Below are 89,428 nucleotides of genomic sequence, written 5' to 3'. Positions count from 1 at the left end.
CGGCCACCCCAACCGCGATGGCACCCCCAGCAGCCGCCCCCGCCAATCCACACGCTGCCGAACACCGGCGCCGCGTAAACCGGCGCTGGGTAATAGGCCGGCCCATAGTAGTAATAGGGATCGTACGGATACGCAGCCGCTGGCGCCGGCGCCACGGCCATCGGGGCGATCGGGTTGCGGTAGGCGTCGTAATACGGGGCGACCACGCAGCCGCCCAGCAAGACGACCGCGCACGCGACCAGCGCGCCCGGCAGGATGGCGGCACGGCGGCCAAGTTGCGATGCGCGGTCCATGATGTGCTCCGTTGGATGCATGTGCATATGCGTTCGACAGTGTTCGGCTGCTTCAATTCCAAGGACTTCGTATGCCGCCGCAGCGAATCCTTGCCGGATCACTTACCATGACCGCTTCGCCGCCCGCGCTGGGGAGAGATCGAGGCAGGCGATGCCCATAAAACACTGGAGGACACATCCATGCAAGCCACGGCAGCGCCCACCCACGGCGATCGGGCAGCGGCACCGGCCATCTCTGCGGCCACCCGACGCAAGGCCATCATCGCCGCCACGATCGGCAATGGCCTCGAATGGTTCGACTTTACGGTTTACAGTTTCTTCGCCGTCATCATCGCCAAGCTGTTCTTCCCCACCGGCAACGACTTCACCTCGTTCATGCTGACCGTCGCCACGTTTGGCGTGGGCTTCTTCATGCGCCCGGTCGGCGCCGTCGTGCTCGGCATCTACGCTGACCGCGTGGGCCGCAAGGCCGCACTCACGCTCACCATCATGCTGATGGCGATCGGCACGGCCATCATCGGCCTCGCCCCCACATACGCGCAAATCGGCATCGGCGCACCTATCCTCATCGTGATCGCGCGGCTCATCCAGGGCTTCTCGGCCGGCGGTGAAGTCGGTGGAGCCACGGCGTTCCTGATCGAGTATTCACCGGACAACAGGCGCGGCTACTTCGCGAGCTGGCAGCAGGCGAGCCAGGGCATCTCGTTCATCCTGGGCGCCGCCATGGGTGCGATCGTCACGAATAGTCTGTCGCCCGAACAGATCGATGCATGGGGCTGGCGCATTCCGTTCCTGTTCGGTCTGCTGATCGGGCCGGTCGGCATGTACATCCGCTCGCACCTGCACGAGCCGCCCGCGTTCGCAGCGCAGAAGGAAAAGGCCGCGAAGGAGTCGCGTCTGGCACCGCTGTCGCAAGTGCTGCGCGATCATCCGCGCGAAGTGCTCGGCGGCCTGGGTGTGACGATTCTCTGGACGGTCTGCACCTACACGCTGGTGTTCTACATGCCGACGTATGCGAAGCAACAGCTCGGTCTGCCGCTGGGCGCGACGTTCCAGTCGACGGCGCTGTGCGGCGCGATCATCTTCGTGCTGTGCCCGCTCATGGGCACGCTGTCCGACCGCATCGGGCGCAAGCGCATGCTGGGCACGGTGGCACTCGTCATTGCAGCTGCGGCGTATCCGCTCTTCCACTGGCTCAACGTCAACCCGACGGTGCAGACCCTGCTGCAGGTGCAGGTGATCCTGGGTGTGTTGCTGGCGGCATTCACGGGCCCGGCTCCGGCCGTGCTGGCCGAGCAATTCCCGACGGCGGTGCGCTCGACCGGCCTGTCGATTTCGTACAACCTGGCGGTCACGATCTTCGGTGGTTTTGCTCCGCTGATCGTGACATGGTTGATTGCCAGTTCTGGCAGCAAGCTGGCACCGTCGTACTACGTGATGGCCGCGGCGATCATCAGCGTGCTTGCGCTGTCGCTGATGCACGACCGCACGGGCAAGCCGATCGAAAAGTAATCGCTTGAAGTAGACCCCGCGCGAAACACGAGCGAAAACGGCCGGTGGATCACCCCACCGGCCGTTCGTCTTTTGCGCCCAGCAACGCTGCGTTTTCCAGTACACGCACGCCCGGCGCATCCACGCGCGCCGCCATGACGAGCGCTGCCGCCACCGATTCCGCCGACACCGGTCGCCATGTCTTCGGAATCATCCATCCGATTGCATGCGACACGCCTTGCGCAGCGCGTTCACCGAGCCGAAATTCTGCGCGCGCGCCGAGCAGCAATGACGGCCGAACCACCGTCACGGACGGAAAGCCGACCGACAGGATTTCCGCTTCCACCTCGCCCTTGCAGCGGTTGTAGAAAACCCGCGAGTGCGCATCGGCGCCCAACGCGCTCACCAGCAAAAAATGATGCGCACCCGCAGCAAACGCGCGCCGCGCCAATTCGACCGGATACTCGACATCAACGCGCCGGAATGCTCCCTGCGAGCCAGCCTTCCGGATCGTCGTGCCAAGCGCGCAGATCACGATATCGGCGGCAAACGCAGACTGCGTTTCGGGCGCATCCAGGCGTTCAAAATCGACCACGCATTCGCGCAATCGACCGGGTGCTGCCTGCCCCGCTGTCAAGGCCGCGCGCCGCCGTACAAACGCCGTGACGCTGCCCGCCCAGGGCTGCGCAACCAGACGACGCACCACCGCGCGGCCCACCAGCCCGTTGGCGCCGGCCACCAGAACGGCCGGTCCGCGGGGTTGCTCCGGCGATTCGCCGCCGGCCGCGAAGCCTTGTCCGACAGGCATTTGCGAACTCGACATGATGTTCTCCATGAAGTTTGCACGGGCCCAGAAACACAGTGTACGGCGTCTGCCGAACCGGTTTTCGGCAGCGCCGCCTGCGCGCTTTCGGTGCGTTTTCGGCAAGAAGGACGCTTGCGGAAATGCAAACAAACCCCGTCGATATCAGGTGTTTCCCGGATACCCGCCCGCAAACCCAGGCGGGACAAGTGTCGGCTGCAAGCAACGGCCCGCAAACCCTTGCAGTTAGGGGATGTGCAACCCTTCGCAACGGTGATATAAAACGGGTCGCAGTACAACGCTGTCCAACAAACCTGAAGTGGGGAACTGACATGACGACCAAATCCGAACTCGTAGCCGCCATTGCGAAAGACGCTGAACTGAGCAACGCCGCCGCCGAGCGCGCGCTGAACTCCGCGCTGGAAAACATCAAGAAGACCGTCGCCAAGGGCGGCACCATCACGCTGGTTGGCTTCGGTTCGTTCTCGTCGGGCAAGCGTGCAGCACGCACGGGCCGCAACCCGCGCACCGGCGAAGCCATCAAGATCCCGGCAACCAAGACCGTGAAGTTCACGGCTGGCAAGGGCTTCAAGGACGCCGTGAACAAGAAGAAGTAAGAGTCTTCTGCCGAGCCCGGCATGCGTGCCGGGCCGGGAGACTTGCAAGGGACCCTACCGGGTCCCTTTTCTTTTGGTGCGTTTGATCTGGCGCAACGTCATGCGACCGGCCACACACCCACCAGATAACCGACCGAACCGACACGCGCGACAACGGTGTCCGGATCGCCCTCGGCATCCAGCCATGCAGCCGCGCCCTGTGGTACTTCGCCCGCGCCGATCGACAGCCCGCCGTGCACGCAATACACCAGCCATTGCATGCGCGGATGCAAGCGCGGCAGCGCGCGGCGCTCGCCGGCAGCCAGGGTAATCGCCTCGGCGTGATGCGCCCAGGCGTCGCGCCGCGTCATCACGTTGAAATCCGACAGCGGCGCATCGAGCGTGGCATGCACGTCCGCTTCCCCGGGAAAGCGCACCGGCGCTTCACCAGGGGCCAGCATCACGGCTTCGAAGTCGGCACGATGCATCGTCAGCCGGCCGCCCGCAATCACCGCAAGCGATCGGTCAATACCGGCAAAGCGCGAGAACGGCCCGGCCGCATCCACCTGCGCGGTGCTCACGCGCCAGTCGAAATTGTCGAGCGTGGCGCCAGCCGGCGCGATGGCGATTTCGGTCGTGACGCCGCCGCCGTTCTTCCACGGCATGCGGCGCATTGCATCTGCAGGAATCAGCTTCATGAGCGGCGCAACAGGTGATAGGCCAGACGCGCCGCCACGCGCAGGGTGCGACGGTCCTGGTCGTATTCGGGATTGGTCTCGGCGATGTCCGCGACGCGCACCTTGCCGGTGGCGCAGACATGCTGCACGAGGGCTTCGAGCACTGGCAGCGTGATTCCGTAGGCCGCAGGTGCAGACACCCCCGGCGCCACGGCGGCGGCCAGCACATCCATGTCGATGGTCAGGTAGACGTGATCGGCATCGGCCAGCCATGCATCGAGGTCGGCCATGCGGGCATCGAGGTGCCGCTCCTGCACGTCGGTGTCTTCTACGTAGTGCGCGTGCAGTGCATCGGCGCGCTCGAACAGCGCGGGCGTGTTCGACAAGCGGCTCACACCGAGGCAGCAATACGTGAGGTCGACGCTGTGTGCGGCGCAGTCTTCTGCGATCTGGTCGAACGGCGTGCCGGAGTTGCCCGGGCGGCTTGTGCGCAGGTCGAAATGCGCATCGAAATTGACGACCGCAAGACGCCCCCTCCAGCCTTGTTTCTGCCAATGCTGACGCAGGCCCTGGTAGGTGCCGAACGCCACCTCGTGTCCCCCACCGAGCACGACCGGCTGCGCACCGGCATCGAGCAGCTTGCACACGGTGCCGCCAAGCGCGGCCTGCGCGCGTTCCAGATCGCCGTCTTCACACGTGACATCTCCCGCGTCGGCGAGCACCGACAGCCCATGCGCGGGAACATTGGCCAATGCACGGCGGATTTCGCGCGGGCCCTGCGCAGCACCGGCGCGGCCGTGGTTGCGCACCACGCCCGCGTCGCACGCAAACCCGACCAGCGCGGGCACGCCAGACAACGTTGTCGCATCAGCCGCTTGCACGATCTGGAACAGGCGCGTCACGTCACCGCGTTCGCCGGTGTCGTCACGCCCCTGCCAGATGGAAGCATCGAACGTAGCAGCTTCGGTCATCGTCATGCGCGTGTCAGCACCGCTTGCAGGAACGAACGCGTGCGCGCTTCCTTGGGCTCGCCAAAGATGACCGACGGCGGGCCAGCTTCGACGATGCCGCCGCCGTCCATCACCACCACCACGTCGGCCACTTCGCGTGCGAAGCCCATCTCGTGCGTGACCACGAGCATCGTCATGCCTTCCTTGGCAAGCACCTTCATCACCTGCAGCACTTCGCCAACGAGTTCCGGGTCGAGCGCAGATGTCGGCTCGTCGAACAGCATCACCTTGGGCCGCATCGCCAGCGCACGGGCAATGGCCACGCGCTGCTTCTGTCCGCCTGAGAGGCTGGCAGGCATCGCGTCAGCCTTGTGCGCCAGGCCCACTTTCTGCAGCAGCTCGCGCGCTTCGGTCTCAGCTTCGTGCTTGGACTTGCCACTCAGCATGCGCGGGCCAACGGTGACGTTGTGCAGTACCGAAAGATGCGGAAACAGGTTGAACGACTGGAACACCATGCCGACCTGCTGCCGCAGCTGATTCAACTCGCCATCGGGCAGCAACTTGCCGTTGTCGATCAGGCGCTTGCCGCAGATGTCGATGGTGCCGCCTTCTGCGGTTTCCAGCCCGTTACAGCAACGCAGGAACGTGCTCTTACCCGAGCCGCTGGGGCCGATGACGACCACCACCTGTGAGGCGTCGACGTCAAAGTCGATGCCCTTGAGCACGGTGTGATCGCCATACGATTTGGTGAGCCCGCGGATCTGGATCATGGGGACATCCAGCGCGGACTTGAGTGTTTGCGGGTTCGCATTCGTCATGTTCATTGCACCATGCCTCCCGCACGGATGTTGCGTTCAAGGCGATGCAGCAGATAGCTGGCGGCGCTCGTCAGCACCAGGTACACCAGCGCAATCGCCAGATACACCTCCAGCGAGCGATACGACACGCTGATGATCTTCTGCCCTTCGTGCATCAGGTCGTGGATCGTGAGCAGCGACACCAGCGCCGAGTTCTTGATCAGCGCGATGAACTCGTTGCCCAGCGGCGGGATCATCCGCACCACGGCCTGCGGCAGGATGATCGCGCGCATCGACTGCGCCGACGACATGCCGATCGAGCGTGCCGCCTCCATCTGCCCGCGATCCACCGACTGGATCGCACCGCGCACGATTTCCGACACATAGGCGCCCGAATACACGCCCAGCCCCAGCACGCCGCACACGAATGCCGGCAGCAGGATGTCGAACTGCGGCAGCCCGAAAAACAGCAGGAAGAGCTGCACCAGCAGCGGCGTGCCACGGATGAACGTCACGTACACCGTGCAGATGCCGTAGATGAATCGGCGGCGCGGGTTCAGCCGCCCGATGCCGATCAGCAAGCCAAGCACGCAGCCGAGCACCAGCGCGGCGGCCGTCACCTCAACGGTCACGAGCGCACCGCGCAGAATGTCGTGCCAGCCGGCCCAGACAGGAGAAAAATCCAGTTCCATCAGTGTGTCCGTCGGTCGTTACTTGGCGGTGGCGCCAAACCACTTCTTGACGATCTGGTCGTATGTGCCGTCGGCTTTGATCTTCTCCAGCGCGGCGTTCAGTGCCTTGGTCAGCTCCGGCTGGTCGCGGCGCACGGCGATGCCGTATTCCTCCGTCGTCAGCGCGGGCTCAACCAGGCGCAGACCCGGACGTGCCTTCACGTAGTACGCGGCTGCGGGGCGGCCCGTGACAGCAGCATCGGCGCGGCCGATCTCGACGAGGTTGAACATCTGCTCGTTCTTCTCGACCTCCACGCGTTCGACCTTGGGGTAGTTCTCGCGCAGGTAGTTGACCGACTTGGTGCCCACCTGCACGCTGACCTTCTTGCCGTTCAGATCCGCCGGCGTCTTGATGGCCGTGTTGCCTTGCTTGACCATCGCGACCAGACCGCCGTGGTAGTACGGCACCGTGAAGTCGACCACCTTCTTGCGCTCTTCCGTGATGTAGATGCCCGAGATGGCCACGTCAAAGCGGCGCGATATCAGGCCCGGGACGAGGCCCTTGAAGTCGATGTCGGTCCACTCGACCTGACGGCCCATGGTGCGGGCCAGCGCTTCGATCATGTCTACATCAAAGCCGGTGCGCTTGCCGTTTTCGACAAACTCCATCGGTGCGAAGGTGGCGTCGGTGGCCACGCGCAGTGGCTCGCCAGCAGCGTGCGCAGCGGTTGCGAAAGACGCCGCAGCGGACAACGCCACGGCACAAGCCAGCATCGAACGCATGAAGTGACGACGATTCCCCATGAGTGGTCTCCTTGTGTGATGCATGTGGGGTGAGAAAAAAGAGTCGGAAAAATCAAAAATTCAAATGTCCTGCAGCCGCGCAGAAATGGACGCAGCCGCCGCAACGGTCATGTCGATCAGGCGCTGCTCCTTGCCGCGCACGCGCGTTGCCGGCGCCATCAACGTGATGGAGCCGAGTGCGTGGCCGGGCAGCCGGAACACCGGCACGCTCACGCCCCAAACGCCGGGATCGACCTCGCCTTCGGACAGCGCATAGCCCGCGGCGCGAATGTCAGCGAGTTCGGTTTGCAGTTGCGCCTGGGTGTCGGTATCGACGGCCAGTAAGTCGGCGAGGATGGCGCGCGCGGCAGCAGGCGGCATGAACGCGAGCAATGACTTGGCAGAGGCGCCGGCCAGGAGGGGCACGCCGCGCCCCTTCTCGAATGAGCAGCGCAGCGATTGCTGGCTCTCGACCATCTCCAGGCAGACGGCCTGGTCCTTCACGGCCACGACCAGCCCCACCGATTCGCCCGACTCGGCCACGAGTTTGGCCATGCCGATGCGCGCTTCCTGCACAAGATGCGAAGCGTGGTCGAAACCGAGTGCGAGTTGCAGGCTGATCGGGCCCGGAGCATAGGTGCCAGCCGATTCCAGCACAAAGCCCCATCGCTTGAGCATCGCCACCTGGCGGTACAGCGTGCTCTGCGGCAGGCCGGTCAGTTCGACCAGCTCGCGCGCTGCAACCGGGCGGCCGTGGCGCGCGATGGTCGCGAGCACCATCAGCACGCGGTCCGAACCGCTGGTAGCGGCAGCGGATTGTGCTGGCGAAGGGGCCAAGCCCGGCTCGGTCATCGCGAAACTCCGTCGAGTGATGTTGCGACGGAGAATGCGACGATTTTCTCAATAGATCAACGCAACATTCCCATCCACCGGGAATGAATCACGAATTCGGTATTAACACCTAGGACGCGTCGGTCACATTCCAGGCTTCCTCGTCCAGGCGCGCCTCCAGAAACGCGACGACGGCGTGGGCGGATGCCTCGCTGCGGCAGGTCGCGAGCGCGGCGTACAGCGGTGCGGCCAGGCCGTTGAGAAAGTCGGTCGGCGCTTCCGGACCTTCGGCGAGATAGCGTTGCAAGGCCGAGAATGCCCCCGCCTGGCTCAGGCGCCAGTCGGCAATCGAGGCCTGCCGCACGTGGCGCGGCGCAAATGGCTTGGCAGGCGCAGGCTGGAGCGGCGGCTTGAGCATGGACACCGTCTTGATTGGCGCGCGGCTTGCGACATGACCCTCGGCGATCAGGCGCGCGAGGTCTTGGGCGCGGTCCTCGATATCGGGGCCGGCACTGCTCAACTGCGCCAGGATGTCCGCCGCGCAGCGTTCGCCATTGACGAGCAGCAGGATCGCCCGCTGCCGATGCGTTAGGTGCCCACTGCGCGCCTGCAGCTCCTGCGTGCCGCGCTCCGTGCGCGACAGGATGTGGCTCAGATCCACCGTCCCCTCCCTTGTTTTTTATGCGTCTGTTCGATGAAGGGCCAGTCTAGAAAAACCCGGCGCGGCGCGGACCATTTGAATGCCGTATGGCGCGCGATACCGACTATCACGTGCGCGGCATTGCGTTCGCGCAGGCGACCGGCATGGCGATCGATCATCAAATCTGGATTGAAACCAGATCGACTCACAGGGCCTTTATCGTCTGCGATTGGAAATCTACAGTGCAGCGCTTCACAACCAACGGAGTCCACCATGCTCATCCGCCCCGCCTTGCTCGCCGCCGCCGTGCTGACGCTGCCCGTCCTCGCAATGGCACCCGCAGCCATTGCGTCAACCTCCGATGCTGATCTCATCCGCGCGGACCACGTCGCTGCGCCTGACACGCCGCAGGCTGCAGCCGCCGTGCTGGCCGCACGTCGCTACGCCACCTTCTGGCATACCGGCGATGCTCGCTATGCCACGCAGGCCCTGTCGCCCGCATTTGTCGACCGCACATTGCCCGCCGGGCGCGTGCAGGGCACGCAAGGCCCGCTCGATGCGTCCAAGGCGTTCCGCACCGCCGTGCCCGACATGCGCGTGGAAATCGAAGACATGGTCGTTGCCGGCGACCGCGTTTCGGTTCACCTGCGCTTTCGCGGACACTTCACCGGAGAGTTCGGCCGCGCGCACGGGCAGAACCAGCCGATCGACTTCCAGGCCTTCGACCTGTATCGCATTGCCGACGGCAAGATCGCAGAAAACTGGCACCTGGAAGACAACCAGACGCTGCTGCGGCAGATGGGCCTTCAACCGTAATCCTCACGGCTTCATTAACGCCCATTAACAGCTCAACTCCCCGCTCCCGCTATGCTTCGGCCCAGCTTGCAGACCGCCTGGCGGCTGCGCAAGCATGAGAAGAATCGAGCCAATCAACACACAAGAACATCTTCGGGAGAAGCACATGGGAAAGGGGTTTCAGGGCGCGTTGCGCACCTGGGCGGGCGCACTCGCCTGCACGGCGGTGCTAGGTGCGATGGGCATGATGGGCGCTACGTCAGCCCACGCGCAACCGGCCAGCGATCCGCAGCAGGAAATGAAGCAAGCCTGGGCTGCAGCCAAGGCTGCCGCGAAGGTGGGCCCCACCTCGATCGAACTGCGTGACCAGGCCACGCTCAAGATCGGCAAGGATAAGGTCTTCATTCCGCAGCCGGCCGCCGGGCAGCTCATGCACGCCATGGGCAACAGCAACAACCCCGACATGCTGGGCCTGGTCATGCCCACCAGCGACGAAGACGAATGGATGGTCGTCGCCAAGTACGAGGCCTCGGGCTACATCAAGGACGATGACGCCCGCGACTGGAACGTCGACGATCTGTACAAATCGCTCAAGGAAGGCACCGCCGCCGCCAACGAAGATCGCGAGAAGCGCGGCATCCCCGCACTGGAAATCCAGGGCTGGGTCGAGCGTCCGCACTATGACGCCGCCACGCACCGCCTCATCTGGTCGATGGCTGCACGCTCCAAGGGCCAGCCGGCAGATGACCCCGGCGCGGTCAACTACAACACCTACGCACTGGGCCGCGACGGCTACATCAGCCTGAACCTGATCACCGGCCGCGACCATGTCGACGCCGACAAGCCCGCCGTGCAGAAGCTGCTCGCCGATCTCGATTTCAAAGATGGCAAGCGGTACACCGACTTCAACGCGAAGACCGACAAGGTGGCCGAGTACGGGCTGGCAGCGCTGGTGGGTGGCATCGCCGCCAAGAAGCTGGGCCTGTTTGCCGTGATGGCTGCGTTCCTGGCCAAGTTTGCGAAGGTGGCGATCCTGGCGGTGGCAGGCTTTGGCGCGGCCATCGCGAAGTTCTTCAAGCGCAAGCCGAGCGCATAAGCCGTGGCCAAGCTGCTGATCCTGCTGTTTTCAGGGCTGAAGTTCGGCAAGCTGCTGACCACCGGCGGCACGATGCTGCTGTCGGTGGCCGCCTATGCCTTCGTGTTCGGCTGGCGCTATGCGGTGGGCTTCGTGGTGCTGCTGTTCATCCACGAGATGGGCCACTTCATGGCGGCACGCCAACGCGGGCTGGCCGTGGGGGCGCCCACCTTCATCCCGTTCGTGGGCGCATGGATCGACCTGAAAGAGCAGCCGATGGATGTCGAAACCGAAGCCCACATCGGCTTGGCTGGCCCCGTCGCCGGCACGGTCGGCGCGATGCTTTGCTACGGGCTTGCGCGCTACACCGACAGCCAGTTGCTGCTGGCGCTGGCCTACGCCGGCTGCTTCCTCAACCTGTTCAACCTGATCCCGCTCTCACCGTTTGACGGTGGACGGATTACGGCGGTGCTGTCGCCGCGCATCTGGTTTCTGGGGGTGCCGGTGCTGGTGGCGCTGTTCATCTGGCGACCGAGTCCGATCCTGATCCTGATTGCGGTGCTTGCGGTGCCGCAGTTGATGAAGGCTTGGCGTTACGACCCGCATGCGCCCGAAAACCGCGCGTACTACAGCATCTCGAACGAATCGCGCCTGACCTACACGGTGTATTACATCGGCCTGGTCGTCTTTCTGGCGATGATGAGCCACGAGTTGCACGACATGCTCGGCAGCGTGCGCGCATAAAAAAACCTCCGCTTGTGCGGAGGTTTTTTCTTGGGTCGCCGGAGCGATTCGCCTTAGGCGAAGTTCTTCGCAACGAAGTCCCAGTTGACCAGGTTCCAGAACGCCTCGACGTACTTCGGACGGGCGTTGCGGTAGTCGATGTAGTAGGCGTGTTCCCACACGTCGCAGGTCAGCAGCGGCTTGGCGTCGGTCGTCAGCGGCGTGGCGGCGTTCGAGGTCGACACCAGATCCAGCGAGCCGTCGGCCTTCTTCACCAGCCAGGCCCAGCCCGAACCGAAGGTGCCGATGGCCGTCTTCGTGAACTCTTCCTTGAACTTGTCGAAGCTGCCCCACTTGGCGTTGATGGCGTCAGCCAGCGCGCCGGTCGGAGCGCCGCCGCCTTGCGGCTTCAGGCCGTTCCAGTAGAACGTGTGGTTCCAGACCTGTGCGGCGTTGTTGAACACACCGCCCGAGGACTTCTTGACGATGTCTTCGAGGCTCAGGTTCTCGAACTCGGTGCCCTTGATCAAGTTGTTCAGATTCGTGACGTAGGTCTGGTGGTGCTTGCCGTAGTGGAACTCCAGCGTTTCCTTGGAGATGTGCGGCGCCAGAGCGTCTTGGGCGTACGGCAGCGGGGGGAGCGTGTGTTCCATTGTTCTTGCCTTCTGTGGGTTGTACAGGTTGGGAGCGACGATTGTAGGAGACTTGCAAAACCGGCGCAAACCGCATGCCAAATAGTGGGAATACCCGCTAAACGCGTGCGGAATCGCGATCGTTGCCGCGATAAGGTCATGCGCCGGTCACAGTTCGAGCTTCGGTTGCACGCGGGCGATTTCGATGTCGGCCGTACCGTGCGCCAGCCGCGCCTCGATACGTGCCCGGGCATGCAGGGCGTTCGGATCGCGGATGGCATGGCCTTTGGCATCGAGCAGCACCGCATAACCGCGCTCCAGCGTGCGTTGCGGCGCCAGCAGTTCCAGCCCGCTGTGCTGACGTGCCAGGCGCTCCTGCGCGCGAGCCAGCCCGTCTCGCATGACGCGTGCCAGCGTCGCTTCGGCTTGCTGCAGGCGCGTGCGCTCTCGCGTGGCGTCGGGGCGGGCTGCGGCCAGGCGCATCGTTAGCAGACGCTGCTGGTGTTCCGCGCGCTGCACGCGGCCTGTCAGGGCGAAGCGCAGGCGGCCTTCGAGATGAGCGAGCTGCGTGCGGCGTTCGCGCATCTGCGCCTGCGGGCTGCGCAGGCGGCGCGCGAGCCAATCGACGGTCTGCGCGCGGCGATCTAGCTGACGGCGCAACTGTGCCGAGAGCGCATCCCAGTCGCGCCCCACATCGCGCAGCATGCGAGCGCGATCGGGGCTGACGAGTTCGGCGGCCGCAGTCGGCGTGGGCGCCCGCACGTCGGCCACAAAATCGACGATGGTCACATCCGTCTCATGCCCAACGCCCGCCACAATGGGAATGTCCGATGCGGCCACGGCGCGTGCCACCGGCTCTTCGTTGAAGGCCCAAAGATCTTCAATGCTGCCGCCGCCCCGGCACAGGATGACAACGTCGACCTCTGCCCGGGCATTGACCCGTTCCAGCATGGCCGCGATGCGCTCTGACGCCCCGGCACCCTGCACCGGCACGGGATACACCTCCACCGGCACGTGCGGCGCGCGCCGGCGCAGCGTGGTCAGCACGTCGCGCAAGGCCGCCGCCTGCAGCGACGTCACCACGCCAATCGCACGCGGATGCCGCGGCAGGGGCCGCTTGCGGTCGGCGTCGAACAAGCCTTGCGCCTCCAGCGCGGCCTTCAGCCGCAGGAAGGCCTCATACAGATTGCCCAAGCCGGCCCGGCGGATGGCTTCGACGCTCAATTGCAGCTCGCCGCGCGCTTCGTACAGCGTGACCAGCGCGCGCACCTCGACGGCCTCGCCTTCGCGCGGGGTGAAATCGGCGTACTGGTTGCGGCCCTTGAACATCACGCAGCGGATCTGCGCGCCTGCGTCCTTGAGCGAAAAATACCAATGGCCGCTGGCCGCGCGCGTGAAGTTCGAAATCTCACCGCGCACCCATCCCAGCGGAAAGTTGCGCTCAAGCAGCCCCGCAATGCGGCGGTTGACGTCACTGACGGTAAGCACATCCTGCGAGCCCCGAGTCGGTGCAGACGCAGCGGCTGGTGCGGCCGCCATCTCAGGTGTGGATGCGGGCGTGGGTGCGGTGGCATCCATCCAGAATGGGCGGCGGGAAGACGGCGGCGGGGTCATAAGTGGTGCGGGGAGCGCAAAACGATGAGGCTTCGGGGCGACTTCTACCTTGAATAGGGGAGGCAACCGACGCTGGGTGGGCTACCTGTCCACAGCATAACTTCCTTGTCAAGCTTGACAGCGGGCGGGTGACTCGCTCTCTGCATTTTGACGCAACCTGTTGATTCTTATGAAAAATCCACCCATGTCAAAATTTCAGCAGCGCAAGTAATTTCGTTCTGCGTCAAGCATTTAGCCACGGCGCCCCAAGGATGTTCACAAAGTTATCCACAGCGGCGCTGGAAAACCACGATGTGACGCCTGGGCAGTGGATAAATCGGCCGTCGATTCTCACACGTTCGCGGCGGGTATCCCCATTTTTTCGTGCGAATGCCCGCTGCACAATTTTTAGGCGCACCACCGAGCGCCCTTTTGAATCAGTCACTTAAGGTGCTTGTCCGGGCAATGTCCACAACCCGTCCACAGGACTGTCCCGTGCCGGTGTGGATTTCCTTGCGCTTTTTCGAGGCACAGCCTCGTTCTTCTCCAAATCCGCGCCAAAACCCTGGCTGCCTCATTTTTAAGCACACCATTGGACTTCCTTTCAGATCAAGCACTTAGCGTGCTTGTTGAGGCAATGTCCACAACCCATCCACACAACTGTCCCGCAGCGATGTGGATTACTCGCCGTTTTACCGGGTCCGTGGGCGTTTGCTCACGGAGTGGCCACCGAATTGCCGCTTGCACATTTTTTAAGCACGACACCGAACTCCCTTTCGCATCAAGCACTTAGTTTGCTTGTTCGGGCAATGTCCACAACCCGTCCACAAGACTGTCCCGCGCGGCTGTGGATTGTGCGGTCAGCATCTTTCGTGACAGCGCGTTGACCATCGTCTGCGCCTGTCGCGATGCTGCGCCATCGTGTTGCCGTGGCAGGTCCGACGCGCTAGAGTGCTGCCTGTTTTTGCCGCAACGGACAGCGTTCGGGGACGCGGACGGCATAAGCAGCAAACCAGAACAGAATCACACTCCTTCTACAACGACAAAACGGGTTGTCCAGTGTTTTCCATCATTCAAGCCGCCGGCTGGCCAATCTGGCCGCTGTTGATCGCCTCGGTGCTCGCGCTCGCGCTCATCATCGAACGCTTCGTCGCCCTGCAACGCAAGAAGATCATTCCGCCCAAGGTGTATGACGAGGCGCTGGCCGTCGCGCATCAGCGCCGTGCCACGCCAGAAGTGGTGAACACGCTGGAACAGGGCTCGCCGCTGGGCCGGCTGCTGGCCGCAGCGCTGCGCCACGTGGTGCTGCATCCGAACACCACGCGCGATGCCGCCAAGGAAGTGGTGGAAGAAGCCGGCCAGAATGTTGCCCACCGCCTGGAGCGCTATCTGAACGCGCTCGGCACGATTGCCTCGGTGGCGCCGCTGATGGGCCTGTTCGGCACGGTGGTCGGCATGATCGAGATCTTCGGCAGCCAGACCGCCGCGGGCACGAACCCGCAGGCGCTGGCGCACGGTATCTCGGTCGCGCTGTACAACACCGCGCTGGGCCTGGTGGTGGCCATCCCGACACTGATCTTCTGGCGCTACTTCCGCGGCGTGGTGGATAACTACGTGGTCGAGCTGGAGCACCTCTCCACCACGTACCTCGACGCGATCCTGCCGCCGCGGCGCGGCTGATCCGGGCAACGCCCTACTGGAAACAGCCATGCGCTTCCGCCCGCGCCGTGCCCGCGAAGAGCCGGAGATCAACCTGATCCCGCTGATCGACGTGCTGCTCGTGATCCTCATTTTTCTGATGATCACGACCACGTATTCCCGCTACACCGAACTCAAGGTCAACCTGCCTACCGCCGAGGCTGAAAAAGCCACCGAGCGCCCGGGCCAGATCGTTGTGTCCGTCACTGCCAACGGCGTCTACTCTGTCGACAAGCAAGTGCTCGACACGCGCGACGTCACCAGCCTGGCCGACGCCCTGCGCAATGCCGCGGGCAAGACCGGGGGCCCGGAGCCCATCGTCATCGTCAACGCCGATGCGCAAGCCGCGCACCAGGCGGTGGTGAATGTCATGGAAGCCGCGCGGGTGGCCGGTCTGTCGCACCTGACCTTCGCCACGCAAACCGGCAACGCCCGCTGAGAGACCGTCTCTAAACCACAATCACACCGCATGCCCGTCGCCCAGCACCGCCTCGCCAGCTTCGTCACCCGCCAATGGCAGCAACGCGGCTGGTTTGCTTGGGTGATGTGGCCGCTGTCTTGGCTGTTTGGTGCGGTGAGCGCGCTGCGCCGGCTGCTGTTTCGCACCGGCGTGCTGCGCTCGGTGCGGCTGCCGATGCCGGTGGTGGTGATCGGCAACGTGACGGTGGGCGGGGCCGGCAAGACGCCCGCCGTGATTGCGTTGGCGTCGGCACTGGCTGAAGCCGGCCTGCGGCCGGGCATCGTCTCGCGCGGCTACGGTGCGCAACTGAAGCATCCGCGCCCTGTGCGCGAACACTCCCGCGCAGAAGACGTCGGCGATGAACCGCTCTTGATCGCGCGTGCCACCGATCTGCCAGTGTGGGTCTTTCCCGATCGCGTGCTGTGCGCGCAGACGCTGCTGGCCTCGCACCCGGGCTGCAACGTGATCGTCTGCGACGACGGCCTGCAGCACTATCGCTTGCGCCGCGATATCGAAATCATCGTGTTCGACACGCGCATGGGCGGCAACGGCTTTCTGCTGCCCGCCGGCCCGCTGCGCGAGCCGATGGCGCGCCGCCGTGACGCCACGCTCATCAACGACCCGAACTACCGCGCCACGCCCGACCGCCCGAACGTCTTTGGCATGCACCTCGAACTGCAGGACGCGTACAACCTGGCCGACCCGGCGCTGCGCCGCCCGCTCGCCCAGTTCGCACGCATCGAAGGCGGACAATTGCTTGCCGCGGCCGGCATCGGCAACCCCGAGCGGTTCTTCGCCTCGCTACGGGCCGCCGGCCTCAAGCCGAGCACGCTGCCGCTGCCCGATCACTACGATTTCGCCGACAGCCCCTTCACCGACAGCCACGCCGAGGTCATCCTGATCACCGAAAAGGATGCCGTAAAATGCGGCCATCTCGACGACCCGCGCATCTGGGTGGTGCCGACCACACCGGTGGTCGACCCGGCGCTGGTCGAACAGGTCTGCCAGCGCGTACGCGCCCTGGCCGATCGCGCAACGCTCAAGGCAAGCGCACAATAACGCCACCCCATCCGCTGTACCGGCGCGCCGCCCTACCGTTTGGGCGGCCGCCACGGAGCCTCTACCGCCATGGACAATCGCCTGCTGGAAATCCTCGTCTGCCCGTTGTGCAAGGGCACGCTGCAACACGACCGCACCAACAACGAACTGATCTGCCACGTCGACAAGCTGGCCTACCCGATCCGCGACGGCATCCCGGTCATGCTGGCCGATGAAGCGCGCCAGACTGTGGAAGGCACGCCGGTCGATCCGGCCTGATACGAGGGTCGCCGCCATGTCGCACGCGCCGTTCATCGCTGTCATTCCCGCGCGGCTGGCGTCCACGCGGCTGCCCAACAAACCGCTGGCCGACATCGACGGCAAGCCGATGGTGGTGCGCGTGGCTGAACGCGCGCATCAGTCGTCTGCCGCGCGCGTGGTGGTCGCCACCGATGCGGCGTCGGTCGCCGATGCCTGCATGCAGCATCACGTGGAAGCCGTGCTCACGCGCGCCGACCACGCCTCTGGCACCGACCGTCTGGCCGAAGTGGCCACCGTGCTGGGCCTGCCCGATGACGCCATCGTCGTCAATGTGCAAGGCGACGAACCGCTGATCGCACCGACGCTGATCGACAACGTGGCTGCGCACCTGCGCGACCACCCCGACTGCGCCATCGCCACCGCTGCCCACCCGATCCATGACCCGGCCGACGTGTTCAATCCGAACGTGGTCAAGGTCGTGCTCGACGCTGCCGAACGCGCACTGTTGTTCTCGCGCGCGCCGCTGCCCTGGGCGCGCGACACCTGGACGCCCGCGGTCATGGCGCGGTCCGTTGCTGAGCGCCCGCTGCCAGCCATGCCCGTGCTGCGCCATATCGGCATCTACGCGTACCGCGCCGGATTCCTGCGCCGCTTCCCGCAATTGGCCGCTGCCCCGATCGAACAAACCGAGCAGTTGGAGCAGCTACGCGCCATGTGGCACGGTGAGCGCATTGCCGTGCTGACCACGAATGACGCCCCCGCGGCCGGTGTCGACACCCCCGAAGACCTCGCCCGAGTGCGCACTGCCTGGGCCGAACTGCTGACCCAGGACGGCCCCTGAAGCCGCGATTTCTCTGAACTTTGCGCGTGGGGCTGCCAAAACCCCGGCCCCGCCATGGCATAATCGCGAGGACGACAAGCCGCATGACGGCGCCCACGCAGGCGCCACAGCGGCGACAGGGAGACAAATCGAGCCATGGGTGCCGCCGTCCGGCGGACGCCTGATTCCCCAGAGTCCGGTAAGGCTGGCGTCAACTTCGCCCGCTAGGCTGCCTGTTTGCGTCGATTGCGTCGCCATGGCTTGATCACCAGGCGTATTGGGAATCCGCCCTCTCGGACCGATTCCCAACGCGCTTCAAACAGCCTGACAGCGCGACAAGATTCGAAAACTTGAGGAACTCGTCACCATGCGGTTGATTCTGTTGGGCGCGCCCGGCGCCGGCAAAGGTACGCAAGCCAAATTCATCTGCGAAAAGTTCGGCATTCCGCAGATATCCACCGGCGACATGTTGCGCGCGGCCGTCAAGGCCGGTACCCCGCTGGGTATCGAAGCGAAGAAGGTGATGGATGCCGGCGGCCTGGTGTCGGATGACATCATCATCGGCCTCGTAAAAGACCGCCTGCAGCAACCTGACTGCAAGAACGGCTACCTGTTCGACGGCTTCCCGCGCACCATTCCGCAAGCGGAAGCCATGAAAGATGCCGCAGTGGCAATCGACTACGTGCTGGAAATCGACGTACCGTTCGACGCCATCATCGAGCGCATGAGCGGTCGCCGCGTGCACGTGGCATCGGGCCGCACGTACCACATCAAGTACAACCCGCCCAAGACCGAAGGCGTGGACGACGAAACCGGCGAAGCGCTGATCCAGCGCGACGACGACAAGGAAGAGACCGTGCGCAAGCGCCTGGACGTGTACGAGAACCAGACGCGTCCGCTGGTGGACTACTACTCGCAGTGGGCGGCGAACGGCAATGGCGCCGCGAAGGTCGCGCCGCCGAAATACCGCAAGATCAGCGGCGTGGGCAACGTCGACGAGATTACCGCCCGCGTATTCGGCGCCCTGCAAGACTGAGCGCCTTCCCGCCCCGACCCGCTGACGAAAAGCGGCGCCTCCTGACGAGGCGCCGTTTTTTTTTTGCGCGATCACCAGTGGCTTCGCGATACCATATGACGCTGAACTTGACGCGAACGTAAACGTCAAGTAACTCGCAAACCACAACCAAGGAGACACGGCATGGAGATTCGCGATCAGGTATTCATCGTCACCGGCGGCGCGTCGGGACTGGGCGCAGGCACTGCGCGCACGCTGACCAAAGCCGGCGGCAAGGTGGTGATTGCCGACCTGAACGAGACCGCCGGCGCGGCGCTCGCGCAGGAACTGGGCGGGCGCTTCGTGCGCTGCGACGTCGCCTCGGAGGCCGACGGCCAGGCGGTGGTGGAGGCCGCCACATCGCTGGGCACGCTGCGCGGGCTGGTGAACTGCGCGGGCATTGCCACGGCGTCGCGTACGGTGGGCAAGACGGGGCCGCATCCGCTGGACCAGTTCGCACGGGTGATCAACATCAACCTGGTCGGCACGTTCAACATGATCCGCCTGGCCGCAACGGCCATGGCCGGTAACACGCCAAACGCGGGGGGCGAGCGCGGCGTGATCATCAACACGGCATCGGTGGCAGCGTTTGACGGGCAGATTGGCCAGGCGGCCTACGCAGCATCCAAGGGCGGCGTGGTGGCGATGACGCTGGCGATTGCACGCGACCTGTCGCGCGACGGCATCCGCGTGATGACGATTGCGCCGGGCATCTTCGAAACGCCGATGCTGCTGGGCATGCCGCAGGAAGTGCAGGACGCGCTGGGCAAGATGGTGCCGTTCCCGCCGCGCCTAGGTAAGCCGGCGGAGTATGCGCAGCTCGCTCGCGCGATCGTCGAGAACCCGATGCTCAATGGCGAAACCATCCGCCTGGATGGCGCCATCCGCATGCAGCCGAAATAAGCGCGGCGGTCAAGTCACGAGGTGGCTGGCAGCGCCATCCGGCGAATCATCTGCCACGCCGCCTCGGCCGCCGGCGAGAGCGAGCGATCCTGCCGACGCGCCAGCACAATGGCGCGCGTTTCCTTTGGCGACAGCGGCACCGCCACCAAGGGCGACGAAGACGGCAGCGGCAACGACAGCGACGGCACCACGCCCGCGCCGATACCCGCTTCCACCATGCCAAACACAGCGCTGCTGTGGCCCATCTCCTGCGCAACGTCAGGTTGAACGCCGTGGCGCAGAAAGATGCGGTCGATGAGCGGGCGGCTGCCCGAAGCGTGGTCGAGCAGGACGACCGCCGTGCGATGCAGATCTTTCCAGCGCACGCTGCTGCGTTGCGCGAATGGGTGATCCTTGCGACAGACGAGGCAGAACGGATCGATCAGCAGCGGCTCGGTCCATAGGCCTTCGGTATCGAGCGGTTCTACCACCACACCGAAATCTGCTCCACCTGTGCGGATCAATTGCAGCGTGTCGACCTGCACGGAGTCCCGCACGATCATGCGGATATCCGGATAGCGCACCGCGCACTCGGCCACGTAGACCGGCATCAATCGGGTCGACACCGTGGGGCTGGACGCCACCACCACGCGCCCGCGCCGCTGCTCGCCCACCTGGCGCGCCTGTTGCAACGTGTCGTCCAGGTCGGCGACGAGGCGGTCAAGCGCCGTCGCCAGCGAGCGCCCCACTTCCGTCAGCACGACTTCGCGGGTGGTGCGATCGAGCAGCTTCAGGCCTAGTTCGCCTTCCAGCTCGGAGATCGAGCGACTCACGGCCGGCTGTGTCAGGCCGATGGTGTCGCCCGCGCGACTGAAGCTGTGCGCACGTGCCACCGCAAGAAAGACGCGCAATTGGCGCAGGGTCACATTCATGCTGACTGCGTATGAATTGATTCGATCAATGCATTTGTATTCTAGATAGGGATGTTGTGCAATAGCGCCTATCCCGCCATCCAACCCGCGCCGTCACGTAACGGTGACTGCGCATGCACATGAAGATTCCGCTTTTGTCTCCGTTGTTGTCCCATATCGATGGGTTCATTCGCGCCATGCTGGTGATGGTCGCCCTCGCCCTCTTCTTCCCGGCGCTTGGCGCGAGCGACGGTCCGTTGCGGCTCGACATTGTCACCATCGTCGGCGTATCGCTGGTGTTCTTCCTGCACGGCGCAGCGCTCTCGCGCGAGAAGATCGTCGAAGGCGCGCGCAACTGGCGCCTGCATCTGTTCGTGCAAAGCTGCACATTCATCCTGTTTCCGCTGATCGGCGCGGTCATTCTGTTTGTCTGCAAGCCGTTCATTCCGGCTGAGCTGCTGCTGGGCGTGTTCTATCTGTGCGCGCTGCCGTCCACGGTGTCGTCGTCGGTGGCGATGACGGCCATGGCCAAGGGCAACGTGCCGGCCGCCATCTTCAACGCGACCATCTCGGGCCTGATCGGCATGATCGCCACGCCGCTGCTGATGAGCTTCGTGATCCAGGCCTCGGGCGCGGACCTGTCGGTCGGCAAGGCGCTGCTTGGCGTGGCCGAGCAACTGCTGCTGCCGTTCGTGCTGGGCCAGTTGCTGCGCCCGGTGCTCGGCGGCTTCATCAACAAACACAAGCCGATCATCAACAAGGTCGACCGCGCGGTCATCCTGCTGATCGTGTTCAACTCGTTTGCCGATTCGACGCACGCAGGCGTGTGGTCGAAGTATCCGTGGGAGACCATCGTGGCGGTGGCCGTCATGAGTGGTGCACTGTTGTTCGTCGTGCTGGGTGCGACGACGTGGCTGTCGCGGCGCGCGGGCTTCAACCTGGCCGACGAGATCACCGCCGTGTTCTGCGGCTCGAAGAAGAGCCTGGCGAACGGGGTGCCGATGGCGAAGATTCTGTTTGCCGGCAACCCCGCGCTCGGCCTCATCGTGCTGCCGCTGATGATCTATCACCAGTTGCAGTTGATCGTGTGCTCGACGCTGGCGCGCAGGTATGCAGATCGCGTTGCTCGCGCGGAGACCGGCGCCAGCGCCCCGGCCAGCCGCCCGGCTTGATCAGCGCAAGCCCATCAGACCCGCAAGTTCCGCTTCAGGCCAGTGGTAGGTGCGAACCCAAGCGTGCCCGCCATCGGCCGTCTCCAGCCAATCCCGGCTGACCGACACACCGCCCAGGGCTTCGTAGAAGCCGATCGCGGCGGTGTTCGCCTCGTACACCAGCAGATGCAGTTGTGTGATGCCCTGGGCCGCGGCCCAGCGCGCCGCTTCGCCCATCAGGCGCTTGCCGACGCCATGGCCACGTGAAGCCGGCAACAAATGCAGGTTGTCGACGAGCGCGCCCCACGGCGTGCCGTCTTCACGCAGAGCACAGAGAAAACCGATGGTCTCGCCGTCCAGATCGGCACACCACACGCATTGCCCGGCCACGGGCGTAGTCATGCGTTCACGCCACTTGGCCTGCATCTCAGCGTTGGCCACGCCGTCAAGATACGCGTCGGACAGGATGCCGAGCCCGCGATACGCGCTCTGCCAGCTTTGCGTGTGGATGTCGGCGATGGTGCTGGCGTCAGACGCCCCGCCGTCGCGCAATACAACCGTTGTCATTCGTCAGACGCCCGGGTTGCGCGACAGGGGCGGGTTCTTGGCGAAGTACGCCCGAATGCCGCGCAGGATGGCGTCGGCAAGCTGGTTCTGGTGGCCCAGGTCGTTGAGCTTCGCTTCTTCTTCCGGATTGGAGATGAAGGCGGTCTCGACCAGGATGGATGGAATGTCCGGCGCCTTGAGCACCGCAAACCCCGCCTGCTCGACCTGCCCCTTGTGCAGCCGGTTGATGCCGCCGATCTGGTCCAGCACCGCCTTGCCGACCTTCATGCTGTCGGTGATTTGCGCGGTGGTCGACAAGTCCAGCAGCACGCGCGTGACCTGCGCGTCTTTCGAGCCGAGATTCGCCCCGCCGATCATGTCAGCCGCGTTTTCCTTGTTGGCGAGCCACTTGGCCTGCGCGCTCGAAGCGCCGCGATCGGACAGCACGAACACCGATGCCCCGCGCGCCTCCGGTGAAAGAAACGCATCGGCATGAATGGAGACGAACAGATCCGCCTGCACGCGGCGCGCCTTCTGCACGCGCACGCCCAGCGGGACGAAGTAGTCGGAATCGCGCGTCATCATGGCGCGCATGTTGGGCTGGGCGTCGATCTTGGCCTTGAGCATGCGGGCAATCGACAGCACCACATCTTTCTCGTGCGTGCCGGCACCGCCCGTGGCGCCCGGGTCTTCGCCGCCATGGCCGGGGTCGATAGCGACCGTGAGCAGCCGGCGCATGCGGGGGCCGTTCGACGGCGCGCGCGGCACGGGTTGCTCGGGAATGATCTCCAGTGGCGGCGTGTTCGGCGCGTTGGCAAGCGTCGACGGAGGATTCGTAGACGTTGCGGGTGGCGCCTTGCGCGGCGGCGTGCGGCTGGCAAGCGCCGGGGGGTGCGGCTCTTCGATCGGCGGCTTGGTTGGGCTGCCACCGCTGCTGCGGCGTGCCAGAGCGGCGATGGGGTCGTCGTCATCCGACGCCGATGGCATCGGCGTACCGCCCGACGCAGCAAAACGCTCCTGCTTGCCCTCGGTGGCCTGCACGAGCTGCATCAGCGGGTCGGGCGGGTTGGTCGGGTACAGATCGAACACGAGCCGGTTGCGATAGCCCGCAATCGGCAGCAGCGTGAACACCTGCGGGTTGACGCTTTCCTTCAGGTCAAACACCAGGCGCACGACGCTCGGCCGGTTCTGGCCTACGCGCACCTGGCGGATGTACGGATCGTTCGGCGCGATCTTGGCAACCAGCTCGCGCAACGTCGGGTTCAGGTCCAGCCCGTCGATGTCGACCATCAGGCGATCTGGGTCCTTGATGAGCTGATGCGTGGCCTTGAGCGCGACGTCGGACTCGATGGTCACGCGCGTGTAATCCTGGGCGGGCCACACGCGCACGGCGACGATGTTGGCGCCGCGCGCAATCTGCGGGCCCACCAGGCTCAGGATGACCGTGCCTGCGCCGGCCTTCGCCATGCGCGTGAGCCATTGGCGGCGGGCCTGGCTCGGCAGGTTGGGATCATCCGGTTGGTCGGTCGGCAGATGCTTGATCAGCATGGGAACAGGTGTTGCAACGACTGTAGAAGTTGAAGGCCGGACTGCGTGCGTGCGCTCAGACGTGCCAGGCGCGGTGCATGCTCAACGCCGTCATCGTAGGTTTCGTGCACAACGTCGACCGATAAGGCGATGTGCAGATCGGGCGTGCCGAGCAGCGCCTGGGCTTTCTCGGGCCACTCGACCAGGCACAGCGCAGGTTCGGCAAAGCAATCGCGGAACCCGGCATCAGTCCACTCTTCGGGATCGGCAAAGCGGTACAGGTCGAAGTGATAGACCTTTTGCGTGCCTGTAGTTCCGGCAACATCGTACGGCTCGACCAGCGTATAGGTGGGGCTGCGCACGCGCCCGGTGTGTCCGAGGCCGCGCAGGATGGCGCGCGAGAGCGTCGTCTTGCCCGCACCCAGATCGCCCGAGAGTTGCACCTGCACGGGCCGCGGACCGAGTGCCAGCACGGCCTGCGCGAGCGCCGCGCCAAAAGCCAACGTGGCCGCTTCATCGACAAGCGAAAGCGTGCGCTCGGCGAGCGGAGGGGTCAGACCAGAAGGCGCGTCAGCAGGGAGCACGGTGGGCATTGCGTACAATTTGGGCATGTCCGCCACCCCCACGTCATCACCCGAAACGAACCTGGATGCGCGCTTGCCAGCCGATGAGGCCGGCATGCACGCGCTTGTGGCGCAGATCCGCTCCTGGGGTGCCGAACTCGGTTTCGATGCAATCCGCATCGCCGATGTCGACCTGTCGCACGCTGAAGAAGGGCTCCAGACGTGGCTTGCGCAGGGGTTTCACGGTGACATGGATTATATGGCGAACCATGGCATGCTCCGCGCACGCCCGGCCGAACTTGTTGCCGGAACGGTACGCGCCATCGTCGCGCGGATGCCGTATCTGCCACATCTGGCCGATCCGCGAACGGCCGGCAGCGACTGGCGCACCATCGAGTGGGACCGCCTGCGCCGCCCCGAAGACGCCACCATCTCGCTCTACGCACGTGGCCGCGACTATCACAAGGTGCTGCGCCAACGCCTGCAGAAGCTCGCAGAAAAGATTGCCGACGCCGTGGGGCCGTACGGTTTCCGCGTGTTCACCGATTCGGCGCCAGTGCTCGAAGTCGCATTGGCCACGAACGGCGGCCTGGGCTGGCGCGGCAAACACACGCTGCTGCTGGACCGCGATGCGGGCTCGATGTTCTTCCTCGGGGAAATCCTCGTCGACCTGCCGTTTCCCGTTGATCCGCCCGTGGAGCCCCACTGCGGCAACTGCACGCGCTGCATCGACGTGTGTCCTACGCAGGCCATCGTCGCGCCATACACGGTGGACGCGCGCCGTTGCATCTCGTACCTGACCATCGAGCACAAGGGCAGCATCCCGGTCGAGCTGCGGCCGGCGATGGGCAACCGCGTGTACGGCTGCGACGACTGCCAGCTCATCTGCCCGTGGAACAAATTTGCCGTGCCGGCCAACCTGTCTGATTTCGACGTACGCAACGGATTGGACGCGGCCACGCTGGCTGAACTCTTCCACTGGACCGACGCCGAGTTCAACCAGCGTCTGGAAGGCAGCCCAATCCGCCGCATCGGCCACGAGCGCTGGCTGCGCAACATAGCCGTGGCGATCGGTAACGCGCTGCGCGCTCCCCTGCCGGATACCACGCGCGCGCAACTGGTTGCCGCCTTGCAAGCACGCGCTGATGACGCATCGGAACTCGTGCGTGAACACGTGGCCTGGGCGCGGGCACAGACGACGTGAGCGCTCGCTCGGGTTAGGCACGCCAACTCAGCAGGACTGTGATGTGCCTTTAATCTGCCTTTCCAAGTTGTCACGCGGATTGGTTTAAAAATCCAACAAAACGCGCGGAGCACAAAACCGCGAATACCTGCTTAACGCTCTCGCCAGCGGGGCCTTATACCGCCTAGTACGCAAACGCTTGCGCATCAGGGCAGACACCAATTGTTTGCAAATAAAATATCGGGAAAATGGCGGCTTAATCTCAAACCGCCCATTTCGATGTTTTCCGCTCTTGTTCATCTCCGTTGCGCACTGCAGGCTGCTGTGCGTGCCCGCTCATCCAGGATGGCACGCGCGTGGCGCGGCGGCGTCATGGGCGCGATGCTCTGCGCCGCGTGCGCGAGCCCGGCATGGGCAACGGTGAACGTCGAAGGTGTGCCGTTCGACGACGCCGCACGTGTGGCCGGCCGCGAACTGCTGCTCAACGGCACGGGCCTGCGTTCAGTGTTTGTCATCAAGGGCTATGTCGCAGGCTTGTACCTGCCCGAGCGCGCGAAGAACGCGGCGGTCATCCTCGGCATGAAGGGGCCGAAGCGCCTGCAGATCCACCCGCTGCGTGATGTGGGCGCCGATACGTTCATCCGCGCGCTGAACGACGGCATCCACCGCAACCAAACAGAAATTCAAATGCTGAGGCTGGCCGACCGTCTGACGCAGTTGGAAGACGCAATGCGCCAGATCGGCTCCACCAAGCGCGGCGACACCATCAACTTCGACTACGCGCCCGATGCCGGCACCACCATCAGCATCAACGGCGTGACACGCACCAAGGCCATCCCCGGCGAAGATTTCTACCAGGCCGTGCTCAGCATCTTCATCGGCAACAGCCCGGTCGACCGCGATCTGAAAAGCGGGCTGCTCGGAACCTGACAATCTGACGATTGGCTTTTCAGGGTTTCCCCGGTTGCGGCGTCGTTGGCGTTTGCAGTTGTGCTATTCAGCAGTTTCCCCACAAGAACGCAGAACGCACACCAAGCCACAAGGAGGATGACGATGACCAAGGGATCTCTGATCGCCAGCCTGATCGCAGCCGCTGGAACGCTGTTGTGCGGGCCGGCGCTGGCCGATAACTACCCAGCCAAGCCGCTCAAGCTGATCATTCCGTTTCCGCCGGGCGGCACCACGGACATCGTGGGGCGAGGTGTGGCCGATCAGCTTGCCAAAGTGCTGGGCCAGGCCGTGGTGGTGGAAAACAAGGGCGGCGGCGGCGGTTCGATCGGCGCCGATGCCATCGCCAAGGCCGTGCCGGATGGCTACACGATCGGCATCGCCACGGTCTCTACGCATGCCGTCAACCCGGCGTGCAACCCGAAGCTTTCGTACGACCCGCTCAAGGATTTCAAGCCGATCACCAACCTGGCTACCGTGGCCAACGTGATTGCGGTCAACCCGACCTTTCCGGCCAAGAACTACAAGGAATTTGTCGCGGCGCTGACGGCGAACCCCGGCAAATATTCGTTCGCGACATCAGGCACTTGCGGCATCGGCCACATGCTGGGCGAAGAGTTCAAGGTGCTGACCAAGACACAGATGGTCCATGTGCCGTATCGCGGTGCAGGGCCGGCATTGAACGACGTGCTGGCCAACCAGGTGCCGATCATGGTCGACAACCTGCCCTCGTCCATGCAGTTCATCAAAGGCGGCAAGCTGCGACCGATCGTGGTGGCTTGGAACAAGCGCATCGACAGCCTGCCGGACGTGCCTACGTTTGCCGAAGTCGGCCTGAAGGATGCGAACGACCCGGCGTGGTACGGACTCGTGGCGCCAGCCGGCACGCCGGACGACATCATCCGCAAGCTCAACGAAGCTTCGGTCAAGGCGCTGAAAGACCCGGGCCTGGTCGATCGATTCCGCGGTGCCGGTGCCGAGCCTGTCGGCAATATGCCGCAGCAATACACGGCCGAGATCAAACGCGAATTCGACAAGATGCGCACGTTGGTCAAGCAGCAGAACATCAAGCTGGATCAGTAACGCTGCCCGCCTTGGGGCCTGTGCTAGATTCGCAGGATTGTTTTTCAGCGCCGGCCCCTGCCATGCCATCCCCTTTTGACGCCGTTCTCGAAGCGCCCTTCGGCAAGCTGGGCGTGCGCGTGGGCAGCGGCGCCCTGCGTGAACTCGTTTACCTGCCCGACAGCACGCCCGTCGTCGATTCATCGGACGCATTGATTGCCAAGCTGGCCCGTCAGCTCGACGCGTACTACAGCGACCCACGCACGACGTTCGACATCCCGCTCGCACGCACCGGCACGGATTTCCAGCACCGCGTATGGCAAGCCATCAGCGCCATCCCGTGCGGCAGCGTCATCACCTACGGCACCATCGCGCAACAGATCGGCAGCGTGCCGCGCGCGGTCGGGCAGGCGTGCGGCGACAACTGGTTCCCGATCCTCATCCCCTGCCACCGCGTGGTGAGCGCGTCCGGCATCGGCGGGTTTTCGCACCACACGGATGGCTACCTGCTGAACGTCAAGCACTGGCTGCTACGCCACGAAGGCGTGATGCTGATATGAGAAAGGCTGCACAGAAAGACGCCGAAGCGCCGGCCCTGCCGCCGCAAAGCGCAGATGCCATCCAGCGCTTTTGCGACGCGCTCTGGCTGGAGGATGGCCTCGCCCGCAATACGCTCGATGCGTACCGTCGCGACCTCACGCTCTATGCGCACTGGCTTGCCGAGCGCAGCAAGTCCATCGCCGAAACCGAAGACGGTGACCTGGCCGATTACTTTGCCGCACGCCATGCCGAGAGCCGCGCATCGTCGGCCAACCGGCGCCGTACGGTGTTCAAGCGCTTCTTCCAGTGGGCACTGCGCGAGCACGTGGTGAGCACCGATCCGTCGCGCCTGTTGCCCACCGCCAAGCAGCCGCCGCGTTTTCCGAAGACGCTTTCCGAAACGCAAGTCGAGGCGCTGATCAACGCACCGGATGTCGACACGCCGCTCGGCCTGCGCGATCGCGCGATGATCGAACTGATGTATGCCAGCGGGCTGCGCGTGTCGGAAATCGTCGCGCTGAAAACGGTGGAAGTCGGCCTGAACGAGGGCGTGGTGCGCGTGGTTGGCGGCAAGGGCGGCAAGGATCGTCTGGTGCCGTTTGGCGCCGAAGCGGGCGACTGGCTGCGGCGTTATCTGCGCGATGGCCGCACCGCGCTGCTCGGCGAGCGCACGGCTGACGCGCTGTTCGTGACCGCACGCGGCGAAGGCATGACACGCCAGGCGTTCTGGTATCTCATCAAACGCTACGCGCTGCTCGCCGACATTCACGCACCGCTGTCGCCGCACACGTTGCGGCACGCGTTTGCCACGCACCTGCTCAACCACGGCGCAGACTTGCGCGTGGTGCAGATGCTGCTCGGCCACGCGGATATTTCCACCACGCAGATCTACACCCACGTCGCGCGCGAGCGGCTGCGCACGCTGCACGCCCAGCACCATCCGCGCGGATAGCGACCGTTCCTCCCTGCCCCGTATGAGCAAGTCCAAGCACGTTTCCGAGACGCCCGCTACGCAGTTCCTCAAGGCACATGGCGTCGCTTTCACCGAACACACCTACGACTATGTCGACAAGGGCGGCACCACCGAGTCTTCGCGCCAGCTTGGCGTGGATGAGCACGCCGTCGTCAAGACGCTGGTCATGGAAGACGAGCATGCCAAGCCGCTGATTGTGCTGATGCACGGCGATTGCTCGGTCTCGACCAAGAACCTCGCGCGACGGACCGGCCGCAAGAGCGTGCAACCGTGCAAGCCCGAGGTGGCACAGCGGCATAGCGGCTACCTCGTCGGCGGCACGTCGCCGTTTGGTGTGCGCAAGGCAATGCCGGTGTATGTGGAGGCGAGCGTGCTGGAGCTGGAGCGCATCTATATCAACGGTGGGCGGCGCGGCTTTCTCGTGAGCCTCGTGCCCGGCGTGCTGACCACCGTGCTGAACGCGCAGCCCGTCAATTGTGCAAACCCCGATTGAAACGAACACGGTGGCTGGGGCACGCTTGCGGCCACGCTACAATCGCGCAGCCTGATTTCTCACATTTCATATGTCACCAGTCGTCGCAACCGTCCTTTTTGCCGTGGCCGCCTACCTGATCGGCTCGATTTCGTTTGCCGTGGTGGTCAGCCGCGCGATGGGTCTGGCGGACCCTCGCACCTACGGCTCGGGCAACCCCGGCGCCACCAACGTGCTGCGCTCGGGCAACAAGAAGGCGGCCATCCTCACGCTGCTCGGTGATGCGGCAAAGGGCTGGCTGGCGGTGTGGCTGGCGCTATTCCTGGCGCCACGCTTTGGCGTCGATGAGACCGGCATCGCGCTGGTGGTGATCGCCGTGTTCCTGGGCCACCTGTATCCGGTGTTCCACCGCTTTGCGGGCGGCAAGGGCGTGGCCACGGCGGCGGGCATCCTGCTGGCGCTGAACGTGTGGCTGGGGCTGGCCACGCTGGCGACGTGGCTCATCATCGCCGTGTTCTTCCGTTATTCGTCGTTGGCGGCGCTGGTGTCGGCGGTGTTTGCGCCGTTCTTCTACGTGCTGATGAACGGCTTCGACTGGATTGCCGGAGCGGTTGCGCTGATGGCGGTGCTGCTGATCGCGCGGCACCGCGCCAATATCGCCAAGCTGCTGGCCGGCAAGGAAAGCCGCATCGGCGAGAAGAAAAAAGCCGCCTAATTGCGCAGCTCGGCGCGCACCGAATGCGCGCGCCGATGTTCTCCCGGCGGCCGGCCCGTGTGCCGCCGGATCAACCGCCGGAAGGCGGACATGTCCTGATAGCCGCACTGCTCGGCAATCGTCGTCAGGCTCAGCGTGCTGACTTCCAGCAAGTGGCACGCGCGCTCCACGCGCAGCCGGTGCAGAAATTGCAGCGGCGACATCCCCACCGTTTTCGTGAAATGCCGAAGCAGCGTCCGCTCGCTGGTCGAGGCGACGGTGGCGAGTTTCCCCAGATCAAACGGTTCGTGCAGATGCTGTTGCAGGTAACGGCGCGCGCGCAGCACGACGCTGTCTCGGATGGCCGGTTTGCTGCGCAGCCAGATGCCGATGGCCTCGCCGCGTGAGGGGTGATCGAGCGCCGTATTGCCCAACGTGCGCGCAAGCCGCGCATCAGCCAGCCGCGCGACCACGCGGTGCATGAGCGCCACGCCATGCTCCATCGCCCGGGCGGTGATGACGTTGCCGCTGCTGACGATGGCCTGCGCCGGCGCGGCTTTCAGATGCGGAAAGTAGCCCTGCACCCAACCTGCGATGAGCCATGTCACCGTCAGCCGTTGGCCTGCGGGCAGCACGTCAGCCAGCATCGCCACACCTGTGAAGGGCGAGGCCACCAGCCGCCCCGCATCCAGATAACGGCGGATGGTGGCGCGCTCCACTTCGAGCAGGGCCAGACGCTGCTCCAGCGTGCCGATGTGGTCGAAATGCAGCGGGGGGACGATCAACGCATCACCGAGATGCGTGTCGTCTTCCGGTAGTGCGTCACAAGGGCACGCGAGCGTTTCTGCCGCGGCCTGCCAACGCGCCGGGTCCCGCGCGATGAGCCGCCAGCCGAACACCGGCGCCTTGGCGGCATTGGCCCGCTTGCCGCCTTGCATGGAAGCCAGCGCATTGGCCACGCCAAGCGTATCGGCGGCGGTCGCCAGCATGGAAAAAGCAACGTCCGGAAAAATCAGCAGGTCGATTTTTGGCATGCACGAGTATAGGCGGCAGGACCGTCTGCATGGCGATATTGACCCTAATTCTGGCGGGAATACCTCTTCCGAATCGGAATCGCCCGATTGACGATGCGACGGTGGCTGCGCACAGACGCAACCGCCCATAACAACACCGACATCAGGAGACAACGCACGATGCAGCGATTCATGCAGGGATTCGCACCGCGCGCCACGCTTGCCACGGCCGCGCTTGCGGCGCTGGCCGGCTGCGCCAGCACAGACAGCGGCTGGACCACGCCTTCGGACACCGGCCTTTCGGCCGAAATCAGCCGCACCCGCTTCGGCATTCCGCACGTCCGCGCCAACGACTACGCCAGCCTCGGCTTCGGCATGGCCTACGCCTATGCGCAGGACAACGTGTGCCTGCTCGCCGATCAGGTCGTCACCGTCAACGGCGAGCGCTCGAAGACGTTCGGGCCGGACGGCACGGTCGTGGTGTCCTTCAAGCCGGTGCCCAACACGCAAGCCGACGCCTTCTTCAAGAGTGCGTTTGACGAAGCCGGCCTGCGCGCTGGCTATGCGCAGATGTCGCCCGAAGCGCGCGAGCTGCTGCGCGGCTACATCGCGGGCTACAACCGTTATCTGAAAGACACGCCGGCCGCCAACCGCCCGGGAGCCTGCCGCAATGCCGACTGGGTGCGCCCCCTCACGATGGCCGACATGATGCTGATGGGCGAAGAAAAAGCCATCCAGGCCAGCGCGGGCGCCATGCTGGCGAGCATCGTCGCGGCGCAACCGCCGGGCGGCGCACCTGCGTCGGCCGTCATTGCACCGCATGCCGTCGACACCGCGGCACTTGACCGCGACCTGCAACTGCGCGACATGCCGATCGGCTCCAACGGCTGGGCCTTCGGCAAGGCCGCCACGGACAACGGCCGCGGTGTGCTGCTCGGCAACCCGCACTTTCCCTGGACGAGCACCAACCGCTTCTACCAGATCCACCTGACCGTGCCCGGCAAGCTGGATGTGATGGGCGCGTCGATTGCCGCGTTCCCCGTCGTCAGCATCGGCTTCAACAAAGACGTGGCATGGACGCACACCGTTTCCACCGGTCGCCGCTTCACGCTGTTCGAGCTGAAGCTCGCCGAGGGCGATCCGACCACCTACCTGATCGACGGCAAGCCGCACAAGATGACCACGCGCACGGTGGCCTTTGACGTGAAGCTGCCGGACGGCCGCATCGAACATCGCACCCACACTTTCTACAACACGGTGTACGGCCCCGTGCTGTCGATGCCTGCGGGCGGCATGCCATGGACCACGCAGAAGGCCTACACGCTGCGTGACGCTAATCGCAACAACACGCGCTCCATCGATACGTGGCTGCATATCGCGCAGGCCAAGGACGTGGCGGGCATCCGGCAGGCCATCAGCAATCTCGGCATTCCGTGGGTGAACACGATTGCCACCGACCGCAACGGCCGTGCGCTGTTTGCCGACGTGTCGACCACGCCGGATGTGTCGGCCGAAGCGCTCAAGCGTTGCGCGCCGTCTCCGCTGGCCGACAAGCTCTTCAAGGGCGTGGGATTGGTGCTGCTCGACGGCTCACGCAGCGCGTGCAACTGGCAGGTCGATCCGACATCGCCCGTGCCGGGCCTGGTGGCGCCCGCGCGCATGCCGGTGCTCGAGCGCGATGATTACATCGCCAACAGCAACGACAGCTCGTGGTTGAGCAACCCAGCGCAGAAACTGACGGGCTTCTCGCCGGTGATGGGTTCGACCGACGTGCCGCAACGCCTGCGCACCCGCATCGGCCTCATCGAGATCGAGCGTCGCCTGAACGGGACCGACGGCCTGCCCGGCAACCAGGTCAACCTGCCAAACTTGCAGGCGATGATCTTCCGCGACGCCAACCTCGCCGGCCACCTCGTGCGCAACGATCTGCTGGCCGCCTGCAAAGCCACGGCAAACCTCGACGCCGATGTGCGCGACGGCTGCGCTGCCCTTGCGCAATGGAACCTCACGGACAACGTCGACGCCCGCGCTGCGCACCTGTTCCGCGAGTTCTGGATGCGCGCCAAGGACATCCCGCATGTCTATGCGGTCGACTTCAACCCCGCTGATCCGATCCACACACCGCGCAACCTGCGCATGAGCGATGCAACCGTGCGCACGGCCGTGTTCAAAGCGCTGAAGGATGCCGTGAGCGCCGTCCGTACCGCCGGTTTTGCGCTGGACGCACCCCTGGGCACTGTCCAGGCAGCACATGCGCCAGGCGGCGACATCGCCCTGCACGGCGGTGAGGAGTACGAAGGTGTGCTCAACAAGCTGCAAAGCACGCCGATCGGGCCGAAGGGCTTGCAGGTGTATTACGGCACAAGCTACATCCAGACCGTCACGTTCGACGATCAGGGCCCGGTGGCCGATGCGCTTCTGACCTATGGTGAATCCAGCGATCCGGCTTCGCCGCATGCGTTCGACCAGATGCGCGAATTCTCTGCCAAGCGCTGGAACCGGCTGCCGTTCTCGGAAGCCGCCATTGCCGCCGATCCGGCATTGAAGGTGACCAAGCTGTCGCAGTGAAGTTTTGCCACCGCTAATGCAAACGCCCCGCTCGTGCGGGGCGTTTTGCTTGGGAGCGCGACGGGCTCAGTCGCGGAAGTTATTGAAATCCAGCGGCGTGTCGCTCACGTCCTTGCGCAGCATGGCAATCACGCTTTGCAGGTCATCCCGCTTGGCGCCGGTCACACGCACCGCGTCGCCCTGAATGCTCGCCTGCACCTTGATCTTGCTGTCCTTGATGGTCTTGACGATCTTCTTGGCGAGGTCACCCGAGACGCCCTTCTTGATCTTGACGACCTGCTTCATCTTGTCGCCGCCAATCTTCTGTTTGTCTTGATAGTCGAGGAAGCGCACGTCGACGTTGCGCTTGGCGAGCTTGTTCATCAGCACATCGTTCACCTGGCCGATCTTGAAATCGTCATCGGCAAACAAGGTCAGTTCCTGCTCCTTGTGCTCGACCCGGGAGTCCGAGCCCTTGAAGTCGAATCGCGTCGAAATCTCTTTGTTGGCCTGTTCCACGGCGTTCTTCACTTCCACCATGTTGGCTTCGCATACCACGTCAAACGACGGCATCGTGTTCTCCTTGCAGACTTGAATTCGGGTTGCTGCGGCGCCTCGCTGCGGGTGCCGCGTGCGCCCTGGCTTCTATAATCTTGGCTTTCCCAGCAGATTTGGCGCCATGGCGTTGCTCGACACGCATTATCCCCTAGGCCAGCACAACACGTTCCGTTTTGAGGCCACCGCCCGCTACGCCGCGCACGTGCGCACGCCGGAAGACATTCCCGCCGCGCTGGCCGACCCGCGCGTGCAGGGCCTGCCTGTGCTGGTGCTGGGCGGCGGCAGCAATGTCGTTCTCACGCGCGATTTCGAAGGTCTCGTGCTGCTGATGGAGATTCCCGGCATCGCCGCCGGCCAACGCACGGTCGACGGCCGCGAAGTCCACACCGTCACCGCAGGCGGCGGCGAATCGTGGCACGGCCTGGTTGCCCACACCGTCTCTCATGGCTTGCCTGGGCTGGAAAACCTCGCGCTGATTCCCGGTACGGTGGGTGCGGCGCCCATCCAGAACATCGGCGCATACGGCGTCGAGATCAAGGACCGCTTCCATTCCCTGCGCGCCTACGACCGCCACGCCGGCGAGTTCGTCACCCTGACCGCCGCCGATTGCGCCTTCGGTTATCGCGACAGCCTCTTCAAGCGCACCGGCGCCGATCGCTACATCATCACCGAGGTCACGTTCGCCCTGCCACTCGACTGGCAGCCCGATACGCACTACGCCGAACTTGCACGCGAGTTGGCCGTGCAGAACATCGCCAGCCCGACGGCGCAGGACATCTTCGATGCCGTGGTCACCATCCGCCGCCGCAAGCTGCCCGATCCGGCCGAGATCGGCAACGCGGGCAGCTTTTTCAAGAACCCCATCGTCGATGCCGCCACGCGCGATGCGCTGGCCACGCGCTTCCCGAACTTGGTCGGGTATGCGCAGCCGGACGGCACCTACAAGCTCGCCGCCGGCTGGCTGATCGATCAGTGCGGCTTCAAGGGCCGGCAGAGCGGCGCGGTGGGCGTGTATGGAAAGCAGGCGCTGGTGCTGGTGCACCGTGGCGGCGGTAGTGCGGTCCAGTTGATGACGTTGGCGCGTGAGATCCAGGACGCAGTGCATGCGCGCTTTGGCGTACGCCTCGAACCTGAACCAGTCGTGGTGTAAAGAGACTGGCGGGATGGGCGCGCTGGGCATATTGCGCCACATGCAGCGCGTCTGGATTCAGGCAGCCTCGGCCAGACGTACCCGCGGCCGACCCAATGGCCTAAAATGGTAGGTTTGACCCTACGACCACCCTTTTCGCGTTCCATTTCATGACCACCGAAACCTTTGACGGCGTCCGCCTGACCACCAAGGCCAATGTGTACTTTGACGGAAAGTGCGTCAGCCACAGCTTTACCCTGCCCGACGGCACCAAGAAGTCCGTGGGCGTGGTGCTGCCGGCCACGCTGACCTTCGGCACGGCCGCCGCCGAGATCATGGAATGCGTGGGCGGTTCGTGCGAATACAAGCTCGACGGCACCGATGAGTGGAAGACGTCCGCCGCCGGCGAAAGCTTTCAGGTTCCGGCCAACTCGAAGTTCGACATTCGCGTTACCGAGAGCTACCACTACATCTGCCATTACGCCTAAGCGCACCTGAGCGCCAGCAGCGATCATCAGAAGAGAAAGAGTATGGAAACCATCCTGCAACACGTTCCCGTCGGCCAGAAGGTCGGCATTGCCTTCTCGGGCGGTCTCGACACCAGCGCGGCGCTGCGCTGGATGAAGAACAAGGGCGCGCTGCCCTACGCCTATACCGCCAACCTGGGCCAGCCCGACGAGGAAGACTACGATGCCATCCCGCGCAAGGCCATGGAGTACGGTGCAGAGAAGGCCCGCCTGATCGAGTGCCGCCCGCAACTGGCCAATGAAGGGATTGCCGCCATCCAGGCCGGCGCCTTCCACATCAGCACCGGCGGCATCACGTACTTCAACACCACGCCGCTGGGCCGCGCCGTGACCGGCACCATGCTGGTCGCCGCGATGAAGGAAGACGACGTCAACATCTGGGGCGACGGCTCGACCTTCAAGGGCAACGACATCGAGCGCTTCTACCGCTACGGCCTGCTGACCAACCCGGCCCTGAGGATTTACAAGCCGTGGCTGGACCAGGCCTTCATCGATGAGCTGGGCGGCCGCGCCGAAATGTCGGCCTTCATGACGAAGGAAGGTTTCGGCTACAAGATGAGCGCCGAGAAGGCCTATTCGACGGACAGCAACATGCTGGGCGCCACGCACGAGGCCAAGGATCTGGAGCACCTGAACAGCGGCATCCGCATCGTCAACCCGATCATGGGCGTGGCGTTCTGGAAGCCCGAAGTCGAGGTCAAGGCGGAAGAAGTGTCGGTCACATTCGACGAAGGCCGCCCGGTCGCCGTCAACGGCCGCGAGATTGCCGACCCGGTGGAGATGTTCCTGGAACTGAATCGCATCGGCGGCCGCCACGGCTTGGGCATGAGCGACCAGATCGAAAACCGCATCATCGAAGCCAAGAGCCGCGGCATCTACGAAGCTCCGGGCATGGCGCTGCTGCACATCGCCTACGAACGCCTGGTGACCGGCATCCACAACGAAGACACCATCGAGCAATACCGCATCAACGGCCTGCGCCTGGGCCGTCTGCTGTACCAGGGCCGCTGGTTCGATCCGCAAGCGATCATGCTGCGCGAAACCGCCCAGCGCTGGGTAGCCCGCGCCGTGACGGGCACCGTGACGCTGGAGCTGCGCCGCGGCAACGACTACTCGATCCTGAACACCGAATCTCCGAACCTGACCTACGCACCTGAGCGCCTGTCGATGGAGAAGGTCGAAGACGCACCGTTCAGCCCCGCCGACCGCATCGGCCAACTGACCATGCGCAACCTGGACCTGATGGACACGCGCGACAAGCTGTCGATCTACTCGAAGGCTGGCCTGCTGTCGCTGGGTACCGCCAATGCACTGCCCCAACTCGACGGCGGCAAGAAGTAACTACCTGCCGCGTCAAAGCAAAAAGGCCGCTCCGACGTCAATCGGAGCGGCCTTTTTCTATGGCGTCAGACTCGGGCTCAGTAGCGCCCGCAGAGCAGGTATTCCATCAGCGCCTTCTGCACGTGCAGGCGGTTTTCCGCCTCGTCCCACACAACGCTCTGCTTGCCGTCGATGACGGCTGCCTCGACCTCCTCGCCGCGGTGCGCGGGCAGGCAGTGCATGAACAGCGCATCGGGTTGCGCACGCTGCATCATCGCCTCGGTCACCATCCAGTCGCCGAAGGCCTTCTTGCGCGCTTCGTTCTCGGCCTCGTAGCCCATGCTGGTCCACACGTCGGTGGTCACCAGATGCGCGCCATCGCAGGCTTCGAGCGGGCTTTCGAACACATGCACAAACGGCAAAGCAGAATCGGCCACCATGGCCGGATCAAGCTGATAGCCCTTTGGTGCAGAAAAATGGAAGCGGAAGCCGAGAATCTCAGCCGCCTGGATCCACGTGTAGGCCATATTGTTGGCATCGCCCACCCACGTGACGGTCTTGCCCTTGATGGGGCCCCGCTGCTCGATGAAGGTGAAAATGTCGGCCAGCACCTGGCACGGGTGATATTCGTTGGTCAGCCCGTTGATGACCGGTACGCGAGAATGCGCGGCAAACCGTTCGATGATCTCCTGCCCGAAGGTGCGGATCATGATGATGTCGGTCATGCGGGAGATGACCTGCGCCGCGTCTTCGATTGGCTCACCGCGCCCCAGTTGGGAATCGCGCGTGTTCAGGAAGACCGCGTGGCCGCCGAGCTGGTGAATGCCGGCTTCGAACGACAGGCGCGTACGCGTGGAATTCTTCTCGAAGATCATGGCCAGCGTGCGGTCGTGCAGCGGGTGCCACGTCTCGTAGTTCTTGAACTTGGCCTTGAGGATCGCGGAACGGTCCAGCAGGTATTCGTACTCTTCCAGCGAAAAGTCCTTGAACTGCAGGTAGTGCTTGATCGAGCTTGGTGGGTTCATAAAACAACGAAGGCGGCCTGCAGATGACGCTCCGGGAACATCCCGTGACACGTCGCCCTAGCCGCCTTGCCTGTTGAAGATTCAGTCCATCATACGGGATCGCCACCCATTTGGCGAGTTTCGCGCCTGCGCGGGCGGCTACCATAAAGGCCCGGGTGAAAGGCCGATGAAAGTCTTATATAAGATATAATACTGGCTGCCTCGGATGCCCCAACCGTCCGCAAACCGGCACAACGAGCCGGCCCGTCCGGTTCATGAATCGGCAACCAGGCAGGCGCATCATCCGCACCACAAGTGCACCCCCGCTCGAACGTTGCGGCACCCGCACGGTCGAAGTCGTTTGCAAATTTCCACAGCCCCACGCAGTCCATGGCAGCCAACCCTCGCCAATTCTTTATCCAGGGCGTCACCCGCGACGGAAAGACCTTCCGCCCGAGCGACTGGGCCGATCGGCTGTGCGGTGTGATGGCGCAGTTCCGCCCCGCCGGTGATAGCGGAGACCCCCGCTTCACCTACTCCCCCTATGTGCGCCCGGTCATGTCGGGTGGCATCCGCAGCGTGTTCGTCGACGAGCGCCTGCGCGACATCGAACCCAAGGCACTGGATTTCGTGCTGAACTTCGCGCACGACAACAATCTGCAGCTCGTGGAAGCCTGCATCCTGCCGGAAGGCGGCACACCCGCGAAAGCCTGATCCCGTAAAGAACGGCACCCCACTCAGCGCCTCGCACATTGGGCGCACAGAATGCAAAAAGCCCGTCCGAAGACGGGCTTTTTTATCGTCGGGGCGCGACGTTGCGTGTCGCGCCATGCCGGCTAGGCCGGCATCACCCGAACTTAGGCAGCCATTGCCTTGATGGCAGCGGACAGACGCGACTTGGCGCGCGCAGCCTTGTTCTTGTGGACGATCTTCTTGTCAGCGATGCTATCGATCGTGCTTTGGGCCGTCTTGAATGCAGCAGCGGCAGCAGTCTTGTCGCCAGCGGCCACAGCCTTGCGGACGCCCTTGATTGCGGTACGCAGACGCGAGCGCAGAGCCGAGTTGTGAGCGTTCTGAACGACGGCTTGGCGTGCGCGCTTGCGTGCTTGTGCGGTGTTTGCCATGGAAAAATCCCTGAAGAAACGGTAGCAAGCGCCCCGGGAGACACGGAAGGCCGAAGCGCGCAAATTGGTGAAAGACGGCAATTATACGCAGACTTCCGCGCCCAACGCAAACCCTGTTGTGAAATCGCCCGGATAACGGCAGTTTGCGGCTTTTGCGGCACTTTTGGGCGCATGACAAGCCGGTCCCTATAATACGGCCGCAATTGTGCCCTCCGGTCACGTCAGTCACGCCGGGCGCGAACCCCGCATGGCGCCGTCGGTCAGACCGCCATCGTCGTGTTTGCCTCCCAGACGGCGCCCAACCAAGCATTCATCTTGAATCTCCTCAAAACACTCGCCACGATCAGCGGCCTGACGATGCTCTCGCGCATCACGGGGCTCATTCGCGAGACGCTGATCGCCCGTGCCTTTGGTGCTTCGGTGTACACCGATGCCTTCAACGTCGCCTTCCGCATCCCGAACCTGCTACGCCGGCTTTCGGCCGAGGGCGCGTTCTCGCAAGCGTTCGTGCCGATCCTGGGCGAATTCAAGAATCGCCAAGGGGAAACCGAAACACGCGCATTGGTCGACTCGGTGGCCACGGTGATGACGTGGTTCCTGGTGGTCATCTCGGCGCTGGGCGTGATCGGCGCGCCGTTGATCGTCACCGCTGTGGCAACGGGTTTCAAGGCGCACGAGAACCAAGCCTATATCTCGGCGATCTTCATGACGCGCGTGATGTTTCCGTACATCGGGCTCGTGTCGTTGGTGGCGCTGGCATCAGGCATTCTCAATACGTGGCGACAGTTTGCGGTGCCCGCTTTCACTCCGGTGCTCCTGAACCTGTCGTTCATCGTGGCAGCGGTGTTTGTGGCGCCGTACCTCGAAACCCCGATCTACGCACAGGCCTATGCGGTGATGGTGGGCGGCATCCTGCAGCTGGCCATTCAGGTCCCGTCATTGCGACGCGTGGGCATGCTGCCACGCGTGTCATTCAATGTGCGACAAGCGTGGCACCACCCGGGCGTGCGGCGCGTGCTTAAGCAGATGCTGCCGGCCACGCTGTCGGTGTCGGTCGCGCAGATCAGCCTGATCATCAACACCAACATTGCATCGCGCCTACCGACGGGCAGCGTGTCGTGGCTGAACTACGCCGACCGGCTGATGGAATTCCCGACCGCACTGCTGGGTGTGGCACTCGGGACGATCCTGCTGCCAAGCCTGTCCAAAGCAAGTGCGGACAACAACCGTGAAGAGTATTCGTCTCTGCTCGACTGGGGCCTGCGGCTGACCGTGCTGCTGGCGGTGCCTTCGGCAGTGGGGCTGTTCGTGTTTGGCGCGCCGCTGACGGCCACGCTGTTCCACTACGGCAAGTTCACCGGCATGGACGTCGAGATGACGCGCCAGGCGCTGACGTCGTACGGCGTGGGGCTGATCGGGCTGATCGTCATCAAGATCCTGGCGCCGGGCTTCTACGCGCGGCAGGACATCCGCACACCGGTGAAGATTGCGCTGGTGGTGCTGGTGGCGACGCAGTTGTCCAACTATGTGTTCGTACCGATGTTCGGACACGCGGGGCTGGCGCTGTCGATCAGCTTTGGCGCGACCATCAATGCGGCGCTGCTGTTCTTCGGCCTGCGCCGTCGCGGCTATTACCACCCGCTGCCGGGCTGGGGTCTATTCATCGCGCAGGTGATGTCGGCCGTACTGCTGCTGGCGGGCGTGCTGCTGTGGCTTGCACACAATTTTGATTGGGTGGGACTGGGCGCCAAGCCGCTCGTGCGCATCGCGCTGCTGGGGGCAAGCTTGGTCCTGTGCGCGGTGGTCTATTTCGGTACACTGTGGCTCACCGGATTGAAGTTTTCCACGTTCCGAAAAAAGGCCATCTGATGACCACTAAAGTCCTCGATTATTTTTCGGCCCTGGTCGCGGACGACGACAGCATCCCACTCACAGAAACCGCCCTGTCAATTGCGCAGGACGCGTATCCGGATCTGGACCTGCAGGCAGAGCTGGCCGCCATCGACGTGCTCGTCGCGCGGATCAAAAACCGCATCGCCGACGGCACGCCGGCCATCCAGCGCCTACGCCTGCTCAACCAGTTTTTCTATCGCGAGCTGGGCTTCGGGCCCAATGCAAACGATTACTACGATCCCGAGAACTCCTATCTGAATACCGTGCTGCAAAGCCGGCGCGGCATTCCGATCTCGTTGGCGGTGCTGCTGATGGAGATCGGCCAGCAGATTGGCCTGCCCCTCAAGGGCGTGTCTTTTCCGAACCACTTCCTGGTGCGCATGAGCATTCCGGCAGGCGAGGTCGTGCTAGATCCGCTGACGGGCCAGACGTTGTCGAAAGAAGAATTGCAGGACATGCTCGACCCGTACCTGGAGAAGGAAGGCATCGAAGACCCGAACACGGTGCCGCTCGGGGTGTTCCTGCAGGTGGCCACGCACCGCGAGATCATCGCGCGCATGCTGCGCAATCTGAAGGCGATCTATCTGCAGGAATCGCGCTGGCAGCGCCTGCTGGCGGTGCAGCAGCGCTTGGTGATTCTGCTGCCCGATTCGATCGAGGAAGTGCGCGACCGAGGGTTGGCCTACGCCAATCTTGAGTGCTTCCGGCCCGCGCTGGAAGACCTGGAAGCCTACGTGGACGCGCGGCCAGATGCAGCCGACACGGCCAAGCTCAAGGAGCGCATGCCAACGCTGCGCGCCATGAGCAAGCACTTGAATTGACGTCTACTTCGGGGCCACAGCGCCCCGACGGCGCCTGAGAAGCTTCCATAGCCCGCCCAGTGCCAGCGGCACAATCGCAGCACCCAGGCCGATAAGCACGATCGTGTTCAGGTGCTCGCGGATGATGGGCACGTTGCCGAACAGGTCGCCGGTCAGCACCAACAAGCCGACCCACAGCACGGCGCCGATCATGTTGAACAGCTGGAATTTGGCGAACGTCATCTTCGACACGCCGGCGACGAACGGCGCGAACGTACGCACCACCGGAATGAAACGTGCCATTACCAGCATTTTGCCGCCATGGCGCTCGTAGAAGGCGTGTGTCCTAAGCAGCGCTTGGTGATCCAGGAAGCGGATGTGGCCGTCGAATACCTTGGGCCCGATCCACGAACCGACGAAGTAGTTGACGGTGTTGCCCGTTACCGCGGCAGTGACCAGCAGCACGATGAGCAGCCAAGCGTCCATCTGGCCCGTGGCGCACATTGCGCCGGCAATGAAGAGCAGCGTGTCGCCCGGCAGGAATGGCAGCACCACCAAGCCGGTCTCGGCAAAGACGATGGCGAACAGCAGCACGTAGACCCACGCGCCGTACTGCTGAATGAGCAGTCCCAACGATTTGTCGACATGCAGAACGATGTCGAGCAGTTGCATCACGATATCCAAACCAACCCCCGATTGAGCAGCGGGGAATGATACCGGATGTCAATTAATTTTCCCCTTGCGCTTGCCGGGCTTGCGTCGGTGCGCCGCACAGGGCGTGACATTTATAATGCCGCGATGACTTCCGCCTCGACTTCCCGCCGCCCCATCCGCCCGCTTCCCGACCAGCTGATCAGCCAGATCGCGGCCGGCGAGGTGGTCGAACGGCCGGCGTCCGTGGTCAAGGAGTTGCTGGAAAACGCGCTGGATGCCGGCGCCACGCAGCTGCAGATCAAGCTGGAGGAAGGTGGCGTGCGGCGCATTGCCATCACCGACAACGGCGGCGGCATTCCGGCGGGCGAACTGCCCGTCGCGCTGATGCGGCATGCGACCAGCAAGATCGGCTCGCTGGAAGAGCTGGAATCGGTATCAACGCTGGGGTTCCGGGGGGAGGCGCTGGCCTCGATTGCCTCGGTAGCGGAACTGACGCTCACGTCGCGCACAGCGAACGACGCTCACGCCACGCAAATCATTGCGCAAACCGGGCGGGCGCAGCCCGCCTCGGGCGGCATCGGCACCACCGTCGATGTGCAGCATCTGTACTTCAATACGCCGGCACGCCGCAAATTCCTGAAGACGGAGCAGACCGAGCTGGGCCACTGCATGGAGGTGATCCGCCGCACCGCGCTCGCGCGGCCGGATGTGGCCATCTCCGTGCATCACAACGGCAAGCCGCTGGAGCATTGGAACGCCACGCAGGCCGACGCGCGCACCGCCGCCGTGCTCGGCACCGAATTCGCCCGTGCGCGATTGCCCTTCGACGAGGAAGCCGGCGAGCTGCGCCTCTTCGGCTTTGCCGGCCTGCCGACCGCGTCGCGCGGCCGGGCCGATCATCAGTTCTTCTACGTCAACGGACGCTTCGTGCGCGACCGCCTGCTCACGCACGCCGTGCGCAGCGCTTACGAAGATGTGCTCCACGGCGACCGCTTCCCCGCCTACGTGCTGTGCCTGGAGTTGCCGCCCGAAGCGGTGGACGTGAACGTGCATCCGTCCAAGATCGAGGTGCGCTTTCGCGACAGCCGCGCGGTGCACCAGTTTGTCTATCACGCGGTGCAACGCGCCTTGTCCCGCCACGCCGGCGAACAAGGCGACAGCCTGCGCACCGACATCGCCGAGGCGCCCGAGGTTGCGGGGGTCATGACGGCACCTTCGCCGGCTGACAACACCACGCGCTGGATCAACCAGATGGCTGCGCGGCAGACGTCGCTCGGCATTGCGCAGCCGCGTGCGGAATATCTGTCGATGATGCGCGGCGACAGCACGCCGATGCCATCGAGCCGCCCCGCCTGGATGACCGATGTGCCAAGCGCCGCGACGTTGTTCGACGGCGGCACCGCGACTGCGCAAGCACCTGCTGACGTTGCAGAGCCGGCCGCTGCGCAGCACGCCGATGACGACGATGCGCACCCGCTCGGCTTTGCCGTGGCCCAGTTGCACGGCATTTACGTGCTGGCACAGAACACGCGCGGCATGGTGCTCGTCGACATGCATGCCGCGCACGAGCGCATCCTCTACGAACAGCTCAAGGCCGCACTGGAAACCAAGCGCGTCGAAGTGCAGCCGCTGCTGATTCCGGTCACGTTTGCCGCAAGCCCGGTGGAGATCGGCACCGCAGAGGAATTTCGCGACACGCTCACGCTGCTCGGCTTCGATATCTCTGCCGTGTCGCCCACCACGCTGGCTGTGCGATCGGTGCCGACGCTGCTGCAGAAGGCCGACGCGCAAGCGCTCGCCCGCGACGTGCTGCGCGATCTGCACGCCTACGGCGGCTCGCGCGTGCTGGCTGAACGCCAGAATGAGCTGCTCGCCACGCTGGCGTGCCACTCCGCCGTGCGCGCCAACCGCCGCCTGAACCTGGACGAGATGAACGCGCTGCTGCGCCAGATGGAAGCCACCGAACGCGCCGACCAGTGCAACCACGGTCGCCCGACATGGATCCAGCTCACCGTGGCTGACCTGGATCGACTCTTCCTGCGCGGCCAGTAAATTCCGATGACTGCGTCTGCTGCAAGCGCCCCGCGCGCCATTTGCCTGCTCGGGCCGACAGCGTCCGGCAAAACCGCCGCCGCATTGAAGCTGGCAGAACGCTGGCCGGTCGAGATCATCAGTATGGATTCGGCGCTGGTGTATCGCGGCATGGACATCGGCACCGCCAAGCCCAGCGCCGAAGAACAGGCCATCGCGCCGCATCACCTGATCGACATCATCGATCCGCTTGATGCGTATTCCGCCGCGCAGTTTGCCAATGATGCGAACGCGCTGATCGATGCCATCCGCGCGCGCGGCAAGCTGCCGCTGATCGTCGGCGGCACGATGCTGTATTACAAGGCGCTCACGCAAGGCCTCTCCGATTTGCCCGGCGCCGACCCTGCCACCCGCGCAGAGATCGATGCCGAAGCCGCCCGCGATGGCTGGCCAGCGCTGCACGCCAAACTGGCGCAGGTCGATCCGGTGACGGCCGCGCGATTGCACGCGACCGATGCGCAGCGCATCCAGCGCGCGCTGGAGCTGTATCGACTGACGGGCCAGCCGATGTCCGCCCTGCTCGCACGCGGGGTCGGCGCGAATGCGTTCCAGCAGCACGATGCAGCCGCGCCGTATCTGACGATCGCGCTGGAGCCCTCCGACCGCCTCGTGCTGCATGCGCGGATTGCGCAGCGCTTTGATGCGATGCTCACCGGCGGCCTGCTCGACGAAGTAGAGCGCTTGCGCCGCCGCGGCGATCTTTCGCCCACACTGCCGTCCATCCGCTGCGTCGGGTATCGCCAGGCCTGGGCTTACCTCGAGGGCGAAATCGACATGGCCGCCCTGCGCGAACAAGGCATCGCCGCCACGCGCCAGCTCTGCAAGCGCCAGATCACTTGGCTGCGCAGCACGCCCGAGCGCCACGTGGTCGATTGCCTCGCACCCGATTACGTCGACCAGGTCGCGCGCCTGGTCCAAACCTCACTGGAATCGCAATCACAATGACCGCCACCACAGCGACTAGCTTCACGCTGCGCCCCGCCACCCCCGATGACTGCGCCTCGCTCGTTCGCCTGATCTCTGCGCTGGCCGAGTACGAAAAGCTCACGCACCTCGTGCAGACCACGCCTGACGCGCTGGCGACGATGCTGTTCGGACCGCGCCCGTATTGCGAGGCGGTGCTGGCGGAAGTCGATGGCCGGGCCGTGGGCTTTGCGCTGTTCTTCCACAACTTCTCGACCTTCCTGTGCAAGCCGGGCCTGTATCTGGAAGACCTGTTCGTGGAGCCCGAATACCGCGGCCTGGGCATCGGCAAAGCACTCCTGATCCACCTCGCGCGTCTGGCGCAAGAGCGGGACTGCGGCCGCTTCGAGTGGAGCGTGCTCGACTGGAATGCGCCGTCCATCGCCTTCTACGAAGCCATGGGCGCGGATGTGCTGCCCGAGTGGCGCATCTGCCGCGCCACCGGCGACGCGCTGACCAAGCTGGCCGCCACGACCATGCCCGCCAGCCTGGCCGCACAGGCCTGAATTTGACCGCAAGCTCCGGAGTGCCGCGCGCACTCCCGTGAGCGTAGGCTTGGCATATCGAATCTCCGAGCGGAGCGCATATGCCGCCTTCCACTGCCGCCGCGCATGTCAGCGCGGGGGACCATCCCAATTTTGATGACATCGACTGGCATGCCGTTGAGGACGCCCTCAATGAGGTCGGCAGCGCCGTGTTGCCCAGCCTGCTCACGCATGACGCGTGCGACGCGCTGGCCGCACTGTACCCGCAGGATCACCTGTACCGCTCGCGCGTGGTGATGGAACGCCATGGCTTCGGGCGCGGCGAATACCAATACTTCGCCTATCCGTTGCCGGAACTGATCGCGCAGTTGCGCGCGTCGCTCTACCCGCCGCTGGCGAACATCGCCAACCGCTGGAACCAAGCCATGGACATCGACGTTCGCTATCCGGCCAAGCACGCCGATTTCCTGCGCCGCTGCCACGAAGCCGGCCAGTTGCGCCCCACGCCACTGATCCTGCGATACGGCCCCGGCGATTACAACTGTCTGCATCAGGACCTCTATGGCGAGCACGTCTTCCCGCTGCAGGTGGCCATCCTGCTGTCCGAACCGGGCCTGGATTTCACCGGCGGCGAGTTCGTCATGACGGAGCAGCGCCCTCGGATGCAATCGCGGCCGGAGGTGGTGCCACTGCGCAAAGGCGATGGCGTGGTCTTTGCGGTGCACCATCGCCCCGTACAAGGCACGCGCGGCACGTATCGCGTGAACATGCGCCACGGAGTGAGCCGCTTACGTTCAGGCCAGCGGCATACTGTGGGCATCATCTTCCACGACGCACTGTAGCCAGCTCATCATGACGACCGGCGATCTGTTTGCCGACCACGCACCCGCTGACGACGCGCGCATCGCGCTCGGCGAGGCGGCGTTTGTGCTGCGTGGCTTAGCGCTGGCAGAAGCACCGGCCCTGCTGGCGGCGGTGGACGCCATCGAGCAGCGGGCAGCGTTTCGTCACATGGTCACGCCGGGCGGCTTCGAGATGTCGGTCGCGCTCACCAACAGCGGCACGCTGGGCTGGACCTCAGACCGCCGCGGCTACCGCTATGCCACGCACGACCCGCTTACGGGAGCCGCGTGGCCGCCACTGCCCGATGTGTTCCTGCGCCTGGCGCGTAACGCCGCCGCTGAAGCCGGCTTCCCCGGCTTCACGCCAGACGCCTGCCTCATCAACCGCTATGTGCCTGGTGCCCGCATGTCGCTCCATCAGGACAAGGACGAACAGGATTACGGCGCGCCCATCGTCTCCGTGTCGCTTGGCATGCCGGCTGTCTTCCTGTTTGGCGGACATCGCCGCGCAGACAAGGCGCAGCGCATTCCCCTTTTTCACGGCGATGTCGTCGTCTGGGGTGGCCCGGACCGCCTGCGCTATCACGGCGTTGCGCCCCTCAAAGACCATCCGCATCCGCTGCTGGGCAGCCAGCGTATCAACCTCACGTTCCGCAAGGCCGGCTGACCGGCAAACCAGCGCATGACCATTGCCGCAGACCTGTCCGAAAACGCCTACCGGCAAGCCGAAACATTTCTGGCGACGCTGGACGAAGACTGGGCTCGCCATATCGCTGCGATCGGACCGTGCCGCCACGCCGCCAAGCCTGCGCGCGAACCTTATGAAGCGCTGATCCGCGCGATCGCCTACCAGCAGCTGCACGCCAAGGCCGGTGACGCCATCCTCGGACGTTTCCTCGCGCTGTATCCGGCCGCCGCTTTTCCCGCACCGCAGCAGGTGCTCGCGACAGACGAGGCAGCGCTGCGCACCTGCGGTTTCTCCGGGACCAAACTGGCGACCATTCGCGGCATTGCACAAGCCGCGCTCGATGGCGTCGTCCCCACGCGCGAACAGGCGTTGTCCATGCCGGACGAAGCGCTCATCGACCGGCTGGTAACACTGCGCGGAGTTGGCCGCTGGACGGTCGAAATGCTGCTGATCTACACGCTGGAGCGCTCGGACATCCTGCCCGCAGATGATTTCGGCGTACGCGACGGTTATCGCCGCCTGAAGCGGCTCGACACCACGCCCACACGCAAGCAGATGGAAACACTCGGGCTTGCGTGGAGCCCTTATCGCACCGTCGCGGCCTGGTATCTATGGCGGGTGCCCGTCAATGTTTCAGGCGCGTGAATTCGGCAAGTCTTGCGCTAGATCACGCCCCAACGACATATCGCTTGCGCGACATATGTCACGCCGGGATCATGCGAAAACCTTGAATTCCCGTGCGACGTTCGCTTTACTGGAAAACGTTCGCGCGCCATCTGCGCCGCCTTTATTGGTCGAGTCATCGTGGAACAGCCCCAAAACGTCGACGCGCAACGTAAATCCGAAGAGCTGCGGAGCTTCCTGTTTCTGACGGTCGTCATGGTGCCGGTTCTTTCCGTCATTATCGTGGCCGGATATGGCTTTATCGTGTGGGCAACCCAATTGCTGAGCGGTCCGCCAACGCATTGATATACGCCCGGGGGGTTCCGAGGGCGAGTCGGGTTGTATGTTCGCGCAGCACTGATTAGAAAAAGGCGTGCATCGCCAAAACAGCGTCATGCGAAACACAAGAAAAATAGATATCCCCGTTCGGCCGGCGCCGCTTGATGACGACGAGTGGCATATCGCGGGCGTCCTGGTCCAGACGCGGCCAACCCATATTGCATCTGTCAGCAAGTCCATCGAAGCCATCGCCGGCAGCGAAATCCATGCGGCCAGCGACAACGGCAAGCTCGTGGTCACGCTTGAGGCGCCCAGCTCGCGGGCCATCGCAGCCCACCTGACATTCATTCAACAGATCGACGGTGTGCTGAACACCGCCCTGATCTATCAGCACAACGAAATGGCCGACGCCATGAATGAGGAAATGGACGATGAAAGTCTCTCGCCGCGCGTTCATTAAGCAAACCGCTGCCGCCGCCACCGCTTCGGTAGCTGGCGTCACGCTTCCTGCTGGCGCCGCCAACCTCGTCACCGACAAAGAGCTGACGCAGCTCAAGTGGTCGAAGGCACCTTGCCGATTCTGCGGCACGGGCTGCGGTGTTGAAGTCGCCGTCAAGGACAACCGCGTGGTGGCCACGCAGGGCGACCCGAAGGCCGAGGTCAATCGGGGCCTGAACTGCGTCAAGGGGTACTTCCTCTCGAAGATCATGTACGGCAAGGACCGGCTGACCCAGCCGCTGCTGCGCATGAAGAATGGCAAGTACGACAAGAACGGCGATTTCACGCCCGTGAGCTGGGACCGCGCGTTCGACGAGATGGCGGTGCAGTTCAAGCGCGTCATCAAGGAAAAGGGCCCGACCGCTGTCGGCATGTTCGGCTCGGGCCAGTGGACGATCTTTGAGGGCTACGCTGCCGTCAAGCTGATGAAGGCGGGCTTCCGCTCGAACAACCTCGACCCCAACGCACGCCACTGCATGGCCTCGGCCGTGGCCGGCTTCATGCGCACCTTCGGCATGGACGAGCCGATGGGCTGCTACGACGACTTCGAAGTCGCCGACGCGTTCGTGCTGTGGGGCTCGAACATGGCCGAGATGCACCCGATCCTGTGGTCGCGTGTGACAGACCGACGCCTGTCGGCGCCCAAGACGAAGGTCGCGGTGCTCTCGACGTTCACGCATCGCTCGTTCGATCTGGCCGATATTCCGATCGTCTTTACGCCGCAGGCCGACCTCGCGATGCTCAACTACATCGCGAACTACATCATCACCAACAAGAAGGTCAACACAGACTTCGTCAACAAGCACACCGTCTTCAAGCAAGGGGTAACCGACATCGGCTACGGCCTGCGGCCCGACAACCCGCTGCAGAAGGCCGCCAAGAACGCCGACAAGGTGGGCGACTCCAAGCCGATCTCGTTCGACGAGTTCGCCAAGTTTGTCTCGACGTACGACCTGGACTACACCACCAAGCTGGCGAACCCGGACAAGAGCAAGGAGAAGGAATTCAAGCAGCAGCTCCAGAAGCTTGCCGAGCTGTATGCCGATCCGAAGATCAAGGTCGTGTCGTTCTGGACCATGGGTTTCAACCAGCACACCCGCGGCACCTGGGCGAACAACATGATCTACAACCTGCACCTGCTGACAGGGAAGATCGCCACGCCGGGCAACAGCCCGTTCTCGCTGACGGGCCAGCCTTCGGCCTGCGGCACCGCGCGCGAGGTGGGCACGTTCTCCCACCGCTTGCCGGCCGACATGGTGGTGACCAACCCGAAGCACCGCGAAGAGGCCGAACACATCTGGAAGTTGCCGGCTGGCACGATCCCGGAAAAGCCGGGCTATCACGCCGTGCTGCAGAACCGCATGCTGAAGGACGGCAAGCTCAATGCTTACTGGGTGCAGGTCAACAACAACATCCAGGCCGGCGCCAACCTAGAACAGGAAGGCTATCCGGGCTACCGCAATCCGGCGAACTTCATCGTTGTCTCGGACGTGTACCCGACCGTCACCGCGCTGGCCGCCGACCTGATCCTCCCGAGCGCGATGTGGGTGGAGAAGGAAGGCGCCTACGGCAACGCCGAGCGCCGCACGCAGTTCTGGCATCAGCTCGTGGATGCGCCGGGTGAGGCGCGTTCCGACCTGTGGCAGTTGGTCGAGTTTTCCAAGCGTTTCAAGGTGGAGGAAGTCTGGCCGGAAGACCTCATCGCCAAGAAGCCGGAGCTGCGCGGCAAGACGCTCTACGACGTGCTCTACCGCAACGGCAACGTCGACAAGTTCCCCCTCAAGGACGTCGACCCGGAATACAACAATGCCGAAGCCAAGGCGTTCGGCTTCTACCTCCAGAAGGGCCTGTTCGAAGAGTACGCAAGCTTCGGGCGCGGCCACGGCCACGACCTGGCACCGTTCGACGACTATCACAAGGCGCGCGGATTGCGCTGGCCGGTGGTCAACGGCAAGGAAACGCGCTGGCGCTACAAAGAAGGCAGCGATCCGTACGTCAAGGCCGGCACCGGCTATCAGTTCTATGGCAACCCAGACGGCAAGGCGGTGATCTTCGCCCTGCCCTATGAGGCACCGCCGGAAGTGCCGGACAAGGAATACCCGTTCTGGTTGTCGACTGGCCGCGTGCTGGAGCACTGGCACTCGGGTTCCATGACGCGCCGGGTGCCCGAGCTGTATCGCGCCTTCCCGAATGCAGTCTGCTTCATGCATCCGGAAGATGCGAAGGCGCTGGGGCTACGACGTGGTGTCGAAGTCGAGGTGATCTCGCGGCGCGGCAAGATGCGCACCCGCATTGAAACGCGCGGCCGCAATCAGCCGCCGAAGGGTCTGGTATTCGTGCCCTGGTTCGATGCGAGCCAGCTCATCAACAAGGTCACACTGGATGCAACCTGCCCGATCTCGCTGCAGACGGATTTCAAGAAATGCGCCGTCAAGATCGTGAAGGTCTGACGAGCCCAGGCAGACGACACACGCGCAACCGGAAAACGTCATGAAGCTCAGCCGACTCCTGGGACTGCCAGCCGCCATCTGTGCGCTGCTGCTGGCAACCCTTGCCAACTTGCCCGCGCAGGCCCAAGGCGTTGTCGACGCCATGCGCGGCCCCACGCCGATCGCCGCCGAATCGACACCGCCGATCCTGTATCCGACCGAAAACAAGGACGTGCGCCGCGAGCGCAACTACACCGGGCAACCGCCAACGATTCCGCACAAGATCGACGGCACGTACATGTATCAGATCAACAAGGACCACAACGGTTGTCTGTCTTGCCATGCGCGTACGAAGGCCGAAGAGATGCGTGCGATCGCAATCAGCCCCACGCACTACGTTGACCGCGATGGCCATCAACTGGCCGACGTTTCGCCGCGCCGCTTCTTCTGCACGCAATGCCACGTGCCGCAGGCCGACGCCAAGCCGCTTATCACCAATACGTTTGTCGATGTCGATGAACTGCTCAAACGCAAGCCTGATGGCAAGAGCGTTGGCAAGAACTGAGGCGGTGCAGCCATGTTCGACCTGATCAAGCGCTACTGGCGCACCATCAACCGGCCCAGCGCGTATTTCAGCCTGGGCTTTCTGACGTTGGGCGGCTTTGTTGCCGGCGTGGTGTTCTGGGGCGCATTCAACACCGCGATGGAGGTGACCAACACCGAGGCGTTCTGTACGGGTTGCCACGAAATGCACGACAACGTGTACCAGGAGCTGCAGAGCACGATCCATTACACCAACCGCAGCGGTGTACGCGCGATCTGCTCCAACTGTCACGTTCCGCACGCCTGGACGAACAAGATTGCACGGAAGATGCAGGCATCCAAGGAAGTGTGGGGCAAGATCTTCGGCACCATCGACACGCGCGAGAAATTCGAAGCGCATCGGCTCGAACTGGCCCAGCATGAATGGGATCGGCTCAAGGCCAACGATTCATTGGAATGCCGCAACTGCCACAACTACGAATCGATGGACTTCACGCGACAAAGCCCGCGCGCGTCGGCCATGCACTCCCAATATCTGGGCAGCAAAGAGAAAACCTGTATCGACTGCCACAAGGGTATTGCGCACCATCTGCCCGACATGTCGAAGATGAAGACCGAGTAAAGCACGTGAACGTGCTGCCGGCGCTAGACCCCGTTTGACTCAGCCCCCCACTGCCGTGCTTGTTGCCAGCCAATTGACGTTCTCGCGCGCCGGCCGTCGGATCTTCCGCGAGCTGGACCTCTCGGTGTCGGCGGGCGAGCTGGTGCAGGTAACAGGGGCGAACGGCAGCGGCAAGACGACGTTGCTGCGCGTGCTCTGTGGCCTGCTGGCACCGGCAAGCGGCTCGCTCACGTGGCATGGTGCGCCCGTGCGCAGCGGCGATCCCACCTTCCTCAATGCGCTTTGCTACGTTGGCCACACCAACGGCATCGATCCAGATCTCACTGTGACGGAGAGCCTGCGTCTGGCCATGCAACTGGCCGGATTGCGCGATTCGGCGGCGGAGCCGTTTGGCATCGGGCTCGCACTGGACGCGCTCGACCTCGGCAAGCTTGCCGACACGCCTGTGCGCAAGCTCTCGCAAGGCCAGCGTCGGCGGGTGGCACTGGCGCGCTTGCTGCTCGCGCGGCGCGAGCTGTGGCTGCTCGACGAGCCGATCGCTTCGCTCGACGACCGCGCAGCCGACCTCTTCACAGCGCAGCTCGATACGCACTTGCGCGCCGGCGGCATGGCGATCATGGCCACGCATCAGTTGCTGTCGCGCCCGGAAGGGGTGAATCGCGTGCTCAGGCTTGGAGGCGCCGCATGAAGCCAATGCTGATGGCCATTCTGCGACACGACCTTGCGCTCTCATGGCGGCGGCGCGGCAACCTCGTCGGCGGCGTGGTGTTCTACGTCATTGCGGCGAGCCTGTTTCCCCTGGCCATCGGCCCCGACCCGCAGCAATTGCGCATGCTTGCACCGGGCATCCTGTGGGTGGCGGCGCTGCTGGCATCGATGCTCTCGCTCTCTCGGTTGTTTGCGCAGGAACACGCCGATGGCAGCCTCGATCAACTGCTGTTGTCGCCGCACCCGCTTGCGCTGATCGTGCTGACGAAGATTGCCGCGCACTGGCTCGCGAGCGGCTTGCCGTTGCTGCTGCTGACGCCCATCCTGGCCCAGCAGTACAGCCTGCCGCTGCATGCAACGCTGTTGCTGACGGCCACGCTGCTGATCGGTACGCCAGCCATTGCGCTGATCGGCGCCGTTGGTGCAGCACTCACGCTGGGCGTGCGCAACGGCGCAGCGCTGTTGTGCATCCTCGTACTGCCGCTCTGTGTGCCCGTGCTTGTGTTTGGCGCAGGCGCCGGATCCGCTGCAGACGCGGGGCTCGATGTCATGCCGCATCTGTCACTGCTGGGCGCTTGCCTGGCGCTGTCGCTGTTTGTCTGTCCGCTGGCTGCCGCCGCCGGACTGCGCATTGCCGTGGAATGACCCGATGACGAACCGATCCGGACTCCACACCACGCCCATCGCCGTGCGCCAATCTGCATCGCGGCGCTGGAACTGGCTCGCGTATGCGTCGCCCGTGCGGTTTGATCCGCTCGCGCGCAAGTTGGCACCGTGGTTTGGCGTGGCCGCACTTCTGTTCCTCATTGCCGGCCTCTACGTCGGCTTTGCTGTGGCGCCTACCGATGCGCAGCAAGGCGAGGTCTATCGCATCATCTTCCTGCACGTGCCGGCCGCGTGGATGTCGATGTTCATCTACCTGGTGATGGCCGGTTATTGCGCGCTGGGGCTGGTGCTGCGCACCCGGCTTTCGTCGATGATGGCCTCGGCTCTGGCACCCACTGGCGCGCTGTTCACTGCCATTGCGTTGTGGACTGGCGCGCTGTGGGGCAAGCCGACGTGGGGCACGTGGTGGGTGTGGGATGCGCGATTGACCTCGGAGTTGCTGCTGCTGTTTCTGTACCTCGGCTTCATCGCGCTGGAGAGCGCCATTGAAGAGCCCCGCCGCGCCGAACGCGCCTGCGCCGTGCTGGCCGTGGTGGGCGTGGTCAACATCCCCGTGATCTATTTCTCGGTGCAGTGGTGGAACACGCTGCACCAGGGCGCGTCCATCAGCCTGACGGCGGCCCCGTCGATGGCGATGACGATGCTGCTCGGCATGCTGCTGATGACGCTCGCGTGCTGGATGTACAGCATCTGCGTGGCGCTGATTCGCGTGCGTTGCATCATGCGCGAGCGCACTGACGATGACCACAACCTGAGCACGCCGGCATGAGCCAGTTCTCCGTCAATCACGTCGACTATATTGCGGGCGCGTTTGCCGTGGCCGCCATCTGCATCGCGGCCGAGATGCTGCTGCTCGCCCGCCGCTGGCGCGCAGCCAACCGCGCCGCCCACTCCCATCCACACGGCGGCGACCAATGACACGCAGACAACGCCGTCTCGGCATCCTGCTCGCCGCACTGGTGTGCGCGGGTGCGGCTACCGCACTCACGCTGAATGCGTTCCGCTCCAATCTGGTGTTTTTCTTCAGCCCCAGCCAGATCGCTGCCAAGGAAGCGCCTGTGGCCCAGGTCTTCCGTCTGGGCGGGCTCGTTGAACGCGGCTCCATCCAACGCGAACGTGACGGCATGACCATCCGCTTTATCGTCACCGACACCGCGCGCGGTGTGCCGGTCGTCTACCACGGTTTGCTGCCGGACCTGTTCCGCGAGGGAAAGGGCGTCGTCGCGCGCGGGCGGCTGGGCGAAGACGGCATCTTCGTCGCCAACGAGGTGCTCGCCAAGCACGACGAAAACTACATGCCGCCCGAAGCCGCGGATGCCTTACGCCGCGCTGCGCAAGTCAACGAACAGATGGCGAAGGAATCTGCCCGGAGCGCGTCACGATGATTGCCGAGTTGGGCCACTTCGCGTTGATCCTGGCGTTGCTGACTGCGGTCATGCAATCGGTGCTGCCGCTGGTGGGCGCGGCGCGCGACAACGAGCGCTGGATGGCCGTGGCGCGTCCCGCTGCGCGCATGCAGTGCGCGCTGGTGCTGCTGGCGTACGGCGCGCTAACGTGGGCGTTCGTCAGCAATGACTTCAGCGTGCTCTATGTGGCCGCCAACTCGAACAGCGCGCTGCCGCTGCCCTATCGCGTGGCCGCCGTGTGGGGCGGGCACGAGGGATCGATGTTGCTGTGGACGACGATGCTGGCGCTGTGGTCGCTGGCCGTGTCGTTGTTCAGCCGACAGCTGCCGTTGCCCGTGGTGGCACGCGTACTGGGCGTGATGGGGGCCATCAGCACAGGGCTGCTGCTTTTCCTGCTGTTGGTGTCCAACCCGTTCTTGCGCCTGCTACCGCCGGCCATGGAAGGGCGCGATCTCAATCCGCTGTTGCAAGACCCAGGCATGGTGTCGCATCCCCCCATGCTCTACATGGGTTACGTGGGCTTTGCGGTGGCGTTTTCGTTTGCAATGGCCGCGCTTCTGTCGGGTCGGCTCGATGCCACCTGGGCGCGCTGGTCTCGGCCGTGGACAACCGCGGCGTGGGCGTGCCTGACGACCGGCATCATGCTTGGCAGCGCATGGGCGTATTACGAACTCGGCTGGGGCGGCTGGTGGTTCTGGGACCCGGTCGAAAACGCGTCGTTCGTGCCGTGGCTGGCCGGCACGGCGCTGATCCACTCGTTGGCGGTGACGGAAAAGCGTGGCGTATTCCGCGCATGGACGGCGCTGCTGGCCATCTTCACGTTCTCGCTCAGTCTGCTCGGCACGTTCCTCGTGCGCTCAGGCGTGCTGACGTCGGTGCACGCGTTTGCGGTCGACCCGAAGCGCGGTCTCTTCATCCTCGCGTTGCTGGGTATCGTGACGGGCGGCGCACTGGGTCTGTTTGCGTGGCGGGCAAAGCGCTTGTCCGGCAACGCGTCGGAAGGCGCCACGTTTTCGCTGTTCGCGCGTGAATCGTTCCTGCTGGCCAACAACGTGCTCCTGGCCGTGGCGGCTGCCACGGTGTTGCTCGGCACGCTGTATCCGCTGGTGCTGGATGTGCTGCGGCTGGGCAAGATTTCGGTCGGGCCGGCGTATTTCGAGCAGGTCTTTGTGCCGCTGATGTCGCCCGCGGTGCTGCTGATGGGCGCGGCGCCGCTGGCGCGCTGGCGTCATGGTGCGCTGCCGTCGATGGCCGTGCGGCTGCGCTGGGCGGCAGCGGCGAGCGTTGTCATCGGACTCGGACTTGCGGTGTTTTATCGGACGTCCGCACTGGCGGGCCTGGGGCTGACGCTGGCCGCGTGGTGTCTTGCGAGCGCGCTGGCCAGTCTGGCCGAAAAGCTCCGGCAGCCCGGCAATCGACTGACGACCCTGCGGCAGTTGCCGCCGAGCTACTTCGGCATGCTCGTGGCGCACGCAGGGGTCGGCGTGTTCATCGCGGGCGTCACGCTGGTGCTCAGCCAGGAGACCCTACGCGAGTTGCCGGTGCGCGTGGGCGGCGCGGTGGAGGTGGGCGGCTACACGTTCCACCTCACCAGCGTTGCGCCGGGCCAAGGCGCCAATTACGACGTCTTGCGTGGCCACGTCGACGTCAGCCGCGACGGCAAACCCGTGGCCACCCTGCTACCCGAGCGGCGCTTGTACCGCAGTCAGGAAACCCCCACGACCGAAGTCGCCATCGACACCGGCCTCACACGCGACCTCTATGTCGCGCTGGGCGAATCGCTTGGACAAGACAACTGGGCCATGCGCATCTACATCAAGCCCTTCGTCAGTTGGATCTGGGGCGGCTGTGCGCTGATGGTGCTGGGCGGCCTGCTGGCCGTGTGCGACCGCCGCTACCGGCTCCGTCGCCGGTCCACGTCGTCGCGCATCGCGCCCAACACCGCACTGGCCAATCCGTCATTGGCGATGCCTGCAACCGAGGAGCCGCGGTGAAGCTGCGCTACGTGCTGCCGCTGGCAGTGTTCTTTGTTCTGGTGATCGCGCTGGCTGCGGGGCTGTCGCGTGATCCGCGTGAACTGCCCTCGCCGCTGGTCGGCAAGCCCGCACCGGCATTCCGGCTGACGGCGCTGGAGCCGACCGCCAATCCGATCACGCCGAAAGACCTCCAAGGCAAGGTGTGGATGCTCAACGTCTGGGCGTCGTGGTGCACCGCCTGCCGCGCAGAGCACGCCGTGCTGAACGCGTTTGCCAAGCAGTCACCCGTGCCGATCTACGGGCTGAACTACAAGGACGACGCGGAGGCCGCACGGGCGTGGCTCAAACAAATGGGCGATCCATATGTCGCGTCGCTCGTCGACGCTGACGGCAAAGTCGGCATCGACTACGGCGTCTACGGCGTGCCGGAAACCTTCGTCATCGATCGCGCCGGCGTGATCCGCTATCGACAGGTGGGCCCCGTAACGACCGAGTCGATGGAACGCAAGATCGTGCCGCTTCTGCAGCAACTGGAGCAGGAAGGTGGCCATGCATAAGCGCCTGGCTGCCCTCGTTCTGGCTGGCGTCGCGGCGTTCACGTTGCAGATGCCCGCCCGTGCCGCTGCGGCAGACGTCGATCTCGACACCCGCGTCCACGCGCTGTCGGAGCAACTGCGCTGCCTTGTTTGCCAGAACCAGACCCTCGCCGATTCCAACGCCGACCTGGCCGTCGACCTGCGCCGCCAGATTCGAGAACAACTTCGTGCCGGCGCCACCGAGGCCGCGGTAAAGGACTACCTCGTGCAGCGCTATGGCGATTTCGTCCTGTACCGGCCACCCGTCAAACCGCTGACCTATCTGCTGTGGTTCGGCCCGGCGCTGTTGCTGATGGCGGTGGTATTCAGCATCGTGTCGTCCCGCAAACAGCAGAAGGCGCCCCCTGCCGAGATCGACGCCGACGCACAAGCGCGCCTCGCCGCCCTGCTTGCCGCGTCGCCACCGGAAGACCCCCGCCCATGACCGTGATGACCTTGTTCTGGCTGCTGGCGGCCGCCCTCACGGCCGTCACCATGGCGGTTCTCCTGACGCCGTTATTGCGACGCGCGCGCAACGGTGCGGGCGATACGCTCATCCAAAGCCCCACGGCGCGCACCCAGATGGTCCGCTGGTACCAAGACCAACTGCGCGAGCTGGATGCCGACCTGCGCAACGGCGCTATCGATGCCGCCAGCCACGCGCGCGCACGCGCAGAGCTTGGCCGGCGGTTGCTGGACGATACGGCCGACACCCCCAGCACTTCGCGGGCGCGCCCCGACCGCCGCCCCGTTCTGCTCGCCGCACTGCTGCTGGCTGCGTTGCCCACCTCCGCCGTACTGCTCTACCAGCATCTGGGCAAACCCGCGTCGCTGTGGATGCCGGGCGACATGATGACCGCCGCCCGCAGCGATCACACCGGCGGAGACGCGCAGATCGAATCGATGGTCAACAGCCTGGCGCAACGGCTGCGCGATACGCCTGACGACGCGCCCGGCTGGGCGCTGCTGGCGCGGTCCTACAGCACGATGGAACGGCCTGCGGACGCCGTCGCCGCTTACGCCAAGGCCGTCGCCCTTGCCCCCGATGTCGCCAGCCTGCGCGCCGATTACGCCGACGCACTCGCCACCGCCCAGGGCGGCGCCCTTGCTGGTGCGCCCACGGAGCAGGTGCGCCTGGCCCTGAAGACCGACCCCGACGAGCCAAAAGCGCTTGCCTTGGCCGCTTCCGCCGCCGTCGAACGTGGTGACGTGGACGATGCAATTGCCCAATGGGAGCACCTGCACCGGCTGCTGCCGCCCGAATCTGCCGGCGCCAAGCGGATCGCCGCCAACTTGGCCGCCGCGCGCGCCGATCAACAAAAAGCACCCGGCGGCAAGTGACGCGCGCCGCGCTTCGAATTTGACCGCAAGACCCGGAGTGCCCGGCCAAAGGCCCGCACCTACAGTACAGTCATCGCAGTCCACTGGATGACGCCATGCAAACCTCCGCCCGCACCGTGCCGGACACCACCCTTGTTGAACATGACCCGCGCTGGGCTCGCGTGCTGGCGCGCGACGCCTCTGCCGACGGGCAATTCGTCTATGCGGTGAAGACCACCGGCGTGTATTGCCAGCCGAGCAGCCCGTCGCGCCTGCCGCGCCCCGAGAACGTCGAATTCTTCGACTCACCTGCCGACGCAGAAGCCGCCGGTTACCGTCCGAGCCGTCGCGCAGGCCCCGATCAGACCACCGTACGCACCCAGCAAACCGCGCTCGTCGCGCAGGCCTGCCGCCGCATCGAGGCAGCCGACACACCGCCCACGCTCGATGCGCTCGCGCAAGACGCCGGCCTGAGCCCCTATCACTTCCATCGCCTGTTCAAGAGCGTCACGGGCCTCACGCCCAAGGGCTATGTCGATGCGCATCGCGCCCGCAAGCTGCGCGCGCAACTGGGACGCGGCAGCACCGTCACCGAGGCCATTTACGACGCCGGATTCAACGCCAGCAGCCGCTTCTACGAGGCGTCGGACAACGTGCTTGGCATGACAGCCAGCCGCTACCGCGCAGGCGGCGCACAGACGACGATCCGCTTCGCGGTGGGGGAATGCTCGCTTGGTTCGATCCTGGTGGCGCAGAGCGATCGCGGCATCTGCGCGATCCTGATGGGCGACGACCCCGACGCCCTCGTGCGCGATCTGCAGGACACGTTCCCGAAGGCAGAACTCATCGGCGGCGATGCCGGTTTTGAAGATCTGGTGGCGAAGGTCGTGGGTTTTGTCGAGGCACCGTCCATCGGCCTGGACTTACCGCTGGACGTACGCGGCACCGCGTTTCAGGAGCGCGTGTGGCAGGCGCTGCGCGAAGTGCCGCCCGGCAGCACCACCAGCTACACCGAGATTGCCGCGCGCATTGGCGCACCCAAGGCGGTGCGCGCAGTGGCGCAGGCCTGTGCGGCCAATCACATCGCGGTGGCCATCCCGTGCCACCGCGTGATCCGCCGGGACGGCAACACCTCGGGCTATCGCTGGGGGGTGGAGCGCAAGCTGGCGCTGCTGGAACGCGAGTCGCAATCCGCCGCATGAAACCGCGTGAGAACGTGGACGCTCATCGGCGCGCGCGGCCAGGCTTACGAGAGCGCCGTGCCCGGCACGCTGGGCGGGCATCGGCGTGCTCGCATCTATGGTCGGCTCGACTGTGCGGCTGCACGCCGAGCCATCGCGCGCGGCGGTTATGTGCGGCACCGCGTGTTCTTCCTGAATGAAGCCGACGCGCGTGCTGCCGGCTACCGGCCGTGCGCGGTGTGCATGCCGCAGGCGTATGCGGCATGGAAGCGATCGGTCAGTTCCGGGTAAAGTCGTGGGCTGAACATCGCCGACACGCTCCGCACATCATGACCAAACCCCTGCTGCTTGCCGCGCTCACAGCCCTCGCGCTGGCGGGCTGCGGCCGCTCCGACGACGCGCACAAGCCTGCCGCACCCGCTCCAGCTTCCACACCTGCGGCCTCTGCCCCTAGTGCAGCCAACTCGGCCAACGCGCCGGCCGCCAGCGCGCCCGCCGTCAGCGAAGCCGAACAGGCCAAGGCCGTCGATCTGGCCCGCGCCGCCATCGAAAAGTACAAGCTGACCACCCTGTCGCAGGGATGCCTGTCGTTCCTGGTGGACCGGGCCGATGACACCCACAACAGCGTCGAAGTGCTGGAAAACCACACCCCGGCGTGCGGTGGCGACCCGAACACCGCACCGCGGGTGGTCACGCTGCTCATCGACAAGGACACCGGTGCGCTGCAGAAGGACGACCCAGCCAGCGGTGAATACGTCCCGCTGAAATAAGCGCCCGCAAGACGACGCGCATAAAAAAACCGCCGAACATATCGGCGGTTTTTTTGTTGGTGCGAACTTCGCGTCAGACCACGAGCGTCTGCGCTTCGCCGGCCTGGCGGGCGCGGATTTCGCCGATCTGGTAGACCGTCTCGCCCGCGTCCTTCAGGTGCGCGATGGCGGCCGGTGCATCGGCTGCCGACACGATCACCACCATGCCGATGCCACAGTTGAACACGCGGTGCATTTCGTCATCGGCCACGTTGCCGGCCTTCTGCAGCCACTGGAACAGCGGCGGCAGCGTCCAGGCGTCCTTGTGCAGCACGGCGGTCAGGTTGTCTTGCAGCACGCGCGGCACGTTTTCGGTCAAACCGCCACCGGTGATGTGCGCCATGCCCTTGACGGTCAGCTTCTCCATCAACGCCAGCAGCGGCTTCACATAGATGCGCGTCGGCGCCATGATGGCGTCCTGCAGGCGCTGGCCGTGGAAATCGGCGTTCAGGTCCGGGCGCGACACCTCGATGATCTTGCGCACCAGCGAGTAACCGTTCGAATGCGCACCCGACGAAGCCAGGCCCAGCACCACGTCGCCCTCGGCAATGGTCGTGCCGTCGATGATCTTGCGCTTTTCGACCGCGCCGACGGCAAAGCCGGCCAGGTCGTATTCGCCGTCCGGGTACATGCTCGGCATTTCAGCGGTTTCGCCGCCGATCAGCGCGCAGCCGGCCAGCTCGCAACCCTGGGCGATGCCCTTGACCACGGTGGCAGCGGTGTCGACGTCGAGCTTGCCGCAGGCGAAGTAATCCAGGAAGAACAGCGGCTCGGCGCCCTGCACCAGGATGTCGTTCACGCTCATGGCGACCAGATCCTGGCCAACCGTGTCGTGACGGTTCAGCGCAAAGGCCAGCTTGAGCTTGGTGCCCACGCCGTCCGTGCCGGACACCAGCACGGGCTCCTGATACTTCTTGGACAGCTCGAACAGCGCGCCGAAGCCGCCGATGCCGCCCAGCACGCCTTCGCGCATGGTGCGCTTGGCAAACGGCTTGATGCGATCGACAAGGGCGTCACCCGCCTCGATGTCGACGCCCGCGTCGCGGTAAGACAGGCCGGTCGATGCGGATGGGGTTTCGGAAGCGCTCATACAGTCGTCTGAATTGAAAAAACCGGGAAAGAAAGCGAGACGGCGGCGGGAAGTCACAAAAATCGGACCCGCCGGTCCAGTAAAATCGCGATTTTACCGGATGCGGCCGTCCCGATGGCCGCTTTTCCGACTCCTCCACCCCGCCATCGGAACCGTCGCCCCCATGAACGCCCCCGTGCTGTCGCAGGAAACCAAGCGCACGCTCGCCTGGATCGCCGTGGCGCTTGTCTTCCTGGCCGTGCTCAAGGCGCTGGCGCCGACGCTCACGCCCTTCGTCTTCGCGTTCATCCTGTCGTACATCCTGCACCCGGGCGTGGAATGGCTGCAGCGCCATCGCGTACCACGCGTGCTGGGCGTGTTTCTGATGATCGTGGTGCTGTCGGTGGTGGGCGTGGCGCTGATGCTGCTGATCCTGGCGGTGCTGCAGCGGGAGATTCCGGCCATCCGCGATCAATTGCCCGGGATGCTTGCCAAGCTCAACGCATTTCTGTCGCCCAAGCTGGACGAATTGGGCCTGCATGTCAGCTTCGATTTTCCGGGCCTGCGCGCCCTGCTTACGGAACAGCTCGCCGCAAGCCCGGACGACGTGGTGGCCCGGGTGCTGACCTATCTGCGCGTGTCGGGTTCGGCGGCCCTCCAGGTGCTGGGCATCTTCTTCCTGGTGCCGATCGTGATGTTCTACCTGTTGATGGACTGGAACATGCTCATGCGCCGTGTCGAAAGCGCCGTCCCGCGCCGCTGGCTGCCAAAAACGCGCGAATTGGCCGCCGAAACAGATGGCCTGCTCTCCCAATACCTGCGCGGACAGATCATCGTGATGCTGGTGCTGGCGGTGTACTACTCGGCGGGGCTGGCGCTGGCCGGCTTTGACGTGGCGCTGCCGGTGGGCATCTTTACAGGGCTGGCCGTGTTCATTCCGTATATCGGCTTTGGCGTGGGGCTCACGCTGGCCATCCTTGCCGCGCTGTTGCAGTTCGGCAACCTCTACGGCTTGCTGGCGGTGGCCGTGGTGTATGGCATCGGCCAGTTCCTGGAAAGCTTCTACCTGACGCCTCGCCTGGTGGGCGAACGCATTGGCCTGCACCCGCTGGCGGTCATCCTCGCCTTGCTGGCTTTTGGCCAATTGTTCGGTTTTTTCGGTATCCTCCTCGCCCTACCGATGAGTGCTGTGCTGCTGGTCGGTTTGCGGCAGATCCGGCAGCTTTACCTGGGCAGCCGGCTCTACCAGGACTGAAAGCCACTGAAGGCGACTGAAGGCAACTGAAAAGTACGGCGACTCCACTCCACGTTTCATGGCCACACCCGAACAGCTCCCGCTCGAACTCGGTGCGACACCCGCTCCGACCTTCGACAACTTCGTCGCCACCGGCAACGAAGAGGCGGTGCTGCGCCTGCGCGCCCTGATTCCGCAAGTGGTGGACGGCACCGCCACCGACCGCCTGGTCTACCTCTGGGGCGAAGAAGGCAGCGGCCGCAGCCACCTGCTGCAGGCCATCTGCGCCCAGACCGAGGCTGGCGGCTACGAAGTCCGCACGCTGGAACCCGACGCCCCGCCCGAAGCCTTCGAATTCGACCCGACCATCACCGTCTGGACCATCGACGACGCAGAGCGGCTGGACGAATGGGCGCAGATCGCCGTGTTCAACCTCGTCAATGAAGTGCGCGCGCATCCGCATGCCGCCATCGCCATCTCCGGGGCCGCCGCGCCGATGGCGATGCCGCTACGTGAAGACCTGCGCACCCGGCTGGGCTGGGGCCTGGTCTACTGGCTGCGCCCGCTCTCCGACGCCGACAAGGTGGAAGCGCTGCGCCAGGCTGCCCGCGAACGCGGCATGCAGCTCTCGGCCGATGTGCCGCAGTGGCTCGTGACGCACTCCTATCGCGACATGCCGAGCCTGATGGCCCTGCTGGACGCCCTCGACACCTATTCGCTCGCCCGCAAGCGCGCCGTCACCCTGCCGCTCGTGCGCGACATGCTCGCGCTGATGAAGTGAATCCCGGGGCTCGCGCGGCCGGTGATGTAACGTTCGGGTAAAATCGCGCCCCATGAATCTGGCCCTCTTCGACCTCGATCACACCCTCATCCCCACCGACAGCGACCACGAGTGGGGACGCTTCCTCATCCGCCGCGGCGTGGTGGACGAAGCTGAGTACCAGCGCAAGAACGATCAGTTCTATGCCGACTACAAAGCCGGCACGCTGGATATCCATGCGTTTCTGCGCTTTGCCCTGGCACCGCTCGCCGCCCACCCGCGGGACACGCTCGCCCAGTGGCACGCCGAGTTCATGCATGACGTGATCCGTCCAAAGATCACACCGCAGGCGCAAGCGCTGGTCTACAAGCACCTGGACGCTGGTGACCTGTGCTGCGTGGTGACCGCCACCAACAGCTTCGTCACCCGCCCGATTGCCGAGGCCTTCGGCATCGACCACCTCATCGCCACCGAACCGGCCACCGCCGACGGCAGCCCAGACAGCGCCTTCACCGGCGACGTGGCCGGCACACCGAGCTTTCGCGAGGGCAAGGTCGCGCGCGTGCACGAATGGCTGGCCAACATGGGCCGCGGCTGGAGCGATTTCGAGCGCAGCACGTTCTACAGCGATTCGGCCAACGACGTGCCGCTGCTGGAGGAAGTGACCGACCCCGTCGCGACCAATCCGGACGACACGCTGCGCAATCTGGCAGCCGCGCGCAACTGGCGCATCATGGATCTCTTCTAAGCAAGGCGCGGCGTGATCAAGAAACTCATCAATCGCCTGCTGGGCAAGACCTCCGCAGCGTCCCACGCTCCGGCTGAACCGGGAGTGCCCGCAGCCAGGAAAGTCCGTACACCCAAGGCACCTAAAACGGCCAAGGCGCGCACCAAGTCCGGCGGCGGCGTGCCGCGTCAGGCGCGTGTGTGGAGCGTGGACGAGCACGGTATCGATCCGAAGCTACTCTCGCGCAACGCAGTCAAGGTCACGTCCACGCTGCAGGAAGCCGGCTATAGCGCCTTCATCGTGGGCGGCGCAGTGCGCGACTTGCTGCTGGGCATCAAGCCGAAGGATTTTGATGTGGCGACCAACGCCACGCCCGAGCAGGTACAGGCGCTGTTCCGCCGCTCGCGCATCATCGGACGTCGTTTCCAGATCGTGCACGTCACGTTCTACGGCGGACGCGATCAGGAAATCATCGAAGTCTCGACCTTCCGCGCGCTCGTCGACGCGGTCGATGCCGAGCAGGTCCCCGCCGGCAAGCGCGTCAAGCGCACCGAGCTGGACCACCACACGCATGCCGTCGACGCCAGCGGCCGCGTCCTGCGCGACAACGTCTGGGGCACGCAGGCCGAAGACGCCACCCGCCGCGACTTCACCGTCAACGCGATGTACTACGACCCCGCCGACGAAACCGTGCATGACTACCATCACGGCATGGAAGACATGCGCGCCCGCACGCTGCGCATGATCGGCGATCCGCATACCCGCTACCGCGAAGACCCGGTGCGCATGCTGCGCGTGGTGCGCTTCGCGGCCAAGACCGGCTTCGACATCGACGCCGACACGCGCGCGCCGATCGCGGAGCTGGGCCCGTTGATCCACAACGTGCCGGCCGCCCGCCTGTTCGACGAGATGTTGAAGCTGCTGATGTCGGGCCACGCCTGGGCATCGCTGCAGGAACTGCGCAAGGCGGGCCTGCACCGCGGCCTGCTGCCTTTGCTGGACGTCGCGCTGGAGCAACCGATGGGCCAGCGCTTCGTGCAACTCGCGCTCGACAATACCGACGATCGCGTCAAGGCCGGCAAACCGGTCTCGCCCGGTTTCCTGTTTGCCTCGCTGCTGTGGCATCACGTGGTCGAACACTGGAACCGCCGCCGCGCTGCCGGCGAGCCGCTGATCCCCGCGCTGCACACCGCCATGGACGAAGTGCTCGACCGTCAGACCGAGCAACTCGCCATCCAGCGCCGCTTCACCTCCGATATGAAGGAAATCTGGAGCATGCAGCCGCGCTTTGAGAAGCGGTCGGGCCGCATGCCGTATCGGCTGCTGGAGTCGCCGCGCTTCCGCGCCGGCTACGACTTCCTCGCGCTGCGGTGCGCCTCGGGCGAATTGCCACAGGAACTCGCCGACTGGTGGACCGACTTCCAGAACGGTGACGGCGAAGCCCGCGAAGCCCTCATGGCCCAAGCCAAGCACGCCCCGAGCCCCTCGGCAAATGCCGGTCCGGCCAGCCCGGGCAAGCGGCGTCGCCGCCGACGTGGTCCGGCAAAATCGGATACAGTCGTTGACGTCAATCCGGGAAGTTCGGAGGAAACGTGAAGACAGTGGCGTACATCGGCATCGGCGCCAACCTGGGCGACGCACGCCAGGCAGTGAAAGACGCCGTGGTCTGCCTCGCACAGCAGGTCGGCATCACCGTCACCGGCAAATCGAGCCTGTATCGCAGCGCGCCCGTGGAGTCCAGCGGCGATGACTACATCAACGCCGTGGTGCGCATCGATACGCATTTCACCGCCGACCAGCTGCTCCGCATCTGTCACCACATTGAAGACCAGTTCGGCCGCGAGCGCCCGTTTCACAACGCGCCGCGCACGCTCGACCTGGACTTGCTGCTCTACGGCGACCACGTCCTCACTTCACCCGAGCTGACGGTGCCGCACCCGCGCGTGGGCCAACGCGCCTTTACCCTGCTGCCCTTGCACGAACTGGCGCCCGACCTCGTGATTCCGGGCATTGGCGCCGTGGCTGCACTACTGCCCGGCGTGGCCGAACAGCGCATCGAAAAGACCACGATGTGCCAATGCATGCGCGCCAAGCAGCCGGCCGCCTGATCTCATCACCCGCACCACCCACAACCACCCGCCGATGGCACTGGATCACCTGCGCCGTATCGTTGTCGAAGGGCCCATTGGCGTGGGCAAGACCGCGCTGGCCCAGCGCCTGGCCGACCATCTGCGTGCGTCGACGTTGTTCGAAACGCCCGCCGAAAACGCCTTCATCGCCCGCTTCTACGAAGACCCCGCGCGCTATGCGCTACCGGTGCAGTTGCGCTTCCTGCTGCAACGTGCCGAGCGCCTCAAGGCATGGCATAAGGCGACGCTTGCCGGTGAGCGCATCGTCGCCGACAGCTTCCTGCCGCGCGACCGCCTGTTCGCCCAACTCACGCTGCCGGCCGATGAACTTGCGCTGTACGACGCGATGGCCAATGCGCTGGCCCTGCCGCAACAGCGCATCGACCTCGTGATCTGCCTGCAGGCACGCGCGGAAGACCTGCTGCCACGCGTCGCCCGTCGCGCCGTTCCTTACGAAACGGGCATCGATGCCGAGTACCTCGGACGCATCTGCGCCGCATACGGTGAGCTGTTTCTGTATTACGATGCCGCACCGACGATGATCGTCGACACCGCTGCCTTCGACCCCGCAGGCAACGACGACGATTTCCGCACCTTGCTCGCCCGCATCGACGCGATGCGCGGGCCCAAGGAATTCATCAAGCTGGCAACGCGCTAGTCGACGCACCGCATGGTCTGCGTGGGCGCTCGCGATGCCCCAATGAGTCTCAGCCCATGAGCTATCTCCAGGAATCGAACCGCAAGGCCGTCACGGTGACTTCGTTGCAGGCCATGCGTGCTGCCGGCGAGCGTATCGCCATGTTGACGGCCTACGACTCCAGCTTCGCCGCCCTGATGGATCGCAACGGCACCGACGTGCTGCTCGTCGGCGATTCTCTCGGCAACGTGATGCAGGGCCAGAAGACCACGCTGCCGGTCACGCTCGATCACATCGTCTATCACACCGAATGCGTGTCGCGCGGGACGACCAAGGCGCTGCTCGTGTCGGACCTGCCGTTCGGCACGTATGGCACGCCCGAACAGGCTTTTCACAGCGCTGTGCGCGTGATGCAGGCCGGCGCGCAGATGGTCAAGCTCGAAGGCGGCGTGTGGCTGGCGCCGACCATCAAGTTCCTCGTTGAACGCAGCATTCCGGTGTGCGCGCACATCGGCCTGACGCCGCAATCGGTGCATGCGTTCGGCGGCTTCAAAGTGCAGGGTCGCGGCGATGAAGCGGCTGCGCAACTGAAGGCCGATGCGTTGGCCGTGCAGGACGCCGGCGCACAGCTCGTCGTCATGGAAGCCATCCCGGCCGAGCTGGCCGGCGAAGTCACGCGCCTGCTGGCCATTCCCACCATCGGCATCGGCGCCGGGCTGGAGTGCTCGGGCCAAGTGCTTGTGATGCACGACATGCTGGGCGTGTTCCCCGGCCATCGCCCCAAGTTCGTACGTAACTTCATGGACGGACAAACCACCATCGACGGCGCCGTTGCCGCCTACGTGGCAGCCGTCAAGGACGGCACGTTCCCCGGCCCGGAACACACCTTCGCCTGAGCGGCACCCGCATGGAAATCTGGTCGGCCACCGTCGACGCCTTCACCCTGCTTGCCAGCGGCGATGCGGCGTTGTGGCTGATCGTCTGGGTGTCGTTGAAGGTGGCGATTGCGGGCCTCCTGCTGGCGGCGCCGCCGGGGCTGCTCATCGCCTACCTCATCGCCATGCACCGTTTTGTGGGGCGCCGTGCGCTGGTGGTGCTGGCGCAGGCATCGCTGTCGTTTCCGACTGTGCTGATCGGGCTGTTGCTGTATCTGCTGCTTTCGCGGCAGGGGCCGCTGGGCGGCTTCGGGCTGCTGTTCACGCAGGGTGGGATGATCCTCGGGCAAGCGGTTCTTGGCCTGCCGGTGATCGTGGCGTTTGCGCTGGCGACGCTTGAGCGCGCGGATCCGCGTCTCGCGGAAACCGCACGTGTGCTGGGCGCCGGGCGCGTCCGTTTGCTATTGACGGTGTTTCGTGAATTGCGCTTCGGCCTGATGGCTGCGGTGGTGGCTGGCTTCGGGCGCGTCATCGCCGAAGTGGGCTCGGCGCTGATGGTCGGCGGCAACATTGAAGGCGTCACACGCACCATGACGACGGCGATTGCACTGGAAACCAGCAAGGGCGAATTCGCACAGGGCATCGCGCTAGGCATCGTGCTGATCGTGCTGGCTTTGCTCGTCAACCTGGTGCTGGCGTGGCTGCAAGGGGCTGGCAACTATCGCAGGGAGCCGGCGTGAGCGCGCCGTCGCAGCCCACGATGGTGTTTGAAGGCTTGCGCTGCCAGCACGGCGCGCGCGTTCTGTTCGAGATTCCGCGCCTGGCGCTGTCGGCCGGACACGCGATTGTCATCACGGGCGCAAACGGTGTCGGCAAGACAACGCTGCTGCGCATGCTGGCCGGGCTTGCATCCGCCAATGGAGCGACCGTCGATATGGGGCAAGGGCGGCAGGCGCTGTCGCCTTACCCGGCCGAACTGCGCAAGCGGCTGACCTACGTGCACCAGCATCCCTACCTGTTCCGTACGTCGGTACGCGCAAATCTCGCCTATGGCCTGACCACAGGTGCACACCGCGTGCCGCATGCGGAGCTGGCTGCGCGTGTCGAAGATGCGCTGCGCTGGGCGGGTCTGCAGCACGTGGTCGACGTGCCGCCCGAACGCCTGTCCGGCGGCGAAACGCAGCGCCTTGCCTTGGCGCGTGCTCGCGCGCTGCACACCGATGTGCTGCTGCTCGACGAGCCGACTTCGAACCTGGACGGCGCTGCGCGCGAGCAAGTCATTGCCCTTGTAGGGGAACTGGCAGCAGAAGGCCGCACGCTGCTGATGGTCTGCCACGACCGCGAACTGATCAACCTGCCCGGCGTGGCCCGCTGGAAACTAGAGCACGTCGAGGGCCAGGGGCGGCTCGAAATGCGCGGGCACCACGCCGCGTAGGGCGTTGCATACGGCGATGGCCTCGGCGCGGGCAACATCGGCGCGCGTGAGCGAACGTTCCTGCAGCGGCCCATCGAGCCACGGTGAAGCGTCTTTCAACAGCACGGCACGCATCACTCCCGGCAAGACGCCCGCTGACAACGGTGGCGTCCACCACGCACCATCGAGCTTGACCAGCAACGTGCTGCGCCCGCCTTCGGCCAACGTGCCATCGGCGTTGAAGAACACGGTATCGAATGCACCTTCGCGTTCGGCCGCCTGCCAGGCAGCGTCGTAGCCTGCGCGCAACGTGGTCTTGTGCGTCGGCAGACTGTGGGTGACCTCGCGCGGTTGCGCGGCAACGAGCAGGCGTACCGGCGCATCCCAGCTCGCATGCAGCGGCGACAAGGGCACGGCCGATACGTTGGCCGCACCGTTCGGCGTCAGCAACAGGCGCATGCGATAAGCGCCCTCACCTTCCAGCGATGCGCACATGCGCGCCACGTCATCCGCCAGCGCAGTTCGATCGAAGGGGAAGCCGAAGGCGGCCGCAGAACGCGCCAGCCGCGCCAGATGCCAATCCAGGAGCGCCACACCATCGCGCGTCGCGCGCATCGTCTCGAACAACGACAGCCCTGGATCGAGCGCCGTCACGAAACGCGCCTTCAGTTGGCACTCCGCGTATTCCTCATCGGCGATGCTGTCGTGCACGATGCCGGAGCCGATGCCAAGTTCGCCGCTGCGCAGGCCATCAGCGCCAGGCGGGCCGAGCACCAGCGTGCGGATCGCCACAGAGAAGCAGGCGTCGCCCATCGCCCGATCATCGACAGGCGCATCGATCCAGCCGATGGCGCCGGTGTACAGGCCACGCGGCTCTGGCTCCAGCGTCTCGATGATCTCCATCGTCCGCCGCTTGGGCGCCCCCGTAATGGAGCCGCACGGGAACAGCGCACGCAGGCAATCGGCAAGGCCGGTGGCGGGCGGAATCTCGGCCTCCACGGTCGACGTCATCTGGAGCACGCTGCCGAACGGCGTCACCTCAAACAGCGTCGGCACGCGCACAGAACCCGCACGCGCGAGGCGGCCCAGATCGTTACGCAACAGGTCGACGATCATCAGATTCTCGGCGCGGTTCTTCTCGTCGGCGGCCAGTGCAGTGGCACGGGCTTCGTCGATTTCGACATTGCCAGTGGCAGGCGCGGTGCCCTTCATCGGCCGCGCAACAAGCTGGCCCGCGTGATGAGAGAAGAACAGCTCCGGCGAACACGACAGAATCGCACCGCCCTCCGGTAGCGCGATGAATGCGCCGTAAGGCACGGGCTGCCGCGCGCGCAGGCGCCGATACAACGCCGCCGGCGCACCAAACGCAGTCATGCGCAGGCGGTATGTGTAATTGACTTCGTAGGTGTCGCCCGCCGCAATCCAGTCGTGGATGCGCGCGATGGCGTCGGTGTAGGTGGCGTGGTCGGCGCTGGCGGCACAGTCGAACAGGCCCGCTGCGCCCGTTGCGTCGGGCCACGCGTCGAACAACGTATCGACTTCTGCCGGCGACAGCACGTCCATTGCGCGAAACAGCAGCACGCGCAGGCGGCCATCGTGACCAGGCAATGAGGAAGAGATTTCGGTGGAAGCCGGCAGGCCGACCAGCGGCCCACCAAACTCATACGGCGCAACGATCAGGGCATGCAAACCCTGGCGCCAGGCGGCACGAAGATCATCGTCCAGCCCATCCAGCACGCCGGCCGGCCGGAAGAACTCGCCGGCATAACCGGTGTACCAGCGCGAGCACGGCGCGCCGCCCGAGGTGGCATCGTCCAACAGCGCGAACGGCGCGCCGACCTCCGGCAACTGCATGACGATGTTCCTGATTGAAAAGGTGGTGTTTGAGAAGCCTCGAAAAGCGTAGCGAGCGACCCGAGGTTGGCGCGAGAAGCGCAGCCGTACATGGGTACGGCGAGCATCACAGTGCCAAGATCGGGCCGCGCAGTAGCTTTGCGAGGTTTCTTACGAGGAGAAGAAGTTCTTCACCTTGTCTAGCCACGACTGCTCTTGCGGGCTGTGCCGCGAGCCGCCTTCGTGCACGGACTTGTCGAACTGCTTGAGCAGATCCTTCTGGTGCTCCGTCAGCTTGACCGGCGTCTCGATGTTGATGTGCACGTAAAGATCGCCTGCATAGCCCGAGCGCACGCCCTTGATGCCCTTGCCGCGCAGGCGGAACGTCTTTCCAGCCTGCGTGCCTTCGGGCACCGTGAACGAAGCGCGACCACCCAGCGTCGGCACTTCGATGTCGCCGCCAATGGCTGCCGTCGCAAACGAAATCGGCATCTGGCAGTGCAGATCATCGCCGTCGCGCTCGAACACCGGGTGCTGCTTGATGTGGATTTCCACATACAGATCGCCCGGGGGGCCGCCGTTGATGCCCGGCTCGCCGTTGCCCGACGAACGGATGCGCATGCCTTCGTCGATGCCGGCCGGAATCTTCACTTCCAGCGTCTTCTGGCTCTTCAGCTTGCCCTGGCCGTGGCACTTGGTACACGGCTTGGGGATGTACTTGCCGCTGCCGTGGCACTTCGGACACGTCTGCTGCATCGTGAAGAAACCCTGCGACACACGCACCTGACCGGCACCGTGACAGGTCGGGCACGTCTCCACGCTTGAGCCGGGCTCGGCGCCCTTGCCGTGGCAGTGGTCGCACTCGTCCCAGTGCGGCACGCGGATCTGCGTGTCGTAGCCGTGCGCGGCCTGCTCCAGCGTGATCTCCATGCTGTAGCGCAGGTCTGCGCCGCGATACATCTGTGGGCCGCCACCGCGGCGCCCGCCCTGGCCCTGGGCCTGACCGAAGATGTCGCCAAAGATGTCGCCAAAGGCCTCGGCAAAGCCGCCGCCAAAACCTGCTCCGCCCGCGCCAAAGCCGCCCGCCATATTCGGGTCGACACCCGCGTGGCCGTATTGGTCGTAGGCAGCCTTCTTCTCAGCGTCGGAGAGCATCTCGTAGGCCTCTTTGGCCTCCTTGAACTTGTCTTCCGCTTCCTTGCTGTCCGGATTGCGGTCCGGGTGGTACTTCATCGCGAGCTTGCGATACGCCTTCTTGATCTCGTCGTCGCTCGCGTTCTTACCCACCCCGAGCACTTCGTAGTAATCACGTTTTGCCATGGTGGCTTCAGTCGTCGCCTGTTTTTACTGCGTGTCGAATAGCAAAAAAGCCGAGCGTGACATCAGGTGCGTCCCGCACAACCCGATGATCACTGCCCGGCGTACCCTCACGTCCGCCTGGCGGACGATCTGGCTTACTTCTTGTCGTTCACTTCCTTGAACTCGGCGTCGACGACGTTATCGTCGTGCGGTGCGCCTTGTCCGGCTTGCGCGCCTGCCTGGGCACCGGCAGCGGCTTGTTCCGCACCGCCGGCCTCGCCCTTGGCTTGCATGTCGGCATAGACCTTCTCGCCGAGCTTCTGCGAGGCGGTTGCCAGCGCTTCGGTCTTGGCGTCGATCGCGGCCTTGTCGGTGCCCTTCAGGGTCTCTTCAAGTTCCTTGATCGCGGCTTCGATCTTGTCCTTCTCGCCAGCTTCCAGCTTGTCGCCGTACTCGCCCAGTGCCTTCTTGGTCGAGTGCACCAGCGCCTCACCCTGGTTACGGGAGTCGACCAGTTCGCGCAGCTTCTTGTCTTCCTCGGCGTTGGCCTCGGCGTCCTTCACCATGCGCTCGATCTCGGCTTCCGACAGGCCGGAGCTTGCCTTGATCGTGATCTTGTTTTCCTTGCCGGTCGCCTTGTCCTTGGCGCCCACGTGCAGGATGCCGTTGGCGTCGATGTCGAACGACACTTCAATCTGCGGCGTGCCGCGCGGTGCCGGCGGAATGCCCTCGAGGTTGAATTCGCCCAGCATCTTGTTGCCGGAGGCCATCTCGCGCTCGCCCTGGTAGACCTTGATCGTCACGGCCGGCTGGTTGTCGTCAGCGGTCGAGAAGGTCTGCGAGAACTTGGTCGGGATGGTCGTGTTCTTGCCGATCATCTTGGTCATCACGCCACCCAGCGTTTCGATGCCCAGCGACAGCGGCGTCACGTCCAGCAGCAGCACGTCGGTACGATCACCGCCCAGCACCTGACCCTGGATGGCGGCGCCCACGGCAACGGCCTCGTCCGGGTTCACGTCCTTGCGGGCTTCCTTGCCGAAGAACTCCTTCACCTTCTCCTGCACCTTCGGCATACGCGTCATGCCGCCAACCAGGATCACATCGTGGATGTCCGACACCTTCACGCCGGCATCCTTGATGGCGGTGCGGCACGGATCGATCGTACGGGCGATCAGGTCTTCGACCAGCGCTTCGAGCTTGGCGCGCGTGATCTTCAGGTTCAAGTGCTTCGGGCCCGAGGCATCGGCCGTGATGTACGGCAGGTTGATTTCGGTCTGTTGCGTGCTCGACAGCTCGATCTTGGCCTTTTCAGCGGCTTCCTTCAGGCGTTGCAGCGCGAGCACGTCCTTCGACAGATCAACGCCCTGCTCCTTCTTGAACTCGCCGATGATGTAATCGATGATGCGCTGGTCGAAGTCTTCGCCGCCCAGGAACGTATCGCCGTTGGTCGACAGCACTTCGAACTGCTTCTCGCCGTCCACGTCGGCAATCTCGATGATCGAGATGTCGAACGTACCGCCGCCCAAGTCATACACGGCGATCTTGCGATCGCCCTTCTCGTTCTTGTCCAGGCCGAATGCCAGCGCAGCCGCGGTCGGCTCATTGATGATGCGCTTGACGTCCAGACCGGCGATGCGGCCGGCATCCTTGGTGGCTTGGCGCTGCGAATCGTTGAAGTAGGCCGGCACCGTGATCACGGCTTCGGTCACTTCCTCGCCCAGGTAGTCCTCGGCGGTCTTCTTCATCTTGCGCAGGGTTTCGGCCGAGATTTGCGGCGGTGCCAGCTTCTGGCCGCGCACTTCCACCCAGGCGTCGCCGTTGTCAGCCTTGACGATGGAATACGGCATCAGGCCGATGTCCTTCTGGACTTCCTTCTCTTCAAACTTGCGACCGATCAGGCGCTTGACGGCGTACAGCGTGTTCTTCGGGTTGGTCACCGCCTGGCGCTTGGCCGGGGCACCGACCAGGATCTCGCCGTCTTCCATGTAGGCGATGATCGACGGGGTGGTGCGAGCGCCTTCGGCGTTCTCGATCACCTTGGGGGTGTTGCCCTCCATGATGGAGACGCAGCTGTTGGTGGTACCAAGGTCGATACCGATGATTTTGCCCATGTTCTTGCTCCTCGAATCTGGTGTCAGGACTGCACTGAATACAAACTTGGATCGGATGTGGGAGTGCCGCCCGGCTTTTCAAGGCCGAATTTTGAAAAGTTGAGCATTTTGGCCGGTTTTTCTTGGGAAAGCACCCGAAAACGTGCGCTCCCTGGCAAAAACGCGCGTTTTGAACGCCCAGAGCCGCAAACCGGGCAAAAAAGGTGTGGGTGTTACCCTTGGGCGCATTGCCACTCGCCGGACGCCAACCCGGCTTTTGTGTCCATGCCTTTGCACCCGCTCCGTTCCATTCTTGGCGCTGCCCTGCTTGCCGCATGCGCCGTGCCCCCCGCCGATGCCGCCGTTGCCCTCCTCCAGCCTTCCCGCCGCGTCAACGCCAACCAGCCCTTCACACTGACCCTCGTCATTTCGGGCGATGCCGCCCAGCGCAGCTATGCCGTGCCGGCCAAGTTACGCGTAACGGCCAGCGCTGACCTGCAGGGGCCCGTGGAAGTGATTCTCGATCGACACAATGCTGGCGCCGCCGAAACCCTGCACCTGCGGCCGGGCCAAGTCCGCACCGTCGCCTACACCGGCACGCTGCCCGAGGTGCTGCGCGGCACGGTTCGGATCGATGTGCCGGATCTCGATGCGGCACCCGTTCTGGTGACGCTCGTGCGCGGCGCAGACGCCCCGCAGATCGCGGCCGATGGCGCCCCCACTGGCGCAGCCCGCAACGCCGCCGCCGAAGCGACCCGCCCCGGGGGTGCGCTGGGCACCAACCCGAGCGCCCCCGCTGCCAGTGCAGCTGCTACTGCAACCCCGCCCACTCCCGTGGCAGTTGCTGGCAGTGGCGAGGCATCCCGCCCGCCCGAAGACACCGCACGCCTGACTTTCCACGAACCCATGTTCGCCGCAGTGGGCGCGCATGGGGGCCTGAACGCCAAGTTCCAGTTGAGCTTCAAGTTTCGGATTTTTCAGCCAGAGAACCCGGCATCGGCAGCGCTGCTGGATAACGTGTACTTCGGTTATACGCAGTTCTCGCTGTGGGATGTGGGCAAGGAATCGGCGCCGTTCCGCGATACGAACTACCGGCCCAGCGTGTTCTATTACCAGCCCGATACGGGCATCCATGGCGGCGCCCTCACGCGGCTATCGTTCGCGGGCGGCATCGAGCACGAGTCGAACGGCCGCGACGGCGACGCCTCGCGCGCCATCAACACCGTGTTTGTACGCCCGACGTTTCACTTTGGTGACCTGAACGATTACCACTGGAAGTTCGAGCCGAAGCTGTACGCGTACCTCACGCGCACCGGCAACACCGATATCGCGCACTACCGGGGTTTTGGGGATTTCCGCGTGTCCTATGGTGCCCCCAACGGCTGGGAATTGGCCGCCACGCTGCGCAAAGGCACCCGCAAGGCCTACGGCAGCGTCGACGCGCAATTGACGTATCCGATGAGCCGGATCTTTACCGGCACGGCTGGCTACCTGTTCATCCAGTATTTCACCGGCTACGGCGAGAGCCTGCTCGACTACAACCACAAACTGGGCTCGCAGTTGCGCGTCGGGTACAGCCTCTCGCGATAGGACGCCGCCGGCTTAGAGCGTGTGCTGGCCGCTGGCCTCGGGCTGGAACGCAACGCGATCGATGCGCAAGGAGCGCTGTGCGCCATTGGGCGCCGAGTATTTGACCGACTTGCCCGCACGCGCACCCAGCAGCGCCGCGCCCATCGGCGAGAGCACCGACAGTTTGGCCGATGTCACGTTGGCGTCTTCCGGGTAGACGAGCGTCCACTCTTGTTCGGCGCCGGCGTCATCCACCACGCACACGACCGAGTTCATGGTCACCACATCGGCGGGAATCTTGTTGCCGGGCACCACGTTGGCACGAGCAATGAGGTCGTCGACCAGATCGGCCAGCGGCGAGTTGTTGCCCGCGCGAGTGGCGGCATTTTCCAGACGGGTGAGGTCCAGCTCAGTCAGGTAGATGGTGGCTGCTTTGGACATGACGATCTCCTACAGGTCTATGTTCAACACGAGGCAAAGCCGCTGCCGATGGCCTTCCGGGCCAATGCAACGCAGCGGCAAGAACACCAGCGGGCGCATGGGCCGGCCGGCGGTGATACGAAGCCGAAACTTCTGGGGGAGTAGGGAGAGCCCGGCGGCAACGTGCCGCAAAGGCACTAGAACAACCGCCGGGCGGCGGCAATGGCCGCGTTCATCGCCTGGGCGGCGCGCGGCGAAGTGCGCGCCACGCGCTTGGGGCGCACAGCACGGAAAGACGAAGAGATAAGAAAGGCCGCAGCCACCGGCATCGACGTCATGATGGTCGCTGCCTCAGATGAGCGGCTTGCCGGCCAGCTTGTTGCGCGCATTGGCAACGGCGGCGGCAAATTGCGCGTGGCCATGCCAGCCGGTCGCCCGGCCGAGCTTCTTGCCACGATGGAAAAACATGAACACCGGAATACCGTGCAGGCCAAAGCGCTGGCCAAGCTGAGGGTGCGCATAGACGTTCGCGTGCAACCAGTTCAGCCCAAGCTCACGCAGGGCAGCCGGTTGCGCGAGCATGGCCTTCTTGGCCATCTCGCAGTTGAAGCAATCGACGCCCCAGAAGAACACGCACACGAGCGCATCGCCCGCCGCCGCAATGGCCGCGTCGAAGGTCTCGGTGTTCACCTCGCGCATGCCAAACGCCGCGAATGCGGTCTTGTCGACCGGGATCGCGCCGTTGGCGTATTGCGAAGTGGTTGCGTTCTGGATCACGGGGCGTGGGCTTACTTGGGCGCCGCCACCGTCACGAGGGCCGGGCGCAGCACGCGGTCGGCCAGCGTGTAGCCACGCTGCAGAACAGCGACCACGGTATTGGCTTCCTGATCGGCCGGCACCATCGAGATGGCTTGATGGCGATGCGGATCAAACTTTTCGCCCACCGGGTTCAGCTCGGTGACGCGGCCCTTTTCGAATGCGGCGTACAGCTGCTTGAGCGTCAGCTCAACACCCTCGCGCAGCTTGGTGGCGTCGCCCGAGGTGTCCGCCAAGGCGGCCTGCAGGCTGTCCATCACGGGCAGCAGGTATTCGGCGAAGCCTTCGATGGCGAACTTGTGAGCCTTAGCCACGTCTTCCTGACCACGGCGGCGGATGTTCTCACCTTCGGCCGTTGCGCGCGCCCAGTTTTCATAATTCTGGCGCGCCTTTTCTTCAGCAGCTTCCAGTTGGCGGCGCAGTTCTGCGACGTCCATGTCGGCCACGGCTTCTGCCACGGCGGCTTCGTCACCAGCGACGGCCTGGGCGTCGGCGCTCGCGCGCTGAGCCTGGCTCGAATAAGCGTGGGCCGCCTGGCCCGTCGCCGACTGGTTCGGCTGGGTGGCTTGGGTGTCCGCTGGCATGTCCGAGTTCGAGGAGGTGTCCGAAGTGTGTTTCATAGCGCTGGATAAAGAGGATCGACGCACGGGATGTACCCGAAGACGATCCGCTGGATTTTTACAAACGATTTGTCCCCGTTATGGGGCAATTGGCGCGCTTTTCAAGGGCGCCGGATGCGCAGCAACTGTGCGCCGTGCATCACGAAATATGGGGTTACAACTTTCATCAGACTGCAATGGCATGGCAATTGCGACGCCTTTATTGGCCGCCTATGATGCAAGAAAAAACTGGGGGGCGCGAGCTTCTTTGAGGGTTCGTACCATGCATAACAAGCTGCCCGTTCTGACCGTGCTCCTGCTGTTGACCCTGACCGCAGCCACAACGTTCATTTGCCTGTCTGGGGCCGTCACACCGCGTTATACGGAGTACGGTAGCGGCAAGGCATTCTTCAAGCACTACATCATCAAGCCGGCACAGATGCAGCAGATGCCGCGCGGTTTGAGCGTATTAAGTTAGCACACACTCGCACGGTGTACCTCACTCTCCGCCGAGTTTGTCGATACGCCGTCGATCTCGCTTGGTCGGTCGGCCAGCAATTTGTGTGGCGGGTTCCCGATACAACCGGCGTTTGTCGGCATTCTCTTCGCGTTTTAAGCGACTGGTGTCCGTCTCGGCGTAGAGCGTTTGTGCAACGGAGGCTGGACCGCGCACTTCCGCCAGCGCCAATACCTCGACTTCCCACTGCTGTTCATGGGCGTGAACCCGCACGTGGTCACCGATCTTGACATCCTTGGCGGGACGAACCGGCTGATCGTTGATCTGCACGCGACCGCGCTCCACCGCATCGGTCGCCTGCGACCGTGTCTTAAAGAAACGCGCCGCCCATAGCCATTTGTCGATGCGCACGCGATCGGCCGCGTCAGTGCTCACTTTCATGCGGCGGCCCCCTTGCTCTGCGCACGGGTGCGGCTGGCATCCAGCACATGCGGGTGCGTAAGCGTAAGCGGCCAGCCCTGCAGATGCGCCAGCGCAATGTCGGCAATGCCGGCAATCCACGCTTCGCTGTCGTTCAGGCACGGGATGTAATGGAAATCCTTGCCGCCGGCGACACGGAACGTGGACTGCCCTTCCATGGCGATCTCTTCCAGCGTCTCCAGGCAATCGGCCGGGAAGCCAGGGCAGAACACGTCGACGCGGTTGGTGCCAACGCGGCCGAGCTCTTCCAGCGTGGGCGCGGTGTAAGGCTGCAGCCATTCGGCGCGGCCAAAGCGCGACTGGAAGGTGACCAGGTACTGACCCGGCTGCAGGCCGAGCGCTTCGCCCAACAGGCGGCCGGTCTTGAGACATTCGCAGTGGTACGGGTCACCCAACTCCAGCGTTCGTCGCGGCACGCCATGGAACGACAGCACCAGTTTGTCGCCATGCGCAAAGTCAGGCGCGCCATGCTGCGCCCAATACGCGCCCACCTGCTGGTGCAGCGCATTGATGTAAGCGGGGTCATCGTGGAAATGCTTGACCAGCCGCAACTCGGGCTGATTGCGCATTTCACCCAGCACGCGGAAGACCTCATCGAAGGCCGTCGCAGTGGTGGTGCCGGAATACTGCGGATACATCGGCAACACGAGCATGCGCTCGACACCCTGCTTGCGCAGCGCCTGCATGACCGATGGGATCGACGGATTGCCATAGCGCATCGCGCAGGCGACCACCACATCGTGACCCTGCGCGTTGAGCAACTGCTGCAGCGCATGCGCCTGCCGCTCGCTGTAGACAAGCAGCGGCGAGCCCGTCATGTTGGCCTCGCGCAGCCAGATGCTTTCGTACTTATGCGCTGACGCCCGCGAACGCAGCGGCACGATCAGCCCATTGAGGATGAACCACCACACGGCGCGCGGAATCTCCACCACGCGGGGGTCGGACAGGAACTGACGCAGGTAGCGGCCGACCTCGCGCGGCGACGTGCCGTCGGGTGTGCCGAGGTTGACGAGCAGGATCGCGGTGCGATCGGGCTGACCGTGCTGGAACAGGGGTTCGGGCAAGAAAGGCATGGGCGCGGGTTCGCGATAGACCCGGCCGATTATACGAGCCGAGTCATCGAGTGTGCCTTACGCCACCACCACGCCGTCCTTGACCACACCGGCACACGGGTTGAGCCCCATCGCATAGGCTAGATCGGCAGGCCGATCGATGCGCCAGAGCGCGAAATCTGCCGCGCAGCCCGGGGCAAGGACCCCACACGTGCCTGACAGACCCAGCGCAGCGGCGGCGTGACGCGTGGCGCCGGTCAGCGCTTCCAGCGGCGTCAGGCGGAACAGCGTGCACGCCATGTTCATCGCCAGCAGCAGCGACGACAACGGCGATGTGCCAGGGTTGCAGTCGGTCGACACGGCCATCGGCACACCGGCGGCGCGCAGCGCGGCCATCGGCGGCAGGCGCGTTTCACGCAGGCAGTAGAACGCGCCGGGCAGCAGTACAGCCACAGTGCCGGCTTGCGCCATGGCGGCCACGCCCGCATCGGTCAGGCATTCGAGGTGATCCGCTGAAAGGCCGCCGTAGCGAGCCACCAGCGCCGCGCCGCCCTGGTCGGAGAGTTGCTCGGCGTGCAGCTTGACCGGCAGGCCGTGACGCTGCGCCGCGTCGAACATGCGCGCCGTCTGTGCGGGCGTGAAGCCGATGGTTTCGCAGAAGGCGTCAACAGCATCGACCAGACCTTCCGCTGCGAGGGCGGGCAGCACATCGATGCAGAGGTGGTCGATGTAGTCATCCGCGCGGCCGGCGAATTCGGGCGGCACGGCATGCGCGCCGAGGAAGGTTGTCCGCACGCGCACCGGCAACGCCTGGCCGAAGCGCCGTGCGACCCGCAGCATGCGGCGCTCCGTTTCCAGGTTCAGGCCGTAGCCGGACTTGATTTCGACGGTGGTAACGCCTTCGGCCCGCAGTGCATTGAGGCGAGGCAGGCTGGCTTCGGCCAACGCGTCTTCGCTGGCCGCCCGCGTGGCACGAACTGTGGAGAGGATGCCGCCGCCCGACCGCGCGATCTCTTCGTACGGCACGCCATTCAGGCGCGCTTCGAATTCATTGCTGCGGTTGCCGGCGTAGACGAGGTGCGTGTGGCAATCGATCAGGCCGGGCGTGAGCCACGCACCGCCGCCATCGTGCTCGCGTGTGGCGCGGGCGTTGACGGGCACATCAGCGCGGTAGCCGAGCCACGCAATGCGGCCGGCCTTGACGGCGATGGCGCCGTCGCGGATCTCGCCGTAGCCGTCAGCGTCGGCGGTGAGCGTGGCAAGGTGGACGTTGGTCCAGAGCGCATCCCAGTGCAGGTTGGCCGGATCAGTCATGTGCGGCTCCCTGCAGGCCAATGCCGTCTGCCACGCGTGCCACGAGGCGGGCAGCGACACGCGCCGTGTGGTTGTCGATGTCGAGCGACGGGTTCAGTTCCGCCACATCCGCCAGCCGCAGCTTGCCCGAGCTGACCACGCGATCGACGATGGGCTCGATCACGTCCATCCCGACGCCGCGTGCCGACGGTGCGCTCACGCCGGGGGCAACAGCGGCCGGCAGCACGTCGAGGCACATCGTCAGATAGACGTGGTCGACCTGGCTCAGGAACACCTCGACCACCTTCAGCACGTGGGCGAGCTGCATGACGTCCATCTCGTCGTCGTGCATCCAGCGCACGCCGAGCTGGCGCGCACGCGCGAACAGCGCTTCGGTGTTGGCGTAGGTGCTCACGCCCAGGCAGGCGTAGTGGAACGGCCAGCCGCGCCGGGCACAGTCTTCGGCGATCTGGCGGAACGGCGTGCCTGAGCTGCCACGCTCACCCGCACGCAGATCGAAATGCGCATCCAGATTGAGAATGCCGATACGCGGGGGCTGGTGGGATTTCGCCGACAGATGCCGCGCCAAGCCGCCAAACGAGGCCCACGCGATCTCATGCCCGCCGCCGAGCGCGATCGGAAACGCGCCGCGATCGAGCAGATCGTGGAGCACACCGGCCAATTCGCTCTGCGCGTCTTCCAGCGCATCGCCTTGGCAAGTCACGTCGCCCGCATCGACGACCACACGGCCGGCACGCGCGGGCAAGTTCGCCAGCATCTTGCGGATGGCGGCGGGGCCCGCCTGTGCGCCGGTTCGCCCGTGGTTGCGTGCGACACCGGCATCGCAGGCGAAACCCGCCAGGGCGACGGTGTTGGCCAGCGGCGTCGATGCATCGATGCGGCGCACCGTCTGGTGCCAACGCAAGCCCAGCGGGCCTTCCTCCGCATCGACGCGGCCTTGCCAGACGTTCGGTTCAGCTTGGGCGAGCATGGTCAGACGAGTGCGAGTTCGCCGACGTGCGCGCGGCACGAATCGCCCAGATCGCCGTCGAGCACGAGGCGGCGGGCGCCTTCGATGTCGGGGGCGAACAGGCGATCTTCACCGTAGTACGCCACACGCGCGCGGATGCAGCCATGCGCCTTCTGGAGCGTGTCGGACGTCGCCAACGGCTTGTGGAAATCGATGCCCTGCGCTGCCGCCAGCGCTTCGATGCCGACGATGGTGGCGGTGTTCTCGGCCATGTCCTGCAAACGGCGGCCGGCGAAGGTCGCCATGCTGACGTGGTCTTCCTGGTTGGCGGAAGTCGGCAGGCTGTCCACGCTGGCCGGGTGGGCAAACGTCTTGTTTTCCGAGGCCAGTGCCGCGGCCGTGACGTGCGCAATCATGAAGCCCGAGTTCAGGCCCGGCTGCTCGACCAGGAACGGCGGCAGGCCCGACAGCGTGGAGTCGATCAGCAGCGCGATGCGGCGCTCCGACAACGCACCGATCTCGGCAATCGCCAGCGCAAGCATGTCGGCGGCAAACGCCACCGGCTCGGCGTGGAAGTTGCCGCCCGAAATCACTTCACCAGCGTCGGCGTAGACCAGGGGGTTGTCGGTCACTGCGTTGGCTTCGGTGAGCAGCGTGGCGCCGGCCTGACGGATCAGGTCGAAACACGCGCCCATGACTTGCGGCTGGCAGCGCAGGCTGTACGGGTCTTGCACGCGCTTGTCGCCCACGAGGTGCGACTGGCGGATGGCGCTGCCGGCCAGCAGGTTGCGGTACACCGCGGCAGTGGCGATCTGCCCCGCCTGACCACGCACGGTGTGCACGCGCGGGTCGAACGGCGCATCGCTGCCCTTGGCGGCATCCACCGACAACGCACCCGACACGGTGGCGGCTTGAAGCAGACGCTCGGCCAGGAACAGGCCGTTGAGCGCCAGCGCGGTCGACACCTGCGTGCCGTTGATGAGCGCCAGGCCTTCCTTGGCGGCCAGTGCGATCGGCTCGATGCCGGCGGCGGCCAACGCGGCACGCGCCGGCGTGCGCACGCCGTTCACACGTACGTCGCCCTCACCCAGCAGGGCAAGCGTCATGTGCGCCAGCGGTGCCAGATCGCCCGACGCGCCCACCGAACCCTTGGACGGAATGCACGGCACGATGCCGGCGTTCAGCAGTGCCAGCAGCGTATCGATCACGGCACGGCGCACGCCCGAATAGCCGCGCGCCAGGCTGGCGGCCTTCATCAGCAGCACCAGTCGCGCCACGTTGTCGCTCAGGTCTTCACCGGTGCCAACGGCGTGCGAGAGGATCAGGTTGCGTTGCAGGCGCTCCAGCTCGTGCGTGGCGATCTGCGTTTTGGCCAGCAGGCCGAATCCGGTGTTGATGCCATAGGCCGGTGCGCCCTTGGCGACGATGGCCTGTACCGTGGCGGCCGACGCTTCAATGGCGGCCGCGCAGTCGCCAGACAGCGCGATGGGCGTCGGGGCCAGCCACACGCGGCGCAGGTCGGCAAAGGACATCTCGCCGGGTTGCAATGTCAGGATGGGGGGCGTGGTCATGGTGTTCATAGCAATACGAGCAGGATGTCTCTAACTTAGCCGATCATCGGCAGGTTCAAACCGTTGCGCTTGGCGCAGGCAATGGCGGTTTCGTAGCCGGCATCGGCATGGCGCATGACGCCGGAGCCGGAATCGTTGACGAGCACACGACCCAGGCGCTTGGCCGCAGCATCGGTGCCGTCGGCGACGATCACCACGCCCGAGTGCTGCGAATAGCCCATGCCGACACCGCCGCCGTGGTGCAGCGACACCCACGTCGCACCGCCGGCCGTGTTGAGCAGCGCGTTGAGCAGCGGCCAGTCCGACACGGCGTCGGTGCCATCGCGCATGGCTTCGGTTTCGCGGTTGGGGCTGGCGACCGAGCCCGTGTCCAGGTGATCGCGGCCGATCACGATGGGCGCCTTCAACTCGCCGTTCTTGACCATCTCATTGAAGGCCAGGCCGGCCAGGTGACGCTCGCCCAGGCCCAGCCAGCAGATGCGTGCGGGCAGCCCCTGGAACGCGATGCGGTCCCGCGCCATGTCGAGCCAGCGATGCACGTGCGTGTTGTGCGGGAAGAGTTCCTTGATCTTGGCGTCGGTCTTGTAGATGTCTTCCGGATCGCCCGACAGCGCCACCCAGCGGAACGGGCCCTTGCCCTCGCAGAACAGCGGACGGATATAGGCCGGCACGAAGCCCGGGAAGTCGAAGGCGTTTTTCACACCCTGGTCGAACGCGACCTGGCGGATGTTGTTGCCGTAGTCGACAGTCGGAATGCCCATGGCCTGGAAATCGAGCATGGCCTGCACGTGCACGGCGCAGGACTTGGCGGCCTCGTCGGTCAGGCGGGCGTGCTGCGACGGATCGCGTTGCGCAGCACGCCATTGCTCGACCGTCCAGCCAATCGGCAGATAGCCGTTGACCAGATCATGCGCCGAGGTCTGGTCGGTCACCAGATCCGGCTTCAGGCCGCCGGCGCGGGCACGCTTGACCAGCTCCGGCAGGATTTCCGCCGCATTGCCGAGCAGGCCGATGGACACGGCCTCGCCGCGTTCGCAATGGTGGCGAATCAGGTTGAATGCGTCGTCGATGTCCTTGGCCTGCTTGTCGAGGTAGCGCGTACGCAGGCGGAAATCGATGCTCGATTGCTGGCATTCGATGTTCAGCGACACGGCACCGGCCAGTGTTGCGGCCAGCGGCTGCGCGCCGCCCATGCCGCCCAGGCCCGCAGTCAGGATCCACTTGCCGGCCAGCTTGCCGTCGTAGTGCTGGCGGCCCGCCTCGGCAAACGTTTCGTAGGTGCCCTGGACGATGCCCTGGCTACCGATGTAGATCCAGCTGCCGGCAGTCATCTGGCCGTACATGAACAGGCCCTTGCGATCCAGTTCGTTGAAGTGTTCCCAGTTCGCCCACTTGGGCACGAGGTTGGAGTTGGCGATCAGCACGCGCGGTGCATCCGGGTGGGTCTTGAACACGCCCACCGGCTTGCCCGATTGCACGAGCAGCGATTCGTCGTCGTTCAGCTCGCGCAGCGTCTCCAGGATCTTGTCGAAGCAGGCCCAGTCGCGCGCGGCGCGGCCGATGCCGCCGTACACGACGAGGTGCTTGGGGTTCTCGGCCACGTCCGGGTCGAGGTTGTTCTGCAGCATCCGGTAAGCCGCTTCGGTCAGCCAGCTCTTGCAGTGCAGCTCGGTGCCGCGAGGGGCGCGGATTTCACGCGAGGCGTCGTAGCGCGGATCGTTGGTCAGGTGGGCAGCGTTGGTCGGGGCGTTCATGTGAGGTCTCCTGCGAACTCCTTTGTCATGGAGCGCATCTTATGTTGTATATACAACTTAGGCAAGAAAACTTTACAAGCTAAGAGCAAACCCTGATGATGACCACCATCCGCACATCACATCGGCCGCCCAAACCGCACCGCAAGCCACGTCCATGTCACACGACCCATCCGCCAGCACGCCCGCCTTCCAGCGCATCAAGGAAGACATCCTCATGCGCATCCGCAGCGGCGAGTGGCAGGAAGGGGAAATGATTCCGGGGGAGACCACGCTCGCGCAGACGTTTGGCGTGTCGCGCATGACGGTCAATCGCGCGCTGCGCGAGCTGACCGCCGAGCAGATCCTCACGCGTGTGCAGGGGTTGGGGACGTTCGTCGCGCAGCAGAAATACCAGGCGACGCTGGTGGCGATCCGCAACATCGCCGAGGAAATTGCCGCACGCGGTCACCGGCACCGTGCCGAGCTGCACAAGCTGGAGCGCGCCCGCGCCAACGAAGCGATGGCCGCGTCCTTCGGCGTACCGGTGGGGCGCGCCCTGTTCCATTCGCTGATCGTGCACTTCGAGAATGACCTGCCGATCCAGGTGGAAGACCGCTGGGTGAATGCCGGGCTGGCCCCTGACTATATGCAGCAGGATTTCACGCAGACCACGCCAAACGCCTACCTCATGCGTGCCGCCCCGTTGCAGGGCGTGGATTACGGCATCGAGGCGCGCCTGCCGCCGCGCGAGATCGCCGAGATGCTGCAGATGGATGTGCGTGAGCCGTGCCTGATGCTGCGGCGCAAGACGCTATCCCAGGGCCAGGTCGCCTCCGTGGCAACCATGTGGCACCCGGGCGGGCGGTATCAGTTCACGGGCAGTTTCTAAGCGCGTCGTTGCGCTACATCATGACCTTGCCCCGGGGCGCGGACGAGAATGCTCGAAAAGATGCGCGGCGGCTGATGCCAGTCCGCCCAGTTCGCTACCTCACTCCACACCCGGCCCAGGAGAGCACTGTCATGAGCGGCATGCCCGAATTCAAAAGCGTGGTCAAAGATGTGTCTGCGCACATGCGCAGCTTGCGCGAATCGCAGCCGGAGTTGATGACGGCATTCAGCCAACTGGCGGCAGCCGGCACAAAAGACGGCGCACTGAGCAAGAAGACGCGGGAATTGGTGGCGCTGGGAATAGCCATTTCCAGCCGCTGCGACGACTGCATCGGCTTCCATGTCCAGGCGCTGGTCAAACTCGGCACAACCCGTGCCGAACTGGAAGAGGTGTTGGGAACAGCCGTCTACATGGGAGGCGGCCCTTCGATGATGTACGCCACGCATGCGCTGGCGGCGTTCGAGCAGTTTTCAGCCTGAGACATTGGCGGGCAACCCGGCCCGCCACAGGCGGCGTTGTTTCAATACTGGCTGAGGGTGCTGGATAGCAGCTTGGCTGTGATATCCACGATCGGGATCACGCGCTCATACGCCATGCGCATCGGCCCGATCACGCCCAGCGTGCCGACAATCTTGCCGTCCACCTCGTACGGCGCGGTGATGACGGCCATGTCTTCGTGCGGCACAAGGCTGCTTTCGCCGCCGATGAAGATCTGCACGCCCTCGGCACGGCTCGATACGTCCAGCAGTTGCAGCAGGCCGGTCTTCTGTTCGAACACGGCAAAGAGCCGGCGCAGCTTGTCCATGGAAGAAGACAAATCTTCCACGTCCAGCAGCTTGCGCTCGCCCGAAATGACGACCGGTTCCTCTTCCGACGCGGCACTGCTGCCCGCTTCCACGGCAGCCTGCATCAGCGCGGTCATGTCGGCCTGCAGTGCAGACAGCTCGCCGCGCAGGCTTTCGCGCACCGCATCGAACGTCTGGCCGCCGTAGTGTGCATTGATGTAGTTGGCCGCTTCCACCAGTTGCGACGGGCTGTACGGCGTATCGGTATGGATGATGCGGTTCTGCACGTCGCCTTCGGGCGTGACGACGATCAGCAGGATGCGCGATTCGGACAGCCTCAGGAATTCGATCTGCCGGAACGCATGCGTGCGGCGCGGCGTCATCACGATGCCGGCAAACTGCGAGAGGTTGGACAAGGTCTGCGCCGCCGCCGCAATCACCCGCTGCGACGATTCCGACCCATGCGACGCCAGCTGCGTGCGCACCTGCTCGGCAATCGCACCCACCATCTGCTGCGCCATGCGGTCTTGCGTGCTCAGCACATCCAGCGGGCTGGCCGTCAGCATCGTATCGACGAAGAGGCGATAGCCGCGTGGCGTCGGCACGCGCCCGGCGGAGGTGTGGGGGCTCGCGATGAAGCCCATCTCCTCGAGGTCGGACATCACATTGCGGATGGTGGCCGGCGACAGATCGAGCCCCGAATACTTCGACAAGGTGCGCGAGCCCACGGGCTGGCCCTCGGCGATATACCGTTCGATCAAGGTCTTGAGGAGGATAGTGGCGCGCTTGTCCATGATTCTTCAATTTTACGCAAAATCGGCGCCCGTCTACGGGTGATGTCGGCGTTTCTCCACGAAACACGTGCTGACGTGGCGACGGTCATATCGATATGGTGTAATGCGCGCATGTCGATTCCCTCGTCCGCCGTGGCCCCGCAAGCTCCCGCCGCCTCGCCCGTTTCGCCTTTCAAGACCGTTGCGCTGGTCGGCCGGTATTCGGCTGCCAACATTGCCGGCCCCCTTATGGAACTGGCGTCGTGCATTGCCGCGCGCGGGCATGACATTGTCTTCGAGCGCGAAACGGCGCTCAACATCGGCGTCCAGGACTACCCTGCCCTGCCGCCCGAAGAGATGGCGCGCCACGCCGACGTGGCCGTCGTGCTCGGCGGTGACGGCACGCTGCTCGGCATTGGACGCCACCTGGCCGGTGCCAGCGTCCCCGTGATCGGCGTCAACCACGGGCGGCTCGGCTTCATGACCGACATTCCATTCGACGACGTACA

100 protein-coding genes (1 of these 100 cut by a window edge) are annotated in these 89,428 nt (G+C 64.7%); 64 read left to right on the top strand and 36 right to left on the bottom strand.

The window, feature by feature from the left end; genetic code table 11:
* Positions 1–293: hypothetical protein (locus ACU8YE_RS17665; RefSeq protein ID WP_446929267.1), on the bottom strand; the 293-nt coding region annotated here is incomplete at its 3' end.
* A 180-nt stretch (positions 294–473) separates the two neighbouring features.
* Between ACU8YE_RS17665 and ACU8YE_RS17660 the strand changes: the two genes are divergently transcribed.
* The gene (locus ACU8YE_RS17660) at positions 474–1,805 is read left to right on the top strand and encodes an MFS transporter (RefSeq protein ID WP_446929266.1); all 1,332 of its coding nucleotides are present in this window, start codon (positions 474–476) and stop codon (positions 1,803–1,805) included.
* A 49-nt stretch (positions 1,806–1,854) separates the two neighbouring features.
* Here ACU8YE_RS17660 and ACU8YE_RS17655 read toward each other — a convergent pair whose 3' ends face one another.
* Positions 1,855–2,607, bottom strand: coding sequence for an oxidoreductase (locus ACU8YE_RS17655; protein ID WP_446929265.1), 753 nt, complete (start codon positions 2,605–2,607; stop codon positions 1,855–1,857).
* Positions 2,608–2,918: 311 nt separating this feature from the next.
* Here ACU8YE_RS17655 and ACU8YE_RS17650 point away from each other — a divergent pair, with 311 nt between their 5' ends.
* On the top strand, positions 2,919–3,203 hold the full coding sequence (locus tag ACU8YE_RS17650) for an HU family DNA-binding protein (RefSeq protein ID WP_003272088.1): 285 nt from the start codon (positions 2,919–2,921) through the stop codon (positions 3,201–3,203).
* A 98-nt stretch (positions 3,204–3,301) separates the two neighbouring features.
* Here ACU8YE_RS17650 and ACU8YE_RS17645 read toward each other — a convergent pair whose 3' ends face one another.
* From ACU8YE_RS17645 to ACU8YE_RS17610, 8 genes are all read right to left on the bottom strand, one after another.
* Positions 3,302–3,880, bottom strand: a complete 579-nt coding sequence (locus ACU8YE_RS17645; RefSeq protein ID WP_446929264.1) for a HutD/Ves family protein — start codon at positions 3,878–3,880, stop codon at positions 3,302–3,304.
* Entirely contained in the window at positions 3,877–4,830 is a 954-nt protein-coding gene (gene hutG, locus ACU8YE_RS17640) for a formimidoylglutamase (RefSeq protein WP_446929271.1), read from the bottom strand. Before hutG (ACU8YE_RS17640) ends, ACU8YE_RS17645 begins: the two co-directional genes overlap by 4 nt.
* Before the next feature lie 2 nt (positions 4,831–4,832).
* Entirely contained in the window at positions 4,833–5,633 is an 801-nt protein-coding gene (locus ACU8YE_RS17635) for an amino acid ABC transporter ATP-binding protein (protein WP_316878698.1), read from the bottom strand.
* Entirely contained in the window at positions 5,630–6,298 is a 669-nt protein-coding gene (locus tag ACU8YE_RS17630) for an amino acid ABC transporter permease (RefSeq protein ID WP_012762742.1), read from the bottom strand. Before ACU8YE_RS17630 ends, ACU8YE_RS17635 begins: the two co-directional genes overlap by 4 nt.
* A gap of 18 nt (positions 6,299–6,316) precedes the next feature.
* The gene (locus ACU8YE_RS17625) at positions 6,317–7,081 is read right to left on the bottom strand and encodes a glutamine ABC transporter substrate-binding protein (protein ID WP_446929263.1); all 765 of its coding nucleotides are present in this window, start codon (positions 7,079–7,081) and stop codon (positions 6,317–6,319) included.
* Between the two features lie 60 nt (positions 7,082–7,141).
* Complete coding sequence (locus ACU8YE_RS17620; protein ID WP_260802065.1) at positions 7,142–7,912, bottom strand: IclR family transcriptional regulator; 771 nt, start codon at positions 7,910–7,912, stop codon at positions 7,142–7,144.
* Positions 7,913–8,021: 109 nt separating this feature from the next.
* A complete protein-coding gene (locus tag ACU8YE_RS17615) occupies positions 8,022–8,552 on the bottom strand; it encodes a hypothetical protein (RefSeq protein ID WP_446929262.1) in 531 nt (176 codons plus the stop codon).
* Positions 8,543–8,710, bottom strand: coding sequence for a hypothetical protein (locus tag ACU8YE_RS17610; RefSeq protein ID WP_232040856.1), 168 nt, complete (start codon positions 8,708–8,710; stop codon positions 8,543–8,545). The genes ACU8YE_RS17615 and ACU8YE_RS17610 overlap by 10 nt, the downstream gene beginning before the upstream one ends.
* Positions 8,711–8,804: 94 nt before the next feature.
* Here ACU8YE_RS17610 and ACU8YE_RS17605 point away from each other — a divergent pair, with 94 nt between their 5' ends.
* The 3 genes from ACU8YE_RS17605 to ACU8YE_RS17595 all read left to right on the top strand — a co-directional run bounded on the left by ACU8YE_RS17605 (position 8,805) and on the right by ACU8YE_RS17595 (position 11,145).
* On the top strand, positions 8,805–9,347 hold the full coding sequence (locus tag ACU8YE_RS17605; protein ID WP_316870088.1) for an ester cyclase: 543 nt from the start codon (positions 8,805–8,807) through the stop codon (positions 9,345–9,347).
* A 145-nt stretch (positions 9,348–9,492) separates the two neighbouring features.
* The gene (locus ACU8YE_RS17600) at positions 9,493–10,422 is read left to right on the top strand and encodes a DUF2167 domain-containing protein (RefSeq protein ID WP_446929261.1); all 930 of its coding nucleotides are present in this window, start codon (positions 9,493–9,495) and stop codon (positions 10,420–10,422) included.
* 3 nt (positions 10,423–10,425) lie between these two features.
* Positions 10,426–11,145 carry a site-2 protease family protein gene (locus tag ACU8YE_RS17595; protein WP_112183829.1) on the top strand — a complete coding sequence of 240 codons (720 nt, stop codon included), beginning with the start codon at positions 10,426–10,428 and terminating at the stop codon, positions 11,143–11,145.
* Between the two features lie 53 nt (positions 11,146–11,198).
* Here ACU8YE_RS17595 and sodB read toward each other — a convergent pair whose 3' ends face one another.
* Together sodB and xseA are read right to left on the bottom strand one after the other, a co-directional pair.
* A complete protein-coding gene (gene sodB, locus ACU8YE_RS17590; RefSeq protein ID WP_009241368.1) occupies positions 11,199–11,777 on the bottom strand; it encodes a superoxide dismutase [Fe] in 579 nt (192 codons plus the stop codon).
* Positions 11,778–11,924: 147 nt separating this feature from the next.
* The gene (gene xseA, locus ACU8YE_RS17585; RefSeq protein WP_446929260.1) at positions 11,925–13,334 is read right to left on the bottom strand and encodes an exodeoxyribonuclease VII large subunit; all 1,410 of its coding nucleotides are present in this window, start codon (positions 13,332–13,334) and stop codon (positions 11,925–11,927) included.
* A gap of 1,074 nt (positions 13,335–14,408) precedes the next feature.
* On the opposite strand from xseA, the gene ACU8YE_RS17580 reads away from it, so the two are divergent.
* From ACU8YE_RS17580 to ACU8YE_RS17550, 7 genes are all read left to right on the top strand, one after another.
* Complete coding sequence (locus ACU8YE_RS17580) at positions 14,409–15,029, top strand: MotA/TolQ/ExbB proton channel family protein (protein ID WP_045202714.1); 621 nt, start codon at positions 14,409–14,411, stop codon at positions 15,027–15,029.
* Positions 15,030–15,057: 28 nt separating this feature from the next.
* Positions 15,058–15,486: an ExbD/TolR family protein gene (locus tag ACU8YE_RS17575; protein WP_232040860.1), complete on the top strand. Its 429-nt coding sequence runs from the start codon at positions 15,058–15,060 to the stop codon at positions 15,484–15,486.
* A 30-nt stretch (positions 15,487–15,516) separates the two neighbouring features.
* On the top strand, positions 15,517–16,566 hold the full coding sequence (lpxK, locus tag ACU8YE_RS17570) for a tetraacyldisaccharide 4'-kinase (protein ID WP_316878691.1): 1,050 nt from the start codon (positions 15,517–15,519) through the stop codon (positions 16,564–16,566).
* Positions 16,567–16,635: 69 nt separating this feature from the next.
* Positions 16,636–16,824: a Trm112 family protein gene (locus ACU8YE_RS17565; RefSeq protein WP_316878690.1), complete on the top strand. Its 189-nt coding sequence runs from the start codon at positions 16,636–16,638 to the stop codon at positions 16,822–16,824.
* A gap of 16 nt (positions 16,825–16,840) precedes the next feature.
* The gene (gene kdsB, locus ACU8YE_RS17560; RefSeq protein ID WP_232040862.1) at positions 16,841–17,647 is read left to right on the top strand and encodes a 3-deoxy-manno-octulosonate cytidylyltransferase; all 807 of its coding nucleotides are present in this window, start codon (positions 16,841–16,843) and stop codon (positions 17,645–17,647) included.
* Positions 17,648–17,993: 346 nt separating this feature from the next.
* Positions 17,994–18,662 (top strand): adenylate kinase, encoded by a 669-nt coding sequence (gene adk, locus ACU8YE_RS17555; protein ID WP_024974894.1) that lies wholly within the window; start codon positions 17,994–17,996, stop codon positions 18,660–18,662.
* 162 nt (positions 18,663–18,824) lie between these two features.
* Positions 18,825–19,583 carry a 3-hydroxyacyl-CoA dehydrogenase gene (locus ACU8YE_RS17550; RefSeq protein WP_446929259.1) on the top strand — a complete coding sequence of 253 codons (759 nt, stop codon included), beginning with the start codon at positions 18,825–18,827 and terminating at the stop codon, positions 19,581–19,583.
* A gap of 14 nt (positions 19,584–19,597) precedes the next feature.
* Here the strand turns inward: ACU8YE_RS17550 and ACU8YE_RS17545 are convergent, their stop codons facing one another.
* A complete protein-coding gene (locus ACU8YE_RS17545; RefSeq protein WP_232040865.1) occupies positions 19,598–20,494 on the bottom strand; it encodes a LysR family transcriptional regulator in 897 nt (298 codons plus the stop codon).
* A 119-nt stretch (positions 20,495–20,613) separates the two neighbouring features.
* Here ACU8YE_RS17545 and ACU8YE_RS17540 point away from each other — a divergent pair, with 119 nt between their 5' ends.
* A complete protein-coding gene (locus ACU8YE_RS17540) occupies positions 20,614–21,645 on the top strand; it encodes a bile acid:sodium symporter family protein (protein WP_316870095.1) in 1,032 nt (343 codons plus the stop codon).
* Here the strand turns inward: ACU8YE_RS17540 and ACU8YE_RS17535 are convergent, their stop codons facing one another.
* From ACU8YE_RS17535 to tsaE, 3 genes are read right to left on the bottom strand one after another with little or no spacing between them, the layout of a single operon-like run.
* Complete coding sequence (locus ACU8YE_RS17535) at positions 21,646–22,191, bottom strand: GNAT family N-acetyltransferase (RefSeq protein WP_260802074.1); 546 nt, start codon at positions 22,189–22,191, stop codon at positions 21,646–21,648.
* 3 nt (positions 22,192–22,194) lie between these two features.
* The gene (locus tag ACU8YE_RS17530) at positions 22,195–23,718 is read right to left on the bottom strand and encodes an N-acetylmuramoyl-L-alanine amidase (RefSeq protein WP_260802075.1); all 1,524 of its coding nucleotides are present in this window, start codon (positions 23,716–23,718) and stop codon (positions 22,195–22,197) included.
* Entirely contained in the window at positions 23,712–24,290 is a 579-nt protein-coding gene (gene tsaE / locus ACU8YE_RS17525) for a tRNA (adenosine(37)-N6)-threonylcarbamoyltransferase complex ATPase subunit type 1 TsaE (protein WP_433867591.1), read from the bottom strand. Before tsaE ends, ACU8YE_RS17530 begins: the two co-directional genes overlap by 7 nt.
* A gap of 16 nt (positions 24,291–24,306) precedes the next feature.
* On the opposite strand from tsaE, the gene queG reads away from it, so the two are divergent.
* The 7 genes from queG (at position 24,307) to plsY (ending at position 30,153) form a co-directional block, all read left to right on the top strand.
* Complete coding sequence (queG, locus tag ACU8YE_RS17520) at positions 24,307–25,464, top strand: tRNA epoxyqueuosine(34) reductase QueG (RefSeq protein WP_446929258.1); 1,158 nt, start codon at positions 24,307–24,309, stop codon at positions 25,462–25,464.
* A gap of 258 nt (positions 25,465–25,722) precedes the next feature.
* Entirely contained in the window at positions 25,723–26,373 is a 651-nt protein-coding gene (locus ACU8YE_RS17515) for a chalcone isomerase family protein (protein WP_260802078.1), read from the top strand.
* Positions 26,374–26,496: 123 nt separating this feature from the next.
* Positions 26,497–27,474: a tripartite tricarboxylate transporter substrate binding protein BugE gene (locus ACU8YE_RS17510; RefSeq protein WP_446929257.1), complete on the top strand. Its 978-nt coding sequence runs from the start codon at positions 26,497–26,499 to the stop codon at positions 27,472–27,474.
* Positions 27,475–27,536: 62 nt separating this feature from the next.
* Positions 27,537–28,013, top strand: coding sequence for a methylated-DNA--[protein]-cysteine S-methyltransferase (locus tag ACU8YE_RS17505; protein WP_260802079.1), 477 nt, complete (start codon positions 27,537–27,539; stop codon positions 28,011–28,013).
* Entirely contained in the window at positions 28,010–28,945 is a 936-nt protein-coding gene (gene xerD / locus ACU8YE_RS17500) for a site-specific tyrosine recombinase XerD (RefSeq protein ID WP_232040873.1), read from the top strand. Before ACU8YE_RS17505 ends, xerD begins: the two co-directional genes overlap by 4 nt.
* Positions 28,946–28,967: 22 nt before the next feature.
* The gene (ybaK, locus tag ACU8YE_RS17495; protein WP_446929256.1) at positions 28,968–29,459 is read left to right on the top strand and encodes a Cys-tRNA(Pro) deacylase; all 492 of its coding nucleotides are present in this window, start codon (positions 28,968–28,970) and stop codon (positions 29,457–29,459) included.
* Positions 29,460–29,529: 70 nt separating this feature from the next.
* The gene (gene plsY, locus ACU8YE_RS17490; protein ID WP_232040875.1) at positions 29,530–30,153 is read left to right on the top strand and encodes a glycerol-3-phosphate 1-O-acyltransferase PlsY; all 624 of its coding nucleotides are present in this window, start codon (positions 29,530–29,532) and stop codon (positions 30,151–30,153) included.
* Here plsY and ACU8YE_RS17485 read toward each other — a convergent pair.
* Positions 30,150–31,166: a GlxA family transcriptional regulator gene (locus ACU8YE_RS17485; protein ID WP_446929255.1), complete on the bottom strand. Its 1,017-nt coding sequence runs from the start codon at positions 31,164–31,166 to the stop codon at positions 30,150–30,152. The genes plsY and ACU8YE_RS17485 overlap by 4 nt on opposite strands.
* Positions 31,167–31,325: 159 nt before the next feature.
* On the opposite strand from ACU8YE_RS17485, the gene ACU8YE_RS17480 reads away from it, so the two are divergent.
* Positions 31,326–33,713 (top strand): acylase, encoded by a 2,388-nt coding sequence (locus ACU8YE_RS17480; protein ID WP_446929254.1) that lies wholly within the window; start codon positions 31,326–31,328, stop codon positions 33,711–33,713.
* A gap of 66 nt (positions 33,714–33,779) precedes the next feature.
* Here ACU8YE_RS17480 and ACU8YE_RS17475 read toward each other — a convergent pair whose 3' ends face one another.
* Positions 33,780–34,265 carry a YajQ family cyclic di-GMP-binding protein gene (locus ACU8YE_RS17475; protein WP_009241389.1) on the bottom strand — a complete coding sequence of 162 codons (486 nt, stop codon included), beginning with the start codon at positions 34,263–34,265 and terminating at the stop codon, positions 33,780–33,782.
* 106 nt (positions 34,266–34,371) lie between these two features.
* Between ACU8YE_RS17475 and murB the strand changes: the two genes are divergently transcribed.
* The 3 genes from murB (at position 34,372) to argG (ending at position 37,247) form a co-directional block, all read left to right on the top strand.
* On the top strand, positions 34,372–35,400 hold the full coding sequence (murB, locus tag ACU8YE_RS17470; protein ID WP_446929253.1) for a UDP-N-acetylmuramate dehydrogenase: 1,029 nt from the start codon (positions 34,372–34,374) through the stop codon (positions 35,398–35,400).
* Positions 35,401–35,549: 149 nt separating this feature from the next.
* Positions 35,550–35,867 (top strand): pyrimidine/purine nucleoside phosphorylase, encoded by a 318-nt coding sequence (ppnP, locus tag ACU8YE_RS17465; RefSeq protein WP_232040879.1) that lies wholly within the window; start codon positions 35,550–35,552, stop codon positions 35,865–35,867.
* 42 nt (positions 35,868–35,909) lie between these two features.
* Positions 35,910–37,247, top strand: a complete 1,338-nt coding sequence (argG, locus tag ACU8YE_RS17460) for an argininosuccinate synthase (protein WP_232040880.1) — start codon at positions 35,910–35,912, stop codon at positions 37,245–37,247.
* Positions 37,248–37,324: 77 nt separating this feature from the next.
* Here argG and argF read toward each other — a convergent pair whose 3' ends face one another.
* Positions 37,325–38,251 carry an ornithine carbamoyltransferase gene (gene argF / locus ACU8YE_RS17455; RefSeq protein WP_024974875.1) on the bottom strand — a complete coding sequence of 309 codons (927 nt, stop codon included), beginning with the start codon at positions 38,249–38,251 and terminating at the stop codon, positions 37,325–37,327.
* A gap of 369 nt (positions 38,252–38,620) precedes the next feature.
* Here argF and ACU8YE_RS17450 point away from each other — a divergent pair, with 369 nt between their 5' ends.
* Positions 38,621–38,944: a DUF3579 domain-containing protein gene (locus ACU8YE_RS17450; protein ID WP_232040882.1), complete on the top strand. Its 324-nt coding sequence runs from the start codon at positions 38,621–38,623 to the stop codon at positions 38,942–38,944.
* Between the two features lie 143 nt (positions 38,945–39,087).
* On the opposite strand, the gene rpsT is transcribed toward ACU8YE_RS17450, so the two are convergent.
* Positions 39,088–39,354, bottom strand: a complete 267-nt coding sequence (gene rpsT / locus ACU8YE_RS17445) for a 30S ribosomal protein S20 (protein WP_004631753.1) — start codon at positions 39,352–39,354, stop codon at positions 39,088–39,090.
* Positions 39,355–39,669: 315 nt separating this feature from the next.
* Here rpsT and murJ point away from each other — a divergent pair, with 315 nt between their 5' ends.
* Both murJ and ACU8YE_RS17435 read left to right on the top strand, forming a co-directional pair.
* A complete protein-coding gene (murJ, locus tag ACU8YE_RS17440; protein ID WP_316870116.1) occupies positions 39,670–41,223 on the top strand; it encodes a murein biosynthesis integral membrane protein MurJ in 1,554 nt (517 codons plus the stop codon).
* Positions 41,223–42,068, top strand: coding sequence for a SirB1 family protein (locus ACU8YE_RS17435; protein ID WP_232040884.1), 846 nt, complete (start codon positions 41,223–41,225; stop codon positions 42,066–42,068). Before murJ ends, ACU8YE_RS17435 begins: the two co-directional genes overlap by 1 nt.
* Positions 42,069–42,071: 3 nt before the next feature.
* Here the strand turns inward: ACU8YE_RS17435 and ACU8YE_RS17430 are convergent, their stop codons facing one another.
* A complete protein-coding gene (locus ACU8YE_RS17430; RefSeq protein ID WP_232040885.1) occupies positions 42,072–42,731 on the bottom strand; it encodes a VTT domain-containing protein in 660 nt (219 codons plus the stop codon).
* Between the two features lie 114 nt (positions 42,732–42,845).
* On the opposite strand from ACU8YE_RS17430, the gene mutL reads away from it, so the two are divergent.
* The 23 genes from mutL (at position 42,846) to ACU8YE_RS17315 (ending at position 61,406) form a co-directional block, all read left to right on the top strand.
* Positions 42,846–44,753, top strand: a complete 1,908-nt coding sequence (gene mutL, locus ACU8YE_RS17425; protein WP_316870117.1) for a DNA mismatch repair endonuclease MutL — start codon at positions 42,846–42,848, stop codon at positions 44,751–44,753.
* A 6-nt stretch (positions 44,754–44,759) separates the two neighbouring features.
* Positions 44,760–45,737 carry a tRNA (adenosine(37)-N6)-dimethylallyltransferase MiaA gene (gene miaA / locus ACU8YE_RS17420; protein ID WP_446929252.1) on the top strand — a complete coding sequence of 326 codons (978 nt, stop codon included), beginning with the start codon at positions 44,760–44,762 and terminating at the stop codon, positions 45,735–45,737.
* Complete coding sequence (locus ACU8YE_RS17415; protein WP_092972581.1) at positions 45,734–46,261, top strand: GNAT family N-acetyltransferase; 528 nt, start codon at positions 45,734–45,736, stop codon at positions 46,259–46,261. Before miaA ends, ACU8YE_RS17415 begins: the two co-directional genes overlap by 4 nt.
* Positions 46,262–46,341: 80 nt before the next feature.
* Positions 46,342–47,082, top strand: a complete 741-nt coding sequence (locus ACU8YE_RS17410) for a 2OG-Fe(II) oxygenase (RefSeq protein ID WP_446929251.1) — start codon at positions 46,342–46,344, stop codon at positions 47,080–47,082.
* A 10-nt stretch (positions 47,083–47,092) separates the two neighbouring features.
* Entirely contained in the window at positions 47,093–47,749 is a 657-nt protein-coding gene (gene alkB, locus ACU8YE_RS17405) for a DNA oxidative demethylase AlkB (protein WP_446929250.1), read from the top strand.
* 15 nt (positions 47,750–47,764) lie between these two features.
* On the top strand, positions 47,765–48,415 hold the full coding sequence (locus tag ACU8YE_RS17400) for a DNA-3-methyladenine glycosylase family protein (RefSeq protein WP_446929249.1): 651 nt from the start codon (positions 47,765–47,767) through the stop codon (positions 48,413–48,415).
* A 159-nt stretch (positions 48,416–48,574) separates the two neighbouring features.
* Entirely contained in the window at positions 48,575–48,739 is a 165-nt protein-coding gene (napE, locus tag ACU8YE_RS17395; RefSeq protein ID WP_082075987.1) for a periplasmic nitrate reductase, NapE protein, read from the top strand.
* Between the two features lie 88 nt (positions 48,740–48,827).
* On the top strand, positions 48,828–49,172 hold the full coding sequence (locus ACU8YE_RS17390; RefSeq protein ID WP_092972571.1) for a chaperone NapD: 345 nt from the start codon (positions 48,828–48,830) through the stop codon (positions 49,170–49,172).
* Positions 49,144–51,660, top strand: coding sequence for a periplasmic nitrate reductase subunit alpha (napA, locus tag ACU8YE_RS17385; protein WP_414561023.1), 2,517 nt, complete (start codon positions 49,144–49,146; stop codon positions 51,658–51,660). Before ACU8YE_RS17390 ends, napA begins: the two co-directional genes overlap by 29 nt.
* A gap of 40 nt (positions 51,661–51,700) precedes the next feature.
* The gene (locus tag ACU8YE_RS17380; RefSeq protein WP_232040893.1) at positions 51,701–52,204 is read left to right on the top strand and encodes a nitrate reductase cytochrome c-type subunit; all 504 of its coding nucleotides are present in this window, start codon (positions 51,701–51,703) and stop codon (positions 52,202–52,204) included.
* A 12-nt stretch (positions 52,205–52,216) separates the two neighbouring features.
* Positions 52,217–52,804 carry a cytochrome c3 family protein gene (locus ACU8YE_RS17375; protein ID WP_232040894.1) on the top strand — a complete coding sequence of 196 codons (588 nt, stop codon included), beginning with the start codon at positions 52,217–52,219 and terminating at the stop codon, positions 52,802–52,804.
* A 55-nt stretch (positions 52,805–52,859) separates the two neighbouring features.
* Positions 52,860–53,492 (top strand): cytochrome c biogenesis heme-transporting ATPase CcmA, encoded by a 633-nt coding sequence (gene ccmA / locus ACU8YE_RS17370; RefSeq protein ID WP_446929270.1) that lies wholly within the window; start codon positions 52,860–52,862, stop codon positions 53,490–53,492.
* Positions 53,489–54,157, top strand: coding sequence for a heme exporter protein CcmB (ccmB, locus tag ACU8YE_RS17365; RefSeq protein ID WP_260802095.1), 669 nt, complete (start codon positions 53,489–53,491; stop codon positions 54,155–54,157). Before ccmA ends, ccmB begins: the two co-directional genes overlap by 4 nt.
* 4 nt (positions 54,158–54,161) lie before the next feature.
* The gene (gene ccmC, locus ACU8YE_RS17360; protein ID WP_446929248.1) at positions 54,162–54,947 is read left to right on the top strand and encodes a heme ABC transporter permease CcmC; all 786 of its coding nucleotides are present in this window, start codon (positions 54,162–54,164) and stop codon (positions 54,945–54,947) included.
* A complete protein-coding gene (locus ACU8YE_RS17355) occupies positions 54,944–55,096 on the top strand; it encodes a hypothetical protein (RefSeq protein ID WP_232040898.1) in 153 nt (50 codons plus the stop codon). Before ccmC ends, ACU8YE_RS17355 begins: the two co-directional genes overlap by 4 nt.
* Positions 55,093–55,563, top strand: a complete 471-nt coding sequence (gene ccmE, locus ACU8YE_RS17350) for a cytochrome c maturation protein CcmE (protein ID WP_232040899.1) — start codon at positions 55,093–55,095, stop codon at positions 55,561–55,563. Before ACU8YE_RS17355 ends, ccmE begins: the two co-directional genes overlap by 4 nt.
* On the top strand, positions 55,560–57,578 hold the full coding sequence (locus ACU8YE_RS17345) for a heme lyase CcmF/NrfE family subunit (protein WP_446929247.1): 2,019 nt from the start codon (positions 55,560–55,562) through the stop codon (positions 57,576–57,578). The genes ccmE and ACU8YE_RS17345 overlap by 4 nt, the downstream gene beginning before the upstream one ends.
* On the top strand, positions 57,575–58,117 hold the full coding sequence (locus ACU8YE_RS17340) for a DsbE family thiol:disulfide interchange protein (RefSeq protein ID WP_446929246.1): 543 nt from the start codon (positions 57,575–57,577) through the stop codon (positions 58,115–58,117). The genes ACU8YE_RS17345 and ACU8YE_RS17340 overlap by 4 nt, the downstream gene beginning before the upstream one ends.
* Complete coding sequence (locus ACU8YE_RS17335; protein WP_232040902.1) at positions 58,110–58,580, top strand: cytochrome c-type biogenesis protein; 471 nt, start codon at positions 58,110–58,112, stop codon at positions 58,578–58,580. The genes ACU8YE_RS17340 and ACU8YE_RS17335 overlap by 8 nt, the downstream gene beginning before the upstream one ends.
* The gene (gene ccmI / locus ACU8YE_RS17330) at positions 58,577–59,476 is read left to right on the top strand and encodes a c-type cytochrome biogenesis protein CcmI (protein WP_260802100.1); all 900 of its coding nucleotides are present in this window, start codon (positions 58,577–58,579) and stop codon (positions 59,474–59,476) included. The genes ACU8YE_RS17335 and ccmI overlap by 4 nt, the downstream gene beginning before the upstream one ends.
* A 95-nt stretch (positions 59,477–59,571) precedes the next feature.
* Positions 59,572–60,657, top strand: coding sequence for a bifunctional DNA-binding transcriptional regulator/O6-methylguanine-DNA methyltransferase Ada (ada, locus tag ACU8YE_RS17325; RefSeq protein WP_260802101.1), 1,086 nt, complete (start codon positions 59,572–59,574; stop codon positions 60,655–60,657).
* 6 nt (positions 60,658–60,663) lie between these two features.
* A complete protein-coding gene (locus ACU8YE_RS17320) occupies positions 60,664–60,927 on the top strand; it encodes an Ada metal-binding domain-containing protein (RefSeq protein WP_232040905.1) in 264 nt (87 codons plus the stop codon).
* A gap of 38 nt (positions 60,928–60,965) precedes the next feature.
* Entirely contained in the window at positions 60,966–61,406 is a 441-nt protein-coding gene (locus ACU8YE_RS17315; RefSeq protein WP_260802102.1) for a hypothetical protein, read from the top strand.
* 73 nt (positions 61,407–61,479) lie between these two features.
* On the opposite strand, the gene purM is transcribed toward ACU8YE_RS17315, so the two are convergent.
* Positions 61,480–62,535 carry a phosphoribosylformylglycinamidine cyclo-ligase gene (gene purM, locus ACU8YE_RS17310; protein WP_260802103.1) on the bottom strand — a complete coding sequence of 352 codons (1,056 nt, stop codon included), beginning with the start codon at positions 62,533–62,535 and terminating at the stop codon, positions 61,480–61,482.
* 163 nt (positions 62,536–62,698) lie between these two features.
* Between purM and ACU8YE_RS17305 the strand changes: the two genes are divergently transcribed.
* The 9 genes from ACU8YE_RS17305 to ACU8YE_RS17265 are packed head-to-tail and all read left to right on the top strand — an operon-like array spanning position 62,699 to position 70,311.
* Complete coding sequence (locus tag ACU8YE_RS17305) at positions 62,699–63,769, top strand: AI-2E family transporter (RefSeq protein ID WP_232040908.1); 1,071 nt, start codon at positions 62,699–62,701, stop codon at positions 63,767–63,769.
* Positions 63,770–63,827: 58 nt separating this feature from the next.
* Positions 63,828–64,529, top strand: a complete 702-nt coding sequence (gene hda / locus ACU8YE_RS17300; protein WP_004631704.1) for a DnaA regulatory inactivator Hda — start codon at positions 63,828–63,830, stop codon at positions 64,527–64,529.
* 52 nt (positions 64,530–64,581) lie between these two features.
* On the top strand, positions 64,582–65,256 hold the full coding sequence (locus ACU8YE_RS17295; protein WP_232040909.1) for a histidinol-phosphatase: 675 nt from the start codon (positions 64,582–64,584) through the stop codon (positions 65,254–65,256).
* Positions 65,257–65,268: 12 nt separating this feature from the next.
* Complete coding sequence (gene pcnB / locus ACU8YE_RS17290; protein WP_446929245.1) at positions 65,269–66,831, top strand: polynucleotide adenylyltransferase PcnB; 1,563 nt, start codon at positions 65,269–65,271, stop codon at positions 66,829–66,831.
* A complete protein-coding gene (gene folK / locus ACU8YE_RS17285) occupies positions 66,828–67,343 on the top strand; it encodes a 2-amino-4-hydroxy-6-hydroxymethyldihydropteridine diphosphokinase (protein WP_260802106.1) in 516 nt (171 codons plus the stop codon). The genes pcnB and folK overlap by 4 nt, the downstream gene beginning before the upstream one ends.
* 34 nt (positions 67,344–67,377) lie before the next feature.
* Positions 67,378–68,022, top strand: a complete 645-nt coding sequence (locus ACU8YE_RS17280; RefSeq protein ID WP_045202860.1) for a deoxynucleoside kinase — start codon at positions 67,378–67,380, stop codon at positions 68,020–68,022.
* Positions 68,023–68,078: 56 nt separating this feature from the next.
* Positions 68,079–68,897: a 3-methyl-2-oxobutanoate hydroxymethyltransferase gene (panB, locus tag ACU8YE_RS17275; RefSeq protein ID WP_232040912.1), complete on the top strand. Its 819-nt coding sequence runs from the start codon at positions 68,079–68,081 to the stop codon at positions 68,895–68,897.
* 11 nt (positions 68,898–68,908) lie between these two features.
* Entirely contained in the window at positions 68,909–69,616 is a 708-nt protein-coding gene (locus tag ACU8YE_RS17270) for an ABC transporter permease (protein ID WP_446929244.1), read from the top strand.
* A gap of 20 nt (positions 69,617–69,636) precedes the next feature.
* Positions 69,637–70,311: an ABC transporter ATP-binding protein gene (locus ACU8YE_RS17265; protein WP_446929269.1), complete on the top strand. Its 675-nt coding sequence runs from the start codon at positions 69,637–69,639 to the stop codon at positions 70,309–70,311.
* Here the strand turns inward: ACU8YE_RS17265 and ACU8YE_RS17260 are convergent.
* The 3 genes from ACU8YE_RS17260 to dnaK all read right to left on the bottom strand — a co-directional run bounded on the left by ACU8YE_RS17260 (position 70,255) and on the right by dnaK (position 75,533).
* Positions 70,255–72,144, bottom strand: coding sequence for a chorismate-binding protein (locus tag ACU8YE_RS17260; protein WP_446929243.1), 1,890 nt, complete (start codon positions 72,142–72,144; stop codon positions 70,255–70,257). The genes ACU8YE_RS17265 and ACU8YE_RS17260 overlap by 57 nt on opposite strands.
* Positions 72,145–72,294: 150 nt before the next feature.
* Positions 72,295–73,443, bottom strand: coding sequence for a molecular chaperone DnaJ (gene dnaJ / locus ACU8YE_RS17255; RefSeq protein ID WP_232040916.1), 1,149 nt, complete (start codon positions 73,441–73,443; stop codon positions 72,295–72,297).
* 134 nt (positions 73,444–73,577) lie between these two features.
* Complete coding sequence (gene dnaK / locus ACU8YE_RS17250; protein ID WP_260802110.1) at positions 73,578–75,533, bottom strand: molecular chaperone DnaK; 1,956 nt, start codon at positions 75,531–75,533, stop codon at positions 73,578–73,580.
* Positions 75,534–75,797: 264 nt separating this feature from the next.
* On the opposite strand from dnaK, the gene ACU8YE_RS17245 reads away from it, so the two are divergent.
* The gene (locus ACU8YE_RS17245) at positions 75,798–77,102 is read left to right on the top strand and encodes a phospholipase A (RefSeq protein WP_446929242.1); all 1,305 of its coding nucleotides are present in this window, start codon (positions 75,798–75,800) and stop codon (positions 77,100–77,102) included.
* Positions 77,103–77,114: 12 nt separating this feature from the next.
* Here ACU8YE_RS17245 and rnk read toward each other — a convergent pair whose 3' ends face one another.
* The 4 genes from rnk to grpE all read right to left on the bottom strand — a co-directional run bounded on the left by rnk (position 77,115) and on the right by grpE (position 78,937).
* On the bottom strand, positions 77,115–77,522 hold the full coding sequence (rnk, locus tag ACU8YE_RS17240) for a nucleoside diphosphate kinase regulator (protein WP_232040919.1): 408 nt from the start codon (positions 77,520–77,522) through the stop codon (positions 77,115–77,117).
* 176 nt (positions 77,523–77,698) lie between these two features.
* The gene (locus ACU8YE_RS17235) at positions 77,699–77,839 is read right to left on the bottom strand and encodes a hypothetical protein (protein ID WP_232040920.1); all 141 of its coding nucleotides are present in this window, start codon (positions 77,837–77,839) and stop codon (positions 77,699–77,701) included.
* A gap of 13 nt (positions 77,840–77,852) precedes the next feature.
* On the bottom strand, positions 77,853–78,278 hold the full coding sequence (locus ACU8YE_RS17230; RefSeq protein WP_446929241.1) for a thioredoxin family protein: 426 nt from the start codon (positions 78,276–78,278) through the stop codon (positions 77,853–77,855).
* A gap of 11 nt (positions 78,279–78,289) precedes the next feature.
* On the bottom strand, positions 78,290–78,937 hold the full coding sequence (gene grpE / locus ACU8YE_RS17225; protein WP_232040922.1) for a nucleotide exchange factor GrpE: 648 nt from the start codon (positions 78,935–78,937) through the stop codon (positions 78,290–78,292).
* Positions 78,938–79,199: 262 nt separating this feature from the next.
* On the opposite strand from grpE, the gene ACU8YE_RS17220 reads away from it, so the two are divergent.
* A complete protein-coding gene (locus tag ACU8YE_RS17220) occupies positions 79,200–79,394 on the top strand; it encodes a hypothetical protein (RefSeq protein ID WP_045202657.1) in 195 nt (64 codons plus the stop codon).
* A 21-nt stretch (positions 79,395–79,415) separates the two neighbouring features.
* Here the strand turns inward: ACU8YE_RS17220 and ACU8YE_RS17215 are convergent, their stop codons facing one another.
* From ACU8YE_RS17215 to hutU, 6 genes are read right to left on the bottom strand one after another with little or no spacing between them, the layout of a single operon-like run.
* A complete protein-coding gene (locus tag ACU8YE_RS17215) occupies positions 79,416–79,814 on the bottom strand; it encodes an RNA-binding S4 domain-containing protein (RefSeq protein ID WP_232040924.1) in 399 nt (132 codons plus the stop codon).
* Complete coding sequence (gene hemH / locus ACU8YE_RS17210; protein ID WP_446929240.1) at positions 79,811–80,926, bottom strand: ferrochelatase; 1,116 nt, start codon at positions 80,924–80,926, stop codon at positions 79,811–79,813. The genes ACU8YE_RS17215 and hemH overlap by 4 nt, the downstream gene beginning before the upstream one ends.
* A 57-nt stretch (positions 80,927–80,983) precedes the next feature.
* Positions 80,984–82,219, bottom strand: coding sequence for an imidazolonepropionase (hutI, locus tag ACU8YE_RS17205; RefSeq protein WP_446929239.1), 1,236 nt, complete (start codon positions 82,217–82,219; stop codon positions 80,984–80,986).
* Positions 82,212–83,189 (bottom strand): formimidoylglutamase, encoded by a 978-nt coding sequence (gene hutG, locus ACU8YE_RS17200; protein WP_316870142.1) that lies wholly within the window; start codon positions 83,187–83,189, stop codon positions 82,212–82,214. Before hutG (ACU8YE_RS17200) ends, hutI begins: the two co-directional genes overlap by 8 nt.
* Before the next feature lie 2 nt (positions 83,190–83,191).
* Positions 83,192–84,748 carry a histidine ammonia-lyase gene (hutH, locus tag ACU8YE_RS17195; RefSeq protein WP_446929238.1) on the bottom strand — a complete coding sequence of 519 codons (1,557 nt, stop codon included), beginning with the start codon at positions 84,746–84,748 and terminating at the stop codon, positions 83,192–83,194.
* Positions 84,749–84,774: 26 nt separating this feature from the next.
* Entirely contained in the window at positions 84,775–86,493 is a 1,719-nt protein-coding gene (gene hutU / locus ACU8YE_RS17190; protein ID WP_316870143.1) for a urocanate hydratase, read from the bottom strand.
* Between the two features lie 154 nt (positions 86,494–86,647).
* Here hutU and hutC point away from each other — a divergent pair, with 154 nt between their 5' ends.
* Both hutC and ACU8YE_RS17180 read left to right on the top strand, forming a co-directional pair.
* Complete coding sequence (gene hutC / locus ACU8YE_RS17185) at positions 86,648–87,361, top strand: histidine utilization repressor (protein ID WP_316654017.1); 714 nt, start codon at positions 86,648–86,650, stop codon at positions 87,359–87,361.
* Positions 87,362–87,492: 131 nt separating this feature from the next.
* Positions 87,493–87,840, top strand: a complete 348-nt coding sequence (locus ACU8YE_RS17180; protein ID WP_232040931.1) for a carboxymuconolactone decarboxylase family protein — start codon at positions 87,493–87,495, stop codon at positions 87,838–87,840.
* A gap of 41 nt (positions 87,841–87,881) precedes the next feature.
* Here the strand turns inward: ACU8YE_RS17180 and hrcA are convergent, their stop codons facing one another.
* Positions 87,882–88,940 carry a heat-inducible transcriptional repressor HrcA gene (gene hrcA / locus ACU8YE_RS17175; RefSeq protein ID WP_232040932.1) on the bottom strand — a complete coding sequence of 353 codons (1,059 nt, stop codon included), beginning with the start codon at positions 88,938–88,940 and terminating at the stop codon, positions 87,882–87,884.
* Between the two features lie 111 nt (positions 88,941–89,051).
* Between hrcA and ACU8YE_RS17170 the strand changes: the two genes are divergently transcribed.
* A protein-coding gene (locus tag ACU8YE_RS17170) for an NAD kinase (protein ID WP_316878642.1) crosses the window boundary here: on the top strand, positions 89,052–89,428 show its 5' portion. The gene runs 562 nt beyond the window's last position; 377 of the gene's 939 nt are visible here — the first part of the coding sequence; the start codon lies at positions 89,052–89,054; the stop codon falls past the right edge of the window.

Source organism: Ralstonia sp. VS2407 (assembly GCF_052950655.1).
The sequence above is the reverse complement of the archived record's forward strand: the minus strand, read 5'-3'. Positions and strand labels throughout refer to the sequence as shown.

Bases quoted from the DNA above. Each gene is read 5' to 3' on its own strand.
- ACU8YE_RS17660 (WP_446929266.1), top strand. From the start codon at position 474: ATGCAAGCCACGGCAGCGCCCACCCACGGCGATCGGGCAGCGGCACCG.
- ACU8YE_RS17655 (WP_446929265.1), bottom strand. From the start codon at position 2,607: ATGTCGAGTTCGCAAATGCCTGTCGGACAAGGCTTCGCGGCCGGCGGC.
- ACU8YE_RS17650 (WP_003272088.1), top strand. From the start codon at position 2,919: ATGACGACCAAATCCGAACTCGTAGCCGCCATTGCGAAAGACGCTGAA.
- ACU8YE_RS17645 (WP_446929264.1), bottom strand. From the start codon at position 3,880: ATGAAGCTGATTCCTGCAGATGCAATGCGCCGCATGCCGTGGAAGAAC.
- hutG (WP_446929271.1), bottom strand. From the start codon at position 4,830: ATGACCGAAGCTGCTACGTTCGATGCTTCCATCTGGCAGGGGCGTGAC.
- ACU8YE_RS17635 (WP_316878698.1), bottom strand. From the start codon at position 5,633: ATGAACATGACGAATGCGAACCCGCAAACACTCAAGTCCGCGCTGGAT.
- ACU8YE_RS17630 (WP_012762742.1), bottom strand. From the start codon at position 6,298: ATGGAACTGGATTTTTCTCCTGTCTGGGCCGGCTGGCACGACATTCTG.
- ACU8YE_RS17625 (WP_446929263.1), bottom strand. From the start codon at position 7,081: ATGGGGAATCGTCGTCACTTCATGCGTTCGATGCTGGCTTGTGCCGTG.
- ACU8YE_RS17620 (WP_260802065.1), bottom strand. From the start codon at position 7,912: ATGACCGAGCCGGGCTTGGCCCCTTCGCCAGCACAATCCGCTGCCGCT.
- ACU8YE_RS17610 (WP_232040856.1), bottom strand. From the start codon at position 8,710: ATGATCGATCGCCATGCCGGTCGCCTGCGCGAACGCAATGCCGCGCAC.
- ACU8YE_RS17605 (WP_316870088.1), top strand. From the start codon at position 8,805: ATGCTCATCCGCCCCGCCTTGCTCGCCGCCGCCGTGCTGACGCTGCCC.
- ACU8YE_RS17600 (WP_446929261.1), top strand. From the start codon at position 9,493: ATGGGAAAGGGGTTTCAGGGCGCGTTGCGCACCTGGGCGGGCGCACTC.
- sodB (WP_009241368.1), bottom strand. From the start codon at position 11,777: ATGGAACACACGCTCCCCCCGCTGCCGTACGCCCAAGACGCTCTGGCG.
- xseA (WP_446929260.1), bottom strand. From the start codon at position 13,334: ATGGATGCCACCGCACCCACGCCCGCATCCACACCTGAGATGGCGGCC.
- ACU8YE_RS17575 (WP_232040860.1), top strand. From the start codon at position 15,058: ATGCGCTTCCGCCCGCGCCGTGCCCGCGAAGAGCCGGAGATCAACCTG.
- lpxK (WP_316878691.1), top strand. From the start codon at position 15,517: ATGCCCGTCGCCCAGCACCGCCTCGCCAGCTTCGTCACCCGCCAATGG.
- ACU8YE_RS17565 (WP_316878690.1), top strand. From the start codon at position 16,636: ATGGACAATCGCCTGCTGGAAATCCTCGTCTGCCCGTTGTGCAAGGGC.
- kdsB (WP_232040862.1), top strand. From the start codon at position 16,841: ATGTCGCACGCGCCGTTCATCGCTGTCATTCCCGCGCGGCTGGCGTCC.
- adk (WP_024974894.1), top strand. From the start codon at position 17,994: ATGCGGTTGATTCTGTTGGGCGCGCCCGGCGCCGGCAAAGGTACGCAA.
- ACU8YE_RS17550 (WP_446929259.1), top strand. From the start codon at position 18,825: ATGGAGATTCGCGATCAGGTATTCATCGTCACCGGCGGCGCGTCGGGA.
- ACU8YE_RS17545 (WP_232040865.1), bottom strand. From the start codon at position 20,494: ATGAATGTGACCCTGCGCCAATTGCGCGTCTTTCTTGCGGTGGCACGT.
- ACU8YE_RS17540 (WP_316870095.1), top strand. From the start codon at position 20,614: ATGAAGATTCCGCTTTTGTCTCCGTTGTTGTCCCATATCGATGGGTTC.
- ACU8YE_RS17535 (WP_260802074.1), bottom strand. From the start codon at position 22,191: ATGACAACGGTTGTATTGCGCGACGGCGGGGCGTCTGACGCCAGCACC.
- ACU8YE_RS17530 (WP_260802075.1), bottom strand. From the start codon at position 23,718: ATGCTGATCAAGCATCTGCCGACCGACCAACCGGATGATCCCAACCTG.
- tsaE (WP_433867591.1), bottom strand. From the start codon at position 24,290: ATGCCCACCGTGCTCCCTGCTGACGCGCCTTCTGGTCTGACCCCTCCG.
- queG (WP_446929258.1), top strand. From the start codon at position 24,307: ATGTCCGCCACCCCCACGTCATCACCCGAAACGAACCTGGATGCGCGC.
- ACU8YE_RS17515 (WP_260802078.1), top strand. From the start codon at position 25,723: ATGTTTTCCGCTCTTGTTCATCTCCGTTGCGCACTGCAGGCTGCTGTG.
- ACU8YE_RS17510 (WP_446929257.1), top strand. From the start codon at position 26,497: ATGACCAAGGGATCTCTGATCGCCAGCCTGATCGCAGCCGCTGGAACG.
- ACU8YE_RS17505 (WP_260802079.1), top strand. From the start codon at position 27,537: ATGCCATCCCCTTTTGACGCCGTTCTCGAAGCGCCCTTCGGCAAGCTG.
- xerD (WP_232040873.1), top strand. From the start codon at position 28,010: ATGAGAAAGGCTGCACAGAAAGACGCCGAAGCGCCGGCCCTGCCGCCG.
- ybaK (WP_446929256.1), top strand. From the start codon at position 28,968: ATGAGCAAGTCCAAGCACGTTTCCGAGACGCCCGCTACGCAGTTCCTC.
- plsY (WP_232040875.1), top strand. From the start codon at position 29,530: ATGTCACCAGTCGTCGCAACCGTCCTTTTTGCCGTGGCCGCCTACCTG.
- ACU8YE_RS17485 (WP_446929255.1), bottom strand. From the start codon at position 31,166: ATGCCAAAAATCGACCTGCTGATTTTTCCGGACGTTGCTTTTTCCATG.
- ACU8YE_RS17480 (WP_446929254.1), top strand. From the start codon at position 31,326: ATGCAGCGATTCATGCAGGGATTCGCACCGCGCGCCACGCTTGCCACG.
- ACU8YE_RS17475 (WP_009241389.1), bottom strand. From the start codon at position 34,265: ATGCCGTCGTTTGACGTGGTATGCGAAGCCAACATGGTGGAAGTGAAG.
- murB (WP_446929253.1), top strand. From the start codon at position 34,372: ATGGCGTTGCTCGACACGCATTATCCCCTAGGCCAGCACAACACGTTC.
- ppnP (WP_232040879.1), top strand. From the start codon at position 35,550: ATGACCACCGAAACCTTTGACGGCGTCCGCCTGACCACCAAGGCCAAT.
- argG (WP_232040880.1), top strand. From the start codon at position 35,910: ATGGAAACCATCCTGCAACACGTTCCCGTCGGCCAGAAGGTCGGCATT.
- argF (WP_024974875.1), bottom strand. From the start codon at position 38,251: ATGAACCCACCAAGCTCGATCAAGCACTACCTGCAGTTCAAGGACTTT.
- ACU8YE_RS17450 (WP_232040882.1), top strand. From the start codon at position 38,621: ATGGCAGCCAACCCTCGCCAATTCTTTATCCAGGGCGTCACCCGCGAC.
- rpsT (WP_004631753.1), bottom strand. From the start codon at position 39,354: ATGGCAAACACCGCACAAGCACGCAAGCGCGCACGCCAAGCCGTCGTT.
- ACU8YE_RS17435 (WP_232040884.1), top strand. From the start codon at position 41,223: ATGACCACTAAAGTCCTCGATTATTTTTCGGCCCTGGTCGCGGACGAC.
- mutL (WP_316870117.1), top strand. From the start codon at position 42,846: ATGACTTCCGCCTCGACTTCCCGCCGCCCCATCCGCCCGCTTCCCGAC.
- miaA (WP_446929252.1), top strand. From the start codon at position 44,760: ATGACTGCGTCTGCTGCAAGCGCCCCGCGCGCCATTTGCCTGCTCGGG.
- ACU8YE_RS17415 (WP_092972581.1), top strand. From the start codon at position 45,734: ATGACCGCCACCACAGCGACTAGCTTCACGCTGCGCCCCGCCACCCCC.
- ACU8YE_RS17410 (WP_446929251.1), top strand. From the start codon at position 46,342: ATGCCGCCTTCCACTGCCGCCGCGCATGTCAGCGCGGGGGACCATCCC.
- alkB (WP_446929250.1), top strand. From the start codon at position 47,093: ATGACGACCGGCGATCTGTTTGCCGACCACGCACCCGCTGACGACGCG.
- ACU8YE_RS17400 (WP_446929249.1), top strand. From the start codon at position 47,765: ATGACCATTGCCGCAGACCTGTCCGAAAACGCCTACCGGCAAGCCGAA.
- ACU8YE_RS17390 (WP_092972571.1), top strand. From the start codon at position 48,828: ATGCGAAACACAAGAAAAATAGATATCCCCGTTCGGCCGGCGCCGCTT.
- napA (WP_414561023.1), top strand. From the start codon at position 49,144: ATGAAAGTCTCTCGCCGCGCGTTCATTAAGCAAACCGCTGCCGCCGCC.
- ACU8YE_RS17380 (WP_232040893.1), top strand. From the start codon at position 51,701: ATGAAGCTCAGCCGACTCCTGGGACTGCCAGCCGCCATCTGTGCGCTG.
- ACU8YE_RS17375 (WP_232040894.1), top strand. From the start codon at position 52,217: ATGTTCGACCTGATCAAGCGCTACTGGCGCACCATCAACCGGCCCAGC.
- ccmB (WP_260802095.1), top strand. From the start codon at position 53,489: ATGAAGCCAATGCTGATGGCCATTCTGCGACACGACCTTGCGCTCTCA.
- ccmC (WP_446929248.1), top strand. From the start codon at position 54,162: ATGACGAACCGATCCGGACTCCACACCACGCCCATCGCCGTGCGCCAA.
- ACU8YE_RS17355 (WP_232040898.1), top strand. From the start codon at position 54,944: ATGAGCCAGTTCTCCGTCAATCACGTCGACTATATTGCGGGCGCGTTT.
- ccmE (WP_232040899.1), top strand. From the start codon at position 55,093: ATGACACGCAGACAACGCCGTCTCGGCATCCTGCTCGCCGCACTGGTG.
- ACU8YE_RS17345 (WP_446929247.1), top strand. From the start codon at position 55,560: ATGATTGCCGAGTTGGGCCACTTCGCGTTGATCCTGGCGTTGCTGACT.
- ACU8YE_RS17335 (WP_232040902.1), top strand. From the start codon at position 58,110: ATGCATAAGCGCCTGGCTGCCCTCGTTCTGGCTGGCGTCGCGGCGTTC.
- ccmI (WP_260802100.1), top strand. From the start codon at position 58,577: ATGACCGTGATGACCTTGTTCTGGCTGCTGGCGGCCGCCCTCACGGCC.
- ada (WP_260802101.1), top strand. From the start codon at position 59,572: ATGCAAACCTCCGCCCGCACCGTGCCGGACACCACCCTTGTTGAACAT.
- ACU8YE_RS17315 (WP_260802102.1), top strand. From the start codon at position 60,966: ATGACCAAACCCCTGCTGCTTGCCGCGCTCACAGCCCTCGCGCTGGCG.
- purM (WP_260802103.1), bottom strand. From the start codon at position 62,535: ATGAGCGCTTCCGAAACCCCATCCGCATCGACCGGCCTGTCTTACCGC.
- ACU8YE_RS17305 (WP_232040908.1), top strand. From the start codon at position 62,699: ATGAACGCCCCCGTGCTGTCGCAGGAAACCAAGCGCACGCTCGCCTGG.
- hda (WP_004631704.1), top strand. From the start codon at position 63,828: ATGGCCACACCCGAACAGCTCCCGCTCGAACTCGGTGCGACACCCGCT.
- ACU8YE_RS17295 (WP_232040909.1), top strand. From the start codon at position 64,582: ATGAATCTGGCCCTCTTCGACCTCGATCACACCCTCATCCCCACCGAC.
- ACU8YE_RS17280 (WP_045202860.1), top strand. From the start codon at position 67,378: ATGGCACTGGATCACCTGCGCCGTATCGTTGTCGAAGGGCCCATTGGC.
- panB (WP_232040912.1), top strand. From the start codon at position 68,079: ATGAGCTATCTCCAGGAATCGAACCGCAAGGCCGTCACGGTGACTTCG.
- ACU8YE_RS17270 (WP_446929244.1), top strand. From the start codon at position 68,909: ATGGAAATCTGGTCGGCCACCGTCGACGCCTTCACCCTGCTTGCCAGC.
- ACU8YE_RS17265 (WP_446929269.1), top strand. From the start codon at position 69,637: ATGGTGTTTGAAGGCTTGCGCTGCCAGCACGGCGCGCGCGTTCTGTTC.
- ACU8YE_RS17260 (WP_446929243.1), bottom strand. From the start codon at position 72,144: ATGCAGTTGCCGGAGGTCGGCGCGCCGTTCGCGCTGTTGGACGATGCC.
- dnaJ (WP_232040916.1), bottom strand. From the start codon at position 73,443: ATGGCAAAACGTGATTACTACGAAGTGCTCGGGGTGGGTAAGAACGCG.
- dnaK (WP_260802110.1), bottom strand. From the start codon at position 75,533: ATGGGCAAAATCATCGGTATCGACCTTGGTACCACCAACAGCTGCGTC.
- ACU8YE_RS17245 (WP_446929242.1), top strand. From the start codon at position 75,798: ATGCCTTTGCACCCGCTCCGTTCCATTCTTGGCGCTGCCCTGCTTGCC.
- rnk (WP_232040919.1), bottom strand. From the start codon at position 77,522: ATGTCCAAAGCAGCCACCATCTACCTGACTGAGCTGGACCTCACCCGT.
- ACU8YE_RS17235 (WP_232040920.1), bottom strand. From the start codon at position 77,839: ATGACGTCGATGCCGGTGGCTGCGGCCTTTCTTATCTCTTCGTCTTTC.
- grpE (WP_232040922.1), bottom strand. From the start codon at position 78,937: ATGAAACACACTTCGGACACCTCCTCGAACTCGGACATGCCAGCGGAC.
- ACU8YE_RS17220 (WP_045202657.1), top strand. From the start codon at position 79,200: ATGCATAACAAGCTGCCCGTTCTGACCGTGCTCCTGCTGTTGACCCTG.
- ACU8YE_RS17215 (WP_232040924.1), bottom strand. From the start codon at position 79,814: ATGAAAGTGAGCACTGACGCGGCCGATCGCGTGCGCATCGACAAATGG.
- hemH (WP_446929240.1), bottom strand. From the start codon at position 80,926: ATGCCTTTCTTGCCCGAACCCCTGTTCCAGCACGGTCAGCCCGATCGC.
- hutI (WP_446929239.1), bottom strand. From the start codon at position 82,219: ATGACTGATCCGGCCAACCTGCACTGGGATGCGCTCTGGACCAACGTC.
- hutG (WP_316870142.1), bottom strand. From the start codon at position 83,189: ATGCTCGCCCAAGCTGAACCGAACGTCTGGCAAGGCCGCGTCGATGCG.
- hutH (WP_446929238.1), bottom strand. From the start codon at position 84,748: ATGAACACCATGACCACGCCCCCCATCCTGACATTGCAACCCGGCGAG.
- hutU (WP_316870143.1), bottom strand. From the start codon at position 86,493: ATGAACGCCCCGACCAACGCTGCCCACCTGACCAACGATCCGCGCTAC.
- hutC (WP_316654017.1), top strand. From the start codon at position 86,648: ATGTCACACGACCCATCCGCCAGCACGCCCGCCTTCCAGCGCATCAAG.
- ACU8YE_RS17180 (WP_232040931.1), top strand. From the start codon at position 87,493: ATGAGCGGCATGCCCGAATTCAAAAGCGTGGTCAAAGATGTGTCTGCG.
- hrcA (WP_232040932.1), bottom strand. From the start codon at position 88,940: ATGGACAAGCGCGCCACTATCCTCCTCAAGACCTTGATCGAACGGTAT.